At 69.4% G+C, this 115,343-nt stretch carries 92 protein-coding genes and 2 riboswitches (2 of these 94 running past the window's edge); of the genes, 38 read left to right on the forward strand and 54 right to left on the reverse strand.

Translation table 11 applies throughout. The features are described from left to right. On the forward strand, positions 1-605 hold the 3' portion of the coding sequence (locus NPA30_RS07415; RefSeq protein ID WP_256802400.1) for a M20 aminoacylase family protein. It extends 520 nt beyond the left edge of the window; 605 of the gene's 1,125 nt are visible here — the last part of the coding sequence; the start codon falls outside the window, past its left edge; its stop codon occupies positions 603-605. Between the two features lie 18 nt (positions 606-623). Here the strand turns inward: NPA30_RS07415 and NPA30_RS07420 are convergent, their stop codons facing one another. Beyond that, the gene (locus tag NPA30_RS07420; RefSeq protein ID WP_256801879.1) at positions 624-1,436 is read right to left on the reverse strand and encodes a creatininase family protein; all 813 of its coding nucleotides are present in this window, start codon (positions 1,434-1,436) and stop codon (positions 624-626) included. A 126-nt stretch (positions 1,437-1,562) separates the two neighbouring features. Here NPA30_RS07420 and NPA30_RS07425 point away from each other — a divergent pair, with 126 nt between their 5' ends. The 4 genes from NPA30_RS07425 to NPA30_RS07440 all read left to right on the forward strand — a co-directional run bounded on the left by NPA30_RS07425 (position 1,563) and on the right by NPA30_RS07440 (position 4,752). Further along, complete coding sequence (locus NPA30_RS07425) at positions 1,563-2,054, forward strand: MarR family winged helix-turn-helix transcriptional regulator (RefSeq protein ID WP_256801880.1); 492 nt, start codon at positions 1,563-1,565, stop codon at positions 2,052-2,054. Positions 2,055-2,217: 163 nt separating this feature from the next. Continuing rightward, positions 2,218-3,234 (forward strand): LacI family DNA-binding transcriptional regulator, encoded by a 1,017-nt coding sequence (locus NPA30_RS07430; protein WP_256801881.1) that lies wholly within the window; start codon positions 2,218-2,220, stop codon positions 3,232-3,234. A 10-nt stretch (positions 3,235-3,244) separates the two neighbouring features. Then, positions 3,245-4,225 carry a 2-hydroxyacid dehydrogenase gene (locus NPA30_RS07435; RefSeq protein WP_256801882.1) on the forward strand — a complete coding sequence of 327 codons (981 nt, stop codon included), beginning with the start codon at positions 3,245-3,247 and terminating at the stop codon, positions 4,223-4,225. An 80-nt stretch (positions 4,226-4,305) separates the two neighbouring features. Continuing rightward, on the forward strand, positions 4,306-4,752 hold the full coding sequence (locus NPA30_RS07440) for a hypothetical protein (protein WP_256801883.1): 447 nt from the start codon (positions 4,306-4,308) through the stop codon (positions 4,750-4,752). Positions 4,753-4,778: 26 nt separating this feature from the next. On the opposite strand, the gene NPA30_RS07445 is transcribed toward NPA30_RS07440, so the two are convergent. From NPA30_RS07445 to NPA30_RS07480, 8 genes are all read right to left on the reverse strand, one after another. After that, positions 4,779-5,447 (reverse strand): GNAT family N-acetyltransferase, encoded by a 669-nt coding sequence (locus NPA30_RS07445; RefSeq protein ID WP_256801888.1) that lies wholly within the window; start codon positions 5,445-5,447, stop codon positions 4,779-4,781. Beyond that, positions 5,444-6,295 carry an alpha/beta hydrolase gene (locus tag NPA30_RS07450; RefSeq protein ID WP_256801890.1) on the reverse strand — a complete coding sequence of 284 codons (852 nt, stop codon included), beginning with the start codon at positions 6,293-6,295 and terminating at the stop codon, positions 5,444-5,446. The genes NPA30_RS07445 and NPA30_RS07450 overlap by 4 nt, the downstream gene beginning before the upstream one ends. A 79-nt stretch (positions 6,296-6,374) precedes the next feature. After that, positions 6,375-7,025: a 2-dehydro-3-deoxy-phosphogluconate aldolase gene (locus NPA30_RS07455; protein ID WP_256801892.1), complete on the reverse strand. Its 651-nt coding sequence runs from the start codon at positions 7,023-7,025 to the stop codon at positions 6,375-6,377. A gap of 65 nt (positions 7,026-7,090) precedes the next feature. Continuing rightward, positions 7,091-8,512: an alpha,alpha-trehalose-phosphate synthase (UDP-forming) gene (locus NPA30_RS07460; protein WP_256801898.1), complete on the reverse strand. Its 1,422-nt coding sequence runs from the start codon at positions 8,510-8,512 to the stop codon at positions 7,091-7,093. Positions 8,513-8,590: 78 nt separating this feature from the next. Beyond that, entirely contained in the window at positions 8,591-9,313 is a 723-nt protein-coding gene (gene otsB, locus NPA30_RS07465; RefSeq protein WP_256801903.1) for a trehalose-phosphatase, read from the reverse strand. Between the two features lie 89 nt (positions 9,314-9,402). After that, complete coding sequence (locus NPA30_RS07470; protein WP_256801904.1) at positions 9,403-10,704, reverse strand: D-amino acid dehydrogenase; 1,302 nt, start codon at positions 10,702-10,704, stop codon at positions 9,403-9,405. 38 nt (positions 10,705-10,742) lie between these two features. Further along, a riboswitch (glycine riboswitch) is annotated at positions 10,743-10,847 on the reverse strand. Further along, a riboswitch (glycine riboswitch) is annotated at positions 10,848-10,933 on the reverse strand. A gap of 138 nt (positions 10,934-11,071) precedes the next feature. Then, positions 11,072-12,556, reverse strand: a complete 1,485-nt coding sequence (locus NPA30_RS07475) for a UdgX family uracil-DNA binding protein (protein WP_256801905.1) — start codon at positions 12,554-12,556, stop codon at positions 11,072-11,074. 133 nt (positions 12,557-12,689) lie between these two features. Continuing rightward, entirely contained in the window at positions 12,690-13,937 is a 1,248-nt protein-coding gene (locus NPA30_RS07480) for a putative DNA modification/repair radical SAM protein (protein ID WP_372338763.1), read from the reverse strand. A gap of 217 nt (positions 13,938-14,154) precedes the next feature. Between NPA30_RS07480 and NPA30_RS07485 the strand changes: the two genes are divergently transcribed. Further along, on the forward strand, positions 14,155-14,577 hold the full coding sequence (locus NPA30_RS07485) for a BA14K family protein (RefSeq protein ID WP_256801906.1): 423 nt from the start codon (positions 14,155-14,157) through the stop codon (positions 14,575-14,577). Positions 14,578-14,827: 250 nt separating this feature from the next. Then, the gene (locus NPA30_RS07490; protein WP_256801907.1) at positions 14,828-15,250 is read left to right on the forward strand and encodes a BA14K family protein; all 423 of its coding nucleotides are present in this window, start codon (positions 14,828-14,830) and stop codon (positions 15,248-15,250) included. Positions 15,251-15,328: 78 nt separating this feature from the next. On the opposite strand, the gene NPA30_RS07495 is transcribed toward NPA30_RS07490, so the two are convergent. The 3 genes from NPA30_RS07495 to NPA30_RS07505 all read right to left on the reverse strand — a co-directional run bounded on the left by NPA30_RS07495 (position 15,329) and on the right by NPA30_RS07505 (position 19,060). After that, positions 15,329-16,129, reverse strand: coding sequence for an FAD binding domain-containing protein (locus NPA30_RS07495; RefSeq protein WP_256801908.1), 801 nt, complete (start codon positions 16,127-16,129; stop codon positions 15,329-15,331). Between the two features lie 17 nt (positions 16,130-16,146). After that, positions 16,147-18,492 carry a xanthine dehydrogenase family protein molybdopterin-binding subunit gene (locus NPA30_RS07500; RefSeq protein WP_256801910.1) on the reverse strand — a complete coding sequence of 782 codons (2,346 nt, stop codon included), beginning with the start codon at positions 18,490-18,492 and terminating at the stop codon, positions 16,147-16,149. Positions 18,493-18,565: 73 nt separating this feature from the next. Beyond that, positions 18,566-19,060: a (2Fe-2S)-binding protein gene (locus NPA30_RS07505; protein ID WP_256801911.1), complete on the reverse strand. Its 495-nt coding sequence runs from the start codon at positions 19,058-19,060 to the stop codon at positions 18,566-18,568. Between the two features lie 436 nt (positions 19,061-19,496). Between NPA30_RS07505 and NPA30_RS07510 the strand changes: the two genes are divergently transcribed. The 9 genes from NPA30_RS07510 (at position 19,497) to glgX (ending at position 38,972) form a co-directional block, all read left to right on the forward strand. Then, entirely contained in the window at positions 19,497-21,464 is a 1,968-nt protein-coding gene (locus tag NPA30_RS07510; RefSeq protein WP_256801912.1) for an autotransporter assembly complex protein TamA, read from the forward strand. After that, positions 21,464-27,436 (forward strand): translocation/assembly module TamB domain-containing protein, encoded by a 5,973-nt coding sequence (locus NPA30_RS07515; RefSeq protein WP_256801913.1) that lies wholly within the window; start codon positions 21,464-21,466, stop codon positions 27,434-27,436. Before NPA30_RS07510 ends, NPA30_RS07515 begins: the two co-directional genes overlap by 1 nt. A 115-nt stretch (positions 27,437-27,551) precedes the next feature. Beyond that, on the forward strand, positions 27,552-27,785 hold the full coding sequence (locus tag NPA30_RS07520) for a hypothetical protein (RefSeq protein ID WP_256801915.1): 234 nt from the start codon (positions 27,552-27,554) through the stop codon (positions 27,783-27,785). A 148-nt stretch (positions 27,786-27,933) separates the two neighbouring features. Next, positions 27,934-29,583: a glucose-6-phosphate isomerase gene (gene pgi / locus NPA30_RS07525; RefSeq protein WP_372338764.1), complete on the forward strand. Its 1,650-nt coding sequence runs from the start codon at positions 27,934-27,936 to the stop codon at positions 29,581-29,583. Next, positions 29,580-32,096 carry a glycogen/starch/alpha-glucan phosphorylase gene (locus NPA30_RS07530; RefSeq protein ID WP_256801917.1) on the forward strand — a complete coding sequence of 839 codons (2,517 nt, stop codon included), beginning with the start codon at positions 29,580-29,582 and terminating at the stop codon, positions 32,094-32,096. The genes pgi and NPA30_RS07530 overlap by 4 nt, the downstream gene beginning before the upstream one ends. Positions 32,097-32,280: 184 nt before the next feature. Then, on the forward strand, positions 32,281-33,549 hold the full coding sequence (gene glgC, locus NPA30_RS07535; protein WP_256801918.1) for a glucose-1-phosphate adenylyltransferase: 1,269 nt from the start codon (positions 32,281-32,283) through the stop codon (positions 33,547-33,549). 2 nt (positions 33,550-33,551) lie between these two features. Continuing rightward, a complete protein-coding gene (glgA, locus tag NPA30_RS07540) occupies positions 33,552-34,985 on the forward strand; it encodes a glycogen synthase GlgA (RefSeq protein ID WP_256802403.1) in 1,434 nt (477 codons plus the stop codon). 5 nt (positions 34,986-34,990) lie between these two features. After that, positions 34,991-36,619, forward strand: a complete 1,629-nt coding sequence (locus tag NPA30_RS07545; RefSeq protein ID WP_256801919.1) for an alpha-D-glucose phosphate-specific phosphoglucomutase — start codon at positions 34,991-34,993, stop codon at positions 36,617-36,619. Between the two features lie 286 nt (positions 36,620-36,905). Then, positions 36,906-38,972, forward strand: coding sequence for a glycogen debranching protein GlgX (glgX, locus tag NPA30_RS07550; RefSeq protein WP_256801920.1), 2,067 nt, complete (start codon positions 36,906-36,908; stop codon positions 38,970-38,972). Here the strand turns inward: glgX and NPA30_RS07555 are convergent. The 5 genes from NPA30_RS07555 to NPA30_RS07575 form a co-directional block, all read right to left on the reverse strand. Then, entirely contained in the window at positions 38,956-39,486 is a 531-nt protein-coding gene (locus NPA30_RS07555; protein WP_256801921.1) for a TadE/TadG family type IV pilus assembly protein, read from the reverse strand. The genes glgX and NPA30_RS07555 overlap by 17 nt on opposite strands. Continuing rightward, positions 39,483-40,010, reverse strand: a complete 528-nt coding sequence (locus NPA30_RS07560; protein ID WP_256801923.1) for a TadE/TadG family type IV pilus assembly protein — start codon at positions 40,008-40,010, stop codon at positions 39,483-39,485. Before NPA30_RS07560 ends, NPA30_RS07555 begins: the two co-directional genes overlap by 4 nt. Positions 40,011-40,013: 3 nt before the next feature. Further along, entirely contained in the window at positions 40,014-41,426 is a 1,413-nt protein-coding gene (locus tag NPA30_RS07565; protein ID WP_256801924.1) for a TadE/TadG family type IV pilus assembly protein, read from the reverse strand. Positions 41,427-41,655: 229 nt separating this feature from the next. Next, a complete protein-coding gene (locus tag NPA30_RS07570; protein ID WP_256801925.1) occupies positions 41,656-42,597 on the reverse strand; it encodes a DUF6454 family protein in 942 nt (313 codons plus the stop codon). A gap of 132 nt (positions 42,598-42,729) precedes the next feature. Further along, positions 42,730-43,821 (reverse strand): GGDEF domain-containing protein, encoded by a 1,092-nt coding sequence (locus tag NPA30_RS07575; RefSeq protein ID WP_256801927.1) that lies wholly within the window; start codon positions 43,819-43,821, stop codon positions 42,730-42,732. A 182-nt stretch (positions 43,822-44,003) separates the two neighbouring features. Between NPA30_RS07575 and mutL the strand changes: the two genes are divergently transcribed. Together mutL and NPA30_RS07585 are read left to right on the forward strand one after the other, a co-directional pair. After that, positions 44,004-45,881: a DNA mismatch repair endonuclease MutL gene (mutL, locus tag NPA30_RS07580; protein ID WP_256801928.1), complete on the forward strand. Its 1,878-nt coding sequence runs from the start codon at positions 44,004-44,006 to the stop codon at positions 45,879-45,881. 51 nt (positions 45,882-45,932) lie between these two features. Further along, entirely contained in the window at positions 45,933-46,166 is a 234-nt protein-coding gene (locus NPA30_RS07585; RefSeq protein ID WP_256801929.1) for a DUF2093 domain-containing protein, read from the forward strand. Positions 46,167-46,170: 4 nt separating this feature from the next. Here the strand turns inward: NPA30_RS07585 and lpxK are convergent, their stop codons facing one another. From lpxK to NPA30_RS07615, 6 genes are read right to left on the reverse strand one after another with little or no spacing between them, the layout of a single operon-like run. Further along, the gene (gene lpxK / locus NPA30_RS07590; RefSeq protein ID WP_372338779.1) at positions 46,171-47,196 is read right to left on the reverse strand and encodes a tetraacyldisaccharide 4'-kinase; all 1,026 of its coding nucleotides are present in this window, start codon (positions 47,194-47,196) and stop codon (positions 46,171-46,173) included. Further along, the gene (gene waaA, locus NPA30_RS07595) at positions 47,196-48,527 is read right to left on the reverse strand and encodes a lipid IV(A) 3-deoxy-D-manno-octulosonic acid transferase (RefSeq protein WP_256801932.1); all 1,332 of its coding nucleotides are present in this window, start codon (positions 48,525-48,527) and stop codon (positions 47,196-47,198) included. The genes lpxK and waaA overlap by 1 nt, the downstream gene beginning before the upstream one ends. Beyond that, positions 48,524-49,309 carry a lysophospholipid acyltransferase family protein gene (locus NPA30_RS07600; protein ID WP_256801933.1) on the reverse strand — a complete coding sequence of 262 codons (786 nt, stop codon included), beginning with the start codon at positions 49,307-49,309 and terminating at the stop codon, positions 48,524-48,526. The genes waaA and NPA30_RS07600 overlap by 4 nt, the downstream gene beginning before the upstream one ends. 21 nt (positions 49,310-49,330) lie before the next feature. After that, positions 49,331-49,567 (reverse strand): DUF4170 domain-containing protein, encoded by a 237-nt coding sequence (locus NPA30_RS07605; protein ID WP_256801934.1) that lies wholly within the window; start codon positions 49,565-49,567, stop codon positions 49,331-49,333. Between the two features lie 31 nt (positions 49,568-49,598). Then, positions 49,599-50,399, reverse strand: coding sequence for a 3'(2'),5'-bisphosphate nucleotidase CysQ (locus NPA30_RS07610; protein WP_256801937.1), 801 nt, complete (start codon positions 50,397-50,399; stop codon positions 49,599-49,601). 1 nt (position 50,400) lies between these two features. Beyond that, complete coding sequence (locus NPA30_RS07615; RefSeq protein WP_306228805.1) at positions 50,401-51,738, reverse strand: TldD/PmbA family protein; 1,338 nt, start codon at positions 51,736-51,738, stop codon at positions 50,401-50,403. 111 nt (positions 51,739-51,849) lie between these two features. Here NPA30_RS07615 and NPA30_RS07620 point away from each other — a divergent pair, with 111 nt between their 5' ends. Both NPA30_RS07620 and NPA30_RS07625 read left to right on the forward strand, forming a co-directional pair. Beyond that, positions 51,850-53,694 (forward strand): monovalent cation:proton antiporter-2 (CPA2) family protein, encoded by a 1,845-nt coding sequence (locus tag NPA30_RS07620; RefSeq protein ID WP_256801938.1) that lies wholly within the window; start codon positions 51,850-51,852, stop codon positions 53,692-53,694. 100 nt (positions 53,695-53,794) lie between these two features. Then, positions 53,795-54,835 (forward strand): DNA topoisomerase IB, encoded by a 1,041-nt coding sequence (locus NPA30_RS07625; RefSeq protein WP_256801939.1) that lies wholly within the window; start codon positions 53,795-53,797, stop codon positions 54,833-54,835. 177 nt (positions 54,836-55,012) lie between these two features. Here the strand turns inward: NPA30_RS07625 and NPA30_RS07630 are convergent, their stop codons facing one another. From NPA30_RS07630 to NPA30_RS07650, 5 genes are all read right to left on the reverse strand, one after another. Further along, positions 55,013-55,915: a patatin-like phospholipase family protein gene (locus NPA30_RS07630; RefSeq protein WP_256801941.1), complete on the reverse strand. Its 903-nt coding sequence runs from the start codon at positions 55,913-55,915 to the stop codon at positions 55,013-55,015. Beyond that, positions 55,915-57,246, reverse strand: a complete 1,332-nt coding sequence (locus NPA30_RS07635) for a M16 family metallopeptidase (RefSeq protein WP_256801945.1) — start codon at positions 57,244-57,246, stop codon at positions 55,915-55,917. Before NPA30_RS07635 ends, NPA30_RS07630 begins: the two co-directional genes overlap by 1 nt. Before the next feature lie 19 nt (positions 57,247-57,265). Continuing rightward, positions 57,266-58,729 (reverse strand): M16 family metallopeptidase, encoded by a 1,464-nt coding sequence (locus tag NPA30_RS07640; protein ID WP_256801947.1) that lies wholly within the window; start codon positions 58,727-58,729, stop codon positions 57,266-57,268. Positions 58,730-58,862: 133 nt separating this feature from the next. Then, positions 58,863-59,417, reverse strand: coding sequence for a 16S rRNA (guanine(966)-N(2))-methyltransferase RsmD (gene rsmD, locus NPA30_RS07645; RefSeq protein ID WP_256801955.1), 555 nt, complete (start codon positions 59,415-59,417; stop codon positions 58,863-58,865). Positions 59,418-59,423: 6 nt separating this feature from the next. Further along, positions 59,424-61,235, reverse strand: a complete 1,812-nt coding sequence (locus NPA30_RS07650; protein WP_256801957.1) for a pseudouridine synthase — start codon at positions 61,233-61,235, stop codon at positions 59,424-59,426. A gap of 67 nt (positions 61,236-61,302) precedes the next feature. Here NPA30_RS07650 and NPA30_RS07655 point away from each other — a divergent pair, with 67 nt between their 5' ends. After that, entirely contained in the window at positions 61,303-61,752 is a 450-nt protein-coding gene (locus NPA30_RS07655; RefSeq protein ID WP_256801958.1) for a nucleoside deaminase, read from the forward strand. Positions 61,753-61,783: 31 nt separating this feature from the next. On the opposite strand, the gene NPA30_RS07660 is transcribed toward NPA30_RS07655, so the two are convergent. The 6 genes from NPA30_RS07660 to NPA30_RS07685 form a co-directional block, all read right to left on the reverse strand. Then, positions 61,784-62,461 (reverse strand): hypothetical protein, encoded by a 678-nt coding sequence (locus NPA30_RS07660; RefSeq protein ID WP_256801959.1) that lies wholly within the window; start codon positions 62,459-62,461, stop codon positions 61,784-61,786. Positions 62,462-62,626: 165 nt separating this feature from the next. Next, entirely contained in the window at positions 62,627-65,791 is a 3,165-nt protein-coding gene (ileS, locus tag NPA30_RS07665) for an isoleucine--tRNA ligase (RefSeq protein WP_256801964.1), read from the reverse strand. Between the two features lie 305 nt (positions 65,792-66,096). Further along, the gene (locus NPA30_RS07670; RefSeq protein WP_256801965.1) at positions 66,097-66,486 is read right to left on the reverse strand and encodes a response regulator; all 390 of its coding nucleotides are present in this window, start codon (positions 66,484-66,486) and stop codon (positions 66,097-66,099) included. Positions 66,487-66,491: 5 nt separating this feature from the next. Next, a complete protein-coding gene (locus NPA30_RS07675; protein ID WP_256801966.1) occupies positions 66,492-67,889 on the reverse strand; it encodes a sensor histidine kinase in 1,398 nt (465 codons plus the stop codon). A 123-nt stretch (positions 67,890-68,012) separates the two neighbouring features. Continuing rightward, positions 68,013-69,023: a bifunctional riboflavin kinase/FAD synthetase gene (locus tag NPA30_RS07680; protein WP_256801968.1), complete on the reverse strand. Its 1,011-nt coding sequence runs from the start codon at positions 69,021-69,023 to the stop codon at positions 68,013-68,015. Beyond that, positions 69,020-69,856, reverse strand: coding sequence for a TIGR01459 family HAD-type hydrolase (locus tag NPA30_RS07685; RefSeq protein WP_256801969.1), 837 nt, complete (start codon positions 69,854-69,856; stop codon positions 69,020-69,022). Before NPA30_RS07685 ends, NPA30_RS07680 begins: the two co-directional genes overlap by 4 nt. Positions 69,857-70,118: 262 nt before the next feature. Between NPA30_RS07685 and groES the strand changes: the two genes are divergently transcribed. Continuing rightward, entirely contained in the window at positions 70,119-70,415 is a 297-nt protein-coding gene (gene groES, locus NPA30_RS07690) for a co-chaperone GroES (protein WP_256801971.1), read from the forward strand. An 85-nt stretch (positions 70,416-70,500) separates the two neighbouring features. After that, the gene (groL, locus tag NPA30_RS07695) at positions 70,501-72,144 is read left to right on the forward strand and encodes a chaperonin GroEL (RefSeq protein ID WP_256801972.1); all 1,644 of its coding nucleotides are present in this window, start codon (positions 70,501-70,503) and stop codon (positions 72,142-72,144) included. A 519-nt stretch (positions 72,145-72,663) separates the two neighbouring features. Here the strand turns inward: groL and NPA30_RS07700 are convergent. Beyond that, a complete protein-coding gene (locus tag NPA30_RS07700; RefSeq protein ID WP_256801974.1) occupies positions 72,664-73,263 on the reverse strand; it encodes a LytS/YhcK type 5TM receptor domain-containing protein in 600 nt (199 codons plus the stop codon). Between the two features lie 262 nt (positions 73,264-73,525). Between NPA30_RS07700 and NPA30_RS07705 the strand changes: the two genes are divergently transcribed. Both NPA30_RS07705 and acs read left to right on the forward strand, forming a co-directional pair. Further along, positions 73,526-73,921, forward strand: coding sequence for a DUF1761 domain-containing protein (locus NPA30_RS07705; protein WP_256801977.1), 396 nt, complete (start codon positions 73,526-73,528; stop codon positions 73,919-73,921). 112 nt (positions 73,922-74,033) lie between these two features. Next, on the forward strand, positions 74,034-75,983 hold the full coding sequence (acs, locus tag NPA30_RS07710) for an acetate--CoA ligase (protein WP_256801982.1): 1,950 nt from the start codon (positions 74,034-74,036) through the stop codon (positions 75,981-75,983). Positions 75,984-76,091: 108 nt separating this feature from the next. Here acs and NPA30_RS07715 read toward each other — a convergent pair whose 3' ends face one another. The 8 genes from NPA30_RS07715 to NPA30_RS07750 all read right to left on the reverse strand — a co-directional run bounded on the left by NPA30_RS07715 (position 76,092) and on the right by NPA30_RS07750 (position 86,650). Next, entirely contained in the window at positions 76,092-77,537 is a 1,446-nt protein-coding gene (locus NPA30_RS07715) for a PRC-barrel domain-containing protein (protein WP_256801987.1), read from the reverse strand. Positions 77,538-78,227: 690 nt separating this feature from the next. Further along, a complete protein-coding gene (locus tag NPA30_RS07720) occupies positions 78,228-79,433 on the reverse strand; it encodes a M20/M25/M40 family metallo-hydrolase (protein ID WP_256801990.1) in 1,206 nt (401 codons plus the stop codon). A 114-nt stretch (positions 79,434-79,547) separates the two neighbouring features. Continuing rightward, on the reverse strand, positions 79,548-80,975 hold the full coding sequence (locus tag NPA30_RS07725; RefSeq protein WP_256801993.1) for a M20 family metallopeptidase: 1,428 nt from the start codon (positions 80,973-80,975) through the stop codon (positions 79,548-79,550). A gap of 46 nt (positions 80,976-81,021) precedes the next feature. Further along, on the reverse strand, positions 81,022-82,038 hold the full coding sequence (locus NPA30_RS07730; protein WP_256801995.1) for an ABC transporter ATP-binding protein: 1,017 nt from the start codon (positions 82,036-82,038) through the stop codon (positions 81,022-81,024). Then, positions 82,032-83,024 (reverse strand): ABC transporter ATP-binding protein, encoded by a 993-nt coding sequence (locus NPA30_RS07735; protein ID WP_256801996.1) that lies wholly within the window; start codon positions 83,022-83,024, stop codon positions 82,032-82,034. Before NPA30_RS07735 ends, NPA30_RS07730 begins: the two co-directional genes overlap by 7 nt. Further along, a complete protein-coding gene (locus tag NPA30_RS07740) occupies positions 83,021-83,968 on the reverse strand; it encodes an ABC transporter permease (protein ID WP_256801997.1) in 948 nt (315 codons plus the stop codon). Before NPA30_RS07740 ends, NPA30_RS07735 begins: the two co-directional genes overlap by 4 nt. After that, positions 83,965-84,942, reverse strand: a complete 978-nt coding sequence (locus tag NPA30_RS07745) for an ABC transporter permease (protein WP_256801999.1) — start codon at positions 84,940-84,942, stop codon at positions 83,965-83,967. Before NPA30_RS07745 ends, NPA30_RS07740 begins: the two co-directional genes overlap by 4 nt. A gap of 97 nt (positions 84,943-85,039) precedes the next feature. Next, on the reverse strand, positions 85,040-86,650 hold the full coding sequence (locus NPA30_RS07750) for an ABC transporter substrate-binding protein (protein WP_256802000.1): 1,611 nt from the start codon (positions 86,648-86,650) through the stop codon (positions 85,040-85,042). 160 nt (positions 86,651-86,810) lie between these two features. On the opposite strand from NPA30_RS07750, the gene NPA30_RS07755 reads away from it, so the two are divergent. Both NPA30_RS07755 and argE read left to right on the forward strand, forming a co-directional pair. Further along, positions 86,811-87,785 carry a LysR substrate-binding domain-containing protein gene (locus NPA30_RS07755; protein WP_256802003.1) on the forward strand — a complete coding sequence of 325 codons (975 nt, stop codon included), beginning with the start codon at positions 86,811-86,813 and terminating at the stop codon, positions 87,783-87,785. Between the two features lies 1 nt (position 87,786). Next, on the forward strand, positions 87,787-88,947 hold the full coding sequence (gene argE / locus NPA30_RS07760) for an acetylornithine deacetylase (protein WP_256802007.1): 1,161 nt from the start codon (positions 87,787-87,789) through the stop codon (positions 88,945-88,947). Positions 88,948-89,201: 254 nt separating this feature from the next. Here argE and NPA30_RS07765 read toward each other — a convergent pair whose 3' ends face one another. From NPA30_RS07765 to NPA30_RS07805, 9 genes are all read right to left on the reverse strand, one after another. Beyond that, a complete protein-coding gene (locus NPA30_RS07765) occupies positions 89,202-90,836 on the reverse strand; it encodes a sulfite reductase subunit alpha (protein WP_256802008.1) in 1,635 nt (544 codons plus the stop codon). Beyond that, positions 90,833-92,590, reverse strand: a complete 1,758-nt coding sequence (locus tag NPA30_RS07770; protein ID WP_256802010.1) for a NirA family protein — start codon at positions 92,588-92,590, stop codon at positions 90,833-90,835. Before NPA30_RS07770 ends, NPA30_RS07765 begins: the two co-directional genes overlap by 4 nt. 79 nt (positions 92,591-92,669) lie before the next feature. Continuing rightward, positions 92,670-93,113: a cyanase gene (gene cynS / locus NPA30_RS07775; protein ID WP_256802015.1), complete on the reverse strand. Its 444-nt coding sequence runs from the start codon at positions 93,111-93,113 to the stop codon at positions 92,670-92,672. 97 nt (positions 93,114-93,210) lie between these two features. After that, positions 93,211-94,062, reverse strand: a complete 852-nt coding sequence (locus NPA30_RS07780; RefSeq protein ID WP_256802018.1) for a formate/nitrite transporter family protein — start codon at positions 94,060-94,062, stop codon at positions 93,211-93,213. A gap of 388 nt (positions 94,063-94,450) precedes the next feature. Continuing rightward, positions 94,451-95,587, reverse strand: a complete 1,137-nt coding sequence (locus NPA30_RS07785) for a CmpA/NrtA family ABC transporter substrate-binding protein (protein ID WP_256802019.1) — start codon at positions 95,585-95,587, stop codon at positions 94,451-94,453. Then, positions 95,584-96,168: an ANTAR domain-containing response regulator gene (locus NPA30_RS07790; protein WP_256802021.1), complete on the reverse strand. Its 585-nt coding sequence runs from the start codon at positions 96,166-96,168 to the stop codon at positions 95,584-95,586. Before NPA30_RS07790 ends, NPA30_RS07785 begins: the two co-directional genes overlap by 4 nt. Positions 96,169-96,318: 150 nt before the next feature. Continuing rightward, positions 96,319-97,254 (reverse strand): dihydrodipicolinate synthase family protein, encoded by a 936-nt coding sequence (locus tag NPA30_RS07795; RefSeq protein WP_256802022.1) that lies wholly within the window; start codon positions 97,252-97,254, stop codon positions 96,319-96,321. Positions 97,255-97,472: 218 nt separating this feature from the next. After that, the gene (locus tag NPA30_RS07800; RefSeq protein ID WP_256802024.1) at positions 97,473-98,402 is read right to left on the reverse strand and encodes an NADP-dependent oxidoreductase; all 930 of its coding nucleotides are present in this window, start codon (positions 98,400-98,402) and stop codon (positions 97,473-97,475) included. Between the two features lie 48 nt (positions 98,403-98,450). Next, on the reverse strand, positions 98,451-99,269 hold the full coding sequence (locus NPA30_RS07805) for an HpcH/HpaI aldolase family protein (protein WP_306228806.1): 819 nt from the start codon (positions 99,267-99,269) through the stop codon (positions 98,451-98,453). A 91-nt stretch (positions 99,270-99,360) separates the two neighbouring features. On the opposite strand from NPA30_RS07805, the gene NPA30_RS07810 reads away from it, so the two are divergent. Then, on the forward strand, positions 99,361-100,452 hold the full coding sequence (locus NPA30_RS07810; RefSeq protein WP_256802025.1) for an LLM class flavin-dependent oxidoreductase: 1,092 nt from the start codon (positions 99,361-99,363) through the stop codon (positions 100,450-100,452). Positions 100,453-100,513: 61 nt separating this feature from the next. On the opposite strand, the gene NPA30_RS07815 is transcribed toward NPA30_RS07810, so the two are convergent. After that, positions 100,514-102,088, reverse strand: a complete 1,575-nt coding sequence (locus NPA30_RS07815; RefSeq protein ID WP_256802026.1) for a phytoene desaturase family protein — start codon at positions 102,086-102,088, stop codon at positions 100,514-100,516. Between the two features lie 191 nt (positions 102,089-102,279). Between NPA30_RS07815 and NPA30_RS07820 the strand changes: the two genes are divergently transcribed. Then, positions 102,280-103,863, forward strand: a complete 1,584-nt coding sequence (locus NPA30_RS07820; RefSeq protein WP_256802027.1) for a phytoene desaturase family protein — start codon at positions 102,280-102,282, stop codon at positions 103,861-103,863. A 24-nt stretch (positions 103,864-103,887) separates the two neighbouring features. Here NPA30_RS07820 and NPA30_RS07825 read toward each other — a convergent pair whose 3' ends face one another. Next, the gene (locus NPA30_RS07825) at positions 103,888-105,276 is read right to left on the reverse strand and encodes an FAD-binding oxidoreductase (protein WP_256802028.1); all 1,389 of its coding nucleotides are present in this window, start codon (positions 105,274-105,276) and stop codon (positions 103,888-103,890) included. A 322-nt stretch (positions 105,277-105,598) separates the two neighbouring features. Between NPA30_RS07825 and NPA30_RS07830 the strand changes: the two genes are divergently transcribed. From NPA30_RS07830 to NPA30_RS07870, 9 genes are all read left to right on the forward strand, one after another. After that, positions 105,599-106,390: a cyclase family protein gene (locus NPA30_RS07830; protein WP_256802029.1), complete on the forward strand. Its 792-nt coding sequence runs from the start codon at positions 105,599-105,601 to the stop codon at positions 106,388-106,390. A gap of 82 nt (positions 106,391-106,472) precedes the next feature. Further along, entirely contained in the window at positions 106,473-106,955 is a 483-nt protein-coding gene (locus NPA30_RS07835; RefSeq protein WP_256802031.1) for a MarR family winged helix-turn-helix transcriptional regulator, read from the forward strand. Between the two features lie 11 nt (positions 106,956-106,966). Then, a complete protein-coding gene (locus NPA30_RS07840; protein ID WP_372338765.1) occupies positions 106,967-107,593 on the forward strand; it encodes a VOC family protein in 627 nt (208 codons plus the stop codon). A gap of 42 nt (positions 107,594-107,635) precedes the next feature. Next, a complete protein-coding gene (locus NPA30_RS07845; protein ID WP_256802033.1) occupies positions 107,636-109,798 on the forward strand; it encodes a thiamine pyrophosphate-dependent enzyme in 2,163 nt (720 codons plus the stop codon). Further along, the gene (locus tag NPA30_RS07850; RefSeq protein WP_256802034.1) at positions 109,795-111,456 is read left to right on the forward strand and encodes an indolepyruvate oxidoreductase subunit beta family protein; all 1,662 of its coding nucleotides are present in this window, start codon (positions 109,795-109,797) and stop codon (positions 111,454-111,456) included. The genes NPA30_RS07845 and NPA30_RS07850 overlap by 4 nt, the downstream gene beginning before the upstream one ends. A gap of 207 nt (positions 111,457-111,663) precedes the next feature. Further along, positions 111,664-112,461 carry an ABC transporter substrate-binding protein gene (locus NPA30_RS07855; protein ID WP_256802035.1) on the forward strand — a complete coding sequence of 266 codons (798 nt, stop codon included), beginning with the start codon at positions 111,664-111,666 and terminating at the stop codon, positions 112,459-112,461. A 129-nt stretch (positions 112,462-112,590) separates the two neighbouring features. Continuing rightward, positions 112,591-113,259 carry an amino acid ABC transporter permease gene (locus NPA30_RS07860; RefSeq protein WP_256802036.1) on the forward strand — a complete coding sequence of 223 codons (669 nt, stop codon included), beginning with the start codon at positions 112,591-112,593 and terminating at the stop codon, positions 113,257-113,259. A gap of 330 nt (positions 113,260-113,589) precedes the next feature. Beyond that, the gene (locus tag NPA30_RS07865; RefSeq protein WP_256802037.1) at positions 113,590-114,771 is read left to right on the forward strand and encodes an ABC transporter substrate-binding protein; all 1,182 of its coding nucleotides are present in this window, start codon (positions 113,590-113,592) and stop codon (positions 114,769-114,771) included. 309 nt (positions 114,772-115,080) lie between these two features. Then, positions 115,081-115,343 carry the 5' portion of a branched-chain amino acid ABC transporter permease gene (locus tag NPA30_RS07870; RefSeq protein WP_256802038.1) on the forward strand. 664 nt of this gene lie beyond the right edge of the window, so the window shows 263 of its 927 coding nt (coding positions 1-263); the start codon lies at positions 115,081-115,083; its stop codon lies beyond the right edge, outside the window.

Here is a 115,343-nt window from a genome sequence, read left to right on the forward strand (position 1 = left end):
TGCGCGGCTATGGCGGCCATGGCGCCGAGCCGCAGGCGGCCTGCGACCCGATCGTCGCCGGCGCCTCCATCGTCATGGCGCTGCAGACGATCGTCTCGCGCAACACCCACCCGATGGACCCGGCGGTGGTGACGATCGGCGCCTTCCATGGCGGCTCGGCGAGCAACGTCATCCCCGAGACGGCCGAGATCGTGGTCGGCATCCGCTCCTTCGACGCCCGGACGCGCGACCTCCTGGAGCGCCGCATCACCGAGGTCGCCCGCCACCAGGCCGAGAGCTTCGGCGCGACGGCCGAAGTTCGTTACGAGCGCTCCTACGACCCGACGATCAACGACGCCGAGCAGACGCGCTATCTGCGCACGATCGCCGAGCGCTACGCCGGGTCCGAGGCGGTCGCCGATCTCGAGCGCCCGTTCATGGGCAGCGAGGACTTCGCCTACATGCTGAAGGCGCGGCCGGGCAGCTACTTCTTCCTCGGCACCGCCCGCGGCGAGGGCGACAAGCCGCTGCACCACCCCGCCTACGACTTCAACGACGACATCCTGCCGGTCGGCGCCGGCTTCTGGGTCGAACTGGTCGAGGATTTCCTGGCGCCGACGGCCTGACCCTTCGGCGCGGCGGAGTCACGGTTTCGGCGAAGGTGCAGCGCTCAGGCGCTGCAGGTCGAAGGCGAGCACGTCCTGCAGGAAGGCGACGAAGCCGTCCGCCTGATGCGCCGCGATCGCCGCTCCGATCGCCGCCGTGGCGAGGCGGGCGTCGCCGACGACGCCGGCAGGATTGAGATCGTCCGCCATCCAGCCGAAGCCGAGTCGCCCATGGGCCCTCAGATGCGTGGCTTCGCGCGCGAGATCGCTCTGCAGCGAGGGACGATCGGCGATCGCCTCCCGCCGCACGAGGTCGGGGTGGAAGTGCAGCATCAGCGACGTCTCCACCGCTCCACCATGGATGCCGGTCGCGATCTCCGCCTCCGGCAGGAGCCCCTCGGGATAACCGAAGCGCAGCCACGAGCCGGTGGCGCAGAGGAAGCCGTGACGGGCGCGCAACTCCAGCGCCGCCGCGTCCATGGCCGGCGTGTTGCCGCCATGCGCGCTGACGATGACGACGCGTCGGAAGCCGGCGCGCCACAATCCTTCGCCGACACCGACGATGCTGTTCACCATCGCCGGCCAGTCCTGGCTCAGCGTGCCCGGAAAGTGCGTGTGCTCGAGCGACGCCCCGATCCGCAGCGTCGGCAGGAACAGGGCCGGCACCTCCTCCGCCAGGCGGGAGATCACCAGCTCCACCATTGCGTCGGCAAGCAGCGCGTCGGTGCCGAGCGGCAGATGCGCGCCATGCTGCTCGATCGCGGCGATGGGCAGCACCGCCACCGCCCCGCCCACCAGCGAGCCGGCGGCTGCGAGTTCCGCCGTGGTCCAGCGTTCGTAGCGATGCTCCATCCGCCCAACCTCCCCGCAACCACGTCGGCTAACCAATCCGCCGCTCGCGATGATGCCCCTCGCTCGTCTGGGTAGACATCAATCAGTCTCCCGTCCATCTTGTCGCGCGTGGCAGGTGGAGGTCCGATGGCGGACAAGCCGAAAAAGCGCTCGACCATGAACCAGCTGGTGCTCTCTGCCCGCGCCGGCCGCACCTCGTTGTCGGCCAAGCTGTCCGAGCTCGAGATCTATCCCGGCCAGGATGCGGTGCTGCTGGCGCTGGGTGACCACGACGGCATGTCCTTGCGCGACCTCGCCGCCAGGCTCGCCGTGCGGCCTCCGACGATCACCAAGACCGTCGCGCGGCTGATCGCCCAGGGCCTGATCGAGAAGCGGTCCTCCGAGACGGATGCGCGCCGGAGTCATGCCTTCCTCAGCGAGAAGGGGCGCGCCCTCGTCGACGAGGTCCGGGCGGCGCAGAAGGCGGTCGAGCGCAGCGCCTTGAAGGGGCTCAGCGACAAGGAGCGCAAGACGCTGCGCAAGCTCCTGCAGCGGGTGGAAAAGAACCTCGCCACTGCCGGGCGCGCCGCGGCGGAGGCCGCCGCAGCACCGGCCACCCCGAGCGAAGACGACGAATAGCGGCAGCCTCTCGTCGTCCGGGGCCGTGCGGCGGGGGAGGCCAGCAGGCGGGCCGACGGCCGCGGCCGGTCGGTTTTTCCGCGCTTCGGCATTTGCGCAGCACGCCGGCTCTGCCATAGATCGCATTCCTGATGGAACGAGGACGGGAGCAGGTCGGGTCCAGGTGGCGCAGCGGGTCAAACTGTCGACGATCGCCGAAGCGCTCGGATTGTCCACCGCCACCGTGTCCTTGGCGTTGCGAGACAGTCCGCTCGTCGCCGAGGTCACGCGCGAGCGCATCAAGGAGCAGGCCCGCGCCTCCGGCTACATCTACAATCGCCGCGCCGCCAGCCTGAGGACCTCGCGCTCGGGTATCGTCGGGGTCTGCGTCCACGACGTGATGAACCCGTTCTACGGCGAGATCCTCAAGGCCATCGAGGCCGAGCTCGACCGCCAGCGCCAGACCTTCATCCTCTGCAATCACTACGATCAGGTCGCCAAGCAGCGCTCCTTCGTCGAGACGATGCTGCAGCTCGGCGCCGACGGGCTGATCATGTCGCCGGCCATCGGCACGCCGATCGAGGACCTGAGTCTCGCGGAAGACAACGGCATGCCCCTGACGCTGGTGGCGCGCGAGATGGAGGGCGTCGAGGTGCCCGCCTTCCGCGGCGACGACCGGTTCGGCATGCGGCTGGCGGTGGAGCATCTCCTCAGCCGCGGGCACCGGCGCATCGCGATGGTCGGCGGCACCGATGCCACCTCGACCGGCCGGGACCGTGCGGAAGGCTGGCGGCGGGCACTCGAGGACGCCGGCATCGAGATTCACCCGCAATGGCGCATCAGCGGGCCGCGCGACAGGCATTCGGGCTTCGACGCGACCGAACGCTTCCTGGCGATCGCGGAGCGGCCGACGGCCATCGTCTGTTTTTCCGATCTCGTCGCCCTCGGCATGATGTACGGTCTGGCGCGTGCCGGCCTGCGGCCGGGCCGCGACGTCGCCATCGTCGGCTACGACGACATCGACGAGGCCGCGATCGCCACGCCGCCGCTGACCACCGTCAGCAACGGCCAGAGCGAGGTCGGACGGCGCGCGGCGCGGGCCCTGATGGCGCGTCTGCGCGGCGAGCCGGCGGGTGGGTCGGAACTGATCACGCCGGTCCTGAAGGTCCGACAGTCCAGCGATTTCAAATGCGAGGAATGAGAGAGATCCGATGGTCCAGCTGAAAGAGATTCCCGTCCTCGTCCACCGGCGCACCAACCCCGATACGCTCGCCCGGCTCGTCGAACTCTTCGACGCCCGACTCTTCGACGGTACGGTGGAGAGCATCCCGCAGGCCGATCGCGCCGCCGTGCGCGGCATGGCGATCATGGGCAAGGTCGATGCGGCGCTGATGGACGCGCTGCCGCAGCTCGAGATCATCAGCCATTTCGGCGTCGGCTACGACGGCGTCGACGTCGCCCATGCCGTCTCGCGCGGCCTGATGGTCACCAATACGCCGGACGTCCTCAACGACGAGGTCGCCGACACCGCCGTGGGGCTCCTGCTCAACACGGTCCGCGAATTCCCGACGGCCGAACGGCACCTGCGCGAGGGCCGCTGGACGAGCGGCGCCTACCCGCTGACGCCGATGACGCTGCGCGGGCGCAGCATCGGCATCATGGGGCTCGGTCGTATCGGGCTCGCGGTCGCCAAGCGGCTGGAGGCCTTCGGCCTGCCGATCGCCTACCACAACCGCAAGCCGCGCACGGACGTCGCCTACCGCTACCTGCCCACGCTCAAGGACCTTGCCGAGGCGGTGGACACGCTGGTCATCGTCGCGCCCGGCGGCGCGGAGACCGACAGGGCGGTGAACGCGGACATCCTGCAGGCGCTCGGGCCGAACGGCGTGCTGATCAATGTCGGGCGCGGCACCATCGTCGACGAGGAGGCGCTGGTCGAGGCCCTGGAGAGCGGCACCATCCGCGCCGCCGGCCTCGACGTCTTCGCCAGGGAGCCGCATGTGCCCGAGCGGCTGCTGGCGCTGCCGAACGCCGTGCTCCTGCCGCATGTCGCATCCGCTTCGCGCGCGACGCGCCAGGCCATGGGGCAGCTCGTCATCGACAATCTCGCCGAGTGGTTCGCGAAAGGCGAGGCCATCACGCCGGTGCCGGAGGTCTCGGCCGCCGGACACGTTGATCGTAAGCGCGACTAACGATCTGCGGCGGGTTGGAAAGCTTCGGTTAACCCTCTGTTCCTAAAGATTGGTGAACGAAACCCGCACGGAGCTGTAGGATGAAGTTCGCCGTGATCGCGCTGGCCGTCGGATGCGCCGGTACGGCTCTCGCCGCAAACATCCAGGGCGCCGCCATCACGCCCGGCGAGGGCCTTGCGACCGTCATCACCGACGACACCGCCACCGGCAGCGTGTCGGCCGCCCCGGCCCGTCCGGTGGCGTCCGAGGCGCTGCGCGTCATCGACATGCGCAGCGGCGCGAGCTGCAAGCTGGCGCAGGACCGCGCGCTCGGCCCGGAGCTGAAGCCGGTGCCGATGAACCCCGACTGCGCCGCGACGCCGGAGCTGAAGGCGGTCGTCTACTGGAAGAAGACCGAGGACGGCGTGCTGGTCATGGCCGACGCCGGCGGCCAGCCGGTCATCGAGTTCGTGCCCGGCGACGGGGTGCTCTACGAGTCGCAGTCACCGGCAAGCGCCCTCCTGACCATCGTGCCCGCCCGGAGCTGAACCCGCGGCGCGACCAGCGGCGGCCGTCAGCGCAGCTCCGCCAGCCGGCGGCGCTGCCGGCCCGCGGCATCGAAGTTGTCCGGCGCGAGCCAGGCCTCGAACGCCCGCTCCAGCGCCGGCCATTCCGTGTCGATGATTGAGAACCAGGCGGTGTCGCGGTTGCGGCCCTTCACCACCATGTGCTGGCGGAAGACGCCCTCGAAGCGGAAGCCGAGCCGGTCGGCGGCACGGCGCGACGGCTCGTTCTCGCTGTCGCACTTCCACTCGTAGCGCCGATAGCCGAGCTCGCCGAAGACCCGGCGCATCAGCAGGAAGAAGGCCTCCGTCGCGGCGCGACTCTTCGCGAGGCCCGGACCGAGGCAGATATGGCCGATCTCGGTGACGCCATTGGCGGCGTCGGTGCGCATCAGCGCGGCGACACCCTCGGCGCGTCCGCTCGCCTTCGGCACCACGACGTGGAAGCGGATGTCCGGGCCGAGATAGACCCGCCGCGCCATCGCCAGGAACGCCCCGCGGTCGGCGAAGGGGCCGTAGCCGAGATAGCGCCAGAGACCGTCCTCGGCCTGCGCAAACGACTCCCACAGCGCCTCGAAATGGCGTTCGTCGGTGACCGGCTCGACCCGTACGGTGTCGCCCTCGAGGGGGTCGAGGCCTGGCGAGGGCCGCGGCGTCCATGACCCGAGATCGGCGCTCATGCGTGCTCCTTCAGGAAGGCGAGGACACGATCGCGGATCGACCGCGCGCCAAGGGGAAGCGCCGTCGCGAGAGACGTGATCGCACCCACATGGTCGACGCCCGGCACGATCACCAGCTCCACGGAGCCGCCGGCCCGCGTCACCTTCTCGGCGAGCGAGCGGCTGTTGCGCGGGTCGACCGTCGTGTCCGCATCGCCCGCGATCAGCAGCATCGGCGGCTCGCCGCCGTCGACGAAGTTCACCGGCTGGCTCGCCGCGCGCGTCGCAGGCGGGAAGATCTTCTTGTAGCGCTCGTCGGTGAGCGGCAGGAAGTCGTAGGGGCCGGCGAGCCCGATGAAACCCGCAAGGGCGTGGGCGCGCAGGCCGGCGTCGCGCAGGTAGTGGTCGTCGGTCGCGAGCAGCCCGGCGATCTCGGCGCCCGCCGAGTGGCCCATCAGGAACAGCGGGTGACGGCCGGCGGCGAACCCTTCGCGGCCGGCTGCCGCGGCCTTCGCCACGGCCGCCGTCGCCCGTGCGGCGTCGTCGACGAACGCCGGAAAGGTGACATTCGGATAGAGCCGGTAGTTCGGGATGGCGACGGCGTAGCCGCGGCTCGCCAGCGACTGACCGACGAAGCGGTAGAGATCCTTCGACCCCGTGTCCCAGCTGCCGCCATGCACGAAGACGACGACGGACGTGGTCGGCCCGGCCTCATTCGGCAGATAGAGGTCGTAGCGGGCACGCTCGCCCTCGCCATAGGCGAGGTCGCGGGTGAGCGTGTAGCCGGCGCGGCTGGTGATGGCGTTGAGGAGCCCGGCACCCGAACAGGAGGCGAGCGCGGCGAGGGCCGCGAAAACACCAGCGAGCACCGCCCGTCGCCGCGTCGTCAATCCGTGGCGCCCCTGCGCCGCGCCATGCTTTGCCTATCGTTCAGGCTGGCGACCTGTCTCATGCGTGGATCTGCGCCCGCAGGGTGCTCGCCTCGCGCGCGAGCGCCGTGATCTCCTCGAAGCGGCCGGCCGCGACCATGTCCTTCGGCGCGACCCAGGAACCGCCGACGCAGACGACGTTCGGCAGCGTCAGATACTGCTGGACGTTCGCCGGCGAAACACCGCCGGTCGGGCAGAAGCGGATCGACTGGAACACCGGCGCCAGCGCCTTGAGATAGGCGACGCCGCCAAGTTGCTCGGCCGGAAAGAACTTCAGGACCTCGTAGCCCTCCTCCAGCATCGACATCAGCTCGCTCGGGGTCGCCGCGCCGGGCAGCAGCGGCACGACGCTGCCCGCCGCATGATCGAGGAGGTCAATGGTCGCGCCGGGAGAAACGATGAACTTCGCGCCCGCCTCCTCGGCGTCGTCGAACTGGTCGGTCGTGAGGATCGTGCCGGCGCCGCAGATCGCCTCCGGCACCTCCTGGCTGACCGCCTTGATGGCATCGATCGCGGCATCGGTGCGCAGCGTGATTTCGATGGCCGGCAGGCCGCCCGCGGCGAGCGCGCGCGCGAGCTTCACGGCGTCGGCGGCACTGTCGACGGCAACGACCGGAATGACCGGCTGGCCCGTCAGAATCTCGAGAAGGTCTTCGGCATTCTGGGTCATGGGAGGCTCCGGAAGAGTCGACGCGGGACCCGACTTAAAGCGTTTCGTCCCACGGCGGAAGCCGGTCAGATCCTGGCCGTGGCGAAGTCGGAGGCGCTGCCGGTGCCGCTCGCTTCCAGGAGCGCCAGGAAGCTGTCGCACCAGTGCTCGGCGGTGAGGCTGAACACCGTCCGGCGCATCGATTGCCAGCGCTGCACCCGCTCGGCCTGGGGCATGTTGAGCGCACGCTGCAGGGCACGTGCGACGTCGTCGGCCGAGTAGGGGTTGACGATCAGCGCGTCGCGCAGCTCGGCTGCCGCGCCCGCGAAGCGCGACAGGATCAGGACGCCGGGATCGGTCGGATCCTGCGCGGCGACATATTCCTTGGCGACGAGGTTCATGCCGTCGCGCAGCGGCGTCACCATGCACACCCGGGCGGCGCGGTAGATGCCGGCGAGTGCGCGGCGGGTGAAGCCGCGGGTCATGATCTGGATCGGCGTCCAGTCGAGCGTGGCAAAGCGGCCGTTGAGGTTGCCCGCGAGCTTCTCGAGGTCGGCCCGCAGGTCGACATAGGCCTCCAGCTCGGAGCGCGACAGCGGCGCAACCTGCAGAAACTGCACGTTGCCGCGATTTTCCGGATAGTCCTCGAGCAGCCGCTCGAAGCCGCGAAACCGCTCGAGGATGCCCTTGGAATAGTCGAGCCGGTCGACCCCGACGATCTGGTGGCGGCCATGCGAGATGTCGCGCACCATGTCCTCGTGCTCACCCGCCTCGGCCGACGCGGCGAACTCGGCGAAGCCGTCCGCATCGATGCCGATCGGGAAGGTGCCGACGCGCACCCGGCGATCGGACACCTGGACGAGGCCGCCGTCGATCTCCTCTCCCCCCAGTTCCTGAACGCAGAACGCGACGAAGTTGCGCCGGTCCGCTTCGGTCTGGAAGCCGACGACGTCGTAGGCGAGCATCGAACGGACCACGTCGTGGCTCGCCGGCAGCGCCGTGAACATCTCCGGCGGGCAGAAGGGGATGTGCAGGAAGAAGCCGATGCGGCCCTTGAAGCCGCACTGGCGCAGCTCCGAGCCGAGATAGAAGAAGTGGTAGTCGTGCACCCAGACGACGTCGTCCTCGCGCAGGAGCGGTGCGAGGCGGGCGGCGAAGCGCTGGTTGACCGAGCGATAGGCGCGGTCCGAGTCGCGGTCGAACTCGGCGATGTCGAGCCGGTAGTGCAGCAGCGGCCAGAGCGACCGGTTGGCATAGCCGAGATAGAAGCCGTTCACGTCCTCCTCGGTCAGGTCGATCGTCACCAGCGAGGTGTGGCCGTGCTCCTCGGTTCGCGCCTCGCGGAAGGTGCCCTGATCGGAGGTCTCGCCGCTCCAGCCGAACCAGACGCCGCCGCGCCGGCGCAGCGCATCCGCGAGCCCGACGGCGAGGCCGCCGGCCTTGCCCTCGTCGCTCAGCGGCCCGACGCGATTCGACACGACGACCAGTCGACCCTTCCCCTCAGCCATCAACCTGCTGCTCCTCCCTGCATTCTCATCTGTGTCCGGCAGACCTGCCGGCCCGTTCGTCGCCGCCTGCGGCTGCCGTCATGCCCCGGCCAGCCAGCGGTGGACGCCGGCGACGTCCGGCAACCGATACTCCGCGACGCTTTCGGCCCTGCCGACCTTGATCGACACGCCGCCCGCCTCCCGCACGTGGCGGAGCGCGAACTCGTCCGTGGTGTCGTCGCCGACATAGACCGGCACCCGGCCTTCGAACGGCGCATCCTGCATCAGCGCCGCGAGGGCCTTGCCCTTGTCCATCCCGGCCGGATGGACCTCGACGATATGATCGCCGTTCATGACGGACAGATCGTCGCGGCGCGCGATCGCCTCGGCCATGATGTCGCGGGCCTGCTCCTGGAGCTCCGGCGCGGTCCGGTAGTGCAGCACCAGTGCGGTGCCCTTGTCCTCGAGCTTGAGACGCGGTTCGGCCGCCAGCGGCGCGGCGAGCGCCCGCCGCACCGCGTCGAGCGTCTCGGGTCCGGCAAGGCGCTCTGTCTCGGCCCCCGGCGCCGGGCGCCGTTCGAGCCCGTGCACGCCGGCTGCCGCGAAGGCGAGCGGGCTGAGGAAGCCGTCGAGATCCTCGATGCGCCGGCCACTGACGATGGCGAGTGCGCCTCCCAGCGCCGGCTGAAGCTCGGTCAGTCGCGCGAGCGCTGCTGGCTCGATGCGAACGGCCTTCGGATCGTCGACGAGCGCGACGAGCGTGCCGTCGAAGTCCAGGAAGAGCGCGTGGCGGCTCGCATCGATGGGTGGCGGCGTCGGCATAACGGAACCCAAGATAGCGGCAGCGGCCGCCCTGCCAACCCTCGGCGGCCGTTCCGGGCCCCCGGCTTCGACAGCCGGCGGCCGATTGCTCAGGCCGTCTGCGCGGCGGCGCCGGCCGGCGCCTCCGCTGCCGACCCGGCGACGGGCCGCCGGATGCGGCCGGCGAACGCCTCGGCGACCTCGGCGGAAATCATCTCGGCGGTGATCGCCGACAGCGTCCAGCCGAGATGGCCGTGGCCGGTGTTGTAGAAGACGCCCGGTGCGCGACCGCGACCCACCCGCGGCAGCATGTCCGGCATCATCGGCCGCAGACCGGCCCATGGGACGATCGAGGCGGTCGACACGCCGGGGAAGCGCGTGCGGCACCAGGCCGTCAGCGGCTCGATGCGGGACTGGCGAATGTCGCGGTTCTCGCCGGCGAACTCCGCCGTGCCTGCGATGCGCAGGCGCCCGAGGCCGAGCCGGCTGGTGACGATCTTGGCCTTGTCGTCGAGGAGGCTGACCCAGGGCGCCGAGGCCTGGCTCTCCTCGTCCTGCAGGTTCACCGTCACCGAATAGCCCTTCACCGGGTAGACGTTGACGCGATCGCCGAGCTGGGCGGCGAGCTTGCGGCTGCCGACGCCGGCGCAGACGACGACCGAGTCGAACCGTCGGACGTCGGCGGCGGCGCTGTCGTCGGTGGCGTCGAGCCACTCGACCGACACGCCGTCCTCGCCATGCCGCACGCGCTCCACCCGGGCGTCATGAACGAACTGCACGCCGCGACGCTTCGCCGCCTCGGCGAGGCCGCGGGTGTATTTGTGGATGTCGCCCGTGAAGTCGGAGGGCGTGAAGAAGCCGCCGTGGAAGCGGCCGTGCACGTTCGGCTCGACCGCCGCGATCTCGTCCGCCGCCAGCTCGCGCCGCTCCAGCCCGGCCTCGGCGTAGAGGCGGCTCACCTCCTGCGCATGCTCGAACTCGCTCTTGGATTCGTAGACGTGGAGGATGCCGCGCTTCTCGCAGTCGAAGTCGAAGCCCTCGGCTTCGGCCATGCCGAGCAGGTGCTCGCGCGCCGCAATGGCGAGCTGCGCGGTGCGGATCGTGTTCTCGCGGTAGTGCCGGGCCGCCGCGACGAACTCCAGCATCCAGGACAGCTTGTGCCAGGTCGGGGTCGGGTGAACGAGAAGCGGCGCGTCCTTGCGCAGCATCCACTTCAGGCCCTTCAGGAACGTCGCAGGCGAGTTCCAGACCTCGGCATTGGAGGCCGACAGCTGGCCGCCGTTGGCGAAGGAGGTCTCCATTGCGGCGTAGGGCTGGCGGTCGAAGACCGTCACCTCGAAGCCGCGGAGGGCGAGCTTGTAAGCGGTGGTCACGCCGGTAATGCCGGCGCCGAGAACTGCAACAGAGGTCACAAGCGATCCTTCCGGCCCGCTTTCCACGGGCCTGTCCTTGTGCCCCCTCCGTCATGGGCCTGAGAGCTTCGCGGACCGGCGGTCACCGCCTGTCGCGCTTTCTCCTTCGGCGGACGGGCGAACCGTCACTCTTCGGAGTCCGACTGCGTCGCGCGGTCCTTTTGCCTGAGAGTTTCCGGGGCGGTTGCTCCTTCGGCGCCGGCGAACCGGTCTCTCCCGCATGCGACGCCCCTCCATACCGAATGACCGTTTTGGAGGCAAGGTCACCGGAGAGGCACACAAAGGAAAATGCGGCGACGGGGTAAAGGCTTGCCGAACAGGGAGGACCCCCCGCGCCGACGCTGCAGCATCGATCCGGAGCGCGGCCTCAGGCGGCCAGCGCGATCTCCGGCACGAAGTCGCGCACCCGCGCCATGTCCTCGTTGAACAGCGCCGTCTCGCGCTTCTGCGCCTCGGGATCGGGCAGGCGCAGGATGTAGGAGGGATGCACGGTGACGAGGAGCTTCGTGGTTTCCGTCAGGTCGATCAGCTTCGAGCGCGTCGCCTTGATCGTCACCGTCTTGCCGAGCACGGCCGCCGCCGCCGTCGCGCCGAGCGCCACCACGAGCTTCGGCCGCACGAACTCGCGCTCGAGGTCGAGCCACCAGCGGCAGGCCCGCACCTCGCCCATGTCCGGCTTCTGGTGGATGCGCCGCTTGCCGCGCGGCACGAACTTGAAGTGCTTCACCGCATTCGTCACGTAAGCCTGGGTGCGATCGACCCCGGCCACCGCCAGCGCCTGATCGAAGACCTTGCCGGCCGGACCAACGAAGGGCTCGCCGGCCAGGTCCTCCTGATCACCGGGCTGTTCGCCGACGAAGAACACCGGCGCGTTCCGCGGTCCCTTGCCGAACACGGTCTGCGTCGCCGGCTCCCACAAGTCGCAGGCCTTGCAGTGCAGCGCCTGGGCCCGCGCTTCGTCGAGGTCCTCGGGCCGCCGGTTCGCGCCATAGGCCGCATAGTCTGGGGCTCCACCTGTCACCATCGTGCGCTCCTGGGTTCGCTGATGCCGGATCGAGGGGAGCGTCGGCGCGTTCGCCAGCATCCGCGCCTCGGCCGCGCCAGCGCCGCGGATCAGCGGCTCGATCAGCTCGGCCTCCGGCAGGTTGCGCCAGTACTTCTTCGGCATCTCGGCCTGCATCGCCTTCGGCTTCAGGCGCGCCGGGTTGAAGATCGAGCCGTAATAGGTGAGCCAGAGCGCCTCCATGTCGTCGTCCCGCGGCCGGTCCTCGCGCCGGGCGCCGGGGCCGAAGGCGAGCTCGCCACCATCCCACGACACCGAGCGCTCCGGCGTCAGGATCGTCCAGCGCATGCCGGCGAAGCGGCGCATGAAGAAGGGCGCGGTGCGTTCGACGATATGGTGCTCGGGTTCGAACCAGGCGATGTAGTGCCGTTCGCCGTCCGGATCCTCCACCTCCCGGAAGCGGACGAAGGCGTGCATCTTGTGCTCGTCGCGTCGCACCGCCTTTTCCATCTCGCGGGCGCGCTGCACGTCCGGATCCGAAGCGACGTCCAGCAGGTGCTTGTCGGCCTGCAGGCGCCACAGCAGGCGATAGGCGAGGCCGAAGCGCTCGGGATCACTGTGGCAGAGGATCGTCTCGGCGAGGCTGGGGAAGGCGCGCGGCACCGTCGGTTGCCTCGCATCCGCCGGCGGCTCGGGCAACGGTTCGGCGAACAGCGGCGGGGTCTCGCCCTCCGGCACGAACACCATGTGTTCCGGCGCGACGCCGAGCGCCAGCGCCGTGCGGGCGGCCGCGCGCCAGCCGCCGAAGTCGGCGGGGGACGAGATCGTAGCGTGATAGGACTGGCGCATCATATGCGATGTTGGACTGACGGCTGTGGATCACAAACGATCAGTGGCGCATCTGTTTCCGCTGCACCGGCGCCCAGGATGAGATTGCGCCAATCGAGAATGGCGGCGTCGAGCGTAGGGCGCGGATCGGCTTTCAAAACAGGCTCAGCTGCTCGGCCCGCGGCGCCACCACCGTCCGCAGACCCTCCCGGTCGGTGAGGCCGCCGGGAGACCAGTCCAGCGCGGTGATGAACGGGCGCACCTTCGACAGCGACTGGCAGAGCCGACCGACATCCTCGAGCCGCAGCGTGCGATGCCGCCGAGTGGAAAGCAGCCGGTCGACGACCTTGGCGCCGAGACCGGGCACGCGCAGCAGCATCTCACGTGGCGCGCGGTTGACGTCGACCGGGAAGCGGTCGCGGTGCTTCAGCGCCCAGGCAAGCTTCGGATCGATCGCAAGATCGAGCATCCCGTCGTCGCCGCCGGCGACGATTTCGCCGCGCTCGAAGCCGTAGAACCGCATCAGCCAGTCGGCCTGGTAGAGCCGATGCTCGCGCATCAAGGGCGGGCGCGTGAGCGGCAGGCGGTTCGACGCATCGGGAATCGGCGAGAAGGCGGAGTAGTAGACGCGCCGCAGGCCGTAGGAGCCGTAAAGGTTCTCCGAACGGGTGAGGATCGCCGCATCGTCGGCACCGTCCGCACCGATGATCATCTGCGTCGACTGTCCGCCGGGCGCAAACCGCTTCGGCTTTGCCCGGTCGCGCTTTTCGCCTTTGCCTTCCTCGATCTTCAGCCGCAGGTGCCCCATCGAGCGGCGGATGTCGCGCGGCTTCTTCTCGGGCGCCATCGCCTCCAGCGAAAGGTCGGTCGGCAGCTCGATGTTGATCGACAGGCGGTCGGCGAACAGACCCGCCTCCTCGAGCAGGAGCGGCGAGGCATCCGGGATCGTCTTCAGATGGATGTAGCCGGAGAAATTCTCCTCCAGCCGCAGCTTTCGGGCGATCGCGACCATCTGCTCCATCGTGTAGTCGGAGCTCTGGATGATCCCGGACGAGAGGAACAGGCCCTCGATGTAGTTGCGCCGGTAGAAGGCCATCGTGAGCCGGACGACCTCGTCCACCGAGAACCGGGCGCGCGCCACGTTCGACGAGGAGCGGTTCACGCAGTAGGCGCAGTCGTAGATGCAGAAGTTGGTCATCAGGATCTTCAGGAGCGAGATGCACCGCCCGTCCGGCGCATAGGCGTGGCAGATCCCCGAGCCTTCGGTCGAGCCGATGCCCTTCGACTTCAGCGAGTCCCGCTTCTGCGTCCCGCTCGAGGCACAGGAGGCGTCGTACTTGGCGGCGTCCGAGAGGATCGCCAGCTTGTCTTTTAGCGTGGTCTTGGCCATACGGACAGGCATAGCGTTCCTGCTCCGTTCCTTCCAGTGGCGGAGGCCGGCGCTCACGAAAGGTTCAGCGAGGAGGCGTCCACCTGCCGCCCCGCAGGAACGTTCTCGTCCGCCACCCGTTGTGATGGTGAGGGACACGCGACCGCCGCATCAGTCTGGCGCGCCGCGCGGCTTTGCTGTTTGCAGGGGCGTATCGGGCGATGTCGGTCGACAACGACAGGACTCCATCATGCGCTCCATCTTCACACATCTCACCGCCGGCACGCTGATCGCAGCCACCACACTGGCGAGCTTCGGCGTCGCGCCGGCCGCCGCGCGGGACCGTCACCACGGCCACCGTGATCGGGAGCGTGCCATCGAGCGCTACTGCGACCATCACCGCGGCAACCGCGACTGCCGTGACTTCCGCCGTGGCCATGGCCACTGGGACGACCGTCACTACCAGCGCTTCTACCGCACGCATCGCAGCGGCTTCGACAACGGGGCGGCGGTGCTGTTCGGTCTGGCGGCGGGCGCCATCGCCGGTGCGGCCGCGAACTCCGGTTCGTCGAACTCGCATGTCGCACGCTGCGAGGCGCGCTATCGCTCCTACAACCGCCGCACCGACAGCTATCTCGGCTATGACGGCCGCCACCATCGCTGCACGCTCTGACGCAGCCTGCGTCTGCCAACGAGAAAGCCGGCCTTCGCGCCGGCTTTTTTCATGTGCGCGCCCCGATCGGCCGCGCGCGCGTTCCCGTAGCGCCTGTCGCTTGGCCGGCGCGGCAACAAAACGCGGGTCGTCCGCGCAACCTGCCGCGTCGGCCCGGCGTTTTCAGCGGCGTAAGGGAGCTTCAAAGGGTCCGGGCCGCTGCGTCGCGGAAGGAAGCCGCGGGGGCCGGACGGTTTCGGGAGTGCATGACATGCGCAGATTGATCACCACGCTCGCCGCCGGCGCTCTGCTCGCCACCGGCAGCCTCGGGCTCGCCGCCGCGCCGGCCGCAGCCCAGGATTGGGACCACCACCATCGCTACTACGGCCACCACGACCACTGGCGCGGCCACCACAACGGCTGGAACGGCAACGGGGTCGGCATCGGAATCGCAGGCCTCGCGGCCGGCGCGCTCATCGGCGGCGCGATCGCCAACTCCTACGATCCCTATCCCCGATACTACGGCGGTCCGGTCTACTATGAACGTGGGCCGGTCTACTACGAGCGCGCCACGCCGCTCTATCGCGTCGGCGGTTCGCATGCGCGCGCCTGTGCCATCCGCTATCGCACCTACGACCCGGTGAGCGACACCTTCATCGGTCGCGGCGGCCGGCACTATATCTGCCGTCTCTGATCACCGGAATGGCCGGAGCGGTTGCCGCTCCGGCCTTTTTTGTCTGCCAGATGCCCGGCGGACCGAACAGCATGAGGGTTATGCGACCTTTGCGACGGCCCGTTTGGTGACGACGGTCACGAGATTGGCGCGGTAGATCGACGAGCCGTGAAGATCGGACAGCATCAGTCCGGCATCGACAGTGAGACGATCCAGGGCCGCCGGGTCGAACGTCTGTGTCAAAGCCTGTTCCGCCGCACTCCAGCGGAAGACGCCGTCCGCCCCCGCACCGGTCACCCCCACCCGCACGTCAGTGCCGCGGCGCGCGACATAGGCCCCGCACATCGCATACCGGGAGGCGGGATTGCGGAACTTCTCGTAGGCGCTGGCATCCGGCGCCTCGAAGGAGACGGCGGTGACGATCTCGCCCTCCTCCAACGCCGTCTCGAACAGTCCGCGGAAGAAGTCCGCCGCGGGGACTTCACGCCGATCCGTGTGAATCAGGCCGTCCAGCGCGAGCAACGCGGCAGGGTAGTCGGCTGCGGGGTCGTTGTTGGCGACCGAGCCGCCGATGGTGCCCATGTGGCGCACCGCGGGGTCACCGATCAGTCCGGCAAGCTCCGCGAAGCCCGGAGCGACCGCGCGGATGTCGGCGCTTTCGGCAATCTCTCCATGCGTCATTCCACCGCCGATGCAGACGCGCCGCGCATCGACTGCAATACCCTTCATCTCGGGGACGTGGCGCAGGTCGATCAGGTCCGACGGGGCGGCGAGCCGCTGCTTCATCGTCGGAAGCAGCGTCATGCCGCCGGAGAGGAACTTGCCCTCCCCGCCGCTTTCCCCTGCAATGCGCACGGCGTCGGCGACCGAACTCGCGCGGTGATAGGTGGTCTCGTACATCGTGTCCTCCCGCCCGCTCAGCCGACCGTCTTCAGCGCCGCCCAGACCTTCTGGGGCGTCGCCGGCATCGTCAGGTCGTTGGTTCCGATCGCATCGGTGATGGCGTTGATGACCGCCGGCGGAGAACCGATCGCCCCCGCCTCGCCACAGCCTTTCATCCCCAAGGGATTCGACGGCGTTCGCGTCTCGGTCGTCGAGACGACGAAGTTCGGCAGGTCGTAGGCGCGGGGCATGGTGTAGTCCATGAACGACGCGGTCACGAGCTGCCCGGCCTCGTCGTAGGAGACGCCCTCCAGGAGCGCCTGGCCGATGCCCTGCGCGATGCCGCCATGCACCTGCCCCTCGACGATCATCGGGTTGATCACCCGGCCGAAATCGTCGGCAGCAACGAACTGCAGCACCTCCGTCTTGCCGGTCTCGGGGTCGACTTCGACCTCGCAGATGTAGCAGCCGGCCGGGAAAGTGAAGTTCTGCGGGTCGTAGAACGCGCCTTCCTTCAGGCCGGGCTCCATGCCGTCCGGCAGGTTGTGGCCGGTGTAGGCGGCAAGGCACACTTCATGCCAGCCGAGCTTGCGGTCGGTGCCGGCGATCCGCACCTCGCCGCCGGAGATCTCGATGTCGCCCTCGTCCGCCTCGAGGAGATGCGCGGCGATCTTCTTCGCCTTCGCCTCCACCTTGTCGAGCGCCTTGACGATCGCCGACATGCCGACCGCACCGGAGCGCGAACCGTAGGTGCCCATGCCGAACTGCACCTTGTCGGTGTCGCCGTGGATCACCTGGACATTGTCGACCGGCAGGCCAAAGCGCTCGGCGATCAGCTGGGCGAAGGTGGTCTCGTGCCCCTGGCCGTGACTGTGCGAGCCGGTTAGGATCTCGACCGTGCCGACCGGGTTGACCCGCACCTCGGCCGATTCCCAGAGCCCGACGCCGGCGCCGAGCGAGCCCACCGCCTTCGACGGCGCGATGCCGCAGGCCTCGATGTAGCAGCTCATGCCGAGCCCGCGCAGCTTGCCCTTGGCGGCGGCCTCGGTCCGCCGCGCCTCGAAGCCTGCAACGTCCGCAGCCGCCATCGCCGCGTTCAGGGAGGCGTCGAAGTCGCCGGCGTCATAGGTCATGATCACCTGCGTCTGGTACGGGAAGGATCGGATGAAGTTCTTGCGGCGCAGCTCCGCCGGCGAGACGCCGAGCTCACGCGCCGCCGTCTCCATCGTCCGCTCCAGGACGTAGGTCGCCTCCGGCCGCCCGGCGCCGCGATAGGCGTCCACCGGCACGGTGTTGGTGTAGACCGTGCGCACGTTGGCGTGGATCGCAGGGATGTCGTACTGGCCCGACAGGAGCGTCGCGTAGAGATAGGTCGGCACCGAGGACGAGAAGAGCGACATGTAGGCGCCGAGATTGGCGATGGTGTCGACCTTGAGGCCGAGGATCTTGTGCTCGGCGTCAAGCGCCAGCTCCACCTCGGTGACGTGGTCGCGCCCGTGCGCGTCGGTGAGGAACGCCTCGGTCCGGTCGCTCGTCCACTTCACCGGCACGCCGGTGCGCCTGGACGCCCAGAGGCAGACGATCTCCTCCGGATAGATGTAGATCTTCGAGCCGAAACCGCCGCCGACGTCCGGCGCGATCACCCGCAGCTTGTGCTCCGGCGCAACGTTGTAGAAGGCGCTCATCACCAGTCGGGCGACGTGCGGGTTCTGCGAGGTCGTCCAGAGCGTGTAATGGTCGTCGGCGGCGTCGTACTGGCCGAGCGCCGCGCGCGGCTCCAGCGGGTTCGGCACCAGGCGGTTGTTGACGATGTGCAGCTTCGTCACGTGCGCCGCGCCCGCAAAGGCGGCGTCCGTCTTCGCCTTGTCGCCGAGTTCCCAGTCGAAGATCAGGTTGCCCGGCGCCTCCGGATGCAGCTGCGGCGCGCCCGGCTCCAGCGCCTTGGCCGCCTCGATCACCGCCGGCAGTTCCTCGTAGGTCACCGCGACCGCCTCCGCAGCATCGCGCGCCTCGTCGCGGCTGCGCGCCACGACGACGGCGACGGCCTGCCCGACATGGCGCACCACGTCCGCCGCGAGCGCCGGCCAGGCGCCCATCTTCATCGGCGAGCCGTCCTTGGAGTGGACCATCCACCCGCAGATGAGGTTGCCGATGCCGTCGCCCCGCAGGTCCTCGCCGGTCAGCACGCCGACGACGCCGGGCATCGACTTCGCCGCACCCGTGTCGACACCGCCGATCTTCGCGTGGGCATGCGGCGAACGGACGAACACGGCATAGGCCATGCCAGGCACGCTCATGTCGTCGACGTAGCGGCCGCGTCCGGTGATGAAGCGTCGATCCTCCTTGCGCAGGACCTTCGCGCCGATGCCTTCGACACCCATGCCCGTTCCTCCCGATGCTGTCGACGGACGCGCCCGGGTCATCTCGGCGCGGCCGGCAGAAAAGCCGTGCCGGCTACTCCGCGGCGAGCGGTGTCCCCGCGCTGCGCGTGCTCTCGGCCGCCGCGAGGATCGCCTTGACGATGTTGTGATAGCCGGTGCAGCGGCAGAGATTGCCCTCGAGCTCGTCGCGAACCGTCTTCTCGTCGAGCGCGCCGTCGTGCCGGGCGATCATGTCGACCGCGGTCATGATCATGCCCGGCGTGCAGAAGCCGCACTGCAGCCCGTGATGCTCGCGGAAGGCGGCCTGCACCGGATGCAGGTCGCCGGCCGGCGCGAGGCCCTCGATGGTGGTCACGTGCGCGCCGGAGGCCTGCACGGCGAGAAGCGTGCAGGACTTCACCGCCTTGCCGTCGAGATGCACGACGCAGGCGCCGCATTGCGAGGTGTCGCAGCCGACATGCGTGCCCGTCAGGTGCAACGTGTCGCGCAGGAACTGGACGAGCAGCGTCCGGTCGGCGACCTCGGCGGTCGCCTCGCGTCCGTTCACGACCATGGCGATTGCGGTCATGCGGATCCTCCCGTGTCGGCCGCCGGCGACTTCTGCCGCTCTGATGGCCGTATCGCCGCCGTCTCCCAACGGCGGACGTTGCGAGATTGCCCGCTGCCGTGCCGCCCGGCAAGGGGAAATCTGGAAGCGTTCCAGATCGTGACGGGCGGGACGCGAGGCGCCGCAGTCCTCAGAAGGCGCCGCAACCGACCCACTCGAACTCCCGGCCCCATGCAAGCTATGGTAAACAAAGTCTTATCGGGGTGTGGCGCAATCGGCACATGCTGGCGACAAGCCGCATCCCTGCGATTGTGTCTCCCGCAAATCTCCGCATTTTTGGTGTCGTTCACTGAAAGCTTGTGAGCAGATGCCGCGGTATCACCGGGTCCGCGGCGCAGATGCGCGGCATGACGAACGAGTTCGAGGGTACGCCTTGGTCCCGATGCGGAAATACAAGATGCGGCGGCAGGCCGAACGCCCGCGGCAGCGGCGCGGCACCGTGTTCGGCACCGCCTGCCTCGGCGCGGCACTCACCTTCGGGAGCATCTCTCCGGCACTCAGCTTCGAGTTCCTCGGCTTCAAGTTCTTCGAGAAGGAGGACGCCAACGCGCTGGTGCTCGACCCGGTCAACTACACGGTCACGCTGACGGTCGAGCCGGCCGACAAGGATCTCCAGGACATACTCGAAAAGGCCTCTACGCTGGTTGCCCAGGAGGACGAGCCGGTGTCCGGCTCCCTCGGCCTCTTGTCGCGCGCCAACAACGACCGCAAGCGGATCGTAGCCGCGCTCTACGAGAACGCGCGCTACGACGGCGTCGTGAAGATCTTCATCGAAGGGCAGGACGTCGACACCCTGCCGCCGGATACGAAGTTCGACACCGCGCAGCCGGTGCCGGTGCTGATCACCGTCGACCCCGGCCAGAGCTTCACGATGGGCCGGGTGGACATCCAGGTGAACGGCGTGCCGATCGATCCGGCGCCCTACGAGCTGGAGCCCGGCTCCGGCGCCCAGTCGGTGCGGCTCCTGCAGCAGGAGGGCAAGCTCCTGCAGGACCTCAGGAACGAGGGCCGCCCCTTCGTCGCCGTGACGCATCGCGACATCGTCGCCGATTCGGCCACCGGCCGGCTCGACTACGACATCGACATCTCGCCCGGCGAGCCGGTGCCGTTCGGCGAGACGTCCGTGAGCGGCGCCAAGGACGTCGATCCGGGCTTCATCGCCTACATGGCCGGCATCGAACCCGGCACGATCTTCGCCCCGAAGGACCTGGAAAAGGCGCGCGATCGCCTCGTCAAGCTCGGCGTCTTCTCCTCCGTCACCGTGAAGGAAGCCAAGGCTCAGGCCGCGGACGGCACGATCCCGGTCGCGGTGGAGGTCGGCGAGCGGAAGTTCCGTTATTTCGGCTTCGGCGCCACCTATTCCAACACCGAAGGCGGCGGCGTCTCCGGCTATTGGGGCCACCGCAACCTGTTCGGCCACGCCGAAAGCATCCGCCTCGACGCCTCGGTGTCGCGGATCGGGGCAAACCTTGTCGAGAGCGACACCCAGCGCGCGACCGACGAGCTCGACTACAGCGCCGGCGTCGAGTTCCGCAAACCCGGCGTGCTCGGGCCGGATTCGGTCTATGTCGGCTCGCTGAAGGCGCTGACCGAGCACCCGCTCGCCTACGACCGCAAGGCGGTGATCGGCTCGTCGGGGGTCGAGTACAACCTCACCGACACGCAGACGCTCGCCGTCGCGCTGCAGGGCGAGTATGCCGAGATCACCGACTATCTCGGCACGCGCGACTACATCACGGCCTCGGTGCCGATCACCTACACCTACGACGGGCGGGACGACAAACTGAACCCGACCGAAGGGTTCTACGCCAAGCTCTTCGCCGAGCCGACCTACGAGATCGAGGGGGCGACGCCCTTCCTCAAGACGCGCGCCGACCTGTCGAGCTACCTCTCGCTCACCGAGAGCGACCGCCTCATCCTCGCCGGTCGCGTCGCCTACGGCGCGATCTTCGGTGCCGACGAGCCAGAGGACGTGCCGAACAACCGCCGCTTCTACGCCGGCGGCGGCGGTTCGGTGCGCGGCTACAGCTTCCAGTCGATCGGCCCCTACTTCCCCGACTTCACCCTGCCGGGCGCGAACGAAGACTTCGAGGACACGCCGCGTGGCGGCCTGTCGCTGTTCGAGGCCTCGGGCGAGGTGCGCATCGGCATCACCGAAAACATCCAGATCGTGCCCTTCGTCGACGTCGGGGCGGTCGGCACCGAGCTGACGCCCGACTTCTCCAACCTCAAGATCGGCGTCGGCGTCGGAGCGCGCTACCTGACGAGCTTCGGCCCGATCCGCATCGATGTCGGCCTGCCGCTGGACAAGGGTCCGCGCGACGCCGACTTTGAGATCTATGCCGGCATCGGACAGTCCTTCTGATGAACGCCCTCCGCACCCTCGCCCGCCTGCTGGCCGTCCTCGTCGCCGTCCTCGCCGGCACGGCGCTCGCCCCGCGCGCTGCCTCGGCGCAGAGCTTCCTTGCCGGGCAGATCGAAAACCTTCTCTCGACCGACACGATGCAGGTGAAGATCGACGGCCTGTCCGGCGCCTTCTCCGGCAACATTAGGATCGAGAAGGTGACGGTGTCGGACCCGCAGGGCGTCTTCCTGACGGCCGAGAACCTCGCGCTCGACTGGTCGCCGCTGGCGCTGGTGCGCGCTTCGGTCAACGTCCAGAACCTCTCGGCCGGCAAGATCACGCTTCTGCGCCTGCCGCAGTTTCCGACCGCTGCGCCCGGCAGCGACAGCGGCGGCGGCGGCTTCTCGCTGCCCTCGATCACCGCCGACATCCAGCGCATCGCGATCGACGAGTTCGACCTCGGCGAGCCGGTGCTCGGCCAGGCCGCGCGGATCAAGGCGGGGGCGAAGCTCGTCCTCGACAACGACCCGACCAAGCTCGAGCTGAACGCCGACATCACCCGCCTCGACCAGCCGGGCCAGATCGCGCTCAACCTCGCCTTCGCGCCGGCCGACAACAGGATCGGCGTCGACATCAAGGCGAGCGAGCCAGCGGGCGGCCTCGTCGCGCGCCTCCTCGAAATTCCGGGCCTGCCGCCGGTGGAGCTCACCGTCTCCGGCACCGGCCCCCTGAGCGATTTCATGGCGAACGGAGCACTGACCGTCGGCGGCGAGCAGGCGGCGATGCTGACGGCGCGCGTCCAGGACGGGGGCGACGGCCGACGCGTCACCGGCACGCTCGACGTCACCGCGCAGCGCTTCATCCCGGAGCGCTACGCCACCTATGTCGGCGGGCGCACCAGCCTCGACGTCGATCTGCTCCTGCGCGCCGACGGCGGCTATGTGGTCGACCGCGGCAACCTGACCTCGGACCAGCTGAACCTCACGGCCTCCGGGACGATCGCGCCGTCCGGCAGCGACAACGACTTCCGCTTCCTCGCCGAGGTGAAGGGCGTCGACGCGCTGTCGCTGTCCTTCGGGGCCGCGCCGAACACCACCAGTCTTGGCATCCGCCGGGTCGAGGGCACGCTCGCCGGCGCCTTCACCGACGCCGCGCTGAAAGCCCATGCCGAGCTGACGCAAGCCGGCTTCGGAGACTATCAGGCGCGCGACCTCGTCGCCGACGTGTCGAGCCCGGGCTTCAACATCAACGCGGTCACCGGCCCGGTCGCGGTCTCGGCGACCGCCGGCTCGGTCGCCGCGCCCGACGGCCTGCCCGAGCGCTTCCTCTCCGGCCCGGTGAAGATCGAGGCGACCGGTGCACTCGCGCCGGGCAGCCTGACGCTCGACAAGGCCTCCGCCAGCACGGGCGTCGCCAGTGCCGACGTCTCCGGCAGCGCGGCCTTCGACTTCTCGACCTTCGACCTCACCCTGTCGTCGTCCTTCGACACCGTCGCACTCTCCGCCGCCGCCGTGCCGCTCGCCGGCGACCGCCTCTCCGTGTCCGGCCATGCGACCCGCGCGGCCGACGGCGCGCTCAAGGCCGAGAACCTGTCGGTGCGCGGCGAAGGGCTGACCATCACGGGCAATGCGGGCCTCGCCAACGGCACGGTCGACGCCGACATCTCGGGCGCCCTCGACAACGCCGCCACCGCCGAACAGGGGCTGGTCGGGACGGCGAAGTTCCAGCTGACCGCCAAGGGCCCGGTCGAGAAGCCCGACCTCGACCTCGCGCTCACCAGCGACGGACTGACCATCGGCGGGCGCAAGCTCGCCAACCTCAAGGTCGAGGCGCGCGGCGCCTTCGACCCGACCTCGCCGTCGGGCAGCGTGCGCGTCTCCGGTACGCTCGACGGCGCTCCGCTCAGCGGCACCGCCGACATCGCGACACTGCCGAACGGCGAGCGGCAGGTGTCGAACCTCGTCATCAGCCAGGGCCCGAACCGCATCTCCGGTGCGTTGAAGCTGACCGAGGCCTTTGCGCCCGTCGGCACGCTCGACGTCGCGATCACCGATCTTGGTCCGCTCGCCGCGCTCGCCGTCCAGGAGGCGTCGGGCGACGTCGCCGGGCGCATCGATCTCAGCGTCAACACCGACCAGCTGCCGGTGGCGATGGCCAACCTCACCTCGAACACCCTGACCGTCGCCGGCACCACGCTGACCGGGGCCGACATCAAGCTGCAGGCGGTCGATTATCTCGGCAAGCCGCTTCCGTCCGGCACCATCACCGCGCGCGGTATCGACGGCGGCGGTGCGGCCATCCGCGACCTGACGCTGAACCTGTCCTCGGAGGGCGACACGACCTCGATCGACGCCAAGGCTACGGCCAACGGCGTGCCGGTGGATCTTGCCGGCCGCGTCCGCTTCACGCCCGAGGCGACCACCATCAATCTCGACCGGCTGAACGCCAACGCGCCGGACGCCCGGGTGAGCCTGGCCAAGCCCGCGACGATCTCGATCGCCGACGGGGTGACGCGGGTCGACCAGCTGCGTCTGACTGTCGGCGATGGCTCGGTGCTCGTCGACGGCACCGCTGGCCAGCGCTTCGACCTCACGGCCGTCCTCGACAAGGTGCCCGCCGCGCTCGGCAATCCGGCGGTGCAGGACCTCGACGCCTCCGGCACCGTTTCCGGCAGGGCCAGCGTCAGCGGCACCGGCGTCGACCCGACCGCCGAAGTCACGCTGACCGTGCGCGACGTTTCGACCAGGCCGATGCGCGACGCCAAGCTGCCGCCGCTCAACGCCGACTTCGCCGGCACCTATGCCGACCAGGTCCTGACCATCCGGCAGGCGATGATCGATCTCGGCACCGGCTCGGTGCAGGCGACGGGCACCGTCGGCGACCAGCTGAACCTGCAGCTGGCGCTGCGCACCGTGCCGGTCGCGCTCGCCAACAACTTCGTCGCCAACCTCGACGCCTCCGGCAGCCTCTCCGGAACGGCAACCGCCACCGGCGCACTCGCCAACCCGTCCGCCACGTTCGACGTCTCCGGCGAGGGCATCACCGCCAAGCCCGTCGCGGACGCCGGCATCGCGCCGCTGTCGCTGCGCCTCGCCGGCAGCTACGCCGAGCGGACCGCCACGCTGCAGACCGCCGTCGTCAATGTCGGCGACGGCTCGCTGACGGCGACCGGAACGGTGGGCGATCAGCTCGACCTCCAGCTGCGCATGAGCCGCATCCCGGTCGGGCTGGTGAACGCCTACCTGCCCGACCTGCAGGCGACGGGCACGCTCTCCGGCACGGCCAATGCGACCGGCTCGCTCGCACAGCCGAACGCCACGTTCAACCTCCAGGGCTCCGCGATCACAGCGCGCGCCGTCGCCCAGTCCGGCGTCGCGCCGCTCGACCTCACCGCCGCCGGGCGCTTTGCCGACGATACGCTGTCACTCGACCGCGCCCATGTCGCCGTCGGCCCCGGTTCGGTGGACGCCTCCGGCACCGTCGGCCGGACGCTCGACGTCAAGCTCACGATGACCCAGCTGCCGGTCGGCCTGGTGAACGGCTACCTGCCGGATCTCGGCGCCTCCGGCACGCTCTCCGGCAGCGCCTCCGCCACCGGCACGCTGTCGCAGCCGAACGCCGTCTTCGATCTCCAGGGGCGCGGCATCACCACCCGTCCGATCGCCTCCTCCGGCATCGCCCCGCTCAGCCTCGACGCCGCGGGCCGCTATGCCGAAAGCACCGCCACGATCGAGCGAGCGCATCTGACCGTCGGCGACGGCTCGCTCGACGCGTCCGGCACCGTCGGTCAGCAACTCAACGTCAAGGTCGCGATGGAGCGGCTGCCCGTCGGCCTCGTCAACGGCTACCTGCCGGACCTCGGCGCCCGAGGCACCCTGTCCGGGAGCGCCTCTGCGAGCGGCACGCTGTCCCAGCCGAACGCCGTCTTCGACCTCAAGGGCGCCGGCATCACCACGCGCCAGGTCGCCGCCTCCGGCATCCAGCCCCTGACCCTCGACGCCGCCGGGCGCTACCAAGACGGCACGGGCACCATCGACCGCGCCCATGTCACCGTCGGCGCCGGCTCGCTCGATGCCTCCGGCACCGTCGGCCAGACGCTGAACGTCAAGCTCGCGCTGCGGCAGATCCCGGTCGGCCTCGCCAACGGCTTCGTGCCCAGCCTCAACGCCTCCGGCACCCTGTCCGGAGACGCCACCGCGGCGGGCGCCCTGTCCAACCCGACCGCCGCGTTCGACATTTCGGGCAGCGGCATCCAGACGGCACAGACTCGCGCTGCCGGTGCGCCCGCGATCAACCTCTCGGCCAGTGGCCGCTACGCCAACCAGACGGTGACGCTGCAGACCGCCCGCGCCGATATCGGCGGCGGCTCGATCACCGCGCGCGGCACGGCGGGGCAACAGCTCGACCTCACGGTGGACATCGCCAATGTCTCGGCGTCGCTCGCCGCGGCCGTCGCGCCGGACCTTGCGCCGACCGGCTCGATCAACGGCTCGGTGCGCGCGACCGGCTCGGCCTCGGCCCCCAGCGTCGCCTACGACCTGCGCGTCAACGGCCTGACGCTGGCCCCCACCCGCGACGCCGGCGTCGGCGCGCTCGACATTACCGCTAGCGGCGACTACGGCAACGACCGCGTCACGCTCGACGCCAACCTCTCCGGCGGCGGCGGCATCGCGCTGACCGCCAGCGGATCGGTCGGCCTTGCCGGCACGCCGCAGCTCGACATCGCCGTGAACGGCACCGCGCCGCTCGCGCTCGCCAACCGCACGCTCGCCGCCGGCGGCCGCTCCATCCAGGGCACCGTCGCGGTGAACGTGCGCGTCACCGGCACCACCGCCGCGCCGAACGCGGTCGGCAGCGTCACCGTCTCCGGCGGACGCTTCGTCGACACCGGCACCAACGTCGCGGTCAACAATATCGCCGCGACCATCGCGCTCAACGGCCGCTCGGCCACGATCCAGGGCTTCAGCGCCCAGCTCGCCGCCGGCGGCACGATCACGGTCTCCGGCACCGTCGGGCTCGACGACGGCTTTCCGGCGGACATCCGGGTGCAGGTGGCAAACGGGCGCTACAACGACGGCGAGCTGATCGCCGCGCAGCTGAACGCCGACATCCGCTTCGCCGGACCGCTCACCGGCACGCCCACCCTCGGCGGCACGGTCGATTTCAACGAGATCAACGTCCTCGTGCCGGAACGGCTTCCGACCTCGCTCGCCCGCATCGACGTGAAGCATCGCAACGCGCCGCGCGCGGTGATCGAGCAGGATCGCAAGATCCGGCCGAAGAGTTCCGGAGGCGGTGCCGGCGGCGGCATCGATCTCGACCTGACGCTGAACGCGCCCAACCGCGTCTTCGTGCGCGGCCGCGGCCTCGACATCGAGCTCGGCGGCTCGATCCATGTCGGCGGCAGCGCGTCCTCGCCGTCCATCACCGGCGGCTTCGAGCTGCAGCGCGGCCGCTTCCGCATCCTGGCGCGGCGGCTCGACTTCCAGCGCGGCACGCTCAGCTTCACCGGCGGCCTCGTGCCGACGCTCGATCTTCTGGCGACCGCGGACGCCGAGGACGTGACGGTGAACATCGCCGTCACAGGGCCGGCCACCGACCCGGCCTTCAACTTCTCCTCGACCCCTGCCCTGCCGCAGGACGAGGTGCTGGCGCGGCTGATCTTCGGCCAGGGCACGGCCGACCTGTCGCCGCTGCAGATCGCCCAGCTCGCCGAGGCAGCGGCGACGCTCGCGGGTGTCGGCGGTGGCAGCGGGCTCCTCGACAACCTGCGGGCCCAGCTCGGCGTCGATGACCTCGACATCAAGACGACGCAGGACGGCCAGGCCTCGGTCGGCGTCGGCAAGTACCTCAACGACAACACCTATCTCGGCGTCGATTCGACCGGACGGGTGTCGCTCGACCTGAAGCTCGGCGGCGGGGTGAAGGCGCGGGCGGCGGTGAGCGCCACGGGCGGCGGCGAGGTCGGCGTGTTCTACGAGCACGAATACTGAGCCGGCTTTCACGGATGGCGCTCCGTCGCGGGGAAACCCGGCTTCACCGCCAGCGTTTTCCTCGACGAGAGATCGCGGCCGCATGCGATCGCAAAAACGCCCGAGGAGAAACGCCATGAGCACCGAACCGCTCGTCCATGCGAAATTCGACCACCCCAAGCACGGCGAGTTCGAGCGCCCGGACGCGGTGCTCGACGACCCCGGCCTCAGCGAGGCGGAAAAGCAGGAGGTGCTGGAGGCCTGGATCGAGCGGGTGCGGCACGAGGCGCGTCCCGACGCGCCGGAGCCGCACCCTCTGCGATCCTCGCTCGACGCCGCCATCGAACGGCTGGCCAGCGCCCGCACCTGAGGCGGCGACAAGGGCGGCATAAGGTCAGGCGAGAGGGCTCGACCGCAGGCATGGGGCTCTATATGCGCCCGCAGTGACCTATGCTGGTCTCCGAGCCGCGCATCGCAAGCGATTCGCGCGGCGCAACCCAAGCTGCGGACGACGCCCCGTGCCCGACCAGACCCACACCGGCCTTTCTTCCCAGATCCAGGCGATTGGCGAACGCGCCAAGGCGAGCGCCGCAAAGGGTGTGCGCGCCCTGTTCCAAGAGGACCCGGGGCGCTTCGGGCGCTTCTCCTTCCGCCTCGACGACCTCCTCCTCGACATCTCCAAATGCGCGATGGCACCTGACGACCTCGACGCGCTCCTCGAGCTCGCCCATGCGGCCGAGCTCGAGCAGAAGCGGGATGCGATGTTCGCCGGCGCCAAGATCAACGAGACGGAGGGCCGCAGCGTCCTGCACGTGGCGCTCCGGGCGACGGCCGAAGACGGCTTCACCGTCGACGGCGAGCCGACGGCGCCGATGGTTGAGGGCGTCCTCGCCGCGATGGCCACGTTCTCCGACGGCATCCGCTCCGGCGCGATCGCCGGCTCGTCGGGCAAGACGATCACCGACATCGTCAATATCGGCATCGGCGGCTCCGATCTCGGGCCGGTGATGGCGACGCTGGCGCTGGCGCCCTATCACGACGGGCCGCGCGCCCACTACGTGTCGAACATCGACGGCGCCCACATGGCCGACACGCTGAAGCTGCTCGATCCCGAGACGACGCTGTTCATCGTGGCGTCGAAGACCTTCACCACCATCGAGACCATGACCAATGCCGAGACGGCGCGCCGCTTCGTCGCCGACGCGCTCGGCGAGGCAGCCGTCGGCGCGCATTTCGCGGCCGTCTCGACGGCACTCGACAAGGTCGCCGCCTTCGGCATCGGCGAAGAGCGCGTCTTCGGCTTCTGGGACTGGGTCGGCGGCCGCTACTCGATCTGGTCCGCGATCGGCCTGCCGCTGATGATCGCCATCGGCCCGGAGAACTTCCGTAAGTTCCTCGCCGGCGCCCGCGCGCTCGACCGGCACTTCAAGACCGCGCCGCTGGCCGAGAACCTCCCCGTGCTGCTCGGTCTCGCCGGCTGGTGGCACCGCGTCGCGCAGGGCTATCCTGCGCGCGCGGTCATCCCCTACGACCAGCGCCTCGCCCGGTTGCCCGCCTACCTCCAGCAGCTCGACATGGAGTCGAACGGCAAGCATGTCGGCCTCGACGGGCGTCGCACGCCGACGGTCACCGGTCCGCTGGTCTGGGGCGAGCCCGGCACCAACGGCCAGCACGCCTTTTTCCAGCTTCTGCACCAGGGCACCGACATCATCCCGATCGAGTTCATCGTGGCTGCGAACGGCCACGAGCCGGAGCTGAAGCACCACCACGACCTGCTGCTCGCCAACTGCTTGGCGCAGAGCGAGGCGCTGATGCGCGGCCGCACCATCGAGGAGGCGCGCCAGCAGCTCCTCGACAAGGGCCTGTCGCAGGCCGAGGCCGAGCGGATTGCTCCCCATCGCGAGTTCTCCGGCGACCGCCCGTCGATCACCATCCTCTACGACAGGCTCGATCCCTTCGCCTTCGGCCGGCTGGTCGCGCTTTACGAGCACCGCGTCTTCGTCGAGGCGCAGCTCTTCGGCATCAACGCCTTCGATCAGTGGGGCGTCGAGCTTGGCAAGGAGCTTGCAACGCAGCTCCTGCCGGTCGTCACCGGCCAGACACCGTCCGACGGCAGGGACGGGTCCACCCGCGGACTCGTCGCGGCCATCCAGGAGATGAGAGCATGACTTCAGCTTTGGTCGAACCGACCACACCCGACGCCGAAGACGCCGCCGATCCGCTCACCGGCAACGGCACCGCGCCTCCCGCGCCGCGCGGCAACGACGCCGACACGCTGGCCCGCGAGATCGTCGAGAAGCTGACCTACTCGGTGGGCAAGAACCCTTCGGCCGCGCGCCGCCACGACTGGCTGACGGCGACGACGCTGGCCGTGCGCGATCGCATCATCGATCACTGGTTCGCGACCACGCAGGAGAGCTACGACCGCGAAGCCAAGCGCGTCTGTTACCTGTCGCTGGAGTTCCTCATCGGCCGTCTGCTGCGGGACGCGATCAGCAACCTGCAGCTCACCGATGCCGTGACCGAGGCGCTGGAGCGTTACGGCGTCGAGCTCGACATGATCGAGCTGCTCGAGCCGGACGCCGCGCTCGGCAATGGAGGCCTCGGCCGCCTGGCCGCCTGCTTCATGGAGTCGATGGCCTCGACGGGCGTGCCGGGCATCGGCTACGGCATCCGCTACGTGCACGGCCTGTTCCGTCAGGAGATCGCCGACGGGGCGCAGGTCGAGGTTCCCGAAACCTGGCTCGCCCACGGCAATCCCTGGGAGTTCGAGCGGCGCGAGAACGCCTACGAGATCAACTTCGGCGGCAAGATCGTCGCGGTCGACGAGCCCGGCCGGCCGCCGCGCCAGGTCTGGCGCCCGGGCGAGCGGATGCTCGCCGTCGCCTACGACACGCCGATCGTCGGCTGGCGCGGCACGCACGTGAACACGCTGCGGCTGTGGAGCGCCCAGGCGCTCGATCCGATCCTGCTCGACGCCTTCAATTCCGGTGATCACATCGGAGCGCTGCGCGAGGCCAACCAGGCCGAGGCGATCACCCGCGTGCTCTATCCGGCGGACTCGCATCAGGCGGGACAGGAGCTGCGGCTGCGCCAGGAGTTCTTCTTCTCCTCCGCCTCGCTGCAGGACATCCTGCGTCGCCACAAGCAGCAGTACGACACCTTCGACAATCTGGCCGACAAGGTGTCGGTGCAGCTCAACGACACCCATCCGGCGGTCTCGGTCGCCGAGCTGATGCGGCTGCTCGTCGACATCGAGGGGATGGAGTGGGGCAAGGCCTGGGAGACCACTCGCGCCGTCTTCTCCTACACCAACCACACGCTGCTGCCCGAGGCGCTCGAGACCTGGCCCGTGCATCTGTTCGAGCGGCTGCTGCCGCGGCAGATGCAGATCATCTACACGATCAACGCACAGGTGATCGGCGAGGCGCAGGCCGCCGGCATGGACGGCGGCAAGGTCTCCGCCGTGTCGCTGATCGACGAAGGCAACGGGCGGCGCGTACGCATGGGCCAGCTGGCCTTCGCCGGCTCGCACACCGTCAACGGCGTCTCGGCGCTGCACACCGAGCTGATGAAGCGGACCGTGTTCCGCAACCTTCACGAGCTCTACCCGGACCGGATCCAGAACAAGACCAACGGCGTGACGCCGCGCCGCTGGCTGCTGCAGTGCAACCCCGATCTCAAGTCGCTGATCGAGGCCACGATCGGCCCGGCCTTCGAGGACGACATCGAGAAGCTGCGCGATCTCGATGCCCGCGCGGACGACGCGGCCTTCCGCGACAAGTTCGCCGCCGCCAAGCGAGCCAACAAGGCGCGGCTTGCCCGCACGATTAAGGAGCGGCTCGCGATCAGCCTCGACACCGAGGCGATCTTCGACATCCAGGTGAAGCGCATCCACGAGTACAAGCGCCAGTTCCTGAACATCATCGAGGCGGTGGCGCTCTACGAGCAGATCCGATCGCATCCCGAACTGAGCTGGACGCCGCGCGTCAAGATCTTCGCCGGCAAGGCCGCGCCGAGCTACGTCCAGGCCAAGCAGATCATCCGGCTGATCAACGACGTCGCGCGGGTCGTCAACAACGACCCGGCGGTGCGCAACCTCCTGAAGATCGTGTTCATCCCGAACTACAACGTGAGCCTCGCCGAGATCATCATGCCGGCGGCCGACGTGTCGGAGCAGATCTCGACCGCGGGGCTGGAGGCCTCCGGCACCGGCAACATGAAGTTCGCCCTCAATGGCGCGCTGACCATCGGCACGCTCGACGGCGCCAACGTCGAGATGCTGGAGCATGTCGGCGAGGACAACATCTTCATCTTCGGCCTGACCGCGGACGAGGTGCGCCAGCGCCGCAACGAAGGCCACAACGGGCGCGCGATCATCGAAGGCCTGCCGATCCTGCGCGAGGCGCTCGACGCCATCGCGACGGGAGTCTTTTCGCCGGACGAGCCTGGCCGCTACGCCGGCCTCGTCGGCAACCTCTACGACAACGACTGGTGGATGATCGCCGCCGACTTCGAAGCCTACTGGGAAAAGCAGCGTGAGCTCGACCTTCTGTGGGACGACAAGGCGTCCTGGAACCGGAAGGCGGTCCTCAACACTGCCCGGATGGGCTGGTTCTCCTCGGACCGTTCGATCCGGGAGTACGCGAAGGACATCTGGCACGCCGGCCCCGGCGCCTGACCGCGACACGAACGCCTTGATGCCCCGGGCCGGCAAAAAAATGCCGGCCCGGCCGGGCCTCACCCTTGTGGAAGCTTTCCGGCTCAGCACTATGTGATCCGCCGGTCCGGGCTGGAGTTGCGCAGGGGCGCGGCGACCGGTTCGGCAACGGCAGAACCAACTGCCGGCAGCGGGAGGATCCGGGATGGCTGATCGTGGGCGAGTGGCGCCGATAGCGCGCGACACAATGGCTTACGTGCTCGCCGGCGGTCGCGGCAGCCGCCTGATGGAGCTGACCGACAACCGCGCCAAGCCGGCCGTCTATTTCGGCGGCAAGACGCGCATCATCGACTTCGCGCTCTCCAACGCGCTGAATTCGGGCATCCGGCGCATCGGCGTCGCGACGCAGTACAAGGCGCACAGCCTGATCCGCCACCTGCAGCGCGGCTGGAACTTCCTGCGGCCGGAGCGCAACGAGAGCTTCGACGTCCTGCCGGCGAGCCAGCGCGTCTCCGAAGACCAATGGTATTCCGGCACGGCCGACGCAGTCTACCAGAACATCGACATCATCGAGGACTACGCACCCCGCTACATCGTCATCCTGGCCGGTGATCACATCTACAAGATGGATTACGAGATCATGCTCCAGCAGCATGTCGACACCGGCGCGGACGTCACCGTGGGCTGCCTCGAAGTCCCGCGCATGGAGGCGGTCGGCTTTGGCGTGATGCACGTCGACACCGCCGGGCGCATCACCGACTTCGTCGAGAAGCCCGCCGACCCGCCGTCGATCCCGGGCCGCCCGGACACGGCTCTCGCCTCGATGGGCATCTACGTCTTCGACACCAACTTCCTGATGGACCAGCTGCGACGGGACGCGGCGGATCCCACGTCGCAGCGCGACTTCGGCAAGGACATCATCCCGCATATCGTCAAGCACGGCACGGCCTACGCGCACTCATTCAACCGCTCGGTGGTGCGTTCGGCCAACGAGGCGGAGGCCTACTGGCGCGACGTCGGCACGGTGGAAGCCTACTGGCAGGCCAACATCGACCTGACCGACGTCGTCCCGCCGCTCGACATCTACGACCGCGACTGGCCGATCTGGACGTATGCGGAAATCACCCCGCCGGCGAAGTTCGTGCACGACGAGGAGGGCCGACGCGGGACCGCCGTTTCGTCCCTGATCGCCGGCGACTGCATCGTCTCCGGTGGCACGCTCAAGCGCTCGCTGGTGTGCACGGGCGTGCGGGTGCGCTCCTACTCCTCGCTCGACCACGCCGTGGTGCTGCCTTACTCCAACATCGGCCGGCACGCGCGCGTCACCCGCGCGATCATCGACCGCGGCGTGCAGATCCCCGACGGGCTCGTCATCGGCGAGGATCCGGAGCTCGACGCCAAGCGCTTCCGGCGCACCTCGAACGGCATCTGCCTCGTCACCAAGTCGATGATCGACAGGCTCAACTACCGATGAACCTGACCGTCCTGGCGGTCGCGTCCGAGGTCTATCCCCTGGTGAAGACCGGGGGCCTCGCCGACGTGGCGGGGGCCCTGCCGCTGGCGCTCGCCCCGCTCGGCATCCGAACCGTCACGCTGCTGCCCGGTTATCCGAAGGTGATGGAGCTCGTCGGCGAGGGCGAGGCGGTCGCCGATCTCGACGACCTGTTCGGCGGGGCTGCACGCATTCTGGCGGCCGCCGTGCACGGACTCGAACTTTTCGTCCTCGACGCGCCGCATCTCTACAACCGTCAGGGCGGTCCCTACAGCGCCGGCGGTTTCGACCATGCCGACAACTGGGCGCGCTTTGCGGCGCTGTCGCGCGCCGGCGCGCTGATCGGCACGGGCCTCGTGCCGGGTTTCCGACCGGACATCGTCCACGCCCACGACTGGCAGGCGGCGCTGGCACCGGTCTATCTCGCCTTCGAACCCGCCCGGCCCCGCACCGTCCTGACGATCCACAACCTCGCCTTCCAGGGCAACTTTCCGCGGGCGATCTTCGGGGCGCTCGGCTTGCCGGACGGCGCCTGGTCGATCGGCGGTGTCGAGTATTACGGCAGCGTCGGCTACCTCAAGGGCGGCATCCATGCCGCCGACCGCGTCACCACGGTGAGCCCCAGCTATGCCGAGGAGATCCTGACCGAGGCCGGCGGCATGGGCCTGCAGGGCCTCCTGCGCGGACGCGGGCGCAATCTCGTCGGCATCGTCAACGGCATCGACACGGAGGTCTGGGACCCGGCGCGCGACCGGCTGGTCGCCCAACCCTATGCGGCGGACACGCTGGAGGCGCGCGCCCAGAACAAGCGGGCGCTCGAGGCCGAGTTCGGCCTGCGGCGCGGCGACGGCCCGATCATGGCGGTGGTCAGCCGGCTGACCTGGCAGAAGGGGCTCGACATCCTCGCCCGCATCCTCGACGACGTCGTCGCCCGCGGCATCCGGCTGGTCGTCGTCGGCTCGGGCGATCCCGACATCGAGCGCGCCTTCCTGGCGGCGCAGCCGCGCTACCCGGACCGCGTGGGCGTCAAGATCGGCTATGACGAGGCGGCCTCGCACCGGGTGCAGGCGGGCGCCGATGCGGTGATCATTCCGTCGCGCTTCGAGCCCTGCGGGCTGACCCAGCTCTACGGCCTGCGCTACGGCTGCATTCCGATCGTTTCGAAGGTCGGAGGTCTGGCCGACACCATCATCGATGCCAATTTCGCCGCCATGAGCACCGGCGCGGCGACCGGCTTCATCTTCTCGCCGGTCGAGGAAGGTGCGATGCTGGACGCGATCGAGCGCGCCCGCAGGGCGCACGAGGACGCAGAAGGCTGGCAGGCCCTGCAGCGGCAGGCGATGCGGGCCAAGGTCGACTGGCGCGAGAGCGCGCGGCGCTATGCCGAGCTGTATCAGGCTGTGACGAGAGAGCAGTAGAACCCATGATCGAGACCGTCGCGACCACGCCGTTCGACGACCAGAAGCCGGGCACCTCCGGCCTGCGCAAGAAGGTGCCGCATTTCCAGCAACCGAACTACGCCCAGAACTTCATCCAGTCGATCTTCGACGCGGTGGAGCGGCCGGAGGAGGCCGTGCTGGTCATCGGCGGCGACGGCCGCTTCTTCAACCGCGAGGTGATCCAGCTGGCGATCCGGATGGCCGCCGCCAACGGCTACGGACGGGTGGTCGTCGGCCAGAACGGCATCCTCTCGACGCCGGCCGCCTCCAACCTCATCCGTACGCGCAAGGCATCGGGCGGCATCGTCCTGTCGGCGAGCCACAACCCCGGCGGACCGAAAGGCGACTTCGGCATCAAGTACAACATCGCCAATGGCGGCCCGGCGCCGGAAGGTGTCACCGAGGCGATCTACCGCCGCTCGAAGGAGCTGAGCGCCTACAGGATCAGCCAGGCCGCCGCGCCCGACCTGTCGGTGCTGGGCGAGAGCCGGATCGAAGGCATGGTCGTGGAGGTGATCGACCCGGTCGCCGACTACCTCGCGCTGATGGAGACGCTGTTCGACCTCGACAGGATCAAGGCGCATCTCGCGGCCGGCTTCACCATGCGCTTCGACGCCATGCACGCCGTCACCGGCCCCTATGCGAAGGCGATCTTCGAAGGGCGGCTCGGCGCGCCGGCCGGCACCGTGATCAACGGCACGCCGCTCGAGGACTTCGGCGGTGGCCATCCCGATCCGAACGCCGTCTACGCCGCCGAACTCATTTCCGAGTTGATGCAGGCGGACGGTCCCGACTTCGGTGCCGCCTCGGACGGCGACGGCGACCGCAACCTCATCGTCGGGCGCGGCGTCGTCGTGTCCCCCTCCGATTCGCTCGCGATCATCGCGGCGAACGCGCACCTGGCGCCCGGCTATGCGGGCGGCATCGCCGGCATCGCCCGCTCGATGCCGACCAGCCAGGCGGCCGACCGGGTGGCCGCCAAGCGCGGCCTCGCGATGTTCGAGACGCCGACCGGCTGGAAGTTCTTCGGCAACCTCCTCGACGCCGGCAAGGTGACGATCTGCGGCGAGGAGAGCTCGGGCACCGGCTCCGACCACGTGCGCGAGAAGGACGGCGTGTGGGCCGTCCTGATGTGGCTCAACATCCTGGCGGTGCGCGGCGAGAGCGTCCGAGAGATCGTCGAGAGCCACTGGCGCGAGTTCGGGCGCACCTACTATCAGCGACACGACTACGAGGAGATCGACAAGCGCGCCGCCGACGGCCTGATGGCCTCGCTGCGCGACCGCCTCGCCTCGATGGCCGGCCAGCGCTTCGGCACCCTCGTCGTCTCCGAGGCGGACGATTTCTCCTACAAGGACCCCGTCGACGGATCGATCTCGACATCGCAGGGCGTGCGGATCGTCTTCTCCGGCGGCTCGCGCGTGGTCTTCCGCCTGTCCGGCACCGGCACCAAGGGCGCGACGCTGCGCGTCTATCTGGAGGTCTTCGAGAGCAATCCGGAGCGGCACGCCCGGGCGCCGGAAGAGGCGCTGGCGGAGCTCATCGCCACCGCGGACGTGATCGGCGAGATCTCCAGGCGCACCGGCCGCGCGGCGCCGGACGTCATCACCTGAAGGAGCGAGTCGCGTTCCTCATGCGGCGTTCCTTGCCGCGACGAGGCTCATCGACGTCGTCCCTGCCATCGGCACCCGAGTCCCCGCTCCTCGCCGACCCGTCCTCTCGCGCGCCTGCTGGGCGGGACGGGGGTGCATCACCGCCTGCCTGTCTCCGGCGAGCGGGCGCCCGGCGCCGGCGCCGGCGGCGGATGGCGCCGCTCAATGTCCGAGCTGGAGCGGCTCCGGCGAACGCTGGATCGTGTGCAAGTTGGCCGACCGGGCACGAGGCGGTAGATAGGCGGCCATGAGCCATCGCATCACCGCCGAACGGGGCGCACCGTCCACGCTCGGAGCCTCCCTCGCCGACGGCGGCGTCCACGTCGCCGTCCACTCCGACAATGCCGACAGCATCGAGCTCTGCCTTTTCGACGACGCCGGCACGCGCGAGATCGAGCGGCTGGCGCTGCCCGGCCGCGACGGCGGCCTGCGCTTCGGCTTCGTGCCGGGGCTCGCGGCGGGCGCCCGCTACGGATTGCGCGCCTCCGGCCCGTGGGACCCGGCCAACGGCCACCGATTCGACCCGTCGAAGCTTCTCGTCGACCCCTATGCCGTCGCGCTCGACCGGCCCTTCACCTACCACCCCGACCTGTCGGCCCCGCCCGAGCAGATGCTCGACAGCGCGCCCTTCGTGCCGCGGGCGATCGTGTCGGCGACCGGCCGGGATGCCGAGCCGCTGCCCTTCCGCGCCCCCGGCCTCGTCTACGAGCTCCTGGTGCGCGCCTTCAGCCAGCGCCATCCCGCCGTGCCTGTGGAGCTGCGCGGCACCGTCGCGGCGCTCGCCGAGCCGACACTGCTCGACCATCTGGAGAACATCGGGGTCGAGACCGTCGAACTGATGCCGATCGCCGCCTGGATCGACGAGCGGCACCTCACCGCGCTGAACCTCACCAATGCCTGGGGCTACAATCCGATCACCCACATGGCGCCCGATCCGCGCCTTGCGCCGGGCGGCCTCGCCGAAATCCGCCGCACCGTCGAGGCGCTGCACCGGCGCGGCATCCGCGTCCTCCTCGACGTCGTCTTCAACCATTCGGGCGAAGGCGACGCGGAGGGCCCGACGCTGTGCTATCGCGGCCTCGACAACGCCCTGTACTACCGCCACGCCGCCGAGGATCCCGGCCTTCTCGTCAACGACACCGGCTGCGGCAACACCTTCGCGCTCGACCGCGCGCCGGTGGCACGGCTGGTCCTCGACACCCTCCGCCACTGGGTCGAGACGACGGGCGTCGACGGCTTCCGCTACGATCTGGCGACGGTGCTCGGCCGCACGCCGGACGGCTTCAGCCTCGAGGCGCCGGTGATGCAGGAGCTGCCGGCCGACCCGGTGCTCAAGGATCGCATCCATGTCGCCGAGCCCTGGGACATCGGTCCCGGCGGCTATCAGGTCGGCAGCTTCCCGCCGCCCTGGCTCGAATGGCACGACCGCTTCCGCGACGACGTGCGGCGCTTCTGGCGCGGCGACGCCGGCATGATCGGCACGCTCGCCACGCGCCTCGCCGGCTCGGCCGATCTTTACGGGCGCGACGGCAAGCGGCCATCGGCAGGCTTCAACATCCTCGCCGCCCATGACGGCTTCACCCTCGCGGACCTCACGATGTACGCCGACAAGCACAACGAGGCGAACGGCGAGGACAATCGCGACGGCCACAACGACAATCACTCCTGGAACAACGGCGTCGAGGGCGCGACGGACGACCCGGGCGTGATCGAGGCGCGCGGGCGTGACATCCGGGCGCTCCTCGCCACGCTGTTCGTCGCGCGCGGCACGCCGATGCTCCTCAACGGCGACGAGTTCGGGCGCAGCCAGGGCGGCAACAACAACGCCTATGCGCAGGACAACGAGATCATCTGGCTCGACTGGGAGCAGGCCGACGACGCGCTCGCCGCCTATGTCGCTCGGCTGGCGCGCCTGCGCCGCGAGCATCCGGCGCTCGCGGCGGACGCCTTCCTCACCGGGACGCCGCTGAACGGCGGCGAGCCGGACGTCGTCTGGCTGCGCGAGGACGGTGCGGCACTCGAGGAGGCCGACTGGCACGACGGCGAGCGCCGCCTGCTCGGCATGGCGCTGACCGCGCCCGCCCCCAGCGACGGCGCGCAGCCGCATGTCGAGGAGCGCGTGCTGGTCTATCTCAATGCGGGGCGCGAGGACGCGGCGGTGACGCTTCCTGCCGCGCGGGCCGGCAGGAGCTACGTCCTGACGCTGCAATCGGACGCGCCGCAGCTGCCGCCGCGCCGGCTGGACGGGAGAATGGTGCTGAAGGCCCGCTCGGTCTTCATCCTGACCGAGGACCCCGTCAGTCGCTTTTCTTGATCGCGGCGGTGAAGCGCGGGCGATTGGCTGCCAGGTAGCTGTATCTGCCGGAGGCAAAGCCCAGCATGTCCGTCGCCGGCTGATAGCCGACGCTCGTCTCGACGACGACGATCGAGTCGCCGTCGGCCACGAGGGGCAGCCCGCTCGCCGGGATGGTGGCGTCGGTCAGCGCCGTCATCGGCGCGATCGGATAGGACCAGTCGACGTGCAGTGCCTTGCCCGTCATCTTCAGCGACGACACGCGGAACGACACCCCCTTCTGCGTGTCCGGCAGCATCCGCAGGAACATCGCGTAGGTGGTGTTCAGGAAGTCGCTCGACACCGTGCTCTGGCGCGAAACGACGTCGGCCACCGTGAACGTCGCGGTCTCGGCGCGGTAGCCGTCGCGAAACAGCAGGAACAACGTGAAGCAGCCGAAGAGAAGCAAGACGAGGAGCGGCGCCAGGAGCGCGAACTCGACCGCCGAGACGCCCTCCCGGCTGCGCCGGAACGCCGGCGACAGGGGGCCGGTCACGAGCTCGGCTCGTTCATGAAGGCCGCCGCCGCCCGCAGGCCGTAGCCGCCAAGCGAATCCTTCGGCAGCGCCAGCGCGAAGCCGAGGCCGGGGGTCAGCGGGTCGGACACCACGCAGGCCCGGATGAACATGATCGACGACCGGCTCCCCGGCGTGAACGCGATCGTCGGCTGGATGGTCGCGCCGCGGTCGATGCAGGGCATCTGCGTCGTCGGAAAGTCCGAGGCCGACGTGATCTTCGTCATCTCGACGGTCAGGACGTTCAGGCAGTTGGAGATGATCATCATCTCGTCGCAGACCGCCTGCTTGACCGCCTGCTGCGTCGTCGGCGCCCCGGCCGCGCCGATCCGCATCAGCCGGACCGTCTTGTTCAGCGCCCGGTCGAGCAGCATCGACTTCGTCATGTACCAGCCGCCCTCGAAGCACGAGAAGATCAGCGACAGGAACACCGGCGCCACGATGGCGAACTCGAGCGCCGCGGTGCCGCGCCTGGACCGGGCGAAGGAAAGGGGGCGCGGCGTCATCTGCTATTGCACCAGCCGGATCTTCTGCATGCTGGTCGCGATCGACTGAAAGGCGGACGCCATGTCGAGACCGTCCACCTTGTAGGCATAGGAGGGGTCGCTGGCGCACTCGGCGATGGTCTTGGCGGTCGCCGCATCGACCTTGAAGGCGATGGTGAAGATCGTGATGCCTTCAGTCTTGGCGTAGTCGCAGACGGTCTTGTAGAAGCCTGCGGCCTGCGTTTCGGTGTAGACGGTGCGCGACGCCGATCCGGTGACGTTCTTGTCGGTGACGGCGTTGGTCGCCGGATCGACCGGCCGCGGCTGCAGGCCGATCTTGCCGTCGGTCATCAGCACGAGGATCTTCATCGTGTTCTTGTCGGAGAAGTCCGCCGGCCGGTTGCGGAACTGGCTGGGGATCGCGGCGATGGACTTGTTGCCGAGCCCCGCGATGGTCGAGCGCATCGCGGGATTGAGCAGCAGCTCGCCCCATTTCATGCCGTAGGCCGTGCCGGTGCCGTCATACGGGTCGAGCGCATCGATGCGACTCTTCAGGTAGGTCAGGTCGTTGCTGACATAGGTGACCGCCGCCGCGTCCACCGGGCACCACCAGGGCTTCTTGCCGGTCGCGGTCATGTTGTAGACGGAGAAATGCGGGACCTGGTCGCGCAGCGCGAAGTTCGGCATCCCCGCCGCGAAATCGGTCGCCTGCATTTCGAAGCAGGACGAGTAGCAGTGGCGGCGCTTGTAGGTGGAAGCTGCCGAGGGTGCGCAGGTGCCGCTCGACGCAGCCGCGGCCTGGGCGGCGGCCGACGGATCGGCGGGCAGGTAGCCGGAGATGTAGTTGAAGGCGCCGTAGCCGAGATTGACCTCGCCGGCGAAGGGCACCAGGCTCACCGAGGTGACGTCGCGCAGGTCGTCCTTCAGGACGACGTCGAGGAAGTCCTTGGCAGCCGGCTTCAGCTGGTTCATCCCGCCGTTGTCGTACATCGAGCCGGAGATATCGAGCACCATCGACAGCTCGATGTTGGTGCGCGCCTGCTGCGCCGCCGAGGTCGCGGCGATGGTCATCGCGCGGATGCCGGCGAGCCGCAGGAAGGCCGGCTGGTACTGGATCACCGCCGTCGCATTCACCGCCCGGGTGTTGAGCGTCTTCTGGTCTGAGACCGTCAGCTGCGCGCCCGCTCCACCCGGCACGATGGACAGGTAGCTGCGCACCAGCGTCTCGGCGTTCTCGGTCTGGTTCAGCGAGGCGGCGGCCAGGACGCCGCGATCAAGGGCGTCCTGCAACTCCACGCGGGTCGACTCGTGCCGCACGAGGTCGATCGCGCCGCCCGCCATCAGCGTCATCGGCACGAGCAGCACGGCCAGCATCACCGGCAGGCTGCCGCGACTGTCCCGGCAGAAAATCCTATGCGTCCAACCCGACCACGACATGAGCGCTGTCCCAGCATCAGCCGACAAGGTAAGGTCACTGGATTTAAGGAAGTGTGCCCGTCACGCCGCCAGCGCGACGTCGCAGAGCCGCCGGTCGCTTCGAGGCGGGCTGGTCGGCAAGGGCCGACCAGCGGAAGACGCTCGCCGAAGGCGGCAGCCTCTGAACCCGGCGGGTGGAACGCGGCACGCGCCGGAGGGTCCGCAGCCGAAGAAGCTGCGCGGGGAGGTGCTACTTCGTCTCGTAGGTGAACAGCGTCGAGTGGTCGTCGTCGGGCATGAAATAGGCCCGCAGGCCGTTGGCGGTCGGTTCGACGAAGGAGGGGTTCTGGGTCATCGGCAAGCCCGAAGGGGCCCAGAGCGACAGGGGCACCTGCCACATCGGCGTGCCGGTCTTCAGGTCGACCAGCTCGATTCCACCGAGGCGGAAGGGCTGGGCATCGGGCGAGGTCTTGTAGACGTTGAGCCCCGAGCAGAGCATCCGGCTGGCCCCGGCATAGTGGCAGTCCTGATAGTCGATGTACTGCGCCGGGTTCATCACCCGCAACGTCGCCGGATCGGCCCCGGCATTCGTCGGGCGGCCGTCGGCGCCGAGCGGCCAGGCATAGAAGCGCCGCGAGCCCCAGCTGACGCCGTGCAGCGTGTCGGTGTCGGTGTCGTGCACCAGACCGCCGATATGATCGTCGAACCGGAACATCTCTTCCGCCGTCAGGGTCTCAGGATCCACGCGGTAGATGATCGAATGGCTGTCCGGGCGGTATTCGGCCGCCGGAACCCAGATGAAGCGGCCATCATAGTCGATGCCACCCGGATGGTAGATCGGACCGTCGCCGAGCGTGACTTCGCCGCGCAGCCTGCCGTCCGGCCCGAACTTGAAGAGGTGGCCGATGCCGGCGCCGGTGTCGCGGTCATGACCGTCGCGGGGGGCGTCGAAGCGCTTCGGCTGCGTCGTCACCTCGACGGCCGAGACGAAGAAGTCGTTGCCGACCTTCACCATGCCCTGGGGGTGGAACGTCGCGAATGCCACGGGCGTCTCGCCCGTCTTCTCCCAGGTGCTGGAGCGGGTCAGCGTCATGAAGCGCTCGGCGAGCTGCGGCTCGGCGGCGACGGCAGCGGCCGGCCAGGCGGCGGCGGCGGCAAGGATGAAAGCCGTGACGTGGGACATCGAGCGCATGAGCGGCCTCCGCATGGGCCGACGGATCGCCGGCACCGGAGGCTCATTCGTGCCGCAGGATTGTATCGGCGGGATTACGGTTCGACTGCCGTACGATGACGGTGCGCCCTTGAGCGACCCGAACCCCGCGGCCTACGCGACCCGCACCCGGTTGCGCCCTTCCGTCTTGGCGCGATAGAGCGCCGCATCGGCCTGGTCGAAGACGCTCTCGAGCGCCTCGCCGGCGGCCAGCATGGCGACCCCGACGCTGACGGTGAAGGGGATGCCCGTCTCCTTCCAGGCGACGGTCGCACAGGCCACCGCGTTGCGCAGGCGCTCGGCGATGAAGGTGGTGGCGTTGATGTCCTGGCCGGGCAGCAGCAGCGCGAACTCCTCGCCGCCGAGCCGGGCGATCCGGCCATCGGCGGGCAGAACCATCGCGGCGCGTCTGGTGAACTCGCGCAGCACCGCGTCGCCGCCGGCGTGACCGAAGCGGTCGTTGATCGACTTGAAATGATCGAGATCAGCGACGATGACGCCGGCCTCGCGCGGCTGCAGCCGCACCTCGTAGGCGAGACCCTGGCGGTTCAGCGCACCGGTCAGCGCATCGGTGCGGGCCAGGCGCGCAAGCGCCACATGCGCCTTGTCGGCCTCCAGCGACAGGATGCACATGGTCAGGACGATGGTCGTGACGTGATCGCTGACGAAGAGGAGCACCACGGGGAGCTGGGACAGCCGATCCGGCACCGGCAGCAAGGGCAGGCAGATCGCGACGGGGATGACGGCGAGCGCGACGCCGACGATGAGGCGAGTCGGCCCCTTCGCCTGCGCTTGTCGCAGCGCATAGTAGGCGATGGCCGCCTCGTGGCAGGCATAGGCGAACGTGCTCCCGAGATTGACCGTGTCCGGCTGCAGGCCGGCGGCGGCAAGCACAAGATGCGTCCCGGTGGGTAGGGCGAGCAGCGCCATCATCGTCCGTGTGACGGGAGGCAACCCGTCGAAGCGGCGCAGTCCGGCCCAGAACAGCGAGCCGGCCACCGACCAGCCGAGCGTCGAGAGGACGTCGCCATAGGCGCCGAAATCGACGAAGGACACGGACATGGCCGCACAGTTGAGGAAGCTGACCCCGAACAGCAGGAAGGCGTCCCGCTCGCGATGCAGCAGCCAGTTGCACACAAAGATCGTCCCGGCCGAGGCGAAGACCAGGAAATCGGTGAACTGGAGTGTCGGAATCGAGAACTGCATGGCCGGGTCCACCAGCTGCGACGGCGCAACCTCGCACCTTTAGAATGAAAGGTTCCCTTCCTTGTTGGGCAGACTGACGATGCGGTTAGCATCCGGTAAACGGGCCTGCGATCCGTGCATTTCGAATCGGCGGCCGATCCTTTAGAAGCAGACGCTCCATCCGCAGCCGATCGCGCGCCGTCATGCCCATCCGCCAGCTCTCCGAAACCCTGATCGACCGGATCGCCGCGGGCGAGGTGGTCGAGCGGCCGGCGAGCGTCGTCAAGGAGCTGGTGGAGAACGCCATCGACGCCGGGGCACGACGGATCGAGATCGTCACGAGCGGGGGCGGCAAGAGCCTGATCCGGGTCAGCGACGACGGCATCGGCATACCCGTCGACGAACTGCCGCTCGCCGTGCGACGCCACTGCACCTCCAAGCTCGACGGCGGCCTCGACGCGATCCACACGCTCGGCTTTCGCGGCGAGGCGCTGCCCTCGATCGGCTCGGTGGCGCGCCTGACGCTGCGATCACGCCGCCGCGGCGCCGACGGCGCGCACGAGATGGTGGTCGCCGCCGGTCGCCCGGACGGCCCGAAGCCGGCGGCGCTGTCGGACGGCACGATGGTGGAGGTGCGCGACCTCTTCCACGCCGTGCCCGCCCGGCTGAAGTTCCTGAAGAGCGACCGCGCCGAGGCCGGCGCGATTACCGACGTCGTGCGGCGGATCGCGATCGCGGTGCCACAGGTGCGCTTCGAGCTGACGGGGAGCGACCGCAGCCCGCTGGTGCTCGAGGCGGCGGGCGCGGAGGAGCCGCTGGCGCGCATCGGCGCCGTCGTGGGTGCGGACTTTTCGCAGAACTGTCTGCCGATCGATGCGGAGCGCGAAGGCGTGCGGCTGTCGGGCTTTGCCGGCCTGCCGGTCTTCAACCGGGGCAACGCGCTCTACCAGTTCCTTTATGTCAACGGCCGGCCGGTGCGCGACAAGATGCTCCTGTCGGCGCTGCGCGGGGCCTATGCCGACGTGATGGCGCGCGACCGGCATCCGATCGCCGTCCTGTTTCTCGAGCTCGATCCGGCGCTCGTCGACGTCAACGTGCATCCGGCCAAGGCCGACGTGCGCTTCCGCGATCCGGGCCTGGTGCGCGGCCTCATCGTCGGCGCCATCCGCCAGGCCCTCGCCGGCGCCGAGCTGCGGGCGAGCACGGCGGCGGCCGGAGAGATGCTCGAACGGTTCCGTCCCTACGCCGGTGACACACAGGGCGGCTTTGCGGACGCACCCGGCCGCGGCTCGGCCCGCATGCCCTTCGGAGGCTTCGCCGCGCCGCGCCAGGCGAACTACGATCTCGGCGGCTCGCCCTTCCGCCCGCTCGGCGGCGCCGGCGGCGGCGATGGTTCGTCGGCGGATGCCGGCGATGGGGCGGCTGATCGCTTCTCCCCGGGCTTCGCCGGCCTCGCGCCGGCCGCGCGCACGGTCGGAGCCGAGCCCGGCGAGACGGCGGCCTTCCCGCTCGGCGCCGCCCGCGCGCAGCTGCACGGCAACTACATCGTCGCCGAGACCGGCGACGGCCTCGTCATCGTCGACCAGCACGCCGCGCACGAACGCCTCGTCTACGAGGCGCTGAAGGCGGCCCTGCACGGCAAGCCGCTCGCCAGTCAGCTCCTCCTGCTGCCCGAGATCGTCGATCTGCCGGCGGAGGACGCCGACCGCCTCGCCGAGGTGGCGGAGCTGCTCGGCCGGCTCGGCCTCGGCATCGAGCGCTTCGGCCCCGGCGCGGTGGCGGTGCGCGAGACCCCGGCGATCCTCGGGGCGGTGGATTGCCCGGCGCTGGTGCGCGACCTCGCCGACGAGCTCGCCGACAGCGGCACGCCCGAGCGGCTGCGCGAGCGCATCGATCATGTCGCCGCGACGATGGCCTGCCACGGCTCGGTGCGCTCCGGGCGGCGCCTGAACGGCGAGGAGATGAACGCGCTGCTGCGCCAGATGGAGGCGACGCCGGGCTCCGGCCAGTGCAACCACGGGCGGCCGACCTTCATCGAATTGAAACGGGCCGACATCGAGAAGCTGTTCGGCCGGCGTTGACTTCACGGAGCGAATTGCCGATCAACACGGGATGTGCGCGCGAGTGACAGCATGATGAACCGGATGGACAGCAGCGGCGAAGCGCGGCTGCGCTATCTCGACGGTGACTTCGAGATCCTGCGGCCCGGCGCCTATGTCCGCTGCGCCGTCACCGGGGACTCGATCCCGCTCGACATCCTGCTCTACTGGAGCGTCGCACGGCAGGAGGCCTATGTCGACGCCGCCACCTCGATGCGGCGCGAGCTCGAGTGCCATCCGGAACTCCTGACGCGCAGGACCAGCTGACGTCTCAGCCGAAGACGCGGCGGCGATAGCCGGCGAAGGCGTCGCGCACGAAGCGCGCCCCGAGGCTGTCCGGCGAGAAGCGCAGCTCGACCTCCAGCACCTCGACGCTTGCCAGGAAGGCCCGCGCCGCCGCGCCGCCACCCTCCAGCCGGACCGCGTCCTTGCGCGTGGTGACGAGCTGCAGCCCGTCCCGCTCGGACTCCTCGGCCAGTTCCCCCAGCACCTCGTCGGAAAAGACGTGGTGATCGGGGAAGTCGCGCGTCGCCACGACCGTCGCCCCGAGACGGCGCAGCGAGCGGTAGAACTTGTCCGGATCGGCGATGCCGGCGAAGGCGAGGACCCGGCGGCCGGCGAGGCGCTCGGGTGCGCGCGGCAGGAGATCGGCCTCGAACACCGGCTTGCCGGCCCGGGCGGTCAGGCGGATTGCGGTGTCGCCCGCCGCGCCCTTGCCGACGACGAGAAGGGCGTCGGCGTGGCGGATCTGGTCGCCGACGGCCGCGCGCAGGGGCCCTGCCGGCAGCACCGCGCCATTGCCGAGGCCACGCCCCGCGTCGATCACGATCAGGGCGTAGTCGATCGCGAGCCGGGCGCTCTGGAAGCCGTCGTCCATGATGACGAGGTCGCAGCCGGCCTCGCGCAGCAGCGCTGCACCGCGCTTGCGATCGACCGCGACCGCCGTCGGCGCGAGCGCAGCAAGCAACAGGGGCTCGTCGCCGACCGTAGCGGCCGTGTGGTGCGCGGGATCGACGAGCAGCGCGCCGCCGGAGGCGCGGCCGTAGCCGCGCGACAGGAAGCCCGGACGGTGGCCCATCGCCTGCGCCGCCGCGCCGATGGCGAGCGCGGTCGGCGTCTTGCCGCCGCCGCCGACGGTGAAGTTGCCGACGCACAGCACCGGCAGGTCGAGGGCCGCCCGCTCGCCGTGGTCGAGCCGCCAGCGCGCCGCCCGGGCGTAGGCGGCGGCAGCCGGCGACAGGAGGCGCGCCTGCCAGCCGCGCGGGCGCCACCAGAAGGGCGGCGTCTCGGCCTGCATCATGGCGCCCCGAGCGCCTTTTCGCGGCTGTCGAGCCGGCCCGACAGGCGCAGGGGCCGCAGGAACGGGTCGAGCGCCTGCAGCGTGCGATCGAGGGCGCCGCGCATCTCGTCCACCGTCGCACTGCCTGCGGTTATCATCCGGCGCCGGACCGGCGTCTCGGACAGGAGCTGGTCGACCTGCTCGCACAGCGAGGCCGCGTCCTGGACCAGCCGCGCCGCGCCGTTCGTGAGGAGCCGGTGATAGGCGTCGCGGAAGTTCTGCACGTAGCGGCCGGACAGGATGGCCGTGCCGAGCATCGCCGCCTCGAGCGGGTTCTGCCCGCCCTGCCCCGTCAAGGACTTGCCGATGAAGGCGATCTCGGTGAGACGAAGATAGAGGCCCATCTCGCCCATGGTGTCGCCGAGGAGGATGTCGGTGTCGGCGGCGAGGCTGTCGCCGCGACTCCGCCGCGCCACGATGAGACCGCGCTGGACCAGCTCGCGCTCCAGCTCGTCGGCCCGATCCACGTGGCGCGGGATGATCACCGTCAGGAGATGCGGATGGTCGCCCTTCAGGGTCTCGTGCACGGTCGCGGCGAGCGCCTCCTCGCCGGCATGAGTGGAGATCGCCGCCCAGACCGGGCGGCTGCCGACCGCAACTTTCATCATCTGCAGCGCGTGCGGGTCGACCGGCGGCGGCGTCGTATCGGCCTTCAGGTTGCCGGCCACCGCGACGGCGCGGGCACCGAGGAGGTGGAACCGCTCGCCGTCGACGTCGGACTGCGCGACGACGTGCGACAGGTTCTCGAACAGGGCCTCCGCGAGCGACGGCGCCGCCTTCCACCGGCGGAATGAGCGGTCGGACAGGCGGGCGTTCACCAGCACCTGCGGGATGCGGCGTCGCCCGAGCTCGAGCATCGTCATCGGCCAGATCTCGCTTTCGGCGACGATGGCGAGATCGGGCCGCCAGTGATCGAGAAAGCGCGCGACCGACGGCTTCATGTCCAGCGGCACGTATTGGTGGATCACAAGCCCCTTCAGGCGGTCGTCGACGAGCGCCGCCGAGGTCACCGTGCCGGTGGTCATCACCACGGCCACGTCCGGGTCGGCGATGCGTTGCACGAGCGGCACGACGGCGGCGGTCTCGCCGACACTCGCCGCATGCACCCACACCAGCGAGCGGGTGTCGGGGCGCAGCTGCCCGGCAAAGCCGTAGCGCTCGCGCCGGCGCTGGGGATCTTCCTTGCCGCGGGTGGCGCGCCAGCCGACATAGGCGCCGAGCAGCGGATAGGCGAGGAGGCCGAAGCGCTGATAGGCGGCGAGCGCCGTGCGGGCCCAGCGCTCGCTCATGCCGCAAGTCCCGCCAGGCGCCGTGCCGTCCGGTCGGCGGCCTGGATGCCGTCGGTGACACGCAGGCGCGCCGCCTCCAGGGCTGCGGCGTCCGCGTCGCGCGCTACGAAGATCGGCTCGCCCAGCACCACCGCCAATTGGCCGAAGGGCAGCGGCAGGGTGGTCTTGTCCCAGGAACTCTTCACCACGTAGTGCCGGCTGGTGATCGCGGCGGACGGAATGATCGGACGCCCGGAAATCTGCGCGAGCGTGACGATGCCGAGCCCCGCCTCGCGTGGCGTGCCCTTCGGCACGTCGGCGATCATGCACACGCCATGGCCCTCCGCCAGCATGCGTCGCATGGCGATCAGCGCCTGGGCGCCGCCGCGTTTGGACGTGCGCTGACGGGTGCGGCCCCCGGAGCCGCGCACGGTCTTGATCCCGAACAGTTCCACCACCTCCGCATTCAGCGCCGCATCGGCATTGCGCGACAAGAGCGCGACGTAGGGAAGCGTCTTCGGTCGGAAAAACGGCGCCAGTAAGTGCTGGCCGTGCCAGAGGGCGACGATGGCCGGATGCTGGCGTGTCAGCACCTCGGTCCAGTCGCTGGAGCCCGGCGCGAGGCGCTGCGAGCGGCGGATGAAACCGAGCATCTCGAAGACGGCGCGACCGAGCAGCCGGTTGAAGAGGCCGCTCCTCAAGACGCGCTTGCGCAGCCGGCGCCAGCGCGTGGAGAGCCGCACACGCTTGCGCCCGCTCCGGCGCGGCTTCGTCTGCGGCCGCTCCTCCTCATGCAGCGCCATCGAACGCGCCGGCCCGTGTCGTCACTCCGTCTCCGGATCGAGCAGCCGGTGCATGTGGACGATGAAGTAGCGCATCAGCGCGTTGTCGACCGTCTGCTGCGCCTTGGCTCGCCAGGCGGCGAGCGCCGAGGCGTAGTCGGGGTAGACGCCGACGATGTCGAGGTTCGCGAGATCGGCGAACTCGACCTGATCGAGGCTCTTCAACTCCCCGCCGAACACGAGATGGAGGCGCTGCTTGGCTGTCGTCTCACCGACCATGTCGATCTCCGTCCGTTCGCTGATGAGGCGCTCAGGCTCCGCCGAGGGTCGCGGCGAAGGCCCCGAGCCTGCCGAGCGCATGCGGCGCTCCGGCGATCAGTAGGCCATGCCTCTTGCCCTCGATCTTGTAAAGCCTCGCCCGGCCCTCGGCGTCGACGAGACGCCCGCCCGCCTGCTCGAGGATCAGATCGCCGGCTGCGATGTCCCAGTCGTTGGCACGCGGCCGGATCAGCGTGCCGTCGATGCGACCCGCCGCAACGAGGGCCAGGCGATAGGCCAGCGAGGGCACCGTCGGCACGACGGCGATGTCCGCCAGCGCTTCGGGCCCCAGGCTGCGGCGCACGGAGTCGGGCAGGGCAAGGCGAAGCGGCCGTTCGGCGCCGCCCCCGAGATCGAGAACCGCTTCGCCGAGACGCGCCGGACCGTCGGCGGAGGCCGTGAAGCGCTCCGCCAGCGCCGGAACCTCGAGGATCCCCGCCACCGGACGCTCCCCCTCGATGACGGCGATGGACACGCACCAGGTGTCCTCGCCGCGCAGGAAGGCGCGGGTGCCGTCGATCGGGTCGACGACGAAGAAGCGGCGGGGCGCCTCGCCGTCCGCTGCGCTCTCGGCCGCCTCCGACTCCTCCGACAGCCAGCCGTAGTCGGGGCGGGCCGTGCGCAGCGTGTCGCGCAGGAATCGGTCGACGGCGAAGTCGGCCTCGCTGACGGGCGAGTTGCCCTCCTTCCACCAGACCTTCGGATCGCGGCGGAAGAAGCCCTGCGCGATCGCGCCGGCCTCCCGTGCCGCTTCGATGAGAAGTGCGAGATCGGCTTCGCCGGTTGCGTCCAAGTCAGCCGCCCGCGACCGTCATCGCCTCGAAGCGCAGGGTCGGCGCCACGATCGAGAAGCGTGGATCGAGATCGTCGGCGAGCGTCAGCCCGGCGAACATCTCCATCAGCGTGCCGGCGATGGTCAGCTCCGAGACCGGATGGGTCAGCTCGCCGTTCTCGATCATGTACCCGGACGCGCCGCGGGAATAGTCGCCGGTGACGAGGTTGACCCCGTGCCCGATGAGTTCGTCGATGTAGAGACCCCGGCCGGTCTCGGCGATCAGCTGCTGCGGGGTCATCGCGCCTGGGGAGACCTGCACGTTGCTCGACGACGGCGAGAGGCTGCTGGCCGAGCGCGCCGCGCGCCCGTTGGTCTGAAGGCCGAGCTCGCGCGCCGTCCCGCTGTCGAGGAGCCAGGCCGCCAGCCGACCGTCCTCGACGAGCGTCAGGGCTTCGCCGCGCACCCCCTCCCCGTCGAAGGCGCGCGAGCCCGGCCGGCGCGGCAGCAGCGGATCGTCGGTGACGGTGACGCCGGCCGGCAGGATCGCCTGACCCATCGCGTCCTTCAGAAAGCTCGTCTTGCGGGCGATGGCGGCACCGTTGATCGCCGAAAGGAGGTGCCCGAAGAAGCCGCGCGCCACGCGCGGATCGAAGACCACCGGCAGCCGGCCGGTCGGGACCTTGCGGGGCTCCAGCCGGCGCACCGCCCGTTCGCCGGCGGTCCGCCCGATGCTCGCCGCCTCCCTGAGATCGGCATGGTGCAGGCGCGAGTCGAAGTCGTAGTCGCGCTGCATCCGCACGCCTTCGCCGGCGATGACGCTGACCGAGCGGCCGAAGCTGGAGCGCCGGCGCGTGCCGGAGAATCCGCCCGAGGTGACGAGCACCAGGCCGGAGCTGCCGGCGCTCGCCGAGGCGCCACCGGAATTGCTGACGCCGGGAACGGCGCGGGCGGCATCCTCCAGCGCCATCGCCTCCTCGACCAGGGTCTCGCTCGCGATCTCGGTCGGATCGAAGAGGTCGAGCTCGATGTCGCCGCTCGCCAGCCGGCCGGGATCGGCGAGACCGGCATAGGGATCCTCGGGCGAGACCTTCGCCATGGCGACCGCCCGCTCGACCAGCCGCTCGAGATCGGTGTGCACGTCGGCGGACACGCTCGCGACGCGCTGCCCGACGAAGACGCGCAGCGCCAGATCCTCGCCTTCCGACGACTCGGTCTCCTCGACCGTGCCCATGCGCACGCTCGCGCCGCGCGCCCGGCCGCGCACCACCGCCGCGTCGGCGGCATCGGCACCCGCACGCTTCGCCAGATCGATCAAGCGCTCGGCGACGCTCAGGAGTCGCGACGTGTCCTCGTCCATTCGGATGCCTGCTGATTTTCTCGTTCGAAGGCCTTACTCTCATTCCCGGCGCCATCAAGCGTGCGTCCGGGTGCGAGCCGATTCGCCGCAACATAGGAATTTTGTGGCCAGGTGGAAGCAACAAGCACCGTTTTCCTGCAGGTGATCCTGCTGCTGGGCGGGGGCATCGTCGCCGGCACGCTGTTCAAGCGGATCGGCCTCGGCACCGTGCTCGGCTATCTCTTCGCCGGCATCGTCCTCGGCCCGGCGCTGCGGCTGGTCGACGGGCGCGATGGCTCGATCCTGCACGTCGGCGAACTCGGCGTCGTGTTCCTGCTCTTCGTCATCGGGCTGGAGCTCAAGGTCGGCCGCCTCTGGCGCCTGCGCCATCAGATCTTCGGGCTCGGCCTGTCGCAGCTCGTCGCCACCGGCCTCGCCCTCACCGGCACCGCGATGCTGTTCGGCCTCGGCTGGCGGGCCGCCGCCGTCATCGGCTTCGGCCTTGCGATGTCCTCGACCGCCTTCGGCCTGCAGATTCTGGAGGAGAAGGGCGAGATGAACACCCGCTACGGCCAGGCGGCGTTCTCGGTGCTCCTGTTCCAGGATCTGGCGGTCGTGCCGCTGCTGGCCCTCCTGCCGCTCCTTTCCACCACGAGCAGCGGCAGCGGCTTCGATCTGGAAGCGCTCGCGATCGCCGTCGGCGCGATCCTCTGGCTGCTGCTGGCCGGGCGCTTCCTGCTCAACCCGCTGTTCCGCATCCTCGCCAATGCGGGCGCGCGGGAAGTGATGATCGCCGCGGCGCTCTTCGTGGTGCTGGGTGCCGGCCTCCTGATGCAGGCGACCGGCTTCTCGATGGGCATGGGCGCCTTCATCGCCGGCGTGATGCTGGCCGAATCGACCTATCGCCACGAGCTCGAGGCGAGCATCGAGCCCTTCCGCGGCATCCTGCTCGGCCTGTTCTTCATGGCCGTCGGCCTGTCGCTGGACCTGACTGTGATCAGCCGCAACTGGCTCCTGATCCTTGCCGCGACGCCGGTCGTGCTCGTCGTCAAGGCGGTGGTCCTGCACGTCCTCACCCGCGCCTTCGGGGAAAGCCGCGAGACCTCCGCCCGCGTCGCGACGCTGCTGCCGCAGGGCGGCGAGTTCAGCTTCGTGCTCTTCAACACGGCCGTCGCCGCGGCCATCCTGCCGGCCGAAACCGCCTCGGTGCTGGTCGCCATCGTCACGCTGTCGATGATGCTGACGCCGCTGACGAGCTGGCTCGGCCACCGCATCCCGGGCGGCGCCGAGGAGGAGGAACTCGATGAGGATTTCGACGGCGCCGGCTCCGACGTCCTGATGATCGGCTTTTCGCGCTTCGGCCAGATCGTCGCGCAGGTGCTTCTGTCGAGCGGCATCGACGTCACCATGATCGACAATTCGGCCGAGCGGATCCGGACCGCCTCTCGGTTCGGCTTCCGGATCTATTTCGGCTCGGGCACGAACCGCGACGTCCTCGAGGCCGCCGGTATCCGGCGGGCGTTGATCGTCGCAGTCTGCACCAACAAGCAGGAGACCACCGACCGCATCGTCGACCTCATCCGCGCCGAGTTTCCGGAGGTGCGGCTGTTCGTGCGCTCCTACGATCGCGCCCATGCCCTTTCGCTGCGCGCGCGCGGGGTCGACTACGAGCTGCGCGAGACGGTCGAGTCGGCGCTCGTCTTCGGCGGCGAGACGCTCAAGGGTCTCGACGTCGATCCCGACATCGCGCGGCGGGTTGTCCAGGACGTGCGCCGGCGCGATCACGAGCGGCTGAAGCTGCAGGAGGCCGAGGGGCTCTTCGCCGGCCGCGACATGGTCGTGACGCGGGTCGTGACGCCCGAGCCGCTGGTGAAGCCGAAGCAGGAGGCGGAGGTATTCTACGCCGGGGACGGAGACGACGGGACGCCGGCCGATCGGTCGGCCCGCGCCCGGCGGACGGAGCCGGTCGCGAAATAGTGTGCGGCTGCCGGCCGGGTGCGACGGCCCACCCCGGAACCGTGAAACGAACGGCGGCGTTTTCGGCGGTCCAACCCGGTCGAGGACCCCGCGCCATCCAATGAACAAGCGTCTTGCGTTCCATGCCGAGCGGTTCGGCCTGATCATGGTCGATCCGGGCACCTTCGAAATCGAGAGGCGCGCGTCCGGCGCCGAACACGTGGTCTGCTTCGCCGACGGCGACCCCGTCACGGACAAGCGGCTGAAGGAGCGGATCGACGCGCTGGTGATCCCGCCGGCCTGGCATGACGTGAAGATCTGCGTCGACGAGAACGGCCACATCCAGGCCGTGGGGCGCGACGAGAAAGGCCGTCTGCAATATCGCTACCACGACCACTGGGTGAACGTGCGCAACGCGGTGAAGACCGAGCGGCTGGTGCGCTTCGGCCACGCGCTGCCGAAGCTGCGCAGTCGCATCGAAAAGGACCTGAGGCGCCGCAAGCTCAGCCGCGAGCTGACCTCGGCGGTCGCGGCCCGGCTGATCGATCTTGAAGCGATGCGCCCGGGCCACGAAAAATACGCCGAGGACGGTGGGCGCGGTGTCGCTTCGCTGCAGAAGGAGAACATCCGCATCCGCAGGTCCGGCGGCGCGGTCCTCGACTTCGTGGCCAAGTCGAACAAGCAGCAGAAGATCGAGATCCACGACGACCGCCTGGTGAAGTCGCTCGAGCGGATGCGCCAGGGCCGCGGCAAGCGGCTGTTCCGCGTGCCGGGCAAGACGTCGAAGAAACAGCGCCCGCTGACCGCAAATCTTCTCAACGAGTATCTGCGGGAGGCGGCGGCGGCGCGCGTGTCGGCGAAGGACTTCCGCACCTTCCACGGCTCGGCGGAGGCCTTGCGCTTCCTGATCGAGGAGGCGCCGGCCGAACCGGTGTCGGACTCCAAACGCAAGAAGACCGTGGCCGCGGCGATGCGCCGGGTGTCGGAGCTGCTCCGCAACACGCCGGCGGTGGCGCGCGCCTCCTACGTCCATCCCGAGATCATCAGCGCCTACGAGGAGGAGCGGCTGAGCCCGGACCTTTTGAAGGGGCGCAAGCGCGAGGGCCTCAGCCGCGTCGAAACCGGGCTGATGCGGTTCCTGGAGGAGGTCGCGACGGCATGAGGCAAGGGCCTTCGCTGTTCGTTCGCACTCCAGCCGTCAGCGGGAAGCCGGCAGGCGGTCGACCCGCACGCCGTCTTCCGCGCGGCACGGCGTGTTCGATCGACACGATGACGGGAACGCTGAACCGGGTCGGTCGCCGCGTGACAAAACACGACGGCAGCGCCAGCTGCGAACGCCCTATCCCATCATCGCCGCCGCGGCGTCCAGGCTGGCCTCGTCCAGGATAAGCGGCAGGCCGCGGTCATCCGCTTCGCGGCTGAGGAGGTGGTCGAGCGCGCGCTTCACCTCGTCCTTCAGCGCGGCCGTGTCGGCGAGGATCACGCGCGCCTGCATGAAGTCGAAGACGCCGTAGCGCGAGACCGGCGGACGCACCAGGAGATCGGGTGCGTGCAGCTTCAGCTTCGCCTCGGTGATGGCCCGCATGATCAGCTGCGAGGCGCCAGAGGTGACCTCCATCGGCGGCGGAACCCGGCGCCCGTCGCCCACCGGGCTGCCGGTGACGTCGACGGCGACCACCCGCTCGGCACAGCCGCGCAGCACCTCGAAGGGCAGCGGACTGTAGATGCCGCCGTCGATCAGGATCTTGCCGTCGCGGCGCACCGGCCGGAAGAGGGCCGGCAGCGCTGCCGAGGCGGCAACCGCGCTCATCAGCGCGCCGCTGTCGATCGCCATGCTCTCGCCCGCGTAGAAGTCGGTCGCCATCACCGTCAGCGGAACGGCGAGTTCCTCGAAGGTGGCGGGCAGGCGTTCAGGCATGAAGACCTCGAGCACGCGCTCGGCGTTCAGCTGGCCGAGCCGCAGGCCGCCCTCCTGCCGGAAGGCGCTGAAGCTCGGCGGCAGCGTGCGCCACAGCCGGGCGAGGACGACGCCGTGGTGGGCGAACACCGACAGGATGTGCTCGCGGATCTCGTGGCCCGTGAGACCTGCGGCATAGCCAGCCCCGATGATCGCCCCGATCGAGGAGCCGGCGATGCACGCCGGCTTCAGGCCGAGCTCGTCGAACGCCTCGAGGACGTGGATGTGCGCGAGCCCGCGCGCGCCGCCGCCGCCCAGCGCCAGAGCGATGGACGGCCCTGCCATCAGGCGCCCGCCGGGCCGACCGTCACGACCGTCGGATCGACCGACAGCAGCGTCCTCGCCATCGCCTTGACGTCGTCCATCGTGACCGCGTCGATCAGCCCCTCGCGCCGATCGATATAGTCGCGGCCGAGGTCGTCGAGCTGGATGCCGACCAGCGTCGAGGCGATGGCGAGCGAGGAGTCGAGGTTGCGGATGGCATAGGAGCCCTTCACGTAGGCCTTGGCCTTAGCGAGCTCGTCCTCGGTCGGACCGTCCTCGGCCATGCGCGTCAGCTCCTGGCGGATGATCTCGACGCTCTCCTGCGCCTTGTCCGAGCGCGTCGCGGTGGACACCCCGAGCATCGCCGTATGGTCGTAGCTCGCCAAGAACGAGGAGACGCCATAGGCAAGTCCGCGCTTCTCGCGCACCTCCTGATAGAGGCGGGAGGAGAAGGAGCCGCCGCCCAGCACCTGGTTCATCAGATAGGCCGCGAAGAAGTTCGGGTCGTCGCGCTTGACGCCGGGCAGCGCCAACTGGATCACCGTCTGCGGCACGTTCAACGCTACGGCGACCGACTTGCCGGTGATCGGCTGAACCTCGGGCACCGGCGGAAGATCGGCCTTCGCCGGCAGGGAGCCGAACACCTCGTCCAGCTTCTCGCCGAGCGTCTTGCCATCGATCGCGCCGACCACGCCGACATAGAGGTCGTCCCTGGCGAAGCCCTTCGCGCGGAAGGCCTCGAGATCGGCCTTGCCGATGCCGGGCAGCGTCTCCCGCGTGCCCTCGACCGGCCGCCCGTAGGGATGCCCGGCGAAGACCGTCTCGCGAAAGGCCTTGCCGGCGAGCGTGTCCGGGTCGTTCTCGTTCGACACGATCCCGGTCAGGATCTGCGCCCGGATGCGGTTGACCGGCTCCTCGTCGAAGCGCGGCGCATTGACCGAGAGACGCAGGAGATCGAAGGCCGCATCCTGGTTCTCGACGAGCGTGCGAAAGTTGCCGGAGAAGCCGTCATAGGAGGCGTCGTAGCTGAGGCTGACCCCGAGCTCGTCAAGTTTGGCCTGGAACTCGGCGCTCCCGATGTCGCCCGCGCCCTCGTCGAGGAGGCCCGAAAGAAGGTTGGCGGTGCCGGCCTTGCCCTCGGGATCGGCCGTCGCACCGGCACCCTTGAAGGCGAACTTCACCGCGATCAGCGGGTTGGTGTAGTCCTCGACCAGCAGGGCGTGGATGCCGCCGGGGCTCGTCACCTCCTGGATGTCGACCGCAGCGGCGGGCATGGCGCTCGCGGCAAGGCCTGCGACGGAGAGCAGCAGGGCGGCCACGGGGCCGGCGAAGGGGCGGAAGAAGGCGGTCATCGTCAGTCTCTCGCGTCGATCAGGAGCGGGTCTCGGCGTCGGCCGCGGGCTCCAGGTAGCCTGTGACCGACCGCTCGGGACGAAGATACTTGCGCGCGACCGCCGTCACCTGGTCGACCGTCACCGCCTCGATGCGGTCGGGCCAGGAGTCGACGTCGGCGATGGTCCGCCCGGTCGAGAGCGCGGTGCCGTAACGCCGCGCCATCGAGGCCTGGTTGTCGCGCTGGTAGATCACGGCCTTGCGCACCCTGTTCTTGGCCTGCTCGAGCTCCTGCGGCGTCACGCCGTCCGCGAGGATGCGGGCGATCTCGGCGTCGATCGCCTTCTCGACGTCGCCGATCGTGGCGTTGCCGCGCGGCGTGCCGTAGACGGCGAACTGCCCGTAGTCGAGCGACGAACCCGCATAGTACGCACCGGCGCCGGCGGCGAGCGCGTCCTTCACGATCAGCGATCGATAGAGGCGGCTGGTCGTTCCGCCGCCGAGGATGTCGGCGAGGACGTCGAGCGCCTCGGCTTCGCCAGCCGGCGCGGTTGCGTCGGACGGTGCCAGATAGACCCGCTGCAGGCTCGGCTGGGTCACGCGCGGATCGGTCATCGTCACGGTTCGCGCGGCGAGCGGCGGCGGCTCCTTCGGCCGCACGCGCGGCGTGATGTCGGCCCGCCGCGGAACCTTGCCGTAGGTCTCCTCGGCGAGCTTGCGGACGGCGTCGGCCGTCACGTCGCCGGCGACGATGAGCGTCGCGTTGTTCGGCGTGTAATACTTGTCGTAGAAGGCGATCGCGTCGTCGCGCGTCAGCTTCTCCATCTCGCTCCGCCAGCCGATCACCGGCGTGCCGTAGGGATGGTTCTGGAACAGCGCCGCCTGCACCGCCTCCGACAGCTGCGAACCCGGATCGTTCTCGATCCGCATCCGCCGTTCCTCGAGGATCACGTCGCGCTCGGGCAGCACGGCCTCGTCGGACAGGACGAGGTTCTCCATGCGGTCGGCCTCGAAGCCCATCACCATCGGCAGCTGGCTCGCCGCCACCTGCTGGTAATAGGCGGTGTAGTCGGCGGTGGTGAAGGCGTTCTCCTCGCCGCCGATGTCGGCCACCGCCTTCGAGAACTCGCCCTCGGGGTGCAGCTTGGTGCCCTTGAACATCAGGTGCTCGAGGAAGTGGGCGATGCCCGAGGTGCCGCGCTGCTCGTCGGCCGCCCCGACCCGGTACCAGATCATCTGGGTGACGATCGGCGCGCGGTGGTCGGGCAGGACGACGACCTGCAGGCCGTTGTCGAGGAAGAAGCTGTCGATCGCCGACTGCTGCTTCTCGACCTTCTGCTGTGCCTGCTGCTCGTCCGCCTTGTCGTCGGGTGCGGCGGCTGCGGTCGCCGCCGGCGGCGGCGGAGCGGGCGGCTGCGTCTGGGCCGAAGCGGGAGCGAGCGAGGCCGTGGCCGTCATCAGAGCGAGAGCGGAAACGCGGACGCTGCGCAGAAGGTCGGTCATGCCTGGTCTTGTCCCTGATGTGGCCGCATGTCGCGAGGCCGAGTCCCTGCCTCTAGCCCCGTCTCGTGGCCTTGATATGTCGCAGGTGCCGGGGAGCGCCAGTTACGGTTTCGTCACCGCCGGCCGCCGGCGGTCAGCCGAAGCGCAGAAAGCGCAGCACCGTCTCGCCGATCGACCGCTCGTCGCTGAGCGTGAAGCCATCCGGATGCGAGAACGCCGCCGATGCGGCCTCCTCGACGATGCAGACCGCGCCCGGCACCAGCCAGCCGCCGGCGGCCGCGCTCGCGAGGGCCGCCTCGCCGAGCCCCTTGCCGTAGGGCGGGTCGGCGAACAGGAGATCGAACGGCTCCATCGTGCCGACCGCGCCGAGGCTCGTCGCGTCGCGGCGGAAGATCTTGGTGCGGCCCTGGAGGCCGAAGCTCTCGATGTTGGTGCGCAGGAGCCCCCGCGCCTCCACGCCCTCCTCCACGAACAGGCAGAAGCGCCCGCCGCGCGACAGCGCCTCCAGGCCGAGGGCGCCGGTGCCGGAGAAGAGGTCGAGGACTCGGGCGCCGTCGAGCGTCACACCGCCCGCATGGGCCAGGATGTTGAACAGCGTCTCGCGCGTGCGGTCCGTCGTCGGCCGAATGGCATTGGTGGCCGGCGCGGCGATGGCCCGGCCGCGAAACTCCCCGGCAACGATGCGCATCGCGGCTCAGTTGTCCTCGCGGCGCGGACGCCCGGGCGCACGGGGGCCGGAAGGGCGCGGCGAGGACGGACGCGGCGGACGGGCGGCAGCGTCGCCGCCCTCGCGTCGCTTGCCGAAGGGATGCGGACGGTCCTTGCCGCGCTTGGCGACCTGGCGGGCGCGCTCGTCCTTTTCGGCCTGCTTCTTCTCGCCAAGCGGCCGGGCCCCGGGCGCCATCCAGACATTGGCGTTGCGGCGGCCGGGCTTCGGCCGCGGCGCGGCGGTGGCCTTGCCCTCCGCATCCTCGCCCATGCGCTTGCCGCGGGATGGGCGGTCTCCAGCCGGCCGCTCGGGCCGATCCCCGCGCTCGAACCGCTGGGGACGGCCGCGCTCCTCCTCGCCGCGGTGCGGCTTGGTGTCGAGCCGGGCCAGCGCATCGGCGCGCTTGGCCTCGCCGAACTTCTTGCGGTTGGGCTTGGCGTCGCTCGCCGAAATCCAGTCGCCACGCTTCTTCGGCCGCGCCGGCCCCGGCTCGTCGCTGCGGGCCGCCACGGGCTTGTTGGAGAAGGCACGGGCGACCGGCGCCTCGAAATCGGCACCGGCCTCCTCGATGAGACGCTCGCCGAGCTGGTCGCGCAGCGTGCGGCCCTTGATCTCGCGCACCGACCCTTCCGGCAGGTCGCCGAGCTGGAAGGGGCCGAAGGACATGCGGATCAGCCGGTTCACGTCGAGCCCGAGATGGCCGAGCACGCGCTTGACCTCGCGGTTCTTGCCCTCGCGCAGGCCGATGGTCAGCCAGACATTGGCCCCTTGCGTGCGGTCGAGCACCGCCTCGATGGCGCCGTAGAAGATGCCGTCGATGGCGATGCCGTTGCGCAGCTCGTCGAGCTTGGCCTGGTCGATGGCGCCATGCGCGCGCACGCGGTAGCGGCGCAGCCAGCCCGTCGCGGGCAGCTCCAGCACGCGGGCGAGACCGCCGTCATTGGTGAGGAGCAGCAGCCCCTCGGTGTTGATGTCGAGTCGCCCGACCGACAGCACCCGCGGCATGTCTTCGGGCAGCCGGTCGAACACGGTTGCCCGGCCCTCCGGATCGCGGTTGGTGGTGACCGTGCCGGCCGGCTTGTGGAACAGCCACAGGCGCGTGCGCTCGATCGCCGGCAGCGGCGCGCCATCGACTTCGATGCGGTCGTCGGGCGACACGTCGATCGCCGGCGTGTCCAGCACCTTGCCGTTGAGCGAGACGCGTCCGTCGGCGATCATCCCCTCGGCGTCGCGGCGCGAGGCGATCCCGGCGCGCGCCAGGCGCTTGGCGATCCGCATGGGCTCCACGGCACTGCCACCGGTGCCCTCCTCGCGCGGCGCCCGCGGCGTCCTCGACTGCGGGTCGCGCTCCTGCCGACCGCCAGCCGCACGCGGCCGGCGCTGGCCGTCCCAGTCGCCGCGTGGCTCGGTGTCGAAGCTGCGGGGACGCTTGCTCTCGCCGCTCCGCTCCCCGCCGTCTGCGCGAATGCGGCCGTAGCTGCGCGGCGGCTTGCCGGAGCCCTCCGGTGCCGCACCGCCATGGCTGAGCATGCCGCGGCTGCGCGGCTTGAACGGTGTCGTGCCGCGCGCGCCCTCGCCGTCGCCCTCGCCGCCTGCACGGGTCGCGGTCGGCTTGCGCGGCTTGAAGCTGCGGGGTCCGCTGTCGGAGCGCTCCGCGCCGCCCGCCTTGCCGTCGTCGGACCTCCGACCGGAAGCGGCGGAAGAGGGCTTGCGCCCGCGCGGGGCGCCGCGGCCGGGCCGGCGCTCGCCGTCGCTGCCGCGCTTGCCCTTGCCGTCGCCGTCTGTGGTATCGCTCATCGGATCGTTTTTGCCTTTTTTCGTCGCGCTCTCTAGCAGTTCGGCGCGGCTGGCGCGAGGGGAACGGATGCTGCGACCGGGTTTCATGGACGAGGCGCTCGCGCAGGCGCGCCGGGCTGCGGCGCGCGACGAGACGCCGGTCGGCGCGGTGATCGTCAAGGACGGCCGCGTCGTCGCGGCGGCCGGCAACGAGACCCGGGCGCTGAACGACCCGACGGCCCATGCCGAGATGCTGGCGATCCGCCGGGCCTGCGCCACCCTCGGCGACGAACGGCTGGCGGGCTGCGACCTCTACGTGACGCTGGAGCCCTGCGCGATGTGCGCCGGCGCCATCTCCTTCGCGCGGATCCGCAGGCTGTACTACGGCGCCGCCGATCCGAAGGGCGGCGGGGTCGAGCATGGCGCCCGCTTCTTCGCGCAGCCGACCTGCCACCATGCGCCGGAGGTCTATCCTGCCATTGCGGAGAGCGAGGCGGCGCAGATCCTGCGCGGCTTCTTCGCCGGCAAGCGCCGCTGAGCCCGGTGCGGCTCGCGCCGGGCGCGGTCGGTCAGAACGGCCAGAGACCCTTCAGCGTCTCGCCGACGGTCTTCTTGCCGCCGGCCTTCAGCCGCGCGGCCTTGACGTCCTCGTCCTCGCCCGGATCGCCGATCGGGGCACTGTCGGACGGCTGACGGTAGTCGAGCGGCGGCTCGCTCAGATACTTGCGCTGGGTCGGGCTGCCCTGCCGGTTTTCGGCGAGGCGCTGCTTGACGAGCTCGCTCTTCGAGCGCAGCTCGCCCGGCTTCAGCTCGGTGTCGGCGTTGTCGTTGCGCATCGCGATGTTCGCACGCGCCGGAGTGCGGTCGGCCGGGTCGTAGCCTTCCTTGTCCGCCGTCATGACCGCCGCCGGAATCGGACTGTCCTCGTCACCGGAATAGGCCGCCGCCTGCAGCCTCGCGCGGCGAGCCTCGGGGGACTCCGGCCAGTTGGCTCCGTTGCTCGCCGAGCGGGTCTCTTCCGGCTGCGGCAGAACGTTCTTGTCCGCCGGCTTCACCAGTTCGGGACGCGGCGAGTAGTCGATGCTCGCCTTGTTGCTGTTGCCGAGCAGCAGCATGCTGTCCATGTCGTCGAAAAGTTGCTCGCCGGAGGTCTTGCCGGTGCCGTAGGTCGGGCCGATGCAGCCCGACAGCGCCATGCCGAGAGCGACGGCGCAAGCCGCCCGCAGTCCGAGACGGTTCATTGTCATGCCAAAAAACGGCCCCCTCGCCGATCCGAGCGGCGTTGGCACCCCTGCCCTACGCCAGCCCGCGGAATTGCACGCGATCATGTCGATTTCCGGGCGCTTTTCTACGGCAAGCGCCCGGATGCGGCAAGCTTAACCTGATGGTAACCTTTGCGTCGTGCGCCGGCGTCAGAGCACGATGCGCCCGGCCGCCTTCAGCTCGCGCAGCGCTGCCGCGTCACGGGCCGTCACGTCCGGATAGTCCGGGTCGGAGCCGACGTCCTCGGTGATCTTCCAGGAACGGGCGCATTTGCGGCCGCGGGCCGCCGCGTGAACGACGGCCACGCCCTGCGTGTCGGCCAACCGGAAGGCGTCCTCCGGCGCCGGCTCGGCGCTGATCGTGATGCCGCTGGTGATGGCCACCTCGGCGAGGTCGATCGAGCGGGCGATCTCCCGCAACTCCGCGTCTTCGATGTAGACGACCGGTGCCGCCTCGAGCGAGGAGCCGATGACCTTGGCCCGCCGCTTCTCCTCCAGTGCGCCGGTGACGACGCGGCGGACCTTGCGGATCTTGGCCCAGCGCTCGGCGAGCGCCGGATCGCTCCAGGCCGGATCGGCCGTGCGGAACTGCTCGAGATGCACCGAGCGCCGGTCCGGGTGGCGCGACAGCCAGGCCTCCTCCATCGTGAAGGGCAGCATCGGCGCGAGCCAGGTGACGAGCCGGTCGAACAGGAGCCGCACCACCTGCAGCGCCGCCTTGCGCCGGACCGAGGAGGGCGCGTCGCAGTAGAGCGCGTCCTTGCGGATGTCGAAGTAGAAGGCCGAGAGCTCGACCACCATGAAGTCCGACAGGGCGCGGATCACCCGCTTGAAGTCGAAGGCGTCGTAGCCCTTCACGACCACCTCGCCGAGTTCGTGGAGCCGGTGCAGCATCAGCCGCTCGAGCTCCGGCATCTCTGCGAGCGGTACGTCCTCGCCCTCGTCGTGGGCGAGCGTGCCGAGCATCCAGCGGATGGTGTTGCGCAGCTTGCGGTAGCTGTCGATGTTGGTCTGCAGGATCGTCTTGCCGAGCCGCAGGTCCTCCGAATAGTCCGACGACACCACCCAGAGCCGCAGGATGTCGGCACCGGACTGGGCGATCACCTCCTGCGGGGTGACGACGTTGCCGAGCGACTTCGACATCTTGCGCCCGTCCTCGTCCATGACGAAGCCGTGCGTGAGCACCGCATCGTAGGGTGCCCGGCCGCGGGTGCCGCAGGCCTCGAGCAGCGAGGAGTGGAACCAGCCGCGATGCTGGTCGGAGCCTTCGAGATAGAGATCCGCCGGCCATTTCAGGTCCGGCCGGCGGGCGAGGCAGAAGGCGTGGGTCGAGCCGGAATCGAACCAGACGTCGAGGATGTCGCGGACCATGGTCCACTGGGCCGGGTCGTGCTCGTTGCCGAGAAAGCGCTCCTTGGCGCCCTTGGCGAACCAGGCGTCGGCGCCCTCGGCGGCGAAAGCGTCGACGATGCGCTGGTTCACCGCCGCGTCCTTCAGGATCGCGCCGTCCTCGTCGACGAACACGGCGATCGGCACGCCCCAGGCGCGCTGGCGCGACAGCACCCAGTCCGGCCGGTCGGCGATCATGCCGCGCAGCCGGTTCTGGCCGGAGGCCGGCACGAAGCGCGTCTCGTCGATCGCCTTCAGTGCGCGGACGCGCAGGGTGTCCTCGCCGGCCACCGGCTGGTCGGCGCTGAGGTCCGGCTTGCGGAAGGCGCCGCCCTTGGCGACCACTGCCTCCACCGACTTCACGCCGTCCTCGCCGATCGTCGCGGCGAGCGAGCGGGGCCGGTTGGTGTGCTCCATGCCGTAGCCGTCGAGATCCTTGTCCATGTGGACGAACCATTGCGGCGTGTTGCGGAAGATCACCGGCTTCTTGGAGCGCCAGGAGTGCGGATACTGGTGCTTCAGCCGGCCACGGGCGAGCAGCATGCCGTGCGCCGCCAGCGCGTCGATGACACGCTTGTTGGCGTCGCCCTTCTTGCCCTTGTCGTCGAGAACGCGCGCCGCGCCGCCGGGCGCGTCGGGGCCGAAGCCGGGTGCGTCCTTGGTGTAGAAGCCGTCGTCGTCGACGGTGAAGGGGATGGCGGTGTCGATGCCGCGGGCTTCCAGCTCGCGCCTGTTGTGGGTCCAGACGTCGAAGTCCTCGACGCCGTGCGAGGGCGCGGTGTGGACGAACCCGGTGCCGGCCTCGTCGGTGACGTGCTCGCCGGCGATGAGAGGAACGGGGAAGTCATAGCCGCCGCCGACGCCGCGAAGCGGGTGGCCGCAGATGAGCTCCGCAAGAACCTCCGCGCTCACGTCCTGCATCCGGCGAAAGCCATCGTTCGGCACCCGCGCCTTGGCGAACACGTCGGCGGCCAGCGCGTCGGCGAGGACGAGCCGTTCACCTTCGAGAGCCCATCGCGGATTGTCCGGATCGTTCGGGGCCGTCACCTCGTAGAGACCGTAGGAGACACGCTCCGAGAAGGCGATCGCTCGATTGCCGGGTATCGTCCAGGGCGTCGTCGTCCAGATCACGACATAGGCGCTGTGCAGATCCCCGAGCGGGCCATGCCTCCCGTCCGCATTCTGAGCCAGGACCCGATCGCGGAACGACCCGCGGTCGCCGGGCGGCACGCCGGCTCCGCTGCGGGCGAGGACGATGAACTTCACCCAGATCGTGTCGGACTCGTAGTCGTGGTACTCGACCTCGGCCTCGGCGAGCGCGGTCTTCTCGACCACCGACCACATGATCGGCTTGGAGCCGCGGTAGAGCTGGCCGGAGGTCGCGAACTTCAGGAGCTCGCCGGCGATCACCGACTCCGCCTCGTAGGCCATCGTCAGGTACGGGTTCCCGAAGTCGCCCTCGACGCCGAGGCGGCGGAACTCGGCCGACTGCACGCCGACCCAGTGGGTGGCGAACTCGCGGCACTCCTGCCGGAACTCGTTGATCGGCACCTCGTCCTTGTTCTTGCCCTTGGCGCGGTACTCCTCCTCGATCTTCCACTCGATCGGCAGGCCGTGGCAGTCCCAGCCGGGCACGTAGTTGGAGTCGTAGCCGCGCATCTGGAAGGAGCGGGTGATGACGTCCTTCAGCACCTTGTTCAGCGCATGGCCGATGTGAAGGTGGCCGTTGGCGTAGGGCGGGCCGTCGTGGAGGACGTATTTCGGCCGGCCGGCCGCCTCCTGGCGCAGCGCGCCATAGAGGTTCATGTCGTCCCAGCGCGCAATCGTCTCCGGCTCCTTCTGCGGCAGGCCGGCGCGCATCGGGAAGTCGGTCTGCGGCAGATACAGCGTCTTGGAATAGTCTGTCGTCTCGGCGGTGTCGCTCATGGCAGGCGTCCGGTTGCGCGGTCCACCGCCGGGCGGAACGCGCCGCGGCGGGGAGCTGATCGTCGGGAAAGGGTGAGCATCCCGGTCCGCGCGCGAAGCGTCGAGAGCGTCAGCGCGTGGCCGGGCGACTAATTCGCAGGGCCGCGCTCGAGGAACGAGCCGAGATCATGGCCGCTCTGTAGCAAGTGCCGCAGCGCGGATAAAGAGGCTTGCATCGACGCGCACATGGGCATGCGCCCGTGCCACCGAAGAGCCACGCCCGACTCGGCGGCGACTCTCCTGCCGATCCGGCGATGCGAACGCGTTCAGCGGAGCAGTTGCTCGGCAACGCGGGTCAGCGCCTGCACCATGGTCTGCGGCGGATACGGCTTTGCGAAAAACAGGCTTTCTTCGGGCATGTCCGCCTCGGTCACCTTCGTGTGGCCTGACGTGACGATGATCCTTACAGGCGGCCAGCGATCCCGCACCGCGCGCGCCAGCTTCAGGCCATCCATCGAGCCGGGCATATCGACATCGGTGAGGAGAACGGTGATCTCGGGATGCCGCTCGAGAAGCCGGATCGCCTGATCGGCGTTGCGCGCCTCGTAGGCAATGAACCCTGCCTCTTCGACAAGATCGACCGCCTCGGTCAGGATCAATGGGTCATGCTCCACGACCAGGACGGCGAACCGCGACGGCTGGAAGGACTGGCCCATACTGACTACGCCTCTTCAGCCGAGGACGGGTGGCTGACCAGTTCGCCTTCCAAAACGAACCGCACGCCTTCCTGGCCAAACTGGAGGACGCCGCTCCCATCGAAGTAGGCGGCGACAATACGCTCGAGGAGCCTCGATCCGAAACCGCGGCTCTCCGGCACATGAACTTCCGGCCCCCCCTGCTCGATCCATTCGAATCGAAAAATCTTTTCGTCCAGCGACCAGATCATCCGGACGCAGCCTCCAGCGGTGGACAAGGCCCCGTACTTGGCGGCGTTCGTCGCCAGTTCGTGCAGCGCGAGCGAAAGTCCGAGCGCGCGTTGCGCATCAAGATCGATATGCGGACCGTCGGCGACGAACCGCGCTCCCTCGTCTCGGTGAGGCGCGATCGCGGCTTGAACGACATCGTGGATATCGGCCTGTGTCCAGCTGGTCGCCGTCAGGATGTCCTGCGCCCGTGACAGCGCCGTCAGCCGCGCTGCTATGACATCACGCGCCTGCGCAACCGACCCGGATGCGCGCAGCGACTGACTGACGATCGCCTGCACTATCGAAAGGGTGTTTTTCATCCGGTGCGCGAGTTCGCGCGTCAGCATCTCGCGCTGCGCCGTCGCCAGTTTCTGGGAGCGCAGGTCGGTGGTCACCGTACCGTAGCCGACCACTGCACCGTCCGCGTCGCCGTCGCGCAAAGAAAAGACGTTGTAGCGCACCGGGATCAGCGCGCCCGTTGCGAAATGGCGAAACTCAACTTCGCCCGTCCAAGCGCCGTGCGAGTGCACTGCCGGTAAGATCTCGGCGGAGATGCGCCACCGATCCGCCTCAGTGAAGTAGTCCTCCACGACCGTCAGGCGCGGATCGGCGACCCCGACCAACCGCTTTCCACTTTCATTCACGAATTGTACGCGGCCTTCGAGGTCGGCATAGCCGATGAACTCCTGCGACTGCTCCACGATGCTTGCCAATCGCGTGTGTTTGGCCGTCGCAGCGGCAAGCCGGTGGATTGCCTCACGTCGTCCCTCCGCGAGGTTCTCGAGCAGCACGAGCGAGCGGCTCAACTCGGCGGCGAGGAAGCCAATGCCGACATTCACAAGCACGAACAGTCCTTGTGCCGACCACTGCGCCACCGACAGGCTCAGCGGATTGCCGGTAGGCGACATCGAACAGCCTGCCGCCACCGCCGCGGCCAGCGTTGCCACGATGCCGCTGTTTCGCCCGAACACGAGCGCGCTGAGAAGAATGATCGGAATGAAAAAGAGGTAGGGCAGGATGTCGGTGACGAAGGCCGCTCGAAGAAGCGCGACGGCCGCCACGACGAGCAGGATCAGCCCGAAGCGGGCGACCGGCGCGATCTTGATCTGGAGCGCAGGGAGAAGAAGGCGGGCGAGGAAGCTCGGCGTCGGCATCAACGACTACGGAGAGACAGGAGAAAGCGTGTGGGCCTTTCCCATCACACCGGGGATCTTACACCAAACCGACCAGCGAAGCGAGCCCGCGCCTCCCTGCCAGAGGGGAAAAAGCCCGAACCTTCATGACGTTGCCGCGTCGCCCCCGAGCGCGAAAGCAATCGTATCGTCCAGCGCCGAAAGGGGTCGAACCGCCGCCAGAAGCGCACGCGCCGCCTCCGCGTCCCGGTCCATCTGGCGGACCAGCGCCTCGGCGCCGTCGAACTTCTCTTCCGGGCGCAGAAAGCCGAACAGCGAGACCTCGGCGGTCTCGCCGTAGAGGTCGCCGGAGAAGTCGAAGAGATGCGTCTCGAACAGCGGCGCGCCGTTGTCGAAGGTCGGGCGGCGGCCGTAGCTCGCGACGCCGTCGTGGAGACGGCCGTCGGCGCGGCGGAAGCGAACCGCGTAGATGCCGTGGCCGAGCGTGGCCTCCTCGTGCAGGCGCATGTTGGCTGTCGGGTAGCCGAGGGTGCGCCCGAGCCGCTGCCCGCCGGTCACCTCCGCCTCCACCGTCCAGCGATAGCCGAGCAACCCCGCCGCCTCGGCCACCTCGCCGGCCGCAAGATGCGCCCGGATGCGGCTGGACGACACCGTCTCGCCGCCTTCGTCGGTGAAGGCCTCCACGCAGGTGACGCCGAAGCCGAGGCGTGCGCCCGCTTCGCGCAGCAGCGCCGGCGTGCCGGCCCGCCTGGCGCCATAATGGAAGTCGAAGCCGACGACGACATGCATCAGGCCGAGGCCGCCGACGAGGATGTCGCCCAGAAAGCTGTCCGCCGAAAGACCTGCGAAATCCCGGCTGAAGGGCTGCTCGATCACCGCCTCGAAGCCGAGCGCGGCGAGCAGGCGCGCCTTCATCGGCGCCGGTGTCAGCCGCGGCACCGGATCCTGCGGCCGGAAGACGGTGCGCGGATGCGGCTCGAAGGTCAGGCAGACCAGCGGCCGGCCCTCCCTGCGGGCGATCTCGTCCGCCCGCTCGAGCACGGCCTGATGGCCGCGATGGACGCCGTCAAAATTGCCGATCGCCACGACTGCGCCGCGCAGCTCGGGCGGAAGGGCCGAGACGGACGTCAGACGCCGGATCGGGCCTGCGCTCATCCGAGCGCCGCGATCACATAGGCGGCCGACAGGCCCTGCGCCTCGAGATGCCGGCCGATCGCCGCCGGGTCATCGCCGAGTTCGGCACCGTGAATGCCGGCAAGAACCAGCAGCGCGTCGAGGCCGAAGCCGTTGGCGCCCTTGATGTCCGTCGCCAGCCCGTCACCGATCGCCAGCACGCGCTTGCCGTCCACGCCGCCGATGCGCGCCGCGGCGACCTCGTAGATCGGGCGGTGCGGCTTGCCGGCGAGGCGCACCGGACCGCCGAGGGCGGCGTAGTCGCGGGCGAGCGCACCGGCGCAGAAGACCAGCCGGTCGCCCCGCTGCACGACGATGTCCGGGTTGGCGCAGATCATCGGCAGGCCGCGCGCCGCAAGACGGCCCAGCAGCGGGGCGTAGTCCTCCGGCGTCTCCGCCTCGTCGTCGAACAGGCCGGTCACGACGATCGCCTCGGCATCGGCCTCGTCCACCCGCTGCACGGGCAAGTCCTCGTAGATCTCGTCGTCACGCCGCGGCCCGATGTGAAACACCGGACCTGGGGCCTGGCGGATCAGCTCGCGCGTCACGTCGCCGGAGGTGACGATGTCGTCGTAGCTGTCGCGCCCCAGCCCGAGGCTCGCGAGCTGCGTCTCGACACCCGCCGAGCGGCGCGGCGAGTTGGTGATCAGAAGGACGCGCGTGCCTGCCGCGCGGGCCTCCCGCAGCGCCCGCTCCGCGTCGCGGAAGACCGACAACCCGTTGTGGATCACGCCCCAGACGTCGCAGAACACCGCGTCGTAGCCGTCGAGGATCTCGCTCAGCGTCTTGATCGCCCGAGGGCCTCTCTCAGTCATGCTCTTGCCGATCTTTGCCCGAGGGTCTTTTCATCCGCCTGCCGCATCGCGATATCGGAGGCGCCGGGCACGGGTCAAGCAGCGCCCGGGGCGGACGTTGGCGCACGCTGTCCGCCGCCGCCGCAGGGCAGACCGGCTTGACAAGAGGCCGCCACCTGCCCTATCTCGCCGCTTGCTAGCACTCCCTAGAGGCGAGTGCCAAAGGATCGGGCCGGGTGCCGGAGCGCATCGGGCCTCTTCATCGAGCAAGGGTTCAACGACAATGGCAACCGTGAACTTCCGCCCCCTCCATGACCGCGTCGTCGTGCGCCGCGTGGAGTCGGAGAACAAGACCGCCGGCGGCATCATCATCCCGGACACCGCCAAGGAAAAGCCCCAGGAAGGCGAGATCGTCGCCGTCGGCGCCGGTGCGCGCGACGAGCAGGGCAAGGTCGTCCCGCTGGACGTCAAGGCCGGCGACCGCGTCCTCTTCGGCAAGTGGTCGGGCACCGAGGTCAAGCTGAACGGCGAAGACCTGCTGATCATGAAAGAGTCCGACATCATGGGCATCGTCGGCTGATCGGCCGACCCGCTCTTTCGAACCTCAACCCATTCATCTGTAACGGCGCCGCCCGCTTCGAACGGCGCGCCGGGGAGAAGCGAAAATGGCAGCCAAGGAAGTAAAGTTCGGCCGCGACGCGCGTGAGCGCATGCTGCGCGGCGTCGACATCCTCGCCGACGCGGTGAAGGTCACCCTCGGCCCGAAGGGCCGCAACGTCGTCATCGACAAGTCGTTCGGCGCCCCGCGCATCACCAAGGACGGCGTCTCCGTCGCCAAGGAGATCGAGCTCGAGGACAAGTTCGAGAACATGGGCGCCCAGATGGTGCGCGAAGTGGCCTCGAAGACCAACGACAAGGCCGGTGACGGCACCACCACCGCGACGGTCCTCGCCCAGGCGATCGTCAAGGAAGGCGCCAAGGCCGTGGCCGCTGGCATGAACCCGATGGACGTCAAGCGCGGCATCGACAAGGCGGTCGAGAAGGTCGTCGCCGCCCTGGTCGGCGCGGCCCGCAAGATCGAGACCTCCGACGAGGTCGCCCAGGTCGGCACGATTTCGGCCAACGGCGAGCGCGAGATCGGCGAGATGATCGCCTCGGCGATGCAGAAGGTCGGCAACGAGGGTGTCATCACCGTCGAGGAGGCCAAGACCGCCGAGACCGAGCTCGAGGTCGTCGAGGGCATGCAGTTCGACCGCGGCTACCTCAGCCCGTACTTCGTGACCAACGCCGAGAAGATGGTCGCCGAGCTCGAGGATCCGTACATCCTCCTGCACGAGAAGAAGCTCTCCAACCTGCAGGCCATGCTGCCGGTCCTCGAGGCCGTGGTGCAGTCCTCGCGTCCGCTGCTGATCATCGCCGAGGACGTCGAGGGCGAGGCGCTCGCCACGCTCGTCGTCAACAAGCTGCGTGGCGGCCTGAAGATCGCCGCCGTCAAGGCGCCGGGCTTCGGTGACCGTCGCAAGGCCATGCTCGAGGACATCGCGATCCTCACCGGTGGCCAGGTGATCTCCGAGGACCTCGGCATCAAGCTCGAGAACGTGTCGCTCGACATGCTCGGCCGCGCCAAGAAGGTCTCCATCACCAAGGAGAACACCACGATCGTCGACGGCTCGGGCGAGTCGGCCCAGATCCAGGCCCGTGTCGGCCAGATCAAGGCGCAGATCGAGGAGACCACCTCGGACTACGACCGCGAGAAGCTCCAGGAGCGCCTGGCCAAGCTCGCCGGCGGCGTTGCGGTGATCCGCATCGGCGGCGCCACCGAGGTCGAGGTGAAGGAGAAGAAGGACCGCGTCGACGACGCCCTCAACGCGACCCGTGCGGCCGTCGAGGAAGGCATCGTGGCGGGCGGCGGCGTCGCGCTTCTGCGCGCCTCGAATGCGGTCGACCTGAAGGGCGACAACGCCGACCAGGACGCCGGCATCAACATCGTGCGCAAGGCCCTGCAGGCTCCGGTCCGCCAGATCGTCATCAATGCCGGTGACGAAGGCTCGATCGTGGTCGGCAAGATCCTCGAGAACTCCTCGGTCACCTACGGCTACAACGCCCAGACCGGCGAGTACGGCGACATGATCCAGATGGGTATCGTCGATCCGGTCAAGGTCGTGCGCTCGGCGCTGCAGGACGCGGCCTCGGTCGCCGGTCTCCTCGTCACCACCGAAGCCATGATCTCCGAGGCTCCGAAGAAGGACTCGGGCGCTCCGGCGATGCCGGGCGGCGGCATGGGCGGCATGGGCGGCATGGACTTCTAAGACGCCATCCGGCCGATAATCCTATCCGACAGTTGAGTAGGCTCGGCGCTTCGGCGCCGGGCCTTTTTGTTGCTGACCCAGTGTCGACGAGGATCTTCGCAGCCGGCTTCCCGGGTCTACGGCTGCGGAATTGCGGCGATGCCATGGGGCGGAATGCGCCCGGACCACCGGGCTTGCCGTCGCCCGGCGCCCTCGTTGTCGGCTCGCTTCGGCGAACCGCCAAGCAGAACGATCGAGTTTCACCGGAAAGGTTAAGCCTTTCGAACAGTTCCGCGCAGGCAGGCCAGCTTACCTCATGGGTATCCGGAAGCTCCAAGCTCCCGCCGGTAATCTGCGTTCCGGCGCTGAAGTGAACGATCAGACGACCTCGGCTCGCAGGACGGCTGGGCCCTGCAGGCCAACGGAACGCTCGATCTCTCGGGCTGCGCGAACACCGCCATCGGCAGGATCGGCCTCAGCATCCCCTTCTGAGGACCCGCCCAGGCATGACCCGTCGCCCATCGGGCGGCGGGTCGCAGATCAGGCGGCGGGCCGTGGATCCAGTGCGAGAGGCAATGCCGGCTTCTGCCTCGACAGGAGCCAGCCGAAGCCGGTGGTGCCGATGAGCTTGACCGCGCAGAGCGGCAGGAAGCTGGCCGCATAGGCTGTGTTCGCCGGCAACGCCAGCAGCAGGAGGCCGGTCACGCAGCCGGCAAGCCCGAGCCCGGCGAAGTGCAGCACGGAATAACCGTTACGCGGCCGGCGCACGTCCGCCGCGAAGGCGGCGGCGATCCCGGACGACAGGACGATCGAGACGACGCCGATCCACATGCCCTGGCCGCCCAGCGCCAGGCGCATCGAGCCGGCGAGGAGGCAGGCGACGAGACCGGCGGTCTGGCCGGCGATCGGCGCGGCGAGGAGCATCAGGACGTTGCGCGCGTCGATCCGCACGCCCTCGCCATAGACGGTCGCCTGCGCCATTGCGTAGGTCGCAGCAGCGCCGAAGAGAAGCCCGAGCACAACGCCGCGCAGCCGGCACCCCGGAAGATGCCGAAGGATCAGCCCGTAGATCGCCGACACCAGCGCGCACAGCCCCAGCGTCGCCACGAGATCGACGAACCCACCCAACGCGCCGGACATGGCCGACCCCCACCTGTTAATCATGATGATGAAACGATAGTTGGGTAAAGCTATCGTAAAGTCAGTGAGCCGATGGAATCGCACCGCCGACGGTGCCTGCCGCCTCGCCGCCGCGTGATCGCAGCGGCCCTGACCTGGCGATGCGCCATTCGCGCGATACCAACTCGGGACTTACGGCGGAGCGCGATGTGGCGCGGTCGTCGTGGCCGCGCGCCCGACCCTACCTAGCTTTAAGCGGACCACACGCGTTCGGGAGCCCCGCATGAGCTTTTCAGGCATGAACATCCTCGCCATCGTCGTTGCCGCGGCGCTCGCCTTCGGCTTCAGCTTCGTCTGGCACCGCGTCTTCCACGCGGCCTGGGCCACGGCCCGCGGCTATGACGAGGTGCCGCACGGCAAGCCCGGACCGCTCGCCATCGTCTTCCTGGCCGAGCTGGTGATTGCTGCAATGCTCGCCGGGCTCACCACCCACATCTCCGGCATCAGCATCGGCGCGACGCTGATCACCGCGATCCTCACCTGGGCCGGCTTCATCCTGCCGGCGATGATCGTCGATCACTCCTACGAGGCCCGGCCGAAGCGCCTGAGCCTCTTGAACGCCGGCGAGTGGCTGATCGCGATGCTGATCATGGGCGTCGTCATCGGCGCCTTCGGCTGATCGGCCCGAATGGCGAAAGTCTAAGCGCCGGGATATGGACCGGCCGCGCCGGCTTTCCTAGAGTCGGCGGCAAGGGCCGGAGGGAGACCGGCCATGGACACGGGAGGAAGAGATGGACCGGATCGAGACCAAGCCGGAGTGGCGCGCGAACACGCTGGTCGATGCCGAGACCTACGAGAGCTGGTACCGGCGCAGCGTCGAGGATCCGGAGGGCTTCTGGGGCGATCACGGCAAGCGGATCGACTGGATCAAGCCGTTCACCACGGTGAAGAACACCTCCTTCGGCCCCGGCGACGTCTCGATCAAGTGGTTCGAGGACGGCACGCTGAACGTTTCGGCGAGCTGCCTCGACCGCCATCTCGCCGAAAACGGCGAGCGTGCCGCGATCATCTGGGAGGGCGACGACCCCACGGTGTCGCGCACCATCAGCTACCGCGAGTTGCACGGCGAAGTCTGCAGGATGGCGAACGTCCTGAAGGATCTCGGCGCGAAGAAGGGGGACCGCGTCACCATCTACATGCCGATGATCCCGGAGGCGGCGATGGCGATGCTCGCCTGCGCCCGCATCGGCGCCATCCACTCGGTCGTCTTCGGCGGCTTTTCGCCGGACGCGCTGGCCGGCCGGCTGGCGGACGCGAAGTCCGAACTCCTGATCACCGCCGACGAGGGCTTGCGGGGCGGGCGCAAGGTGCCGCTGAAGGCCAATGCCGACCGGGCGATCGAGATCGCCGCAAAGAACGGCCAGGCGGTGAAGCGCGTCCTCGTCGTCCAGCGCACCGGCGGCGACGTCGCGTGGACGCAGGGTCGGGACACCTGGTGGCACGAGGCGCGGGAGAGCGCCGCAGCCGAGTGCCCGCCGGAGGAGATGAGCGCCGAGGATCCGCTGTTCATCCTCTACACCTCGGGCTCGACCGGCAAGCCGAAGGGCGTGCTCCACACCTCCGGCGGTTATCTCGTCCACGCCTCGATGACGCACCAATACGTCTTCGACTACCGGTCGGGCGAGGTGTTCTGGTGCACCGCCGACGTCGGCTGGGTCACCGGCCACAGCTACATCGTCTACGGGCCGCTCGCCAACGGCGCGACGACGCTGATGTTCGAGGGCGTGCCGAACTATCCGGATGCCGGCCGCTTTTGGCAGGTCATCGACAAGCATCAGGTCACGATCTTCTACACCGCGCCGACCGCGATCCGGGCGCTGATGGGCGCCGGCGACGAGCACGTCACCAAGTCCTCGCGCAAAAGTCTCAGGCTGATCGGCTCGGTCGGTGAGCCGATCAACCCGGAGGCCTGGCTCTGGTACTACCGCGTCGTCGGCGAGGAGCGTTGCCCGATCGTCGACACCTGGTGGCAGACCGAGACGGGCGGCATCCTGATCACCCCGCTCACCGGCGCGATGGCGCTGAAGCCGGGGGCCGCCTCCAAGCCGTTCTTCGGCGTCCAGCCGCAGATCGTCGATGCCGAGGGCAAGGTGCTGGAGGGGGCGACCGAGGGCAACCTGTGCATCACCGACTCCTGGCCGGGCCAGATGCGCACCGTCTACGGCGACCATGAGCGCTTCGTGCAGACCTACTTCTCGGCCTATCCGGGCAAGTACTTCACCGGCGACGGCTGCCGGCGCGATGCCGACGGCTACTACTGGATCACCGGCCGGGTCGACGACGTCCTCAACGTCTCCGGCCACCGCATGGGCACGGCCGAGGTCGAGTCGGCGCTCGTCTCGCATCCCAAGGTCTCGGAGGCCGCGGTCGTCGGCTATCCGCACGACATCAAGGGCCAGGGCATCTACTGCTACGTGACGCTGATGGAGGGCGAGACGCCCTCGCCGGAACTCCAGAAGGAGCTGGTCCAGCACGTGCGCAACGAGATCGGCCCGATCGCGGCTCCCGACAAGATCCAGTTCGCGCCGGGCCTGCCGAAGACCCGTTCGGGCAAGATCATGCGCCGCATCCTGCGCAAGATCGCCGAGGACGATTTCGGCGCGCTCGGCGACACCTCGACGCTGGCGGACCCGGGCGTGGTGGAGGATCTCATCGACAACCGGCAGAACCGCAAGGGCTGAGGGCGCCGACGGCGCCAGGCCGGTCCGGCGGCCGACGCGCTTCGAAGACGGCGACGCACACGAAGAGGGCCGGCTTGGCAGCCGGCCCTCCGATCATGCGTTCTGCAGTCACACGGCGCCCAGCGTCACCGCCTGGTCGTCACCGACCTCGCGATAACGGTCTGCGTCATACTCGTTGAGCGCGTCCATCTGCGCCTCGGAGATGTCGGGCGCGCGGAAGGTCGTCCCATCGACCACCAGGGAGGAGAGCGGAATCGCCACCTCCTTCTCGCCGAGGCCGAGGAAGCCGCCCGATGCGATCACGGCATAGAGGCGATTGTCGACGCGCACGATCTCCTCGACGTCGCCCAGCGTGTTGCCGTTCTCGCCGACGATGTCGTAATCGAGCAGTTGCCCGACGGTGCGCTGGATCTGCTGCCCCGCATTGGCCGACACCGCGCGATTGCCGGAATCGTCGGCGGCATTGGCCGCCCGCCCGCTCGCCGGCTGTGACGCATCGGAGTTCATCCGCGCTGCCACACGACGGTTGTTCTGCCCGTCCTGGCTCTGCCGGTCCCGGCTCTGCCCGGCCGCAGCCTGCCGGTCCTGTGACGTCGGCTGATTGTCCGCAGCCTGACGGTCGCCGGACGTCTCGTAGCGAACCTGCGGCTCGCCCTGCGGCTGGTTGACCGTCACCTCAGCCTCGTCCCGCTGATAGCGGACCTGCGGCTGCCGGTCGGGGGTGCGCACGGTGACATCGGCCTGACCCGAGGACTGCACCTCCACCTGCGCCCGGTCGTCGTCGGGCTGCTGCGAAGCGCGGACGGTCGCATTGCCCTGGCGGGCGACCGACACCTGCGGCTGACCCTGCTCGACCTCGACCTGCGGCTTGCGCTGGTTCACCGCGACATCGGGCTGCGGCATGCGCACGGTGATCTCCGGCTGCGGAATGTCCACCGTCACCCGCGGCGCCGGCTGATGCACGCTGATCTGCGGCTGCTGCTGGTTCACCGAGACCTGCGGCTGGCGCTGCTGGACGCGCACGTCCGGCTCGGGCATGTCGACCCGGATCTGCGGCGACTGGGGCTGAACGACGAAGTTGCTGGCGGTTTCCTCGGCCGACCGGCCAGCCGCTCCGTTCGAACGTCGCAGCTCGCGCTGCGCCGCACGCAGCGCCTGACGCGCCTCGCGGGCCATGTCGTCCTGGATCGCGTCGCGGGCGGCGACGAGGTGGGTGCGGATCACGGTGCGACGATCGCCCTCGGGAAGACCCGACTCGGCCAGCGACGACACGACGCTGTTGATCGTGGCTTCGGCCTGTTTGAGGCGGTCGTTCTGGATCTGCCGGCTCGCCTGGCGGATCTGCTGACGCATCGCCTGCCGCATCTGGGCGCGGTCGTTCCCGGCCGTGCCGGCTGCGGTCCGGCCGGACTGCGCCGACGCATTCGTATTCGTGTCGGTGGCCGCCGCCGGGGTCGCAGCAGCATCCGACGTGCTGGTCTGTGCGAGAGCCGCGGGGGCCGTGGCGGTGGTGGTTGCCAGAAGGGCGGCGAAACAGAGCGAACGGTTGTTCATTCTCGTCTCCTTTCGGGGCTTTGACAAATGTTCGAACGCAGAGGCGCAGACGATCCCTGTAGATCGGCCCGCATCGCCCCTGCGTCGTGGCTCGGTTGTTCAATCCGACACAACACCGATTGTTTCATGCCAATACACGTCGCAGCCAATATTTTTGTTCTTCATCTATGTGTTGATCCAAGCGCGTCGCCTGCACGCGGACGGACACAGATCTTTCTCCTTCTGCCGGCGAGGGAAAGAAATACAGGCATGGCATGGACTGTTCGGAGCACACCGCTCTCGCCTCGCGGCCGCGACCGCCCGCTTCGCGCGGAACTGGCGCAACGCAGCATAGAGCTCTTGCGCCATGGGTTCTTCAGCCCCATACTCTTGATGTGTTCAACGAAGCGGAAGGAGGTGATCCAATGTCGAGTGGATTTGAATGCCGGCTGGGTCTGTGTGTCTCAACGGTGCGTCGGAGCAGCCTCCGCGCCTTCGTCTGAAACATGAGGCCGACGACGGTCTGAGACCGCCGGCAGGCAGAATTCACGGGGCCGCTTCCGGAGACGGAAGCGGCCTTTCGTGCGTCTAGGGTGCTGGACGCTTGCGAGGAAAGATCCGGAGGCGCGGCGGCGGCGGAACGCTTGAAGCGCGCCGCGCCGTATCGTCACCCGGGATTGGACGCGAGCTGCTCCGACCCCCTGCCGCGCGTCAGTCGGCGAGCCCCGCCACCGCGAGGATGGCGGCGAGCGTCGCCGAGAGGCCGCGCAGGCTCGCCTCCGGCTCGACGTCGATCCATTCCTCGACCGAATGCGCCCGCCCTCCGGTGCCGCCGGTGCCGATCTTCACGGCGGGGATCCCGAGGCTCATCGGAATGTTGGCGTCGGTCGAGGACGCCGCATGGCTCACCTCGAAGCCGAAGGCGCCCAACGCCGCGGTCGAGGCCGTGACGATGGCGCTGTCGGGCGCCGTCTGCCCGGCCGGCCGGTCGCCGAGAAGCTTCGCCTCCGCCGTGATTTCACCGCTGGCCGTCGAGGCGCGGGCGTTCTCGTTGGCCACCGCCTGCTCGATCAGCCGGTGCAGGGCGGCATCGAGGCACGCGAGTTCGCCTGCATCGGTGGAGCGCAGGTCGACCTCGACCCAGACCTCCTCCGGGATCGCGTTGATCGACGTCCCGCCACCGAAGACGCTGGCGCAGAAGGTGGTCTGCGGCTCCTTCGGCACCTCGAGCCTCGACATGCCGGCGACCATCTCGCCGAGGGCATAGGCCGGGTTGACGATGCCGAAGGCCATCAGGCTGTGGCCGCCCGGCCCCTTGAAGGCGACACGGTAGCGGCGCGAGCCGACGGCCCGCGTCACCAGCTCCTCCATGTTCGGGCTGTCCAGCGTGAAGAAGGCCTTGATGCGTTCGCGCCAGGCGCCTTCGGCAAAGAGATGGCGGATGCCGCGCAGGTCGCCCTTGCCCTCCTCGCCGACGTCGCCGACGAACAGGATGTCGTGCTCGGTCTCGATGCCGGCCGCGTCGAGCGCCCGGGCGATCGCGAGCAGGACGGCGAGCCCGCGCGTGTCGTCGCCGACGCCAGGCGCGAAGAGTTTTGTGCCCTCGCGGCGCACGGTGACGTCGGTGCCCTCCGGAAACACGGTGTCGAGATGGGCGGCCGCGACGATGACATTGCCGTTGCCGCGTCCCTTGCGCAGCGCAAGGACGTTGCCGATCCCGTCGAGCGCCGCATCGAGCCCCGCCTCGGCCAGCATGGCGCGAAACGCCTCGGCCCGGCGCTCCTCCTTGAAGGGCGGCGACGGGATCTCGGTCAGCGCGATGATCTCGTCCACCAGCCGATCGTGCCCGTCACGCAGCAGGCCCTGCGCCCGCTGGAAGCCGGGATGGGCGAGGATGGCGTCGATGGAAGCACTCATGAAATTTGGCCTTCTGGACATGGGATCGCCGGCCGATGCCCTTCGGCACCGCCCGGCGGTTTGCAACGCACTGGCAAATGCGGGCCCGCGGCTCCGCAGGCCACGGCGTCTCGATCAGACGCCGGCCGGGCGCGGCTGCAGCGGCGGATCGACCTCGGGCGGGATCGGGCAGAGATAGGGCTTCTTGGCGAGCCGCGCCTGATGGTCGGCCTTCGCCTGCTCGAGCAGCGCCGGGTCCTTCAACAGGTCGACGGCGGTGCCGGCCATCACCTTCGCGGCCCAGGTCAGGCCCTTGTAGGCCGGGCCGGCCTTGCCCTGCGCGGTGATCTGCCAGGAGTGGCCGGGCGTCCCGATCGCGTGGGTGGCGACCCGCGCCTGCACGGTCGGCACCTTCCACGACACGTCGCCGACGTCGGTGGAGCCGATCATCGGCTCGCCGACCTGGTCGAGCGGCACGATGAAGTCGCAGAGCGGCTGGTCGGCCTTCGGCTCGACGCCGCAGCGATTGTAGTCGCTGGCGATGTCCTCCTCGCTGAGCGTCGCCTGGATCTCGGCGGCGAAGGCGCGGTCGGCGTCGTCGAAGGCGACCGGGCCGAGCCGTTGCATGTTGGCGAACATCGTCTCCTCCATCGGCGTGTTGCCGAGAAGGTTGGAGACGGCCGAGAGGATTTTGATCTCGACCTCGGTCTCGGTCATCATCGCCGCGCCCTTGGCGATCTTGATCACCCGCTCGTTGAGCGCCTTCATGCCGTGGATGTCGAGCGCGCGCACGGCGTAGCGCACCTTGGCGCGGCCCTGCACGACGTTGGGCGCGATGCCGCCACCGTCGATCATCGCGTAGTGGATGCGCGCCGAGGACGGCATGTGCTCGCGCATGTAGTTGACGCCGACATTCATCAGCTCGACGGCGTCAAGCGCCGAGCGCCCGAGATGCGGCGCCGCGGCCGCGTGGCTGGCGCGCCCGGTGAAGGTGAAGTCGATGCGCGTGTTGGCGAGCGACAGCGCCTCGTCGACGCGGGTCAGCGAGGCCGGATGCCAGGTGATCGCGGCATCGACGTCGTCGAAGATGCCGGCGCGCACCATGAAGGCCTTGGCCGCCCCGCCTTCTTCCGCCGGGCAGCCGTAGTAGCGCACGGTGCCGGGCTGGCCGGTCTCCTTGAGGTAGTTCTTCATCGCGGTGGCGGCGAGCAGCGCCGCCGAGCCCAGCATGTTGTGGCCGCAGCCATGGCCGAAGCCGTTGCCGGGCAGCGGCTTCGGCTCGGCGATGTTGGCCTCCTGGCTGAGACCCGGCAGCGCGTCGTACTCGCCGAGGAAGGCGATGATCGGTCCGCCCGAGCCGGCCTCGCCCATGACCGCGGTCGGAATGCCGGCCGGGCCCTCGGTGACGGCGAAGCCTTCGTCCTTCAGCATCGCCGTGTGTTCGGCGGAGGAGCGGAATTCGGTGTAGGCGAGCTCGGGCATCGACCAGATGCGGTCGCTGAGGTCCTCGTAGGCCTTGCGGCGCGCCTCGACGTGGTCCCAGATCGGTTCGGAATTGTGCATCACGTGTGTCCTCGGGGTCTTCGGTTCGGCAGTCGATCCGGGCCGCTCAGGCGGCGGCGCGGGCCTCGTCGTTGAGATGGCAAGCCGACAGGCGGCCGGGAGCGATCTCCTTCAGCGCCGGCCGCTCGACGATGCAGCGCTGGTGGGCATGCGGACAGCGCGGGTGGAAGTGGCAGCCGGTGGGCGGCTTCAGGGGCGAGGGAATCTCCCCCTTGATCGGATTGAAGGCCTTCTTCTTCGTCTCGAAGGTCGGGATCTCGGCGACCAGCGCCTGGGTGTAAGGATGGTTCGGCCGGCGCAGCACGTCCTCGGCCGCGCCGAGCTCGACCAGGCGACCGAGATACATCACCGCGATGCGGTCCGAAATGTGCTCGACGACGCCGAGGTCGTGGCTGATGAACAGGTAGGTGAGATCCAGCTCCTCGCGCAGCCGCATGAACAGGTTGAGGATCTGCGCCTGGATCGAGACGTCGAGGGCCGCGACCGACTCGTCGCAGACGATGAAGTCCGGCTTCACCGCCAGCGCCCGGGCGATGCCGATGCGGGCGCGCTGGCCGCCCGAGAACTGGTGCGGGTAACGCTTGCGGGTCGTGGGGTCGAGCCCCACCCGGTTCAGGAGGTCGTCGACATAGCCGTCCTGCTCGCGCCGCGAGACGATGCCGTGGACGCGCGGTGCCTCGCCGACGATCTCGTCGACCCTGAGGCGCGGGTTGAGCGAGGACATCGGGTCCTGGAACACCATCTGGATCTTCAGCGCCGCCTCGCGCGCCTCGGCGCCGCGAAGCGCTGCAACGTCCCGGCCCCGAAACCGGATCTGCCCCTCGCTTGGCGGCATCAGGCCGGCGACCATGCGCCCGAGCGTGGACTTCCCGCAGCCGGACTCGCCGACGAGGCCGAGCACCTCGCCCTTGCGGACCGAAAGCCGCACCCCGTCCACCGCATGCACCGTCAGCGGCTCGACCTTCGAGCCGAGCAGGCGCGCGGTGCGCTCGGCGATGTCGAGTTCGGTGACGAAGCGCTTGGAGACCGCGTCGATCTCGAGAATGGGCGTGTCGGTCAGCATGACGCGGCGAGCGCCTCCTCGGCCGCTTCGAGATAGGGATGAACGCAGCGGGCGCGTCGGCCGGGCAGGAGCTCGGCGAGCGCCGGCTCGACGAGGCACGCGGCGTCGGCGCGCGGGCAGCGCGGGCGGAACTTGCAGCCCTCCGGCAGCCGGAGAAGCGAGGGCGTCATGCCCGGGATCTGCGCGAGCGGGGCCCCGTGGCGCTTGCCCTGCGGCACCGAGTCGATCAGCCCGCGCGTGTAGGGGTGGAGAGGTCGAGCGATCACCTCGGCGGTGTCGCCGGTCTCGATGATCCGGCCGGCATACATCACCGCCAGCCGGTCGGCGAGACCGGAGACGACGGCGAGATCGTGGGTGATCCAGATCAGCGCCGTGCCGGAGCGGGCGCAGAGCGCCTGCACCTCGGAGAGGATCTGCGCCTGGATGGTGACGTCGAGCGCCGTCGTGGGCTCGTCGGCGATGATCAGATCCGGCTCGTGCAGGAGCGCGATGGCGATCGCCACGCGCTGGCGCATCCCGCCGGAGAACTGGTGCGGATAGCTCTCCAGCCGCTCGTCCGGCGAGGAGATGCCGACCGCCGCGAGCGCCGCCCGGCAGCGTTCGCGCGCCGCTTGGCGCGACATCGGCGCGTGCGCCAGCACCGTCTCGATCATCTGCGTGTCGACCCGCAGCACCGGATTCAGCGTCATCATCGGATCTTGGAAGATCATCGCGATGCGCTTGCCGCGCAGGCGCCGCAGCGTCGCCTCGCCGGCCGCCACGAGGTCCGCGCCGTCGAAGAGGATCTGGCCCGAGACGACCTTGCCCGGCGGATCGACGAGGCCGATCAGCGAAAAGCCGGTGACCGACTTGCCCGAACCGGACTCGCCGACGAGCCCGAGGATCTCGCCCCGGTCGAGCGAGAAGCTGACGCCGTCGACCGCCTTCGCGACGCCGTCACGGGTGAAGAAATGCGTCGCGAGATCGCGAACCTGAAGAAGCGTCATGACTGCAGCCGCGGATTGAAGATGTCGCGCAGGCGATCGCCGACGAGATTGATGGCGATGATGGTGACCACCAGCGCGACGCCGGGGAACAGGCTGACCCAGTAGCGGCCGGACAGGAGGTAGTCGTAGCCGTTGGAGATCAGGAGGCCGAGCGAGGGTTCGGTGATCGGCACGCCGACGCCGAGGAAGGACAGCGTCGCCTCGAGCGCGATCGCCTGGGCGATCTGGACGGTCGCGACCACGATCAGCGGCGGCACGCAGTTCGGCAGGAGGTGGCGGAACATGATGCGCCGATGCGACAGGGCGAGGCATCGCGCGGCGTCGATGTAGTCCTTGCGCCGCTCGACGATCGCCGAGGACCGAACCGTGCGGGCGTAATAGGCCCACTGCACGATGACGAGCGCGAGGATGACCTTGTCGACGCCGCGCCCGAGGAGCGCGAGCAGGATCAGCGCGATGAGGATCGCGGGGAAGGACAGCTGCAGGTCGACCACGCGCATGATGAGCGAGTCCGTCCGCCCGCCGAAATAGGCGGCGGCGACGCCCGCCGCGACGCCGACCACGATGGCGCAGGCGAGCGAGACGAGCGCGACCACGAGGCTGATCCTCAGCCCGTAGGCGATGGCCGAGAGCATGTCGCGGCCCTGCTGGTCGGTGCCAAGCCAGTAGGTGCCGCCGGTCGCAAAGCTCGTCTCGCCCGGCGGGAGGCCGCCGTCCATGATGTCCAGCTGTGCGAGATCGTACGGGTTCTGCGGGGTGATCCAGGGGGCCAGGATCGCGATCAAGGCGATCACCACGAAGAGGCAGAGGCCGAACACGGCGAGACGGTCGGCGAAGAAGTCCTGCGCCAGGCGCTTGAGCGGGCTGTCGACCCGTGCCGGCTTGGCGGGCTCGGCAATGTCCGCCTTCGGCTCGAGCGCGCCGACGATCGTCTCGCCGCTCATGCCTTCACCTCCGACAGGCGCACCCGCGGATCGAGTGCCGAGTAGAGGACGTCGACGGCGAGGTTGATGCCGACGATGATGAGGACCGTCAACATCAGGTAGGCGACGATCAGCGGCCGGTCGAGGAGGTTGATCGAGTCGATCAGCAGCTTGCCCATGCCCGGCCAGGCGAACACCGTCTCGGTGACGATGGCGAAGGCGACCATCGAGCCGAGCTCGAGGCCGATGATGGTGACGACCGGGATCATGATGTTCTTGAGGATGTGGACGAGCACAACCCGGCGGGTCGACAGGCCCTTGGCGCGGGCGAACTTGACGTAGTCCTGCAGCGCGACCTCACGGGTGTTGGCCCGCGCGAGGCGGATCACCAGCGACATCTTGAACAGCGCGAGGTTCAGCGCCGGCAGGATCAGGTGCTTCAGCCCGTCGAGTGTCAGGAAGGACACGCGGACGCCGAGGAGGTCGACCGTCTCGCCGCGCCCACCCGCGGGCAGCCAGCCGAGCAGCACCGCGAAGACGAGGATCAGGAGCATCCCCTGCCAGAAGTTCGGCAGCGAGAAGCCGAGGATCGAGCCGGCCATGATCGAGCGGCCGCCGACCGAGTTCGGCTTGAGGCCGGCGAGGACGCCGAGCGGCACGCCGATGCCGACCGACAGGATCAGCGCGACGAGCGCCAGTTCCATCGTCGCCGGCAGGCGCTCCAGGATGATCTCCATGGCCGGCCGGCCGTAGACGAAGGAGCGGCCGAGATCGCCGTGCAGGGCGTTCCAGACGAAGATGCCGAACTGCTCCAGGAGCGGCCGGTCGAGGCCGAGCCGGTGCGTCGTCGCCGCGATCTCGGCCTGCGTCGCCTCCGGATTGATCAGGATGTCGACCGGATTGCCGATCGCGTAGACCCCGACGAAGACCAGGATCGCCATCGCCGCGACGGCGATGAGGCTCTGGCCGAGACGGCGCACCAGATAGACGATCATTTCGCCCTCCAGGGGCTGCGGGCCGCGCCCGCGCGGCCCCTCGAAGCTGCTCGATCGAGGCCTCCCGCCGGCGAGCCGTCGCCGGGAGGCCTGCCTTTTACTGCGCCGGCTTCACCTCGGCGGCGATGGTGTACTGGTCGACGCGCGCCTCGTAGCTCAGCGCCGGCTTCATCGCCCAGACGGTCTGCTCGTAGTGCAGCGGGATGATGCCGTAGTCGTCGAGCACCAGGCCCTCGGCCTTCTTCAGAAGGTCCTCGCGCTTGGCGTCGTCGATGGTCGACATCGCCTCGATCAGCACCTTGTCCATGTCCGGGTTGGAATAGCGTCCGGCATTGGTCGGTCCCATCCCCGTCGCCTTGTCGTAGGTCGCCACCAGCGACTTCAGCGGCGAGGACATCTCGCCCGAGGCGGCGCCCCAGCCGGCGAGGTAGACCGGGAAGTCGAGGGCGTTGCGCCGCGAGAAGAACTGGCTCGCCGTCATCGCGTCGACATTGGTCTTGATGCCGATGCGGGTCAGCATCTGGGCGATCGCCTGCGCCACCTTCTCGTCGTTGATGTAGCGATCGTTCGGCGTGCCGAGGGTGATGGTGAAGCCGTTGGGATAACCGGCCTCGGCGAGCAGCTGCTTGGCCTTGTCCGGATCGTAGGTGTCGGCGTCGCGCCCATTGGTGCCGAACATCGGCGGCGGCAGCAGCTCGCCCGCGGCGACGGCATAGCCGCCCATGATGCGCTCGACAATCGCGGGACGATTGATGGCGAGCGAGATCGCCTCGCGCACCCGCTTGTCGAGCAGCGGGTTCTTGCCGTCCGTGCCCTCGATGGAGGGCGCCTTGTCGTCCTGCTGGTAGAGGTGGAGGTAGATGATGCGGTTCGACAGGGCGTCGACGATCTTGAAGCCGGCGTCCTTGATGCGCGGGATGTCCTGGATCGGCGGCGACTCGATCATGTCGACGTCGCCGGCGAGCAGGGCCGCGACGCGAGGCCCGTCGCTGGTGATCGGACGCATCGTCACGGTATCCCAGGCCGGGGCGTCGCCCCAGTATCCGTCGAACTTCGTCAGCACCAGCTGGCTGCCGCGGGTGAACTCCTTCAGCTCGTACGGCCCCGTGCCGACGGCCACCTCCGGCGCGTTGAAGGCCGGCGACTGCGGCACCTCGCCGAGCCCCTCGCATTCGCCCTTGGGCTTGTAGGTGATGGTCTTCTCGGCGCCCAGCGCGTCGGCCGAGAGGATCGGCAGGCTCGCCATGTTGGTCGGCAGCAGCGGGTTCGCCGCCTCGGTCTTGATGATGACGGTGTGATCGTCCGCGGCGGACGCATCGACGATGTCGCCGGTGTAGATCGTGTAGGAGGACGGGGAGTTCTCGACCAGCGGCGGACGGCAGAGCGTGTAGAGCACGTCGCGCGCCGTGAAGGCGCTGCCGTTCTGGAACTTGACGCCATCGCGCAGGGTAAAGCGCCAGGTGGTGTCGTCGACCGCCTCCCACGTCGTCGCGAGGCCCGGCTGCAGGCGCTGTACTGCGTCCTGCTTCGTCAGGCCCTCGAAGATGTTCTCCAGCACTTGGGTGTTGGTGGCGAGGTTGTGGAACTGCGGATCCATCGAGGTCGGCTCGGACTTCAGGCCGATGGTGAGGTCGGCTGCGCCGGCCGCCGTGGCGAGCGTGCTGCCGGCAAGCAGCGTGGCGATTAGAAGGGCTGGTCTGGCGGTCATCGGGCGAGCCTCTCTTGGTGCATGGTCCGGTGTTCCGGCGGCGACCCGGAAGGCCCGCCGGCGTTGGCAAGCACGCTATTATGCGCTAAATGAATGTCAACACGGTTTCTCTATGTGCATTGCACATACTTGTTGCACGCCTCTGCATCAAAAGGTTCACATGCTGAAAAATGCGGCGGCGCCCTCCGGGCCGGAACGGCGCCGTACCGGCTTCACCCTTCGCGAGCTCGAGGTGCTCCGTGCGCTGGTGCAGACCGGCAAGGCCACCGTGGCGGCCAGACGCCTCGGCATGTCGCAGCCGGCCGTCAGCCGCGCCCTCGGCCAGCTGGAGGCTCAGCTCGGGCGGCAGCTCTTCGAGCGCGCCGGCAACCGCCTGATCCCGAACGGCGAGGCGCTGTCGATCAGCGAACAGCTGGGGCCGGTCTTCGCCGCCCTGTCGCGCATCGCCGACCGGTCTGAACCCGAACCGAGCACGCATAGCGGCCAGCTGCGCATCGTCGCGCCGCCGACCATCGCCCACCGGTTCCTGCCGACCCGGATCGCCGCCTTCACCAAGCACAACCCGAAGCTCGACATCGTTTTCGACGTGATCTCCTCGGACAGCCTGATCACCAGCATCGCCGAGGGGCAGCACGACGTCGGGCTGACCGACGCGCAGACGGCGCACGAGGGGATCCGCCCCGAGCTTCTGCTGGCAACCTCCGGCATCTGCGTGCTGCCGGCCCGTCATCCCCTCGCCGACCTCGTCACCATCCGCCCGGAGCATCTGGAGAACGAGAACTTCATCGCCCTCACGCGCCGCCATTCGGCGCGCGCGGCGGTGGACCGCGTGTTCGAGCGCGCCGGCGTGCGGCGGCGCGTCGTGATCGAGACGGCGACGAGCGTCTCGGCGGCCGAGTTCGTGCGCGAAGGCCTCGGCATCGCCGTGATGAACCCGTTCCCGATCGTCCACCAGCTGGGGAGCGGCATCGTCGCCCGTCCCTTCGAGCCGAGCATCCCCTACCGCACCAACTTCCTGCTGCCGGCCGGGCAGGCACCGTCAGCCGCGACGCTCGCCTTCATCCAGGCGACGCGCGCGAGCATCGAACCCGGTGACGGCCTGCCGCACGAGACGAGCGACAATGACGGAGACTGACATGCCCATCCCGACGACCCGTGCGATCCTGGCCGACCTCGTCGGCTTCGACACCACGAGCCGCGACTCCAACCTGCCGCTGATCGCCCACGTCGAGGCCTTTCTCGGCCGCTACGGGGTCGAGAGCCGGCGCGTCTACGACGAGACCGGCGCGAAGGCCAACCTCTGGGCGACGATCGGGCCGAAGGACGTGCCGGGCCTGATCCTGTCGGGCCACACCGACACCGTGCCGGTCGACGGGCAGGACTGGGCGAGCGATCCCTTCGGCATCGAGGAGCGCGACGGCAGGCTCTACGGGCGGGGATCCTGCGACATGAAGGGCTTCCTCGCCGCTGCACTGGCGGCGGTGCCTTCGATGGTGGCGGCCGATCTCGCAAGGCCGATCCACCTCGCCTTCTCCTACGACGAGGAGGTCGGCTGCGTCGGGGTCAAGCGACTGCTGGAGGTGCTGCAGGACGAGCCGGTGAAGCCGGCCTTCTGCATCGTCGGCGAGCCGACGCTGATGCAGGTGGTGATCGGCCACAAGGCCAAGCGCTCGATCCGCGTCACCGTGCGCGGACGCACCTGCCACTCGTCGCTGGCGCCGCAGGGCGTCAACGCCGTCGACTATGCCGCGCTGCTGATCGTGCGGATGCGCGAGATCGCCCGCCGCCTCGCTGAGGCGGGCGTCGTTGATGCCGCCTACGACGTGCCCTACACAACCGCCCACACCGGCGTGGTCAATGGCGGGACGGCGCTCAACATCGTGCCGGACCGCTGCCGCCTCGACTGCGAGTTCCGGGTGATGCCGGGAGAGGACGCCGATGCGCTCGTCGACGAACTCCAGGCCTATGCGCGCGAGCTCGAGGCGGAAATGCAGGACGTCGCGCCGGAGGCCGGCATCGAGGTGGACGTCTTCGCCGGCTTCCCCGGCCTCGAGACGGCGCCCGAGGCCGACGTCACCGTGCTCGCCAAGCGCCTCGCCGAAAGCAACGGCCACTCCAAGGTCGCCTACGGCACCGAGGCGGGCCGCTTCCACGCGATGCTGGGCGTGCCCACCGCCATCGTCGGCCCCGGCTCGATCGAGCAGGCGCACAAGGCCGACGAGTACATCGAGATTGCCCAGCTCGACGCCTGCGACCGCTTCATGCAGCGGCTGGTGGAGTGGGCGCGGCAGGGCTGAGCAGCCAGCCGACTCAGGAACGCGCAGCCTCGCAGACACCGCTTCTTCTCCCCTCCGGGGAGAAGTGCCGGCAGGCGATGAGGGGACGGTGATTCAGCAAATGCGACCTGCGGGAGAGCGATGCCCTCACCTGGCTGCTCGCTGATCGCTCGCATCCACCCTCTCCCGGTTCGGGAGAGGAACGGCGACCGTCCTGCATCGCCGCATCGAGCGCCCTGACCCATCCTTCGCTTCGAGGACGATGGGCGTCCCCGTCAATAAACATCCGCCTGATATCGGCCGGCCTTCTTGAGACCCTGCACGAACATCACCGCCTCGTCGGTCGTGCGGGCGCCGTGTTGGGCGACGACCTCGACCACCGCCGCCTCGACGTCCTTGGCCATGCGCTTGGCATCGCCGCAGACATAGAAGTGCGCGCCACCGGCAAGCCACTGCCACAGGTCCGGTCCGGCTTCGCGGATGCGGTCCTGCACGTAGACCTTCTGCGCCCCGTCCCGCGACCAGGCGAGCGCGAGCCGCGTGAGATGGCCGCTGGCGCGCATCGCCTCCAGCTCGTCGCGGTAGAAGAAGTCGCAGGCCTCCTGCCGATGGCCGTAGAACAGCCAGTTGGGACCGGGAGCCCCGGTCGCCTGCCGCTCGTGCAGGAAGGCGCGGAACGGCGCGACGCCGGTGCCGGGGCCGACCATGACGACCGGCGTCTTCGGATCGGCCGGCAGAGCGAAGTTGTGCGCCTTCTGGACGTAGGCCTTCAGCACGTCGCCCTCGCGGGCGCGGTGGCCGATGAAGGTGGAGGCGACGCCGAGCCGCTTGCGGCGGCCGACGAGGTAGCGCACCGCGTCCACCGTCAGCGACAGCCGTCCGGGCGTCGCCGCCGGCGAGGAGGAGATCGAGTAGAGCCGCGGCTGCAGCGGCTCGAGCACGTCGACGAAGGCCTCCGGGTGCGGGCGGGCCTGCGCGAACTTCTGCACCACGGCGAAGACGTCGAGCGTCGCCGCGTCGCCGTCCGGATCTTCGCCGCGCGCCAGGGCTTTCGCCTTGTCGCGTGCCGTGCCGCCAAGGATGTAGGAATAGAGCTCGAAGAGGGAATCGGGCGCAAGGCCGAGCGAGACCTCGTCGACCAGCACCTCGCGCAGCGTGCGGCTGCGCACCGGGACGGTATGGGCGGCGCCGAGCATGGCAATGATCTGGTCGACATGGCCGAGGTCGTTCTTCGGAAACAGACCGAAGGAGTCCCCGACGCGGTAGGAGAGGCCGGCGCCGGCGATGTCGAACTCGACGTGGAACGTCTCCTTTTCGGAGTCCCCGCCATTCAGGCGGCGGCGCGAGAGGAAGGTCACCCCCGCCGGGCTCTCGCGCGACTCGCCGAGCGCGTGGAGCGGCTTGGCGCCGGGCTCGGCCGGCGGCGCGTCGATCTCGATCGCTGGAGACCGGCCGGCACCGGCGGAGGCGTCGCCCGGCAGCTCGGTCACGAGCTGCTTGACCAGCCGCAGGGTCTCCTTGCCGCCGGGCACGCAGAGATTGAGGCGATCCTCCTTTTTCAGAAAGAGCGCGTTCGCATAGTCGGCGCAGTTGTAGCCGCACTGGCCGCAGTCCTGCTGCGCCATCGCCGCCATCAGGCGCGGCGCCGGCGGCGCGTCCTTGGCAAGCGCCATGCGCTCGTCCGCCGGCATCGACGGGTCGTGCCAGGGCGCCGCGTCGTTGTCGGCGAGAACCGGCCCGGTTGATCCGGCGGGCAGGCCCGGCAGCGCCAGACCCTCGGCCGGCCCCGCGGGGGCGAGCGGCGCGAGCGCGGCGGTGAAGAAGCCGGACAGCCATTCCCGCTGGGCGAGGGAGAACGGCGCGGTCTCCGGAATGGCGACGCGCGGGACGATGGGCGCCTGGACGGTCACCGGAACGCCTCCGCGGCAGCCTTGAACGCTTCGGGATCCACCCGCCGCGAGAAGCCGGCAAAGCTTTCGGTGGGCTCGGCCCGGTTGACGAGATAGGCGCGCAGCAGCCGCTCCACCGTTTCCGGCAGGTCCTCGGCCTTGAGGTCGGGATAGAGCAGCGTCGCGATCGCGGCGTCCGTACCGAAGCCACCGCCGACATGCAGATGATAGCCTTCGACCTGGTCGCCGTCCTCGCTCACCGTCACCTTGGTGCCGACGAGGCCGATGTCGCCGATGTAGTGCTGGGCACAGGAATTCGGGCAGCCGGTGAGATGGATGTTGATCGGCTGGTCGAGGTCGAGCCCGCGCGCGTCGAGATGGTCGGCGATGGCCGCGGCATGTCCCTTGGTGTCCGAATTGGCGAACTTGCAGCCGCGATTGCCGGTGCAGGCGATGAGGCCCGCGCGCACGGCCGTCGTCTTCCAGTCCAGCCCGCAGGCGACAAGGCGATCCTGCGCCTCCCCGACCTTGGCATCGGGAATGCCGGACAGGATCAGGTTCTGCCAGACCGTGAGCCGCACGTCGCCGTCGCCGCACGCGGCCGCGATCGCCGCGACCGCGCGCATCTGGTCGGCCGACATCCGGCCGGTCGTCAGCGCGACGCCGATCCAGTTCAGTCCCGGCTGCTTCTGCCGGTGGACGCCGATATGGGCCTGGCGGTCGACCGCCGCGCGCGGCGCCGCATGGGATGCGTCGAGCCGGGCGAGCGGAGCCCCGAGCTTCTCCTCCACGGCCGCGACGAACCGCTCGAACCCCCAGTCGTCCAGGACGTATTTCAACCGCGCCTTGTTGCGGTTGGTGCGGTCACCCTGCTCGACGAAGACCTGCACGATCGCGTCAGCGACCCTGACGGCATCCGCCGTGGGAAGCACGACCCCCGTGTCGCGGGCGAAATCCTTGTGGCCGGTGATGCCGCCGAGCGTCAGGCGATACTGAACGCCGGAGGACACGCTCGCGCCGTCGCCGACCGCGATCGCCTGGAAGCCGATGTCGTTGGTGTCCTCCAGCGTCGGGATCAGGCCGCCGCCATCGAAGGCGACGTTGAACTTGCGCGGCAGGTCGTACATCTCGCGGCTGTTGAGCACGTGGTGGTGCCAGGCCCGCGCATCGGCGCGCGTGTCGTGCAGCTCCACAGGGTCGATGCCGGCGGTCGCCGAGCCGGTCACGTTGCGGATGTTGTCGGCGCCCGACCCCTTCGCGACGATACCGAGGTCGATCAGCCCCTCGACGAGCGCCGGGCCGTTCTGCGGCACGATCTCGCGCAGCTGCAGGTTGGCGCGGGTGGTGACGTGCGCATAGCCGCCGGCCAGCCGCTCGGCGAGGTCGGCGATGCCGGCGAGCTGCCAGTGGCTGAGGATGCCGTTGGCGATGCGCAGCCGGCACATGTAGCTGTCCTGCGCCGGTGCGACGTGGAAGAGGCCGTGATAGCGCCAGCGGAAATTGTCGGCCGGCTTTGGCTTGGTGCCGGCGAGCGCCTCGGCCTTGAGCCGGGCATAGGCGTCGAGCGGATGCTCGTCGCGCTTCCACTTCTCGGGATCGACGAGCTTGCCGCCGCGGGCGACCTGCGCGTTCTGCGCCTTCAGCATCGCCGCGTCGGGTCCGGCTGGCTCACCTTCGGCGGTGCCTCCGGGCGCCGGAAGCGCACGCACGGCGGCGGCGCCCGAGGCAAATCCCTCGAGCCAGCGGCGCTGTTCGGAGGAGAAGTCTTCGCTCATGCGGCTGCTTCGTCTGTAAAATAGGAGAAGGCGTCATGCCGGAGGGGCCGATCCCCGTCCGGCCGGCGAGGGTCGGCGATCACCAGGCCTTGTAGCCGAGGTACTTGCCGCTCATCCGCACCTCGATCCGGTCGCCCTTCTCGTGCGGCACGCGCTCGACGTCCATCTCGAAGTCGATGGCGCTCATGATGCCGTCGCCGCACTTCTCCTGGATCAGTTCCTTGATCGTCTTTCCGTAGACGCCCATGATCTCGTAGAAGCGGTAGACGCAAGGGTCGGTCGGGATCGTCTGGTCGAAGATCTTGGTCGGATACTCCGACAGGACGATCGCCGCCTCCTGCGGCAGGCCGAGCGTGGTGACGAGCGCCTCGGCCTTGTCCTTCGGCAGCGAGTTCATGCCGAGGCAGGCGGAGGTGGTGAACACCTCGCTCATGCCGATCGCCTCGGCGATGGCGTGCCAGGTCATGCCGGACGCGCGCTTCCTCTCGTAGACCATCTCGGTCACGTCCTGCTTGGTCATCATCGCTCGAATACTCCTCGACTGACGGTTCTGCCGGCTCGGCCGGACGGCGGCGCCTGCCGACGCCGCCGCGTGTCGCGCGGACGGGGGTGTGCGGGCCCTACTCGGCCGGCACGCCGATCGCACCGGCCATGGGGCGCGGCTCGACGCGGCGGCTCGGGGCGGTGCGCACATGGGTCGAGTAGAGCGTCAGGCCGACGAAGGAGAGGCCGCCGACGAGATTGCCGATCACCGTCGGGATCTCGTTCCAGATGAAGTAGTCCATGATGGAGAAGTTGCCGCCGAGCATCAGGCCGGACGGGAACAGGAACATGTTCACGATGGAATGCTCGAAGCCCATGTAGAAGAACAGCATGATCGGCATCCACATCGCGATCACCTTGCCCGACAGATGGGTCGACATCATCGCGGCGACGACGCCGGTCGAGACCATCCAGTTGCACAGGACGCCGCGGATGAAGAGCGTCAGCATGCCGCCGGCGCCGTGCGCGGCGTAACCGACGGTGCGGCCCTCGCCGATGTGGCCGATGGCCTGTCCGACTGCATTCGGCTCGGTGGTGAAGCCGAAGGTGAAGACAATCGCCATCATCACCGCCACCGTCAGCGCGCCGGCGAAGTTGCCGAGGAAGACGAGGCCCCAGTTGCGCAGGAGGCCGTTCAGCGTGACGCCCGGCCGCTTGTCGATGAGGGCGAGAGGCGCCAGGGTGAAGACGCCGGTCAGGAGGTCGAAGCCCATCAGGTAGAGAAGGCAGAAGCCGACCGGGAAGAGCACCGCGCCGGCGAGCGGCTGGCCGGTCTGCACGTTGATGGTCACCGCGAAGGCGGCGGCCAGCGCGAGGACGGCCCCCGCCATGAAAGCGCGGATCACCGTGTCGCGGGTGGACATGAAGATCTTCGCCTCACCGGCGTCCACCATCTTGGTGACGAATTCTGTCGGCGCGATATAGGCCATCGGCGTCTTCCTTGCTGGTCTCAGGTCAAGCGGGACCGGTCGCGCGGAGGCGCCGGCGAGAGTTCGGAGCGGTGTCGTCGTTCGGATGTGCGCCGGGCAGCGCGGTGCGGGTCGACGGCTGGCGACACGCCACGTCTCTGCGCGACGGCCATCGTCGCCCGGTCTGTTCGACAGGTCTGGTCTGGGGATCACCGTGGCATCATTGCCGGGCCGGACGCGGCACCCCACAGCTCTGCGAGGTGGCAAGCGGTGCGGTCTCGAGCCGCATCGCGCGTCGCCGATCAGCGATCTTGCAGTGCAGCTAAGCGGATGACGAAGCGTTAAGCAAGCGCAAATAATGTGCAAGTCGCACCGTTCGCGCGCGTGTTTTGCCAGCAGTCAGCACGGCTTAGCGTTTGGTCCGGTCGAACGGGCCTTCGGCGGGATCGCTCCCCGCCGGGATCCGCAGATCGGATCCGCCGAGCGTCGGCGCGAAGGGCGAATGGGACAGGGCCGCATTGAAGAGATCCGGCCGGTAGGTCGCGACGGCTCGCCGGCGATTCTCGGCGCGGTCTTCGGCGTCGCCCCAGCGGACCATCTGCTGGAACAGCCAGAGCGCGTGGGCGGACTCCGGCCGGTTGGCGTCGTGCCGGGCATAGAGGATGAACTCCTCGACCCGCCGCGTCTCGCCGCCGCCGAGCATCAGCTCTCCCTCGAGGGCGGGCCGCAGCAGGGCGGCGTCGACGCCGAGACAGTCCGCCCGGCTCAGGAGCGCGACGAGATCGCCGTGGTTGGCGGAATCGTCGCACCAGGCCGCCGCCGCCACGATCGCCCGCACGAGGCCGGCAGCGGCATCCGGGTGCTCGCGGGCGAAGGCCTCGGAGACGCCCAGCACCTTTTCGGGACTGCGCGGCCAGATCTCGGCCTTGGTCGTGACGATGCGGCCGGCGCCTGCGGCGACCGCGACCGTGCCCCAGGGCTCGCCGACACAGAAGCCGTCGATGTGGTCGGCCATCAGCGCGTCCGCCATGAACGGCGGCGGCACGACCGTCGTCGCAATGTCCTGCACCGGATCGATGCCGCAGGCGGCGAGCCAGTAGCGGAGATCGTAATTGTGCGAGGAGTGCGGGTGGACGACGCCGAACCGCAGGGGCGGCCGGCCGGACGCCCTGCGCGCCGCGACGACGCGCGCGAGGGCCGCGCCGGCCGCCGCCGGCCCCTCGGCGAAACCCGCCGCCCGCATCTCGTGGAACAGGGCCATCTGCACCGTGACGGTGTTGCCGCCCCGCCCGAGCGCCACGGGCGCGATTATCGGGGTCGAAAGCGGCCCGAGGCCGAGGCTCGCGGCGATCGCCATCGGCCCCAGCATGTGCGCGACGTCGAAATGGCCGATCGCGGTCCGGTCGCGGATGTTCGCCCACGACGTCTCGCGCGTCAGCTTGAGGGCGAGCCCCTCCGCCTCGGCAAAGCCGCGCTCGGCGGCCACGACCAGCGCCGCGCAGTCAAGAAGCGGGATGTAGCCCGCGCGGACGAGGGTCATGCTCATGCGTCGTCCCCGAGCAGCGACTGGGCGGTGACGAGGCTGCGCGCCACCTCGGCGATGCGCCGGTTCTCGTTCATCGCGGTGCGGCGCAGGAGAGCGTAGGCCGAGGGCTCGTCGAGGCCCCGGCGCTTCATCAGGATGGCCTTGGCCCGGTCCACCAGTCGTCGCTCCTCGAGCTCGCCCCGCGCCTGCTCCAGCTCCTGCTGCAGGCGGCGGAAGGCGTTGAAGCGGGAGATCGCCATGTCGAGGATCGGCTTGATGCGCTCCTTCTTCAGCCCGTCGACGACATAGGCCGAAACCCCGGCCTCGATCGCAGCCTCGATCGAGGCCGTATCCGACCGGTCGACGAACATCGCCACCGGCCGCTGCACCGAGCGCGAGACCTGGAAGAAGTGTTCGAGGCGGTCGCGGTTCGGATTCTCGAGATTGATCACGATCACGTCCGGCGCGAGCCGTTCGATCTCGCGCACCAGTCCCTTCATCTCGGTGACCAGCGTCACCTGCGTATGGCCGGCCTCGCGCAGGCCGTCCTCGATTATCGCGGCCCGCGCCCGCTTCTCGTCCACCACCAGTATCGACAGCATCGCAATCCGCCGGCCCGTGCGGGCGCCGCGGCCCGCCTGCCGCAACATTGCACATGCAAAGAGATTATGCAGCCGCAGACGGCGACGGCGACGGCGACGGCGACGGATTGGAGCGGCCCGTGAGCTCGCCTCGTCGAGGTCTTTCGACCCTCAGAGCGCCGCGACGCGCGCCTCGGTTCGCGCAATCAGGCGCATCAGCTCCGCATGGTCGGTCGCCGAGAGCTTCGGGCCTGGCGCGCGGGTGCGCGGATTGGCGATCGCACCCCGGTGATGCAGGACAGCCTTGCGCACCGCGAGACCGTAGCCCGGCTGCTGCTCGTAGCGCAGGATCGGCAGATAGGCGTCGAAGATGTCCTCCGCCCGGTCGGCCTCGCCCGCATGATGCGCCGCGACGACCTGGACCAGCATCTCCGGATAGGCAAAGCCGGTCATCGCCCCGTCGGCGCCGCGGGCAAGCTCCTGCGGCAGATAGAGGCCGCCATTGCCGCACAGGATCGACAGGCGCGGCGTCTCCGCCGTGCCCGAGCCGGCGCGCACCGCCGAGATCTTGGCGAGGCCGGGGCAGTCCTCGTGCTTCAGCATGACGATCTGCGGGCAGTCGCGCGTCAGCGTCAGGATCGTCCCGACCGAGACCGGCACGCCGGTGGTCTGCGGAAAGTCCTGGAAGCACACCGGCACGTCCGGGCCGAGGGCCTCGCAGACCTGGTGGAAATAGCCGCGCACCCGGTCTTCGACCGCTGGCCCAGGCGTCGGGGCGATCATCACGCCGGCCGCGCCTTCGTCCATCGCGAAGTGCGAGAAGTCGCGGAGCATGTCGAGCCCGGCGCCGGAGGCGCCGACGACGACCGGGATCCGCCCGTCGACCCGGCGCATCACGCGGGTGGCAAAGCTCCGCGCCTCCTCTGCGGTCAGCTTGTTCGCCTCGCCGAGGATCCCGAGAATGGTCATCCCGTCGACGCCGCTCTCCAGATAGAAGTCGACGAGCCGGTCGGCACTCTCGAGGTCGACGGCACCCTCGGCGGTAAAGGGCGTTGCAGCGATGATGAAGACGCCGCGCGTGTCGCGGGCGATGCGGTGGCTGGGCATGGTCATCCTCTCTCGAGCAATGGTCGGCGGCACGCGTCGAACCGCGCGCCAGGCCGGACGGACGCGACGTCCGGGTCCGCTCGCGCCCGCTTTAGTGCGTTTCGGGGCGGCACGGAACCGGCTCCGTCTCCTCCCAGGCGAGGTGATCCGCAAAGGCGCGATCGCGGGGACATGTCCGCACGCGTCGCAGCGCCGCCGCTCGCCGCATCCCTCGCCGCTCAGTCCGTCGCGAGGAGCAGCCGTCCGCGCGTCACCGCGCCCGCCTCCATCATCCGATGCGCTCGCGCGGCCTCGGCAAGCGGCAGGACACCTGCCACCTGCGGCGCGATCTCGCCCTTCGCCGCCATGGCGAGGATGGCCGCGACCGGCGCAGGGGCATCGGCGATCATGGCGCGGCTGACGCGGACGCCGTGGGCCTCGCCCCTGTCGACGATCGGCGCGGCGACGAGCCAGACGAGCTGGCCGCCCCGCTTCAGCACCGGATAGGACCGCTCGTGCGTGGCGCCGCCGACGAGATCGAAAACGACGTCCTGGTCGCGCAGCGTCCCGAAGTCCTCCGCGTCATAGGCGATCGCCCGCTTTGCCCCGAGCGAAAGGACATGGTCGCGGTTCGTCGCCCGGCAGGTCGCGGTCACCTCGGCGCCGAGCCCGCGACAGAGCTGGACGATCAGGCCGCCCACGGCGCCCGAGCCGGCGTGGACGAGCACCTTCATGCCGGGCTGGATACGCGCCGTGTCGAAGACGGAGATGAAGGCGCTGAGTCCGGCGTTTACCAAGCTCGCTGCCGCGGCCGCCGGGAGGCCGTCCGGGATCGCGACGAGGTCGGCCGCGCGCGAGATCCGCTCCTCGGCGTAGCTGCCCTGCGTGCCGTGGCCGGCCAGGACGCAGACGCGGTCGCCGACGGCAAAGCCCGTGACGTCCGGCGCGACCTCGCTGACCACGCCGGCACCGTCGCGGCCCGGGATCTTGGGAAAGTCGACCGCGAAATGCGCTTTCAGGGCTCCGGCCCGAAGCTTGCAGTCGAGCGGTGTGACGCTGGCATGGCTCAGCCGGACGCGCAGTTCGCCGGGCTCGAGCGGCCGCGCCGGACGCTCGACGAGCGCGAGCACCTCCGGCCCGCCATAGCGCTGATATTCGATCGCCTTCATGGCGGGTCTCCGAAGTCTATCGAGAACGGGCGGGACGGCGCGCCCGGGTCAGTCGGACGCCGGCGGCGCGACGGCCTTGGCCAGCGCGACGGCCGATCCCGCCAGCAGCATCGAGTCCGACGCCACGATGAACAGGCTGACGCCCGCTGCGCGCCATGCGGGGACGTCGTCGGCGGACGGTCGGAAGAGCCCGACGGCCTTGCCGGCGGACGCGCAGGCGGCGATGACCGACCGGATCGCCGCGTCGAGCCGCCCTGATCCCTCCGGGCCGAAGGCGCCCATCGACACCGCGAGGTCGCCGGGTCCGATGAAGACGAGATCGACGCCCGCGACCGCGGCGATGGCGTCGATGTTCTCGACGGCACGGACCGTTTCGACCTGAACGGCGAGGAGGATCCGCGCGTTCGCCCCCGCGACATAGGCGGCGATGTCGTAGCCGTAGCCGGATGCCCGGCCGGGACCCGCGCCGCGCTCGCCATCGGGCGGATAGCGCGTCGCGCGCACCGCCGCTTCGGCCTCCGCGGCGCTGGAGACGCGCGGAACCAGAACCCCCTGCGCACCGGAATCCAGCGCGGCGGCGATCGCCTCGGCATCGTTTCCGGGAACGCGAACCATCGCGGCGGCCCCGCCCGCCTCCACGGCCCGGACGAGGTTCTCCACCTCGCTCCGGTCGATCTGGGCGTGCTCCCAGTCGATGCAGACGAAGTCGAAGCCGGAGCGCGCGGTCACCTCCGCCGCAGCCGGATGCGGGATCGCCGCGAAGATGCCGAGAAGGGGCGCGCCCGAGCGGCCCCGCTCCCGCAATGTCGCCTGCGCCATCGGCCCGTCCTTCTGCTCGCGTGGAGATCGCCGGGGACTTTCGTGCATTGCCGGCTTCTCGGCAAGCTACTTCATACTTAAACTAATGGCTTCGGGGCGTGAGCCGGCCTGCGGCGCGGCCTTCCATCGGAGTGCGACGATGATCAAGCGACACCCGCTGAATGGCGCCAATCGGCTGAAGCTCGGGATCTTCTCGACCAATGCCGACGGCGGCCTCGCCATCACCACGGTGGAGGAGCGCTGGAAGGCGCGCTGGGACGACAACGTGACGGCCGCCCAGATCGCCGACCGCGCCGGCCTGGAGTTCATCCTGCCAATCGCCCGCTGGAAGGGGTTCGGCGGTCAGACGCATGCCCGCGAATGGTCGTTCGAGACCTTCACCTGGGCGGCGGCGCTCGCCGCCTCGACCGAACGGATCGGCCTCTTCATGACGGTCCACGTCCCGGTCATGCATCCGCTCTATGCGGCCAAGGCGCTCGCGACCGTCGATCACATCTCGAAGGGCCGCGCCGGCCTCAACATCGTCTGCGGCTGGAATCCGTCCGAATTTGCCATGTTCGGAATCAAGCTCGGCGAGAAGGGCTACGACCAGGCCGCCGAATGGCTGGAGATCGTCGAGAAGGCCTATGCCTCGGACCAGCCGTTCGACTATGACGGCACCTATTATCAGCTGAAGCAGGCGATCAGCCGCCCGGCGAGCCTCCAGTCACCGCGCCCGGTGACGATGAACGCGGCCTTCGGCGGGCCCGGCCGGGACTTCGCGGCAAAACACTGCGAATACATCTTCACCACCTTCTCCGAACTCGAAGGCGCGGAGCGGCATGTCGCCGACATCGCGGAGCGGGCCGCGAGGGCCGAGCGTGAGGTCGGGCTCTACACCGTGTGCCACGTCGTCTGCCGTGAAACCCAGGAGGAGGCGGAGGCCTATTACAGGCGCTATGCGCTGAACGAGGCCGATCACGCCGCGGTCGAAACCCACATGGCCGGCAAGAAGGAATTCTCCTCCTCGCACGATGCCGATGCCTACGACCGCTACCGCCAGCGCTTTGCCGGCGGCGCCGGCTCGTATCCGCTCGTCGGGACGCCGGAAAAGATCGCGGCGGACATGATCCGGATCAGCGAACTCGGCTATGCCGGGATCGCGCTGTCCTTCGTCAACTACACCTACGAGCTGCCCTTCTTCTGCGATCGCGTGCTGCCGCTCCTGGAGCAGGCCGGCCTGCGCGCCTGATCGAGGCGGGGCGAGAGCCGCCGAGCGGCCCACGGGCCGGCTCGCCTGGGCTCCGCGCCCGCTACCGGAGCATCGTCCCCACGGCGTATCCGGAGCCGCCGCCGAGGCCGGGGCCCGGATGCGTCGAGGCGCCGATCTGGTGGAGGCCGGCGATCCCCGTCGCGTGGTTCTTCGAGGTCGAGAAGGGCCGCCAGAGGAAGAACTGGTCGATCGTCGCCGCGCCCCCATACGGGTCACCGCCGACGAGATTGACGTTCATCGCCTCCAGATCGGAGGGTGCGTATGCCTTGCGCGCGACGACCGTCTCGGCAAAGCCCTCGATGTGCGCGGCGAGGATCGCCTCCACGCGGTCCGCATAGGCCTCCCGCAGCGCATCGGTCCAGCGCCCGTCCGGCGGGACGTCGATCGTGCCGCCGGCATCGCCCTTCACCTGCCGCGGCGTTTCGGGAAGCTGCAACCACAGGATGCCGGCGCCGTCCGGGCAGCGCGTCGGATCGAGCGCCTGCGGCTGGCCGACGCAGATCGTCGGCACCTCGGACAGCATCCCGCGTTCGCATTCGTTGACCGCCTTCGAGACCCCGTCGAGGCCCGGCGTCAGGTGGATCAGCGCGACCGTGTCGAGGCCGGCGGACCGCCAGCGGGGCGGGCGCGTCAGCGCGTAATGGATCTGCATGTCGCCCTTGCCGTAGCGATAGGCGGCGGCGCGCTCGCGGGTCGGCGCATCGACGAGTTTTGCCGGCAGGAGGCGGCCGTAGAGCTGCGTCGGCGTGACCGAGCAGATGACGCCACGCCGCGCCTCGACCACCGTTCCGTCGGCGAGCCGGACGCCGGTCGCGCGTTCCCCGGAGACCATAATCTCCGCGACGTCGGCGCCCGTGCGGATCGATCCGCCATGCTCGGCGATCAGGCCCTCGAAGGCCGTGACCGCCTTCGACGCGCCGCCCTTGACGACAGGAGCACCGGCGGCCTCCAGCGCGAAGGCGATGATCCGCGCCATCTCGCCGGAAAAGGCGCCTTCCGGTCCGAGGCCGGCATGCAGCACCCAGGGCGCGAGCAGCGCGCGCGCCAGCTCCGACCGGAAGCTCTGCTCCAGCCAGGCGCGGCCCGGCCTGAGGGCTTCGCCGAGCCGCGCGGCGAGCCCCCGAACCCCGCGACGGCGCGCCTCGCCAAAGAGGAGCCTGGCCGTCGGCAGGCTCCACAGCGTTCCTCCCAGAAGGCCGAACAGCAGCGGCGCGTCGCGCTCGACCATCGCCATCTCCTCGCGGTAGCGCGCACCGTCGCCCGGGGAGAGTTCGTCCAGCCGGGCGATGTTGGCGGCCCTGTCGGTCGTCAGGACGAGGCTCTGCCCGTCCGGCATGAGGACGGCGGTCGGATGGGCCGTGTTGGCGAAGTCGAGCCCATGCCGGGCGAGATCGGCCCCGAGTTCGGCGAAGGCCGGAGACGTGACGAACAGGACGAAGGTCGCGGCCATGACGTCGTGCCGGTAGCCCGGCGCCGTGATCTCCTCGGTGCGCATGCAGCCACCGGCGACCGCCTCGCGCTCCAGAACGACGACCGTCCGGCCTTTGCGTGCCAGGAGTGCCGCGCAGGTCAGCCCGTTGATGCCCGATCCGACGACGACATAGTCTGCGGTCATGCGACGCTCCGCTTCGACGGCTGCAATCGGCCCGGGCGAGGCCGGTTCTGCGCGGCGGCCGATGCCCGGAAGCCTATTGCCAATCGATGCATATGCAAATGTACAGGCTTAAAATAATCTCGGCGTCCGGTCGGTGATCCGGCCCGCTCCCGCCGGCCCCGTCCGGCCGCCCGCGACGGAGGACAGCGCCTTTGGCCAGGGAATTCGATGCCGTCTTCATCGGCGCCGGGCACAACGCCCTGGCGGCTGCGGTCCATCTCGCCTCCCGCGGCTGGTCGGTCGGCGTCTTCGAGCGGAACGAGGCTCCGGGCGGCGCCTGCCGCACCGAGGAGGTGACGCTTCCGGGCTTCCGTCACGACCTCTACGCGACCAATCTCGGCCTCTTCGCCGGCTCGGGCTTCTTCCGCGACCATGGCGACGCGCTCGCCCGGCACGGTCTCGCCTTCGTCCCGACCGACGATTGCTTCGCCTCGCCAGCGCCGGACGGCTCCTGGTTCGGCGTCTCCCGCGACATCGAGAAGACGGTCGCACGGGCCACCGCGCTGTCGCCGGCCGATGCCGCGCGCTGGCGCCAGATGGTGGCCGATTTTGCAGGCGATGCGCCGCACCTCTTCGCCCTCCTCGGCGCACCGATGGGCCGGCGCCGGCTGGCCGCGCTCGGCTGGAAGGCGTGGCGCGCCAAGGGCACGTCCGGGCTTCTTGAACTGGGCCGGCTGCTGACCTCCTCGCCGCGCGAGTTTCTCCAGCGCAACTTCGAGGCGCCGCTGATCCAAGCGGCGCTCGGCGCCTGGGGCATGCATCTGGACTTCGCGCCCGACGTCGCCGGCGGCGCGCTGTTTCCCTATCTCGAAGGCATGGTCGACCAGACCATGGGCATGGTGATCGGCAAGGGTGGCGCGGACACCATCATCAAGGCCATGGTCGCCAGGATCGAGGAACTCGGCGGCAGCGTCGTGACCGGAGCGGAGGTGTCCGCCATCCGCCGCCGGTCCGGCCGGGCCGACGGCATCGTCCTCGCGGACGGCAGCGAGGTCGCCGCCCGGCGCGCGGTGATCGCCGGCGTGACGCCGGGCGCCCTGGTCGACCGGCTGCTCGCCTCGTCGGCGGGCAGCGGCGACGACGGCTTCGACCGGGGCGCGCGCACGTTCCGTCACGGTCCGGGGACGATGATGGTCCACCTCGCGCTGTCCGGTCTGCCCGACTGGACCGCCGGCGCCGAACTGCAGCGCTTCCTCTACGTCCACCTCGCGCCGGATCTCGACGGGATGGCGCAGGCCTATGCCGAGGCGATGGCCGGCCTCCTGCCCCGCCGGCCGCTTCTCGTGGTCGGCCAGCAGACGGCCGTCGATCCCTCGCGCGCACCGGCCGGCCGGCACACGCTCTGGGTCCAGGTGCGCGTGGTGCCCGGCACGATCCGGGGCGATGCCGCGGGCCGGATCGAGGCTCGCGACTGGGCACAGGCGGGCGCTGCCTATGCCGACCGGGTGATCGACATCATCGAGGACTACGCCCCGGGAACGCGGGCGAAGATCCTCGGCCGCCATGTCGAGACGCCCGCCGATCTCGAGCGGCGCAACCCCAATCTCGTCGGAGGCGACGGCATCGGTGGCAGCCACCACCTGTCGCAGAACTTCCTGTTCCGGCCGATGCCGGGCTGGGCGCGCTATCGCACGCCGGTCGACGGGCTCTATCTGATCGGCGCCTCGACCTGGCCGGGCGGCGGCCTCGGCGCTGGCTCGGGCTACCTCTTGGCGCAGGATCTGGCGGGGCGCTGAGCGCCGCCGCCATCGCGCTGCCCGTTACCCGAGCACCTTTCCGGGGTTGAGGATGCCCTTGGGATCGAGCGCCCGCTTCATCCGGCGCATCAGGTCGAGCTCCTCGTCCGAGCGCGTGTAGGAGAGGTACTTGCGCTTGAGGAGGCCGATCCCGTGCTCCGCCGAGATCGTGCCGCCGGCGCGGCGGATGGTGTCGTAGACGAAGCCCGTGATGGCCTCGCCGGGCTGCGCCAAGCCGGCCGACGGCACGTGGACCACCAGATGCAGGTTGCTGTCGCCGATATGGCCGTAGGACAGCGCGATCGCGTCCGCCCAGCGCGCCCTCAGCCCGGCCTCCAGGACCTCGACGACCTCGCCGGTGCGACCGGCGGAGAGCCCGACGTCGAAGGCGGTGATCGGGCCGAGCACCTTGGAGTATTCCGACACGCTCTCGCGGATTGCCCAGAGATCGGCGACGTCCGTCTGCGATGCGGCAAGGACCGCGTCCTCGACATCACCCGCCTCGAGCGCCGCACCGAGAACGGCTTCCAGCCGCGCGGCCTCGTGCTCGGCATCGAAACCGCTCGCCTCGATCACGACGTAGATGCCGTGCCGTCCGGCCAGCGGGCGCGGCAGATGCGGCAGGCTGCCGGCCATGAAGTCGTAGAAGCTCGGCCACATCACCTCGAAGGAGGTGAGCGACGGCCCCAGCCCGGCGCGCATGGCCTTGAGGAGCGACAGAACGGCCTCGAAATCCCGGCAGCCGCAGAGCGCGCTGGTCGAAAAGCTCGGCCGGGGCTGCAGTCTGAGGACGGCGCGGGTGATGACGCCGAGCGTCCCCTCCGAGCCGATGAACAGCTGCTTGGAGTCGTAACCGGCGTTGTTCTTCAGCATCTTGTTCAGCGAGGAGACGACCGTGCCGTCGGCGAGCACGACCTCGAGCCCGAGCACGTGCTCGCGGGCCATGCCGTAGCGGATCACCCGATTGCCGCCGGCATTGGTCGCCAGGTTGCCGCCGACCGTGCAGGAGCCGCGGGCGCCGAGGTCGAGCGCGAGGAACAGCCCGGCGTCCTCGGCCGCCGCCTGGGCGACCTGCAGCACGGTGCCCGCCTCGACGGTCATGGTGGCCATCGCCGGGTCGATCTCCTCGATCCGGTTCATGCGCTCCAGCGACAGCGCCACGGCGTCGCCGACCGGGTGCGCCCCGCCGGCAAGGCCCGTCAGCCCGCCCTGCGGGACGAGCGCGATGCCGTGCGCGTCGCAGAGCTTCAGCGTTGCCGCGACGTCCGCCGTCGTGCGGGGACGCACGAGCGCCAGCGGCCGGACCGGCGGCAGGCCGCTCCAGTCGTGCGTCGCCCGCTCCGGGATGCCGTCGCCCACCGCGACGAGATCGTCGCCGAGATGCGCGCCGAGAAGTGCAAGCCGATGGTCCATCACGATCCTCCGCCGGAGAAAGGCAGGCGGTGCGCCCGACCCGCGCGCCGAAGCCGGCAGCTTATATGCATTTTCATATATTCCCAGCGTGTGATGCGGTCCGCCTGATGGTGCGGCGAGTCAAAGGCAATCCGCCCGCCGAGTCGAAACTCGATGATCACGGCCGTTTGCTGCGCTCTCTCGCAGATGCAGCAAGATCCGTGTGCAGTCTGCGAAGAAAACGAGCAGCTCTGAAGCGGTGCGCAAAGTCCTTGCATATGCATATTTAGGGGGATAGCGTTTCGCTCCACATGCCGCACGGCGGCGATCGGGGGAGGTGGAGATGGCGGAGACACAGGGACTGGCCGCGCTGGCCGAGATGCTGCTGGGCGGCGGCGTCGAGATCGTCGACCTCTCGGCCGTCCTCGGCCCCAACACGCCGCTGCTCAAGCTCCCGCCGGAGCTCGCCGTCGACACCCCGAAGATCGAGATCCACAAGATCTCGGAGTACGACAAGAACGGCCCGTGGTGGGCCTGGAACTGGCTGAAGGTCGGCGAGCATTCGGGCACGCATTTCGACGCGCCGCACCACTGGATCACGGGCAAGGACTTCCCGGACGGGGCGACCGACTCGATCCCGGCAAAGAACTTCGTCGCCCCGGTCAACGTCCTCGACTGCTCGGCCAAGAGCGCGGCCGATCCCGACTATCTCCTGACCGCCGAGGACGTGAAGGCCTGGGAGGCCGAGCACGGCGAGATCAAGCCGGGCGAGTGGGTGGTGATGCGCACCGACTGGTACAAGCGCAACGGCTCGGAGGAGACCTTCCTCAACGCCGACGCCACCGGCCCCCATTCACCGGGCCCGACGCCGGACGCGATCCAGTACATCATCGACAAGGGCGCCATCGGCTGGGGCACCGAGTGCATCGGCACCGATGCCGGCCAGGCCGGCGGGATGGAGATCCCCTTCCCCGCCCACAACCTGATGCACAAGAACAACCGCTACGGCCTCGCCAGCCTCTGCAATCTCGACAAGCTGCCACCGAAGGGCGCGATCCTGATCGCCGCCCCGCTGAAGATCGAGCACGGCACCGGCAGCCCGGTCCGCGCCCTGGCGCTGGTTCCCAGGTCCTGAGGCGCGGGGCGAGACGGCGGATGCGACGGGCGGGCCACGCCCCGGCGCGGTCGGATCGTCCGCTCGCAATCGGGTCGCGTTGATGGACGGCGAGGGCACGGTGCCCGGCGGGCGGGCGTTCGCGCTCGGCGAGATCGGGCTGCAGCAGTTCGCGCCCTACCTGATGAACCGGATCATGGGGCGCTACAACGCCACGCTCCGGGAGGCGCTGAAGGCGCACGGCCTGACCATCGCGCAGATGCGCACGCTGGCGATCCTCGCCGTCACCGACGGCCTGACCGTCAGCGAGCTGTCCGTCTACGCGGTGATCGAACAGTCGACCCTGAGCCGCACGCTCGACGCCATGGAGGCGCAAGGCCTCCTTCGGCGGGAACCCCAGGCGAGCGACAACCGCGTCCGCCGCGTCTCGCTGAACGAGGCCGGCCGGGCGCTGTTCGAAGAGGTCTGGCCGGTGATGCGGGCGGCGTTCGGCACGATGTTCAAGGGCATCGACGACGGCGAATACGCGGCCTTCGTGGCCGTGCTGCAGAAGATCCTCGCCAACATCCGGCGGCACGATTTCTAGGAGGTGTGTCGATGACGAGAGCAGCGCATTCAAAGGTGATCCTTCGTGCAGCCGGCGTCGCCCTGGTCGCCCTCGCTTCGGCCCATATCCCGGGAACCGCGGCCGCGGAGCCGATGCCCGGCATGCGGGGCATCGACCATGTCGGCATCACCGTGCCCGACGTCGCCGCGGCCGAGAGCTTCTTCGTCGATGTCGTCGGCTGCAGCAAGGCGATGTCCTTCGGGCCCTTCCGCGACGACAAGGGCACGTTCATGACGGATCTCGTGAACGTTGACCCGCGCGCTGTGATCGACCGGATCACGCTGCTGCGCTGCGGCAACGGCAGCAACATCGAGCTCTTCCAGTACGAGGCGCCCGACCAGTCGAAGGCGATGCCGCGCAACAGCGACATCGGCGGGCATCACCTTGCCTTCTATGTCGACGACATCCAGGCAGCGAAGGCCTATTTTGACGCCCACGGCGTGCGCACCCTGATGGGTCCGGTGCCGATCGAAGACGGGCCGGCGGCCGGCCAGACGATCCTCTACTTCTTCGCGCCCTGGGGCCTTCAGCTGGAAGCGATCAGCTACCCGAAGGGCATGGCCTACGAGACAGGCGCGCAGACCGTGCTGTGGTCGACCCGCGACCCGGCGAAATGATCCTCCCGAACGCAACCGGCGGGATTTGAAGGAGCTTCGTTCATGGCTGAGCGGTCATTCGCCAAGGAAGTCGAGAAGCTGCGGCTCGGAGACGGGGCGGAGTTTTCCGGCGAGGGCATTCTTGCGATCACCAAGGCGCTCCTGCAGTGCGGCGTCGGCTATGTCGGCGGCTATCAGGGCGCGCCGATCAGCCATCTGATGGACGTCCTCGCCGACGCGCAGGACATTCTCGGCGAACTCGGGGTGCACTTCGAGGCCTCGGCCTCCGAGGCGACCGCAACGGCGATGCTCGCCGCGTCCGTCCATTATCCGATCCGCGGCGCCTGCACCTACAAGTCCACGGTCGGAACCAACGTCGCCTCGGACGCGCTCGCCAACCTCGCCTCCGGCGGCGTGACCGGCGGGGCGCTGATCATCGTCGGCGAGGACTACGGCGAAGGCTCCTCGATCATGCAGGAGCGCAGCCACGCCTTCGCGATGAAGAGCCAGGTCTGGCTGCTCGACCCGCGGCCGAACCTGCCGTCGATCGTCAAGGCGGTCGAGGACGGCTTCGAGCTCTCGGAGGTCTCGAACACGCCGGTGATGCTGCAGGTGCGCATCAAGTGCTGCCATGTCCACGGCAAGTTCACCGCCAAGGACAACAGGCGCCCCGCCATGACGGTCGCGGACGCGCTGGAGAACCCGCGCCGCGACACCGGCCGCATCGTCCTGCCGCCCGCTTCCTTCAACCACGAGAAGGAGAAGGTGGAAAAGCGTTGGCCGGCTGCGGTCGAGTTCATCAAGTCGCGGCAGATCAACGAGATCTTCGGCGCCGCCACCGGCAGGATCGGCCTCGTCCTCCAGGGCGGCATGTACAACGGCGTCATCCGGGCGCTGCAGCGCCTCGGCCTTGCCGACATCTACGGCGACACCGAGGTGCCGCTCTACGTCCTCAACGCCGTCTATCCGCTGATCGACGACGAGTTCCTCGAGTTCTGCGAGGGCAAGGACGCCGTCCTCGTCATCGAGGAGGGCCAGCCGAACTACATCGAGCAGGCCTTCGGAGCGCTCCTCTACAAGAACGGCGGCACTTCGCGGCTCCTCGGCAAGGGCTACCTGCCGGTCGCCGGCGAATATACCGGCCAGGTGATGCTGGACGGGATCGGCGGCTTCCTGCGCGACCATGCCGCCGACCTCCTGCCCGACGCCATCCGTGCGCCGAACCGGGCGGAGGAAAGCCCGGTCGACCTGCCGGAGCTCGCCAAAACCGTGCCCGGCCGGCCGCCGGGCTTCTGCACGGGCTGTCCCGAGCGGCCGATCTTCGCGGCGACCAAGCTCGTCGAGCAGGAGCTCGGCCAGCACCACATCGCCTCGGACATCGGCTGCCACCTGTTCTCGATCATGCCGCCCTTCGAGCTCGGCGCGACGACGATGGGTTACGGCCTCGGTCCCGCCTCCGCCTCGGCCTTCAACGCGCCGGACGCCAAGCGCCGGTCGATCTCCTTCGTCGGCGACGGCGGCTTCTGGCACAACGGGCTGACCTCCTCGATCGGCAACGCGGTCTTCAACCAGAACGACGGCGTCATCGTCATCGTCGACAACTACTATTCCGCGGCGACCGGCGGGCAGGACATCCTCTCCTCCCGCGCAATCAACAAGTCGAAGTCGACCAAGCATCCGATCACCGAGGCGGTGAAGGGCATGGGCGTCAAATGGGTGCGCCATCTCGAGCGGACCTATGACGTCACGAAGATGCAGGCCACCCTCAAGGAGGCGCTGACGACCGAGGAGACCGGGCCGAAGGTCATCGTCGCCTCGTCGGAATGCATGCTCAACCGCCAGCGCCGGGAAAAGCCGCTCGCGGCGAAGGCGATCAAGGATGGCGAGCGGGTGGTCGCGCCGCGCTTCGGCGTCGACGAGGACGTCTGCACCGGCGATCACGCCTGCATGCGGCTGTCCGGCTGCCCGTCTTTGTCGGTCAAGACCCTCGACGATCCGCTGCGCGACGACCCGGTCGCCCACATCGACCACAGCTGCGTCGGCTGCGGCAATTGCGGCGAGGTGGCGGACGCCGCCGTGCTCTGCCCGTCCTTCTACCGGGCCGACACCGTCCACAACCCGTCCTCGGCCGAGCGCTTCGCCGCGCGCATGAGCCGCCGGGTCATCGCCTGGCTGCAAAAGCGGCGTGACGCCGGGCGCCTTGTGTTCTCGGAAGTCGCGGCATGACCGTCGCCCTCGATCATCGGCCGGGCTCACACGTTTCCGACCGGATCATCTCGGTCGCCGCGCTCGCCGTCGGCGGCCAGGGCGGCGGCGTCCTCACCAACTGGATCGTCGACGTCGCCGAGCGCAACGGCTTTCGCGCGCAGTCGACCTCGGTCGCCGGCGTCGCGCAGCGCACCGGCGCGACGATCTACTATGTCGAGATGTGCCGGGATCGCGGCCGCCAGCCGGTGTTCTCGCTGTCGCCCTCGCAGGGCGACGTCGACGTGCTGATCGCCGCCGAGCTGATGGAGGCGGGCCGAGCCATCCTGCGCGGCTTCGTCACGCCGAACCGCACCACGCTGATCGCCTCCTCGCACCGCATCGCCGCGGTGTCGGAAAAGGTCGTGCCCGGCGACGGGCGCGCCTCCTCCGCCGAGGTTCTCGACGCCGCGCGCAAGGCGTCGAAGGACCACGTCATCTTCGACATGGAAAGGATCGCCGTCGAAGCCGGCTCGGTGATCTCGTCGAGCCTCTTCGGCGCGCTCGCCGGCTCCGGCGTCCTGCCGTTTCCACGCGAGAGCTTCGAGGCGACGATCGAGGCCTCGGGCCGAGGGGTGAAGGCGAGCCTGAAGGCCTTCGGCCAGGCCTACGACGAGGCGGCACGCCGCCGCGCCGACGAGACCGTCGGGCTGCCGCAGGCCCCGGTGGTCGAGGGCAGCGCCCCGGTGGACGCCCCGCTCCCGCTCGGCGGCCAGCCCGAGAGCGAAGACGCGGACGACGTGCACGCCGCGGCCCCCTCCCCGGCACCGCGGGGGGATGGGCGCCTCCTCGCGCAATGGCGTGCCCTGGAGGGACGGGTCGACGCCCTGCCGCCTCCGGTTCGCGCCATGGCGCGGCTCGGCCTTCGCAAGGTCGTCGACTATCAGGATGCCGACTATGGCGCGGAGTATCTCGACCGGCTCGGGGCGGCCGTCGCGATCGACGACGAGGCGCGGACCTACGCGCTGAGCCAGAGCGCGGCGAAGTATCTCGCCAACGCCCTCTGCTACGACGACATCATCCGCGTCGCCGACCTCAAGACGCGCGCCACGCGCACGGCGCGCGTCCGCCGCGAGATCGGCGTGCGCGACGACGACCTCCTGAAGGTCACCGAGTACTTCCACCCGCGCATCGAGGAGTTCTGCGGCACGATGCCGGCCGGGCTCGGCCGCTGGGTCGAGGCCCGGCCGAAGCTCGCCGCGTGGCTCGACCGGCGCGTCAACCGGGGCCGGCACATCCGCACCGACTCGATGGCCGGCTTCGCCCTGCTCTGGGGGATCGGCGGCCTGCGACGCTGGCGGCGCCACCTGCTTCGCCACGAGGTGGAGACCGCCCATCTCGGCGCCTGGTATCGGCTGGCGCTCGATACGGCGCCGCAGGACTACGACCTTGCGATCGAGATCCTCGCCTGCCGGCGGCTGGTGAAGGGCTACAGCGACACCCATGCGCGCGGCCTCTCGAAGTTCGATCGGGTGCTCTCCGCCCTGCCGATGCTTCAGGGGCGGAGCGATGCGGCGGACTGGCTGCGGCGCCTGCGCGAGGCGGCGCTCAAGGACGAGAAGGGCGCGATGCTGGACGGGGCGCTGAAGACGGTGGCCTCCTTCGCCGCCACGCCGACAGAGGCCGGCATGCCGGCGTGACCCCGCAAATTTCCGCATCACGATCCTCGGGCGGCAAGCACGCCGTATCGCCTGTTCGGCACCGTCCCGACGCCCTTCATCCGTATGTGCAGCTGCAATGACGAATCCCGCATCAGGAGCGCTTGCGAACGGATCGCGCAGGCCCTCTGATCATCCGGCGGAAACGCCGGGACTTCCCCTCCGCAACGTTCGAAGGAAGAAACTGACATGAAGATCGCGAATACGCTTCTGATTGCGCTGAGTCTCGCCGGCGCCCTGGCGGCAGCACCGCAGTCCGCCGCTGCGGAGACGCTGACCGTCGGCGCCTATCCGGCCAATCCGCCCTGGGAGGTGAAGAAGGAGGACGGCTCGTTCGAGGGCTTTGAGGTCGATCTGGTCAAGGAGATCGCCAAGCGCCTCGGCGACGAGGTCGACATCCAGGATCTCGGCTTCCAGGCGCTCTTCGCCGCGACCGCCTCGCGACGCATCGACCTTGCGATCTCGACCATCTCGATTACCAACGACCGGCTGAAGAACCAGTCGTTCACGCAGGGCTACTACGACAGCGATCTCGCGCTGGTCACCCAGGTCGGCTCGGAGGTCAAGACGCTCGAGGACCTGAAGGGCAAGACCGTCGGCGCGCTTTCGACCTCGACCGGCGAGACCTGGATCAAGGACAACCAGGAGAAATACGGGTTCGGCGAGTACAAGGGGTACGACACCTTCCAGAACCTCCTCCTCGATGTGCAGAACGGCCGCGTCGCCGGCGGCATCAGCGACATCGGCGGCTTCCAGTACGCCATGAAGCAGCTGCCGCAGCTTTCGATCGCCGAGCGCATCCAGACCGGCGACCGCTTCGCGATGATGCTGCCGAAGAACTCGCCGCTGCTCGAGAAGGTCAACGACGCGATCAGCGCCATCAAGAAGGACGGCACGATGGCCAAGCTGCACGAGAAGTGGCTGGGCGTTCCGGCGGATCCTGGCACGTCGACCGTCGAGGTCCTGCCGATCCCCACCGCCGAGTAAGGCCGGACGACCGGCGCCGCCGCGCGCGCCGCCGGTCTGCAGGGCAAATGAGCGGGCGGGCGCGGATCGCTTCCGGGCCCGTCCGTCCGCACGCGCGACAGACGAACCGCAAGACGGGCCTCCGCATCGATGAGCTTCCTGGATACCTTCCTCAACACCGACGTCATGTGGCGGGTCTTCCCGATGCTCATCGCGGGGTTGAAGAACACGCTCGCGCTGGCGGTGACGACGTTGCTCATCGGGTCGGTCGCCGGCATCCTCCTGTGTATCCTCAGGCTCTATGCCCCGAAGCCCATCAACTATCTCGCGGTCGGCATCGTCGACATCTTCCGTGCCTTGCCGATCCTCGTCGTCCTGGTGCTGGTCTACTACGCCCTGCCCTTCGTCGGGGTGCGGCTGTCCTCCTTCACCTCGGCCGTCTTCGCCCTCGCGCTTGTGCTGTCGGCCTTCACCGCCGAGGTGTTCCGCGCCGGCATCCAGTCGATCCCCGCCGGTCAGACCGAGGCGGCCCGCGCGCTCGGCCTGCATTTTCCGGCGATCCTGTGGAAGGTGATCCTGCCGCAGGCGCTGCGCATCGCGACTCCGCCCCACACGTCGAACTGCGTCGCCATCGCCAAGGACACCTCGCTCGCCTCCGTCGTCGCCATGCCCGATCTCCTGAAGCAGGCGACCGACGCGCAGGCGCTGACGGCCAATCCGTCTCCCCTGATCGCCGCTGCACTGATTTATCTGGTCATCCTGTGGCCGGCGGTGCGTCTGGTGGCGATGCTGGAGCGGCGCTTCTCCCACGCGCGCTGAGCCGCCGACGGGCGTGCCCGGCCTCCAGCCCTGCGGCGCTCGGTGGCCTGACAGCGGTCGAGCGGACGCTGCATGCCGCCCTTGACTGTCGAAAGCCTGTAAAGTCCCGGATCTCCGGCGCGCAATGCTCGCCCGGAACGCATTCCGAACGCGCTTCGGAGCACCGGCTCTTGCCCTTCAAAAAGCCAGCCGAGTCCAGTTGCGACCGGTTATTTTATGTGTAAACTAATTTTCAGCGTAGCCGGGAAGGTGCGCAGATCAGCAACGCAGGGCTGCTTTCGGCGACGATCTCATCGCCTCGCCGGACACCGTCGCATGGGAGATGCAGGAATGACAGGGATCCGCACCGTCGCCATCGGACTTCTCGCAGCCACGGCGCTCGCCGGCTCGGCCCATGCGCAGGACAAGGCCGGCGACACGCTCAAGATCGGGCTGATGTTCACGCTCTCCGGCCCGGCTGCGGCACTCGGCGAACAGGGCCGCAACGGCTTCATGCTGGCCGTCGACGACATGGGCGGCAAGCTCGGCGGCCTTCCGACCGACATCGTCACCGTCGACGACGAGTTGAAGCCGGACGTCGCTGCGAACAAGGCGCGCGAGCTGGTCGAGCGCGATAAGGCCACCTTCGTCGTCGGCCCGATCTTCTCGAACATCCTGATGGCGATCGCCAAGCCGGTCGTCGACGGCGGCGCGTTCCTGATCTCGCCCAATGCCGGCACGTCCAACTTCGCCGGCGCCGACTGCAACAAGAACCTCTTCGTCTCGTCCTACCAGAACGACCAGCCCCACGAGGTGCTCGGCAAGTACGCGCAGGACCAGGGCTACAAGCGCGTCGTCCTGATGGCGCCGAACTACCAGGCCGGCAAGGACGCGCTGGCCGGCTTCAAGCACTCCTACAAGGGCGAGGTGGTCAACGAGATCTACACCCCGCTTGGCCAGCTCGACTTCTCGGCCGAACTCGCACAGATCGCCGCCGCCCAGCCGGATGCGGTCTACACCTTCATGCCCGGCGGCATGGGCGTGAACCTCGTCAAGCAGTATCGCCAGGCCGGCCTCGAGACGATCCCGTTCCTCTCGGCCTTCACGGTCGACGAAACCACGCTGCCGGCCCAGAAGGACGCGGCGATCGGCTTCTTCGGCGGCGCCAACTGGGCGCCCGACATGGACAACGAGAAGTCCAAGGCCTTCGTCGCCGAATACGAGAAGAAGTACGGCGCGGTCCCCGGCACCTACGCCATGCAGGCCTACGACGCGGCGCAGATGATCGATGCTGCGGTCAAGGCGACGGGCGGCAAGCTCGACGACAAGGACGCGCTGCGCAAGGGTCTGGAAGCGGCGGACTTCACCTCGCTGCGCGGGTCCTTCAAGGTCGGGCCGAACCACTACCCGATCCAGGACTTCTATCTCGTCAAGGTCGCCAAGCGCGACGACGGCAAGTACCAGACGGAGATCGAGAAGAAGATCTTCTCCGACTATGCCGACAACTACGCCAAGGACTGCAAGATGAACTGAGGCCGATGGTCCGAGCTTGAACGCAGGGCCGGAGGACCGGCGCAGGCGAGTGCGGCATGAGGAGCGGGACGCATCGGTCGCTCCTCATGCCGAGGCGCGAGCGGCGCGCAGCGACGGGAGCCTCGACGAGCGAAGAGGCGCCCATCTCGACCTCGCCGCATCGCCGCCACAGCGCGCCGCTCGCAAGGGCATCGCCCGCCCCTGCCCATCAAGGCTCGCTTCGATCGTACCTCGGGACGAGGGGCCTCGACGGCCGGTCAGCGCCGGCGCTGGCGCAGAATGGCAGCGCATGAGAACGACGCGGGATCCATGTTCAACCTCTTCCTCCTCCAGGCGCTGAACGGCATCCAGTTCGGGATCCTCCTGTTCCTGGTCGCGGCCGGGCTGACCCTGATCTTCGGCATCATGGACCTGATCAATCTCGGCCATGGCGTGCTCTACATGGTCGGCGCCTATTTCGTCGCGACGCTGACGGCCTGGACCGGCGACTTCTTCCTCGGCCTCGCGCTCGCCCTGCCGGCGACGCTCGCCTTCGGCATCCTTCTCGAGCGGCTGATCTTCTCGAGGCTCTA

It is taken from the genome of Mangrovibrevibacter kandeliae, assembly GCF_024519155.1.
GTDB lineage: Bacteria > Pseudomonadota > Alphaproteobacteria > Rhizobiales > Rhizobiaceae > Mangrovibrevibacter > Mangrovibrevibacter kandeliae.

Excerpts from the sequence above, each read along its gene's own strand:
- NPA30_RS07420 (WP_256801879.1), bottom strand. The coding sequence starts at position 1,436 with ATGGAGCATCGCTACGAACGCTGGACCACGGCGGAACTCGCAGCCGCC.
- NPA30_RS07425 (WP_256801880.1), top strand. The coding sequence starts at position 1,563 with ATGGCGGACAAGCCGAAAAAGCGCTCGACCATGAACCAGCTGGTGCTC.
- NPA30_RS07435 (WP_256801882.1), top strand. The coding sequence starts at position 3,245 with ATGGTCCAGCTGAAAGAGATTCCCGTCCTCGTCCACCGGCGCACCAAC.
- NPA30_RS07440 (WP_256801883.1), top strand. The coding sequence starts at position 4,306 with ATGAAGTTCGCCGTGATCGCGCTGGCCGTCGGATGCGCCGGTACGGCT.
- NPA30_RS07445 (WP_256801888.1), bottom strand. The coding sequence starts at position 5,447 with ATGAGCGCCGATCTCGGGTCATGGACGCCGCGGCCCTCGCCAGGCCTC.
- NPA30_RS07455 (WP_256801892.1), bottom strand. The coding sequence starts at position 7,025 with ATGACCCAGAATGCCGAAGACCTTCTCGAGATTCTGACGGGCCAGCCG.
- NPA30_RS07460 (WP_256801898.1), bottom strand. The coding sequence starts at position 8,512 with ATGGCTGAGGGGAAGGGTCGACTGGTCGTCGTGTCGAATCGCGTCGGG.
- otsB (WP_256801903.1), bottom strand. The coding sequence starts at position 9,313 with ATGCCGACGCCGCCACCCATCGATGCGAGCCGCCACGCGCTCTTCCTG.
- NPA30_RS07475 (WP_256801905.1), bottom strand. The coding sequence starts at position 12,556 with ATGCGCCAGTCCTATCACGCTACGATCTCGTCCCCCGCCGACTTCGGC.
- NPA30_RS07480 (WP_372338763.1), bottom strand. The coding sequence starts at position 13,937 with ATGCCTGTCCGTATGGCCAAGACCACGCTAAAAGACAAGCTGGCGATC.
- NPA30_RS07485 (WP_256801906.1), top strand. The coding sequence starts at position 14,155 with ATGCGCTCCATCTTCACACATCTCACCGCCGGCACGCTGATCGCAGCC.
- NPA30_RS07490 (WP_256801907.1), top strand. The coding sequence starts at position 14,828 with ATGCGCAGATTGATCACCACGCTCGCCGCCGGCGCTCTGCTCGCCACC.
- NPA30_RS07495 (WP_256801908.1), bottom strand. The coding sequence starts at position 16,129 with ATGTACGAGACCACCTATCACCGCGCGAGTTCGGTCGCCGACGCCGTG.
- NPA30_RS07500 (WP_256801910.1), bottom strand. The coding sequence starts at position 18,492 with ATGGGTGTCGAAGGCATCGGCGCGAAGGTCCTGCGCAAGGAGGATCGA.
- NPA30_RS07505 (WP_256801911.1), bottom strand. The coding sequence starts at position 19,060 with ATGACCGCAATCGCCATGGTCGTGAACGGACGCGAGGCGACCGCCGAG.
- NPA30_RS07510 (WP_256801912.1), top strand. The coding sequence starts at position 19,497 with ATGCGGCGGCAGGCCGAACGCCCGCGGCAGCGGCGCGGCACCGTGTTC.
- NPA30_RS07515 (WP_256801913.1), top strand. The coding sequence starts at position 21,464 with ATGAACGCCCTCCGCACCCTCGCCCGCCTGCTGGCCGTCCTCGTCGCC.
- NPA30_RS07520 (WP_256801915.1), top strand. The coding sequence starts at position 27,552 with ATGAGCACCGAACCGCTCGTCCATGCGAAATTCGACCACCCCAAGCAC.
- NPA30_RS07530 (WP_256801917.1), top strand. The coding sequence starts at position 29,580 with ATGACTTCAGCTTTGGTCGAACCGACCACACCCGACGCCGAAGACGCC.
- glgC (WP_256801918.1), top strand. The coding sequence starts at position 32,281 with ATGGCTGATCGTGGGCGAGTGGCGCCGATAGCGCGCGACACAATGGCT.
- NPA30_RS07545 (WP_256801919.1), top strand. The coding sequence starts at position 34,991 with ATGATCGAGACCGTCGCGACCACGCCGTTCGACGACCAGAAGCCGGGC.
- glgX (WP_256801920.1), top strand. The coding sequence starts at position 36,906 with ATGAGCCATCGCATCACCGCCGAACGGGGCGCACCGTCCACGCTCGGA.
- NPA30_RS07560 (WP_256801923.1), bottom strand. The coding sequence starts at position 40,010 with ATGACGCCGCGCCCCCTTTCCTTCGCCCGGTCCAGGCGCGGCACCGCG.
- NPA30_RS07565 (WP_256801924.1), bottom strand. The coding sequence starts at position 41,426 with ATGTCGTGGTCGGGTTGGACGCATAGGATTTTCTGCCGGGACAGTCGC.
- NPA30_RS07570 (WP_256801925.1), bottom strand. The coding sequence starts at position 42,597 with ATGCGCTCGATGTCCCACGTCACGGCTTTCATCCTTGCCGCCGCCGCC.
- NPA30_RS07575 (WP_256801927.1), bottom strand. The coding sequence starts at position 43,821 with ATGCAGTTCTCGATTCCGACACTCCAGTTCACCGATTTCCTGGTCTTC.
- mutL (WP_256801928.1), top strand. The coding sequence starts at position 44,004 with ATGCCCATCCGCCAGCTCTCCGAAACCCTGATCGACCGGATCGCCGCG.
- NPA30_RS07585 (WP_256801929.1), top strand. The coding sequence starts at position 45,933 with ATGATGAACCGGATGGACAGCAGCGGCGAAGCGCGGCTGCGCTATCTC.
- lpxK (WP_372338779.1), bottom strand. The coding sequence starts at position 47,196 with ATGCAGGCCGAGACGCCGCCCTTCTGGTGGCGCCCGCGCGGCTGGCAG.
- waaA (WP_256801932.1), bottom strand. The coding sequence starts at position 48,527 with ATGAGCGAGCGCTGGGCCCGCACGGCGCTCGCCGCCTATCAGCGCTTC.
- NPA30_RS07600 (WP_256801933.1), bottom strand. The coding sequence starts at position 49,309 with ATGGCGCTGCATGAGGAGGAGCGGCCGCAGACGAAGCCGCGCCGGAGC.
- NPA30_RS07605 (WP_256801934.1), bottom strand. The coding sequence starts at position 49,567 with ATGGTCGGTGAGACGACAGCCAAGCAGCGCCTCCATCTCGTGTTCGGC.
- NPA30_RS07615 (WP_306228805.1), bottom strand. The coding sequence starts at position 51,738 with ATGGACGAGGACACGTCGCGACTCCTGAGCGTCGCCGAGCGCTTGATC.
- NPA30_RS07625 (WP_256801939.1), top strand. The coding sequence starts at position 53,795 with ATGAACAAGCGTCTTGCGTTCCATGCCGAGCGGTTCGGCCTGATCATG.
- NPA30_RS07630 (WP_256801941.1), bottom strand. The coding sequence starts at position 55,915 with ATGGCAGGGCCGTCCATCGCTCTGGCGCTGGGCGGCGGCGGCGCGCGC.
- NPA30_RS07635 (WP_256801945.1), bottom strand. The coding sequence starts at position 57,246 with ATGACCGCCTTCTTCCGCCCCTTCGCCGGCCCCGTGGCCGCCCTGCTG.
- NPA30_RS07640 (WP_256801947.1), bottom strand. The coding sequence starts at position 58,729 with ATGACCGACCTTCTGCGCAGCGTCCGCGTTTCCGCTCTCGCTCTGATG.
- rsmD (WP_256801955.1), bottom strand. The coding sequence starts at position 59,417 with ATGCGCATCGTTGCCGGGGAGTTTCGCGGCCGGGCCATCGCCGCGCCG.
- NPA30_RS07650 (WP_256801957.1), bottom strand. The coding sequence starts at position 61,235 with ATGAGCGATACCACAGACGGCGACGGCAAGGGCAAGCGCGGCAGCGAC.
- NPA30_RS07655 (WP_256801958.1), top strand. The coding sequence starts at position 61,303 with ATGCTGCGACCGGGTTTCATGGACGAGGCGCTCGCGCAGGCGCGCCGG.
- NPA30_RS07660 (WP_256801959.1), bottom strand. The coding sequence starts at position 62,461 with ATGACAATGAACCGTCTCGGACTGCGGGCGGCTTGCGCCGTCGCTCTC.
- ileS (WP_256801964.1), bottom strand. The coding sequence starts at position 65,791 with ATGAGCGACACCGCCGAGACGACAGACTATTCCAAGACGCTGTATCTG.
- NPA30_RS07670 (WP_256801965.1), bottom strand. The coding sequence starts at position 66,486 with ATGGGCCAGTCCTTCCAGCCGTCGCGGTTCGCCGTCCTGGTCGTGGAG.
- NPA30_RS07675 (WP_256801966.1), bottom strand. The coding sequence starts at position 67,889 with ATGCCGACGCCGAGCTTCCTCGCCCGCCTTCTTCTCCCTGCGCTCCAG.
- NPA30_RS07680 (WP_256801968.1), bottom strand. The coding sequence starts at position 69,023 with ATGAGCGCAGGCCCGATCCGGCGTCTGACGTCCGTCTCGGCCCTTCCG.
- NPA30_RS07685 (WP_256801969.1), bottom strand. The coding sequence starts at position 69,856 with ATGACTGAGAGAGGCCCTCGGGCGATCAAGACGCTGAGCGAGATCCTC.
- groES (WP_256801971.1), top strand. The coding sequence starts at position 70,119 with ATGGCAACCGTGAACTTCCGCCCCCTCCATGACCGCGTCGTCGTGCGC.
- groL (WP_256801972.1), top strand. The coding sequence starts at position 70,501 with ATGGCAGCCAAGGAAGTAAAGTTCGGCCGCGACGCGCGTGAGCGCATG.
- NPA30_RS07700 (WP_256801974.1), bottom strand. The coding sequence starts at position 73,263 with ATGTCCGGCGCGTTGGGTGGGTTCGTCGATCTCGTGGCGACGCTGGGG.
- NPA30_RS07705 (WP_256801977.1), top strand. The coding sequence starts at position 73,526 with ATGAGCTTTTCAGGCATGAACATCCTCGCCATCGTCGTTGCCGCGGCG.
- acs (WP_256801982.1), top strand. The coding sequence starts at position 74,034 with ATGGACCGGATCGAGACCAAGCCGGAGTGGCGCGCGAACACGCTGGTC.
- NPA30_RS07715 (WP_256801987.1), bottom strand. The coding sequence starts at position 77,537 with ATGAACAACCGTTCGCTCTGTTTCGCCGCCCTTCTGGCAACCACCACC.
- NPA30_RS07720 (WP_256801990.1), bottom strand. The coding sequence starts at position 79,433 with ATGAGTGCTTCCATCGACGCCATCCTCGCCCATCCCGGCTTCCAGCGG.
- NPA30_RS07725 (WP_256801993.1), bottom strand. The coding sequence starts at position 80,975 with ATGCACAATTCCGAACCGATCTGGGACCACGTCGAGGCGCGCCGCAAG.
- NPA30_RS07730 (WP_256801995.1), bottom strand. The coding sequence starts at position 82,038 with ATGCTGACCGACACGCCCATTCTCGAGATCGACGCGGTCTCCAAGCGC.
- NPA30_RS07735 (WP_256801996.1), bottom strand. The coding sequence starts at position 83,024 with ATGACGCTTCTTCAGGTTCGCGATCTCGCGACGCATTTCTTCACCCGT.
- NPA30_RS07740 (WP_256801997.1), bottom strand. The coding sequence starts at position 83,968 with ATGAGCGGCGAGACGATCGTCGGCGCGCTCGAGCCGAAGGCGGACATT.
- NPA30_RS07745 (WP_256801999.1), bottom strand. The coding sequence starts at position 84,942 with ATGATCGTCTATCTGGTGCGCCGTCTCGGCCAGAGCCTCATCGCCGTC.
- NPA30_RS07750 (WP_256802000.1), bottom strand. The coding sequence starts at position 86,650 with ATGACCGCCAGACCAGCCCTTCTAATCGCCACGCTGCTTGCCGGCAGC.
- NPA30_RS07755 (WP_256802003.1), top strand. The coding sequence starts at position 86,811 with ATGCTGAAAAATGCGGCGGCGCCCTCCGGGCCGGAACGGCGCCGTACC.
- argE (WP_256802007.1), top strand. The coding sequence starts at position 87,787 with ATGCCCATCCCGACGACCCGTGCGATCCTGGCCGACCTCGTCGGCTTC.
- NPA30_RS07770 (WP_256802010.1), bottom strand. The coding sequence starts at position 92,590 with ATGAGCGAAGACTTCTCCTCCGAACAGCGCCGCTGGCTCGAGGGATTT.
- cynS (WP_256802015.1), bottom strand. The coding sequence starts at position 93,113 with ATGATGACCAAGCAGGACGTGACCGAGATGGTCTACGAGAGGAAGCGC.
- NPA30_RS07780 (WP_256802018.1), bottom strand. The coding sequence starts at position 94,062 with ATGGCCTATATCGCGCCGACAGAATTCGTCACCAAGATGGTGGACGCC.
- NPA30_RS07785 (WP_256802019.1), bottom strand. The coding sequence starts at position 95,587 with ATGAGCATGACCCTCGTCCGCGCGGGCTACATCCCGCTTCTTGACTGC.
- NPA30_RS07790 (WP_256802021.1), bottom strand. The coding sequence starts at position 96,168 with ATGCTGTCGATACTGGTGGTGGACGAGAAGCGGGCGCGGGCCGCGATA.
- NPA30_RS07795 (WP_256802022.1), bottom strand. The coding sequence starts at position 97,254 with ATGCCCAGCCACCGCATCGCCCGCGACACGCGCGGCGTCTTCATCATC.
- NPA30_RS07800 (WP_256802024.1), bottom strand. The coding sequence starts at position 98,402 with ATGAAGGCGATCGAATATCAGCGCTATGGCGGGCCGGAGGTGCTCGCG.
- NPA30_RS07805 (WP_306228806.1), bottom strand. The coding sequence starts at position 99,269 with ATGCACGAAAGTCCCCGGCGATCTCCACGCGAGCAGAAGGACGGGCCG.
- NPA30_RS07810 (WP_256802025.1), top strand. The coding sequence starts at position 99,361 with ATGATCAAGCGACACCCGCTGAATGGCGCCAATCGGCTGAAGCTCGGG.
- NPA30_RS07815 (WP_256802026.1), bottom strand. The coding sequence starts at position 102,088 with ATGACCGCAGACTATGTCGTCGTCGGATCGGGCATCAACGGGCTGACC.
- NPA30_RS07825 (WP_256802028.1), bottom strand. The coding sequence starts at position 105,276 with ATGGACCATCGGCTTGCACTTCTCGGCGCGCATCTCGGCGACGATCTC.
- NPA30_RS07830 (WP_256802029.1), top strand. The coding sequence starts at position 105,599 with ATGGCGGAGACACAGGGACTGGCCGCGCTGGCCGAGATGCTGCTGGGC.
- NPA30_RS07835 (WP_256802031.1), top strand. The coding sequence starts at position 106,473 with ATGGACGGCGAGGGCACGGTGCCCGGCGGGCGGGCGTTCGCGCTCGGC.
- NPA30_RS07840 (WP_372338765.1), top strand. The coding sequence starts at position 106,967 with ATGACGAGAGCAGCGCATTCAAAGGTGATCCTTCGTGCAGCCGGCGTC.
- NPA30_RS07845 (WP_256802033.1), top strand. The coding sequence starts at position 107,636 with ATGGCTGAGCGGTCATTCGCCAAGGAAGTCGAGAAGCTGCGGCTCGGA.
- NPA30_RS07850 (WP_256802034.1), top strand. The coding sequence starts at position 109,795 with ATGACCGTCGCCCTCGATCATCGGCCGGGCTCACACGTTTCCGACCGG.
- NPA30_RS07855 (WP_256802035.1), top strand. The coding sequence starts at position 111,664 with ATGAAGATCGCGAATACGCTTCTGATTGCGCTGAGTCTCGCCGGCGCC.
- NPA30_RS07860 (WP_256802036.1), top strand. The coding sequence starts at position 112,591 with ATGAGCTTCCTGGATACCTTCCTCAACACCGACGTCATGTGGCGGGTC.
- NPA30_RS07865 (WP_256802037.1), top strand. The coding sequence starts at position 113,590 with ATGACAGGGATCCGCACCGTCGCCATCGGACTTCTCGCAGCCACGGCG.